95 protein-coding genes, 1 other RNA gene, 1 pseudogene and 1 riboswitch (2 of these 98 running past the window's edge) are annotated in these 115343 nt (G+C 50.5%); of the genes and pseudogenes, 40 read left to right on the top strand and 57 right to left on the bottom strand.

Annotated features, from left to right (window positions below; translation table 11 throughout):
- Window positions 1-426: the beginning of a glutamate--tRNA ligase gene (locus tag KDX31_04450; protein ID UTW04273.1), read on the bottom strand. 1068 nt of this gene lie to the left of the window's left edge; the window shows 426 of its 1494 coding nt (coding positions 1-426); it begins with the start codon at window positions 424-426; its stop codon lies off the left edge, out of view.
- Between the two features lie 449 nt (window positions 427-875).
- Here KDX31_04450 and KDX31_04445 point away from each other — a divergent pair, with 449 nt between their 5' ends.
- From KDX31_04445 to KDX31_04405, 9 genes and pseudogenes are all read left to right on the top strand, one after another.
- Complete coding sequence (locus KDX31_04445; GenBank protein UTW05295.1) at window positions 876-2258, top strand: ABC transporter substrate-binding protein; 1383 nt, start codon at window positions 876-878, stop codon at window positions 2256-2258.
- Window positions 2259-2337: 79 nt separating this feature from the next.
- Window positions 2338-3321: an ABC transporter permease gene (locus tag KDX31_04440; GenBank protein UTW04272.1), complete on the top strand. Its 984-nt coding sequence runs from the start codon at window positions 2338-2340 to the stop codon at window positions 3319-3321.
- A gap of 18 nt (window positions 3322-3339) precedes the next feature.
- A pseudogene (locus KDX31_04435) lies at window positions 3340-4131 on the top strand (ABC transporter ATP-binding protein).
- A gap of 376 nt (window positions 4132-4507) precedes the next feature.
- The gene (locus KDX31_04430; GenBank protein UTW04271.1) at window positions 4508-5977 is read left to right on the top strand and encodes a NarK family nitrate/nitrite MFS transporter; all 1470 of its coding nucleotides are present in this window, start codon (window positions 4508-4510) and stop codon (window positions 5975-5977) included.
- A 100-nt stretch (window positions 5978-6077) separates the two neighbouring features.
- Window positions 6078-7829, top strand: a complete 1752-nt coding sequence (locus tag KDX31_04425; protein ID UTW04270.1) for a bifunctional protein-serine/threonine kinase/phosphatase — start codon at window positions 6078-6080, stop codon at window positions 7827-7829.
- A gap of 259 nt (window positions 7830-8088) precedes the next feature.
- Window positions 8089-9468 (top strand): NAD(P)/FAD-dependent oxidoreductase, encoded by a 1380-nt coding sequence (locus KDX31_04420; GenBank protein UTW04269.1) that lies wholly within the window; start codon window positions 8089-8091, stop codon window positions 9466-9468.
- Window positions 9465-12011: a nitrite reductase large subunit NirB gene (gene nirB, locus KDX31_04415; protein UTW04268.1), complete on the top strand. Its 2547-nt coding sequence runs from the start codon at window positions 9465-9467 to the stop codon at window positions 12009-12011. Before KDX31_04420 ends, nirB begins: the two co-directional genes overlap by 4 nt.
- Window positions 12012-12027: 16 nt before the next feature.
- The gene (nirD, locus tag KDX31_04410; protein ID UTW04267.1) at window positions 12028-12363 is read left to right on the top strand and encodes a nitrite reductase small subunit NirD; all 336 of its coding nucleotides are present in this window, start codon (window positions 12028-12030) and stop codon (window positions 12361-12363) included.
- 61 nt (window positions 12364-12424) lie between these two features.
- A complete protein-coding gene (locus KDX31_04405; protein ID UTW04266.1) occupies window positions 12425-15088 on the top strand; it encodes a nitrate reductase in 2664 nt (887 codons plus the stop codon).
- An 82-nt stretch (window positions 15089-15170) separates the two neighbouring features.
- On the opposite strand, the gene KDX31_04400 is transcribed toward KDX31_04405, so the two are convergent.
- Window positions 15171-15566: a diacylglycerol kinase gene (locus KDX31_04400; protein UTW04265.1), complete on the bottom strand. Its 396-nt coding sequence runs from the start codon at window positions 15564-15566 to the stop codon at window positions 15171-15173.
- A gap of 40 nt (window positions 15567-15606) precedes the next feature.
- Between KDX31_04400 and KDX31_04395 the strand changes: the two genes are divergently transcribed.
- The 6 genes from KDX31_04395 to tal all read left to right on the top strand — a co-directional run bounded on the left by KDX31_04395 (window position 15607) and on the right by tal (window position 22026).
- Window positions 15607-15966: a hypothetical protein gene (locus tag KDX31_04395; GenBank protein UTW04264.1), complete on the top strand. Its 360-nt coding sequence runs from the start codon at window positions 15607-15609 to the stop codon at window positions 15964-15966.
- Window positions 15967-16176: 210 nt separating this feature from the next.
- Complete coding sequence (locus KDX31_04390) at window positions 16177-16392, top strand: hypothetical protein (protein UTW04263.1); 216 nt, start codon at window positions 16177-16179, stop codon at window positions 16390-16392.
- Between the two features lie 541 nt (window positions 16393-16933).
- Entirely contained in the window at window positions 16934-18862 is a 1929-nt protein-coding gene (locus tag KDX31_04385) for an FAD-dependent monooxygenase (protein UTW04262.1), read from the top strand.
- Window positions 18863-19046: 184 nt separating this feature from the next.
- Window positions 19047-19769, top strand: coding sequence for a helix-turn-helix transcriptional regulator (locus KDX31_04380; GenBank protein UTW04261.1), 723 nt, complete (start codon window positions 19047-19049; stop codon window positions 19767-19769).
- 343 nt (window positions 19770-20112) lie between these two features.
- Window positions 20113-21048 (top strand): tRNA dihydrouridine(20/20a) synthase DusA, encoded by a 936-nt coding sequence (dusA, locus tag KDX31_04375; protein ID UTW05294.1) that lies wholly within the window; start codon window positions 20113-20115, stop codon window positions 21046-21048.
- Window positions 21049-21069: 21 nt separating this feature from the next.
- Window positions 21070-22026, top strand: coding sequence for a transaldolase (gene tal, locus KDX31_04370; protein ID UTW04260.1), 957 nt, complete (start codon window positions 21070-21072; stop codon window positions 22024-22026).
- Between the two features lie 181 nt (window positions 22027-22207).
- Here tal and KDX31_04365 read toward each other — a convergent pair whose 3' ends face one another.
- The 3 genes from KDX31_04365 to KDX31_04355 form a co-directional block, all read right to left on the bottom strand.
- Window positions 22208-23665: an NAD-dependent succinate-semialdehyde dehydrogenase gene (locus KDX31_04365; protein ID UTW04259.1), complete on the bottom strand. Its 1458-nt coding sequence runs from the start codon at window positions 23663-23665 to the stop codon at window positions 22208-22210.
- A 214-nt stretch (window positions 23666-23879) separates the two neighbouring features.
- Window positions 23880-25088 (bottom strand): CoA transferase, encoded by a 1209-nt coding sequence (locus KDX31_04360; protein UTW04258.1) that lies wholly within the window; start codon window positions 25086-25088, stop codon window positions 23880-23882.
- The gene (locus KDX31_04355; GenBank protein UTW04257.1) at window positions 25088-26275 is read right to left on the bottom strand and encodes an acyl-CoA dehydrogenase; all 1188 of its coding nucleotides are present in this window, start codon (window positions 26273-26275) and stop codon (window positions 25088-25090) included. Before KDX31_04355 ends, KDX31_04360 begins: the two co-directional genes overlap by 1 nt.
- Before the next feature lie 445 nt (window positions 26276-26720).
- Here KDX31_04355 and KDX31_04350 point away from each other — a divergent pair, with 445 nt between their 5' ends.
- The 5 genes from KDX31_04350 to KDX31_04330 all read left to right on the top strand — a co-directional run bounded on the left by KDX31_04350 (window position 26721) and on the right by KDX31_04330 (window position 31480).
- The gene (locus tag KDX31_04350) at window positions 26721-27134 is read left to right on the top strand and encodes a YbaN family protein (protein ID UTW04256.1); all 414 of its coding nucleotides are present in this window, start codon (window positions 26721-26723) and stop codon (window positions 27132-27134) included.
- A gap of 195 nt (window positions 27135-27329) precedes the next feature.
- Window positions 27330-29612, top strand: coding sequence for a 5-methyltetrahydropteroyltriglutamate--homocysteine S-methyltransferase (gene metE / locus KDX31_04345; GenBank protein UTW04255.1), 2283 nt, complete (start codon window positions 27330-27332; stop codon window positions 29610-29612).
- A 140-nt stretch (window positions 29613-29752) separates the two neighbouring features.
- A complete protein-coding gene (locus KDX31_04340) occupies window positions 29753-30322 on the top strand; it encodes a pyridoxamine 5'-phosphate oxidase family protein (GenBank protein ID UTW04254.1) in 570 nt (189 codons plus the stop codon).
- 70 nt (window positions 30323-30392) lie between these two features.
- Window positions 30393-31085, top strand: coding sequence for a DUF4336 domain-containing protein (locus KDX31_04335; GenBank protein UTW04253.1), 693 nt, complete (start codon window positions 30393-30395; stop codon window positions 31083-31085).
- Window positions 31086-31138: 53 nt separating this feature from the next.
- Window positions 31139-31480 (top strand): 5-carboxymethyl-2-hydroxymuconate Delta-isomerase, encoded by a 342-nt coding sequence (locus KDX31_04330; protein UTW04252.1) that lies wholly within the window; start codon window positions 31139-31141, stop codon window positions 31478-31480.
- Between the two features lie 100 nt (window positions 31481-31580).
- Here the strand turns inward: KDX31_04330 and KDX31_04325 are convergent, their stop codons facing one another.
- The 4 genes from KDX31_04325 to KDX31_04310 all read right to left on the bottom strand — a co-directional run bounded on the left by KDX31_04325 (window position 31581) and on the right by KDX31_04310 (window position 36344).
- Window positions 31581-33746 carry a diguanylate cyclase gene (locus KDX31_04325; protein ID UTW04251.1) on the bottom strand — a complete coding sequence of 722 codons (2166 nt, stop codon included), beginning with the start codon at window positions 33744-33746 and terminating at the stop codon, window positions 31581-31583.
- Between the two features lie 601 nt (window positions 33747-34347).
- Window positions 34348-34557, bottom strand: a complete 210-nt coding sequence (locus tag KDX31_04320) for a hypothetical protein (protein UTW04250.1) — start codon at window positions 34555-34557, stop codon at window positions 34348-34350.
- A gap of 190 nt (window positions 34558-34747) precedes the next feature.
- Window positions 34748-34924, bottom strand: coding sequence for a hypothetical protein (locus KDX31_04315; GenBank protein ID UTW04249.1), 177 nt, complete (start codon window positions 34922-34924; stop codon window positions 34748-34750).
- Window positions 34925-35153: 229 nt separating this feature from the next.
- Window positions 35154-36344 (bottom strand): benzoate/H(+) symporter BenE family transporter, encoded by a 1191-nt coding sequence (locus tag KDX31_04310; GenBank protein UTW04248.1) that lies wholly within the window; start codon window positions 36342-36344, stop codon window positions 35154-35156.
- Window positions 36345-36468: 124 nt separating this feature from the next.
- Between KDX31_04310 and KDX31_04305 the strand changes: the two genes are divergently transcribed.
- Both KDX31_04305 and KDX31_04300 read left to right on the top strand, forming a co-directional pair.
- Window positions 36469-37038 carry a helix-turn-helix transcriptional regulator gene (locus KDX31_04305; GenBank protein UTW04247.1) on the top strand — a complete coding sequence of 190 codons (570 nt, stop codon included), beginning with the start codon at window positions 36469-36471 and terminating at the stop codon, window positions 37036-37038.
- 107 nt (window positions 37039-37145) lie between these two features.
- Window positions 37146-37361, top strand: coding sequence for a dodecin domain-containing protein (locus KDX31_04300; protein UTW04246.1), 216 nt, complete (start codon window positions 37146-37148; stop codon window positions 37359-37361).
- 141 nt (window positions 37362-37502) lie between these two features.
- Here KDX31_04300 and rluF read toward each other — a convergent pair whose 3' ends face one another.
- The 8 genes from rluF to KDX31_04260 all read right to left on the bottom strand — a co-directional run bounded on the left by rluF (window position 37503) and on the right by KDX31_04260 (window position 45782).
- Entirely contained in the window at window positions 37503-38396 is an 894-nt protein-coding gene (gene rluF, locus KDX31_04295; GenBank protein ID UTW04245.1) for a 23S rRNA pseudouridine(2604) synthase RluF, read from the bottom strand.
- Between the two features lie 175 nt (window positions 38397-38571).
- A complete protein-coding gene (locus KDX31_04290) occupies window positions 38572-39093 on the bottom strand; it encodes a DUF1697 domain-containing protein (protein ID UTW04244.1) in 522 nt (173 codons plus the stop codon).
- Window positions 39094-39366: 273 nt separating this feature from the next.
- Complete coding sequence (locus tag KDX31_04285) at window positions 39367-41220, bottom strand: hypothetical protein (protein ID UTW04243.1); 1854 nt, start codon at window positions 41218-41220, stop codon at window positions 39367-39369.
- A gap of 11 nt (window positions 41221-41231) precedes the next feature.
- Window positions 41232-41735, bottom strand: a complete 504-nt coding sequence (locus tag KDX31_04280; GenBank protein UTW04242.1) for a threonine transporter — start codon at window positions 41733-41735, stop codon at window positions 41232-41234.
- Complete coding sequence (locus tag KDX31_04275) at window positions 41725-42828, bottom strand: hypothetical protein (protein ID UTW04241.1); 1104 nt, start codon at window positions 42826-42828, stop codon at window positions 41725-41727. Before KDX31_04275 ends, KDX31_04280 begins: the two co-directional genes overlap by 11 nt.
- Window positions 42829-42978: 150 nt before the next feature.
- The gene (locus KDX31_04270) at window positions 42979-43737 is read right to left on the bottom strand and encodes an NYN domain-containing protein (GenBank protein UTW04240.1); all 759 of its coding nucleotides are present in this window, start codon (window positions 43735-43737) and stop codon (window positions 42979-42981) included.
- A gap of 872 nt (window positions 43738-44609) precedes the next feature.
- Window positions 44610-45056 (bottom strand): adenylyltransferase/cytidyltransferase family protein, encoded by a 447-nt coding sequence (locus KDX31_04265; protein UTW04239.1) that lies wholly within the window; start codon window positions 45054-45056, stop codon window positions 44610-44612.
- Window positions 45057-45128: 72 nt separating this feature from the next.
- Entirely contained in the window at window positions 45129-45782 is a 654-nt protein-coding gene (locus KDX31_04260; GenBank protein UTW04238.1) for a CDP-alcohol phosphatidyltransferase family protein, read from the bottom strand.
- A gap of 656 nt (window positions 45783-46438) precedes the next feature.
- Here KDX31_04260 and KDX31_04255 point away from each other — a divergent pair.
- Window positions 46439-47305, top strand: a complete 867-nt coding sequence (locus tag KDX31_04255) for a metallophosphoesterase (GenBank protein UTW04237.1) — start codon at window positions 46439-46441, stop codon at window positions 47303-47305.
- 165 nt (window positions 47306-47470) lie between these two features.
- On the opposite strand, the gene KDX31_04250 is transcribed toward KDX31_04255, so the two are convergent.
- From KDX31_04250 to KDX31_04235, 4 genes are all read right to left on the bottom strand, one after another.
- Complete coding sequence (locus KDX31_04250) at window positions 47471-48661, bottom strand: DUF3047 domain-containing protein (GenBank protein ID UTW04236.1); 1191 nt, start codon at window positions 48659-48661, stop codon at window positions 47471-47473.
- 102 nt (window positions 48662-48763) lie between these two features.
- Window positions 48764-49450, bottom strand: coding sequence for a response regulator transcription factor (locus KDX31_04245; protein UTW04235.1), 687 nt, complete (start codon window positions 49448-49450; stop codon window positions 48764-48766).
- Entirely contained in the window at window positions 49444-50946 is a 1503-nt protein-coding gene (locus tag KDX31_04240) for a HAMP domain-containing histidine kinase (GenBank protein ID UTW04234.1), read from the bottom strand. The genes KDX31_04245 and KDX31_04240 overlap by 7 nt, the downstream gene beginning before the upstream one ends.
- Window positions 50915-51433, bottom strand: coding sequence for a sel1 repeat family protein (locus KDX31_04235; GenBank protein ID UTW04233.1), 519 nt, complete (start codon window positions 51431-51433; stop codon window positions 50915-50917). The genes KDX31_04240 and KDX31_04235 overlap by 32 nt, the downstream gene beginning before the upstream one ends.
- A gap of 748 nt (window positions 51434-52181) precedes the next feature.
- On the opposite strand from KDX31_04235, the gene KDX31_04230 reads away from it, so the two are divergent.
- Window positions 52182-53747 carry a cache domain-containing protein gene (locus KDX31_04230; GenBank protein ID UTW04232.1) on the top strand — a complete coding sequence of 522 codons (1566 nt, stop codon included), beginning with the start codon at window positions 52182-52184 and terminating at the stop codon, window positions 53745-53747.
- Between the two features lie 143 nt (window positions 53748-53890).
- On the opposite strand, the gene KDX31_04225 is transcribed toward KDX31_04230, so the two are convergent.
- Both KDX31_04225 and KDX31_04220 read right to left on the bottom strand, forming a co-directional pair.
- Window positions 53891-55186 (bottom strand): M18 family aminopeptidase, encoded by a 1296-nt coding sequence (locus tag KDX31_04225; GenBank protein UTW04231.1) that lies wholly within the window; start codon window positions 55184-55186, stop codon window positions 53891-53893.
- Window positions 55186-55716, bottom strand: coding sequence for an FKBP-type peptidyl-prolyl cis-trans isomerase (locus tag KDX31_04220; protein UTW04230.1), 531 nt, complete (start codon window positions 55714-55716; stop codon window positions 55186-55188). Before KDX31_04220 ends, KDX31_04225 begins: the two co-directional genes overlap by 1 nt.
- A 218-nt stretch (window positions 55717-55934) precedes the next feature.
- On the opposite strand from KDX31_04220, the gene KDX31_04215 reads away from it, so the two are divergent.
- The 3 genes from KDX31_04215 (at window position 55935) to rpsA (ending at window position 60670) form a co-directional block, all read left to right on the top strand.
- Window positions 55935-57962: a carboxy terminal-processing peptidase gene (locus KDX31_04215; GenBank protein UTW05293.1), complete on the top strand. Its 2028-nt coding sequence runs from the start codon at window positions 55935-55937 to the stop codon at window positions 57960-57962.
- Between the two features lie 19 nt (window positions 57963-57981).
- Window positions 57982-58752 carry a hypothetical protein gene (locus KDX31_04210; protein ID UTW04229.1) on the top strand — a complete coding sequence of 257 codons (771 nt, stop codon included), beginning with the start codon at window positions 57982-57984 and terminating at the stop codon, window positions 58750-58752.
- A gap of 238 nt (window positions 58753-58990) precedes the next feature.
- The gene (gene rpsA, locus KDX31_04205; GenBank protein UTW04228.1) at window positions 58991-60670 is read left to right on the top strand and encodes a 30S ribosomal protein S1; all 1680 of its coding nucleotides are present in this window, start codon (window positions 58991-58993) and stop codon (window positions 60668-60670) included.
- Window positions 60671-60774: 104 nt separating this feature from the next.
- Here the strand turns inward: rpsA and KDX31_04200 are convergent, their stop codons facing one another.
- From KDX31_04200 to dnaX, 6 genes are all read right to left on the bottom strand, one after another.
- Entirely contained in the window at window positions 60775-61215 is a 441-nt protein-coding gene (locus tag KDX31_04200) for a YcgN family cysteine cluster protein (GenBank protein ID UTW04227.1), read from the bottom strand.
- Window positions 61215-61505, bottom strand: a complete 291-nt coding sequence (locus tag KDX31_04195) for a YcgL domain-containing protein (GenBank protein UTW04226.1) — start codon at window positions 61503-61505, stop codon at window positions 61215-61217. The genes KDX31_04200 and KDX31_04195 overlap by 1 nt, the downstream gene beginning before the upstream one ends.
- A gap of 11 nt (window positions 61506-61516) precedes the next feature.
- Window positions 61517-62683: a ribonuclease D gene (rnd, locus tag KDX31_04190; protein UTW04225.1), complete on the bottom strand. Its 1167-nt coding sequence runs from the start codon at window positions 62681-62683 to the stop codon at window positions 61517-61519.
- Between the two features lie 7 nt (window positions 62684-62690).
- Complete coding sequence (gene recR, locus KDX31_04185) at window positions 62691-63290, bottom strand: recombination mediator RecR (protein ID UTW04224.1); 600 nt, start codon at window positions 63288-63290, stop codon at window positions 62691-62693.
- A 15-nt stretch (window positions 63291-63305) separates the two neighbouring features.
- Window positions 63306-63632: a YbaB/EbfC family nucleoid-associated protein gene (locus KDX31_04180; protein UTW04223.1), complete on the bottom strand. Its 327-nt coding sequence runs from the start codon at window positions 63630-63632 to the stop codon at window positions 63306-63308.
- 82 nt (window positions 63633-63714) lie between these two features.
- Complete coding sequence (gene dnaX, locus KDX31_04175; GenBank protein ID UTW04222.1) at window positions 63715-65859, bottom strand: DNA polymerase III subunit gamma/tau; 2145 nt, start codon at window positions 65857-65859, stop codon at window positions 63715-63717.
- 216 nt (window positions 65860-66075) lie between these two features.
- On the opposite strand from dnaX, the gene KDX31_04170 reads away from it, so the two are divergent.
- Window positions 66076-66258, top strand: a complete 183-nt coding sequence (locus KDX31_04170) for a hypothetical protein (GenBank protein UTW04221.1) — start codon at window positions 66076-66078, stop codon at window positions 66256-66258.
- 87 nt (window positions 66259-66345) lie between these two features.
- Here KDX31_04170 and KDX31_04165 read toward each other — a convergent pair whose 3' ends face one another.
- From KDX31_04165 to KDX31_04150, 4 genes are all read right to left on the bottom strand, one after another.
- Window positions 66346-67833, bottom strand: a complete 1488-nt coding sequence (locus tag KDX31_04165; protein UTW04220.1) for an HDOD domain-containing protein — start codon at window positions 67831-67833, stop codon at window positions 66346-66348.
- A 232-nt stretch (window positions 67834-68065) separates the two neighbouring features.
- Window positions 68066-68620 (bottom strand): outer membrane beta-barrel protein, encoded by a 555-nt coding sequence (locus tag KDX31_04160; protein ID UTW04219.1) that lies wholly within the window; start codon window positions 68618-68620, stop codon window positions 68066-68068.
- Window positions 68621-69990: 1370 nt separating this feature from the next.
- An RNA gene (gene ffs, locus KDX31_04155) (signal recognition particle sRNA small type) lies at window positions 69991-70087 on the bottom strand.
- Between the two features lie 144 nt (window positions 70088-70231).
- Window positions 70232-71497 (bottom strand): DUF3422 domain-containing protein, encoded by a 1266-nt coding sequence (locus tag KDX31_04150; GenBank protein ID UTW04218.1) that lies wholly within the window; start codon window positions 71495-71497, stop codon window positions 70232-70234.
- Window positions 71498-71707: 210 nt separating this feature from the next.
- Between KDX31_04150 and KDX31_04145 the strand changes: the two genes are divergently transcribed.
- The 3 genes from KDX31_04145 (at window position 71708) to KDX31_04135 (ending at window position 74035) form a co-directional block, all read left to right on the top strand.
- Window positions 71708-72214: a TIGR02281 family clan AA aspartic protease gene (locus KDX31_04145; GenBank protein UTW04217.1), complete on the top strand. Its 507-nt coding sequence runs from the start codon at window positions 71708-71710 to the stop codon at window positions 72212-72214.
- Window positions 72215-72300: 86 nt separating this feature from the next.
- Window positions 72301-72428, top strand: a riboswitch (SAM riboswitch).
- 41 nt (window positions 72429-72469) lie between these two features.
- Window positions 72470-72799: a hypothetical protein gene (locus KDX31_04140; GenBank protein ID UTW04216.1), complete on the top strand. Its 330-nt coding sequence runs from the start codon at window positions 72470-72472 to the stop codon at window positions 72797-72799.
- A gap of 216 nt (window positions 72800-73015) precedes the next feature.
- Window positions 73016-74035 (top strand): ion transporter, encoded by a 1020-nt coding sequence (locus KDX31_04135; GenBank protein UTW04215.1) that lies wholly within the window; start codon window positions 73016-73018, stop codon window positions 74033-74035.
- 55 nt (window positions 74036-74090) lie between these two features.
- On the opposite strand, the gene KDX31_04130 is transcribed toward KDX31_04135, so the two are convergent.
- Window positions 74091-74636 (bottom strand): VOC family protein, encoded by a 546-nt coding sequence (locus KDX31_04130; GenBank protein ID UTW04214.1) that lies wholly within the window; start codon window positions 74634-74636, stop codon window positions 74091-74093.
- Window positions 74637-74885: 249 nt separating this feature from the next.
- On the opposite strand from KDX31_04130, the gene KDX31_04125 reads away from it, so the two are divergent.
- Complete coding sequence (locus tag KDX31_04125; protein ID UTW04213.1) at window positions 74886-75368, top strand: MarR family transcriptional regulator; 483 nt, start codon at window positions 74886-74888, stop codon at window positions 75366-75368.
- Window positions 75369-75461: 93 nt separating this feature from the next.
- Here the strand turns inward: KDX31_04125 and KDX31_04120 are convergent, their stop codons facing one another.
- The 4 genes from KDX31_04120 to KDX31_04105 form a co-directional block, all read right to left on the bottom strand.
- Window positions 75462-76385, bottom strand: a complete 924-nt coding sequence (locus KDX31_04120) for a diguanylate cyclase (protein ID UTW04212.1) — start codon at window positions 76383-76385, stop codon at window positions 75462-75464.
- 85 nt (window positions 76386-76470) lie between these two features.
- Window positions 76471-77688 (bottom strand): OsmC family protein, encoded by a 1218-nt coding sequence (locus tag KDX31_04115; GenBank protein UTW04211.1) that lies wholly within the window; start codon window positions 77686-77688, stop codon window positions 76471-76473.
- A gap of 380 nt (window positions 77689-78068) precedes the next feature.
- On the bottom strand, window positions 78069-78551 hold the full coding sequence (locus KDX31_04110) for a peptidylprolyl isomerase (protein ID UTW04210.1): 483 nt from the start codon (window positions 78549-78551) through the stop codon (window positions 78069-78071).
- Between the two features lie 68 nt (window positions 78552-78619).
- Entirely contained in the window at window positions 78620-79090 is a 471-nt protein-coding gene (locus KDX31_04105) for a transcription elongation factor GreAB (GenBank protein ID UTW04209.1), read from the bottom strand.
- Between the two features lie 142 nt (window positions 79091-79232).
- Between KDX31_04105 and KDX31_04100 the strand changes: the two genes are divergently transcribed.
- The 3 genes from KDX31_04100 (at window position 79233) to KDX31_04090 (ending at window position 82533) form a co-directional block, all read left to right on the top strand.
- On the top strand, window positions 79233-80828 hold the full coding sequence (locus KDX31_04100) for an ABC-F family ATPase (protein UTW04208.1): 1596 nt from the start codon (window positions 79233-79235) through the stop codon (window positions 80826-80828).
- Window positions 80829-81092: 264 nt separating this feature from the next.
- The gene (locus tag KDX31_04095) at window positions 81093-81500 is read left to right on the top strand and encodes a PA2779 family protein (protein UTW04207.1); all 408 of its coding nucleotides are present in this window, start codon (window positions 81093-81095) and stop codon (window positions 81498-81500) included.
- On the top strand, window positions 81478-82533 hold the full coding sequence (locus KDX31_04090) for a PA2778 family cysteine peptidase (GenBank protein UTW04206.1): 1056 nt from the start codon (window positions 81478-81480) through the stop codon (window positions 82531-82533). Before KDX31_04095 ends, KDX31_04090 begins: the two co-directional genes overlap by 23 nt.
- A 47-nt stretch (window positions 82534-82580) precedes the next feature.
- Here the strand turns inward: KDX31_04090 and KDX31_04085 are convergent, their stop codons facing one another.
- The 11 genes from KDX31_04085 to rapA all read right to left on the bottom strand — a co-directional run bounded on the left by KDX31_04085 (window position 82581) and on the right by rapA (window position 99438).
- On the bottom strand, window positions 82581-83096 hold the full coding sequence (locus KDX31_04085) for a nitrous oxide reductase accessory protein NosL (GenBank protein ID UTW04205.1): 516 nt from the start codon (window positions 83094-83096) through the stop codon (window positions 82581-82583).
- A complete protein-coding gene (locus KDX31_04080; protein ID UTW04204.1) occupies window positions 83096-83923 on the bottom strand; it encodes an ABC transporter permease in 828 nt (275 codons plus the stop codon). Before KDX31_04080 ends, KDX31_04085 begins: the two co-directional genes overlap by 1 nt.
- Complete coding sequence (locus KDX31_04075; GenBank protein ID UTW04203.1) at window positions 83923-84858, bottom strand: ABC transporter ATP-binding protein; 936 nt, start codon at window positions 84856-84858, stop codon at window positions 83923-83925. The genes KDX31_04080 and KDX31_04075 overlap by 1 nt, the downstream gene beginning before the upstream one ends.
- Before the next feature lies 1 nt (window position 84859).
- The gene (locus KDX31_04070) at window positions 84860-86209 is read right to left on the bottom strand and encodes a nitrous oxide reductase family maturation protein NosD (protein ID UTW04202.1); all 1350 of its coding nucleotides are present in this window, start codon (window positions 86207-86209) and stop codon (window positions 84860-84862) included.
- A gap of 178 nt (window positions 86210-86387) precedes the next feature.
- A complete protein-coding gene (locus KDX31_04065) occupies window positions 86388-88298 on the bottom strand; it encodes a nitrous-oxide reductase (GenBank protein ID UTW04201.1) in 1911 nt (636 codons plus the stop codon).
- Window positions 88299-88364: 66 nt separating this feature from the next.
- Window positions 88365-90530, bottom strand: a complete 2166-nt coding sequence (locus KDX31_04060; protein ID UTW04200.1) for a regulatory protein NosR — start codon at window positions 90528-90530, stop codon at window positions 88365-88367.
- Window positions 90531-90623: 93 nt separating this feature from the next.
- Window positions 90624-90923, bottom strand: a complete 300-nt coding sequence (locus KDX31_04055) for a copper-binding protein (protein ID UTW04199.1) — start codon at window positions 90921-90923, stop codon at window positions 90624-90626.
- 348 nt (window positions 90924-91271) lie between these two features.
- Window positions 91272-94307, bottom strand: coding sequence for an EAL domain-containing protein (locus KDX31_04050; protein ID UTW04198.1), 3036 nt, complete (start codon window positions 94305-94307; stop codon window positions 91272-91274).
- A 383-nt stretch (window positions 94308-94690) separates the two neighbouring features.
- The gene (locus KDX31_04045) at window positions 94691-94996 is read right to left on the bottom strand and encodes a c-type cytochrome (protein ID UTW04197.1); all 306 of its coding nucleotides are present in this window, start codon (window positions 94994-94996) and stop codon (window positions 94691-94693) included.
- A 180-nt stretch (window positions 94997-95176) separates the two neighbouring features.
- Window positions 95177-96508 carry a DEAD/DEAH box helicase gene (locus KDX31_04040; protein UTW04196.1) on the bottom strand — a complete coding sequence of 444 codons (1332 nt, stop codon included), beginning with the start codon at window positions 96506-96508 and terminating at the stop codon, window positions 95177-95179.
- Window positions 96509-96564: 56 nt separating this feature from the next.
- Entirely contained in the window at window positions 96565-99438 is a 2874-nt protein-coding gene (rapA, locus tag KDX31_04035) for an RNA polymerase-associated protein RapA (GenBank protein ID UTW04195.1), read from the bottom strand.
- Between the two features lie 265 nt (window positions 99439-99703).
- Here rapA and KDX31_04030 point away from each other — a divergent pair, with 265 nt between their 5' ends.
- A complete protein-coding gene (locus tag KDX31_04030; GenBank protein ID UTW04194.1) occupies window positions 99704-101017 on the top strand; it encodes a DEAD/DEAH box helicase in 1314 nt (437 codons plus the stop codon).
- A gap of 364 nt (window positions 101018-101381) precedes the next feature.
- Here KDX31_04030 and KDX31_04025 read toward each other — a convergent pair whose 3' ends face one another.
- Entirely contained in the window at window positions 101382-102086 is a 705-nt protein-coding gene (locus tag KDX31_04025; protein UTW04193.1) for a helix-turn-helix transcriptional regulator, read from the bottom strand.
- Between the two features lie 124 nt (window positions 102087-102210).
- Here KDX31_04025 and KDX31_04020 point away from each other — a divergent pair, with 124 nt between their 5' ends.
- Window positions 102211-102645: a GFA family protein gene (locus KDX31_04020; GenBank protein UTW04192.1), complete on the top strand. Its 435-nt coding sequence runs from the start codon at window positions 102211-102213 to the stop codon at window positions 102643-102645.
- A gap of 90 nt (window positions 102646-102735) precedes the next feature.
- Window positions 102736-103686, top strand: coding sequence for a carbon-nitrogen hydrolase family protein (locus KDX31_04015; protein ID UTW04191.1), 951 nt, complete (start codon window positions 102736-102738; stop codon window positions 103684-103686).
- A 92-nt stretch (window positions 103687-103778) separates the two neighbouring features.
- Here KDX31_04015 and leuA read toward each other — a convergent pair whose 3' ends face one another.
- Complete coding sequence (gene leuA / locus KDX31_04010; protein ID UTW04190.1) at window positions 103779-105437, bottom strand: 2-isopropylmalate synthase; 1659 nt, start codon at window positions 105435-105437, stop codon at window positions 103779-103781.
- 375 nt (window positions 105438-105812) lie between these two features.
- Here leuA and KDX31_04005 point away from each other — a divergent pair, with 375 nt between their 5' ends.
- Both KDX31_04005 and KDX31_04000 read left to right on the top strand, forming a co-directional pair.
- Window positions 105813-106301 carry an Lrp/AsnC family transcriptional regulator gene (locus KDX31_04005; protein ID UTW04189.1) on the top strand — a complete coding sequence of 163 codons (489 nt, stop codon included), beginning with the start codon at window positions 105813-105815 and terminating at the stop codon, window positions 106299-106301.
- Between the two features lie 177 nt (window positions 106302-106478).
- The gene (locus tag KDX31_04000; protein ID UTW04188.1) at window positions 106479-106949 is read left to right on the top strand and encodes a hypothetical protein; all 471 of its coding nucleotides are present in this window, start codon (window positions 106479-106481) and stop codon (window positions 106947-106949) included.
- A gap of 123 nt (window positions 106950-107072) precedes the next feature.
- On the opposite strand, the gene KDX31_03995 is transcribed toward KDX31_04000, so the two are convergent.
- From KDX31_03995 to KDX31_03970, 6 genes are all read right to left on the bottom strand, one after another.
- Window positions 107073-108173 carry a DUF3524 domain-containing protein gene (locus KDX31_03995; GenBank protein ID UTW04187.1) on the bottom strand — a complete coding sequence of 367 codons (1101 nt, stop codon included), beginning with the start codon at window positions 108171-108173 and terminating at the stop codon, window positions 107073-107075.
- A 6-nt stretch (window positions 108174-108179) separates the two neighbouring features.
- Window positions 108180-109412, bottom strand: a complete 1233-nt coding sequence (locus tag KDX31_03990; GenBank protein UTW04186.1) for an SEL1-like repeat protein — start codon at window positions 109410-109412, stop codon at window positions 108180-108182.
- A 206-nt stretch (window positions 109413-109618) separates the two neighbouring features.
- Entirely contained in the window at window positions 109619-110902 is a 1284-nt protein-coding gene (locus KDX31_03985; protein ID UTW04185.1) for an SEL1-like repeat protein, read from the bottom strand.
- Window positions 110903-111483: 581 nt separating this feature from the next.
- Window positions 111484-113625, bottom strand: coding sequence for a TRAP transporter fused permease subunit (locus KDX31_03980; protein UTW04184.1), 2142 nt, complete (start codon window positions 113623-113625; stop codon window positions 111484-111486).
- 104 nt (window positions 113626-113729) lie between these two features.
- Window positions 113730-114758, bottom strand: a complete 1029-nt coding sequence (locus KDX31_03975) for a TAXI family TRAP transporter solute-binding subunit (protein UTW04183.1) — start codon at window positions 114756-114758, stop codon at window positions 113730-113732.
- Between the two features lie 298 nt (window positions 114759-115056).
- Window positions 115057-115343 carry the final stretch of a sigma-54-dependent Fis family transcriptional regulator gene (locus KDX31_03970; GenBank protein UTW04182.1) on the bottom strand. 1090 nt of this gene lie beyond the right edge of the window, so 287 of the gene's 1377 nt are visible here — the last part of the coding sequence; the start codon falls outside the window, past its right edge — the gene reads right to left on this strand; it ends in the stop codon at window positions 115057-115059.

Genomic DNA, 115343 nt, shown 5'->3' with positions numbered 1-115343 from the left:
AGCGACTTCGTCTGCCGGCAGGGCCAGATCGCTCTCTTTCAGGGCGCTTTGCAGTCCCTGTTCGCGACGCTGGTTACGCAGCTGATCCAGCTCTTCAGCGGTGCGGTAACACTTAAACGCTTTACCCTCATCCAGCAGAATCTGGGTGTATTTCTGGTAGATCTCGCTGCGTTCACTCTGACGGTAAGGACCGTATGGACCCGGCTTATCAGGCCCTTCCGCCCACTCCAGCCCCAGCCAGCGCAGTGAGTCGAGAATCATCTGTTCAGATTCTGCGGTGCTGCGGGTCTGATCGGTATCTTCAATACGCAGGATAAATTCGCCGCCGTGCTGACGGGCAAAAGCCATATTGAACAGGGCGATGTAGGCGGTGCCTACGTGCGGATCACCGGTTGGCGACGGTGCGATACGGGTACGTACGGTCATCAGAAAATATGCATCCAGGCTGATTAAAGGAAATTGCCGCGCATTATACCTGCTCGACTGTTAAGCGCCTACCGTAATCACCACTGCAGGTTATTTCTGAACAGGTCACCGATAACATGCATCTTTTTTGCTCAATCAGAGCGCAGAACCCCTCTCGGCCCCCAAAAATTAGCACAGTTAAAGTGCGTGTTAGCACGCACGAATGTGTAAAACTCAAGACAAAAATACATAACTAATTGTTTAATAATTACTTTTTATAACATGGCATGTTGCCTGCTTTATGTAGATTAATAAAAACAAATTTCAGGAATCGGGTGTTCCCGGTTTCACTCCAGACAACGACGTCTGCTCCTACCGATAGTTTTATCGGTGGGGGCAGGCGTTTTTTTTTGCCGTTTTCGTAAATTCAGGAGCCACACAACATGACTCACACACTGCTTTCTAAACTTATGGGCCGTCGCACGTTACTTAAAAGCGCGGTTAAAACCTTCGGTGCTGTTGCGGTCGGCAGCCTGCTGACACTGAGCGCTGCACACGCTGCAGTCGGCGAACCGGAAAAAGAGGAGCTGAAGTTCGGCTTTATTAAACTGACCGATATGGCACCACTGGCCATCGCGTATGAAAAAGGTTACTTCGAGGATGAAGGACTCTATGTTCAGCTGGAAGCACAGGCCAACTGGAAAGTACTGCTGGACCGGGTTATCGACGGCCAGCTGGATGGTGCTCATATGCTCGCCGGCCAGCCACTGGGCGCAACCATCGGTTTCGGTACGCAGGCGCATATCATTACCGCCTTCAGTATGGACCTGAACGGCAATGCGATTACCGTTTCCAACGATATCTGGGAGCAGATGAAACCCTATGTGGATAAAGATGCCGATGGCAAACCGGTTCACCCGATTAAAGCGGATGCACTGAAACCGGTGGTTGATGCCTATAAAGCGGAAGGTAAACCGTTCAAGATGGGCATGGTGTTCCCGGTATCCACCCACAACTACGAGCTGCGCTACTGGCTGGCAGCTGGCGGCATCCACCCGGGTTATTATGCTCCGCTGAGAGGCGACACGGCCGGACAGATCGATGCTGATGCCCTGCTGTCGGTGACCCCGCCGCCACAGATGCCTTCCACCATGGAAGCCGGAACGATCTATGGTTATTGCGTCGGCGAACCATGGAATCAGCAAGCAGTATTCAAAGGTATCGGTGTCCCCGTGGTAACCGACTACGAAATCTGGAAAGACAATCCCGAGAAAGTGTTTGGTGTTTCCAAAGCCTGGGCTGACCAGAACCCGAACACCCATATCCGTGTGGTTAAAGCGATGATCCGCGCCGCAAAATGGCTGGACGACAATAACAACGGCAACCGTCCTGAAGCGGTCGATATTCTATCCCGTCCGGAATATGTCGGTGCGGACTACGATGTTATTGCCAACTCAATGACCGGCACCTTCGAATATGAAAAAGGTGATAAGCGGGAAGTGCCTGACTTCAACGTATTCTTCCGTCATAACGCGACCTACCCTTACTACTCTGACGCTATCTGGTATCTGACCCAGATGCGCCGCTGGGGTCAGATCGCCGAGCCGAAGTCTGATGAGTGGTTTATGGATACCGCGAAGAAAGTTTACCGCCCGGATATCTATGCCGTGGCTGCTCAGGAACTGATTGCTGAGGGCAAGCTGAACGCCAGTGACTTCCCTGATTTTGCCACTGAAACAGGCTACAAGGCACCGCAGACTCACTTTATTGATGACATCACCTATGACGGCCACAAGCCTAATGAATATCTGACTAAATTTAAAATCGGCCTGAAACCCGACAGCAAAATTTAACGGATTGTGAATAAGCCTTCAGGAACAACCCCGAAAGACAACCAAAGGGTCGCCCTGGGCGACCCGATGGAGACTGATTATGAGTAGCATGGCACTGAAACTGTTAAAGCCTTTAGGCTTCCCGGAGAAGCTGAATATGGCTTCGCTGATCAAAGCACTGGTCGTTCCGATGAGTGGCATTCTGATATTCCTGTTTATCTGGAATATCGGTGCCCGGAATATCCATACCTCGCTGGGAGAGTTTCCAGGTCCGGCACAGGTCTATGAGCAGAGTAAAAACCTGCTCAGCGAGCACAATAGAGAGCGCCAGAAAGAGGCGGCTTTCTATCAGCGCCAGGACGATCGCAATGCTAAAAAGCTGGCGAAAAATCCCGACGCCGAGATCAAGATTCGTGGCTATACCGGTAAAGCGACCTTTATCGATCAGATCGGTACCAGCCTGGTAACGGTACTGGCTGGTTTTTTTGCGGCGTCCCTGATTGCCATCCCCGCAGGCATTATCATCGGCCTGAATAAAACCCTCTACAGTGCGTTTAACCCGGTGATTCAACTGTTTAAGCCGGTCTCGCCGCTGGCCTGGCTGCCACTGGTGACGATGGTTGTCAGTGCGGTCTATGTCAGCGATGACCCGATGTTTGCGAAATCATTTGTGACCTCGCTGATCACCGTCTCGCTCTGCTGTCTGTGGCCGACGCTGCTGAATACAGCGGTGGGTGTCTCCACCATCAGTGCGGATCTGAACAATGTCAGCAAGGTGCTGCGTCTGTCCTGGCTGACCCATGTGATCAAGATTGTCATCCCGTCCGCCATTCCGATGATCTTCACCGGCCTGCGACTGTCACTGGGGATCGCCTGGATGGTGCTGATTGCGGCTGAGATGCTGGCGCAAAACCCCGGATTGGGCAAGTTTGTCTGGGATGAGTTTCAGAACGGCAGTTCCAACTCACTGGGACGGATTATGGTGGCAGTGATTGTGATCGGTCTTATCGGCTTTATGCTGGACCGGATCATGCTGATGCTGCAAAAGAAAGTCTCCTGGGATAAGTCTCAGGAATTACGCTAACCGGTAAGGAGAACGATTATGTCCACTAAAACCCACCTTGAGCTTACCGGCGTCGATATCGACTTTCCGACTCCCAGCGGCCCCTTCAAAGCCCTGAGCAATGTCAATCTGAAGATCGAACGGGGCGAGTTCGTCTCCCTGATCGGTCATTCCGGTTGCGGCAAGTCCACGGTACTGAATATCGTTGCCGGTTTATATCAGGCAACTAAAGGCGGCGTGCTGCTGGATGGTAAAGAGGTTAACGAACCCGGCCCGGAGCGGGCCGTGGTATTCCAGAACCATTCACTACTGCCCTGGCTGACCGCGTATGAGAACGTTGAACTGGCGGTAAAGCAGGTCTTTAAAAACAGCAAATCCAAAGCGGAGATGAAAGAGTGGATCGAGCATAACCTGCATCTGGTGCATATGGATCATGCCATGCATAAACGTCCGGACGAAATCTCCGGCGGCATGAAACAACGGGTCGGTATCGCCCGGGCGCTGGCGATGGAACCCACCGTCATGCTGATGGATGAACCGTTTGGTGCGCTGGACGCCCTCACCCGGGCGCACCTGCAGGACTCGCTGATGGAGATTCAGGCAGACCTCAATAATACCGTGATCATGATCACTCACGATGTTGACGAAGCGGTCTTGCTATCAGACCGGATCGTAATGATGACCAATGGCCCCGCCGCATCGGTCGGCGAGATACTCGATGTGAAGCTGGAACGGCCGCGCCACCGGCTGGAGCTGGCTGATGATCCGGAATATAACCACTACCGGGCAGCCGTCTTGAGCTTCCTGTATGAAAAGCAACGCAAGCCCGACGATGCAGCGGCACAACCGGTCAAAAACGAAAAAAAGTCTGACGGTAACGCTGAAAACAACAATCCGGCACACAATGTGCAAGATACTAAGCAACAAGACGCTGAGCAGAGAAGTGAAGCGGCGGCCTGATTCAGAAAAGGGCCATAATTCACACTCTTAGTCACAAACAAAACAAAGACTTAAGGCAAGATTAGCCGGTTAGCGGAAGAGTTCCTACGATTGAAGCCTCTTCTTTAGCGCACCATAACAAGGCAACCCTGTCGTTCAGCGCACCAATTTGAGCAATGGCGCTCGGAATCCACCATACTGATATGAGGGATGCCGGGCGCTTTTTTTTGGCTCTGATTTATTAAATCTTAAATCAAAGGCACTTAGCATGAGTGAAGTTTCTAAATTCAATATTTTCTCTGTCACGGGAAAGATGAAAATCCTGCACTTCAGCTGGATGGCGTTTTTCATTACCTTCTTTGTCTGGTTTAACCACGCACCCCTGCTGGGAGCCATCGCTGACTCACTTGGACTGACTAAAGCCGAGATTAAAACGCTGCTGATTCTGAACGTCGCGCTGACTATCCCGGCACGTATCATTATCGGCATGCTGACCGACAAATATGGTCCGCGAATCACCTATGCCGCGCTGCTGTTTTTATCCAGTATCCCCTGCTTTGTATTCGCGATGGCCGATAACTTTGCCGAAGCTGCCATCTCCCGTTTCCTGCTGGGTTTTGTCGGTGCCGGCTTTGTTATCGGTATCCGCATGGTCAGCGAATGGTTCCCGGCGAATGAACTGGGAACAGCGGAAGGTATCTATGGTGGCTGGGGCAACTTTGGTTCCGCCGCAGCAGCCATGCTGTTGCCAACCCTGGCGCTGCTGTTTGGCGGTGAAGACGGCTGGCGCTATGCCGTCGCACTGACCGGCCTTATCAGCCTGGTGTTCAGTTTCATCTGGTACGCGAATGTATCGGACACCCCCAAAGGTTCCACCTACTTTAAACCGAAGAAGATTGGCGGTCTCGAAGTCACCAGCAAAGGGGATTTTCTGTTTCTTCTGATTATGAAGATTCCGATGTATGCCGCACTGGCACTGCTGACCTGGAAGCTGTCCCCTGCCGGCGTCAGCATTATCAGCGATACCGCAGCACTGATTATCAATCTCTCACTGGCGGTCATATTCGTCTATGACTGCTACAGTGCATACAATGTTAACCGCGAGATTTTCATCACACCGGTACCTGAAATTGAACAGTATAAATTCAAACAGGTGGCAGTACTGAATGTGCTCTACTTCGCCACGTTTGGTTCTGAACTGGCGGTGGTATCGATGCTGCCTCTGTTCTTTGCCGATGTGTTTGATCTGGATATGGTCGTTGCGGGTCTGCTGGCCTCGGCCTATGCCTTTATGAACCTGATGTCCCGTCCCGGTGGCGGCTGGATCAGTGATCGCTGCGGCCGTAAAAAAACGCTGCTGATACTGACCGCCGGTCTCGCTGTTGGTTATGGTCTGATGTCGATGATCGACAGCAGCTGGCCACTGATTGTCGCGGTGATTACCGCCATGGCCTGCTCATTCTTTGTACAGGCCGGTGAAGGTGCTGTTTTTGCAGTGGTGCCGCTGATTAAGCGTCGCCTGACAGGCCAGGTGGCCGGCATGACCGGCGCTTACGGTAACGTCGGTGCGGTGTTCTATCTGACTGTATTGTCTATGGTAAGCTACCAGACATTCTTTATGGTAATCGCTGCCACCGCCATACTGGGTTTTATCACTTTACTGTTCCTGGAAGAACCCAAAGGCCATATGGCAGAAGTGAATGATGATGGCACGGTAGAACTGATCAGCGTGACCTGAAGAAGCACCGCTGTCTGGTTACTGCTTTAGGGCAGTAGCCGGACGGCACCCCTTTATTACAGGTGAAAGTGTTACAGGTGAAAGTGTTACTGGTGAAAGTATGACCGCACAACAACGCCCGCAGGCATCCTCAGCTGAACTGCTCGTCAGCTTTGGCGGATATTCAACCGCAGGACAAAAGCCGGTCAACCAGGATGCCTTTGCGGCTCACCTGCCGATGAATAGCAGCGCCCGTTTTAAGGGGGCTGCCGCTGCGATTGCCGATGGTGTCAGTAGCTGCGAAAACTCCCATATTGCCAGCCAGACCTCGGTCACCAGTTTTATAGAGGACTACTTCAGCACCCCTGAAAGCTGGAGCGTAAAACAATCGGTCTCGCGGGTTGTGACAGGGCTTAATAATTGGCTGTATCAGCAAAATAGCACCTCGGCAGCAAACCGCGACAGTATGCTGACAACTTTTTCAGCCCTGATTATCAAATCCAATACCCTGTATGCCTTCCATGTGGGTGATTCCCGCATCTGGCATTTTCATAACCAGCAGCTGGAACAACTGACCACCGACCATAACCGCATTGAAGGGGGTAAAAATTACCTTTCCAGAGCGCTCGGTGCAGACCGGCACCTTGAAGTCGATTATTCGCAACAGGAGTTAGTGGTGGGCGATCTGCTCATGCTCAGCACCGATGGTGTGCATGAGTTTCTCACCGTCAGTGAATTAAAAAGCCTGTTAACCAGTGCCGCCACTGACAACCTTGAAACGGTCGCCCAAACAATTGTTGAACACGCGCTGGCTAAAGGCAGCGATGACAATCTGACCGTCCTGTTGGTGGGTATTGATCATTTACCGGCGGAAACCCTGGACGAGAACCACCGTAAGCTGACCCGCTTACCGATCCCTCCGGTCATGAGTGTGGGCAACAGGATTGATGATTACGAGGTACTGGATATTATTTTCAGCGGCACCCGCAGCCATATGTACAAAGTGCGGGAACTCAGCAGTGGCAATATTTATACCCTGAAAGCACCCTCGGTTAATTTCAGTGACGATCCGCTGTATCTCGACGGCTTTGTCCGCGAAGAGTGGGTGGGCCAGCAGATCAACCATGCCAATGTCATGAAGACCTTCGCACCAGCCGGAGAGAAAAGATTTCTCTACTACCTGGGAGAGTATATCGAAGGCATCAACCTGCGCCAGTGGATGGATGATCATCCCCAACCGGCACCGGAACTGGTACGGCCTATTATTCAGCAGGCGATCAAGGGACTCAGGGCGTTTCAGCGACAGGGAATGGTGCATCAGGATCTCAAGCCGGAAAATATCATGCTCAACCGTGACGGTCAGATCAAGATTCTCGATTTTGGTACGGTGCTTATTGCGGGCGTAAACGAGCTGGGATCACCACTGGATAAGTCGGTACCACAGGGGTCGGTCAACTATATCGCTCCCGAGTATCTGATGGGGCAAAAAGGCAGCTTCAGATCCGACCTGTTCTCACTGGCGGTGATCAGTTACGAGATGCTCACCGGCACCCTGCCGTTTAAAGAGCAGTCAGTCAAACAGGTTAGTATCGATAGTTTTTCAGATCTCAGTTATCGCCCGGCACGGCATCAGCGCAAAGACCTGCCTTTGTGGATGGAAGGCTGCCTGAAGAAAGCCCTGCAACCCAATCCGATTCACCGTTATCAGGCGCTGTCCGAATTCATTCAGGATTTTACCACGCCCAATCAGGTACTGGCGGAAGCAATCAACAGGCAACCACTGATCAAGAAGAATCCGGTGATGGTATGGCAGGTTTTCTGTCTGCTGCTGCTGATCTCTAATCTTATACTGCTGTATCTGTATACCCACTAAATTATGGCACCGCAAAGGTGCAGGATCTGACCGATTTAGCACTATTGGTGCACTAAAAATGTTGCCTGCATGTACAAATAACCATCAAAAACATAGCAAGCCATTGTTTTTTAACATTTAAAAAATAAATGGCATAGCACCTGCATTAACTAACGTGCCTATCTTAGGCTTCTCATATTTTTTTGGACAATGGTGTTCATCCTCCAGTACTTCGCACTCGTACTGGTTGGTGAACGCCATTTTTTTTTGGGTTTTTTTTATGGCCAAAGTAGATCTCATCATTATCGGTAACGGCATGTCAGGCGGACGGTTGCTGGACGAGATTCTGAAGCGTGATCCGGATCGCTTCCGGATAACCGTATTCGGCGCCGAAGGCTGTGCCAACTACAATCGCATTATGCTCTCGCCGGTGCTTGCCGGGGATATCAAAGCCGATGACATTATCACCCACTCAGAACAGTGGTACCGGGATAACAACATTACCCTGCATAGTAACGACCCGGTTATCGCTATCGACGCTGAAAACCGGACCCTGACCTGCCAAAGCGGCAGTCTGTTTAGCTATGACACGCTGGTGCTGGCCACCGGTTCTGATGCGGTGATCCCTCCCGCAGCCCGCGACTGTGATCTGGATGGCATACTCAGCTTCCGCAACCTGGCGGATATCGATCGGATCATGAACAAAGCCGGCAACTCCCGTCACGCGACCGTTATCGGCGGTGGTTTACTGGGACTCGAAGCCGCCTGGGGATTACGCCAGCAAGGCCTGGAAGTCACCGTGATCCACCGGGGGGGCTGGTTGCTCAACCGACAGCTTGACCCCGCTGCGGGCAAACTGCTGCAACAGTCACTGGAAGCACGTGGCATCAGCTTCCGGCTGAATGCCGAAATCACCCAGTTCAGTGCGGATCAAACGTTATATTCCGATGAGCGCTCTGCCGTCCGCTCTGGCGGCTCAGAAAGCAAAGTGCACCCAATCTCTGTGAAGCCCTCTCTACAGCAAATAACCCTGAATGATGGCACGGTGTTAAATACCTGCCTGGCTGTTATCGCAATCGGTATAACCCCAAACCATAAGCTGGCTAAGATCAGCGGATTCGATTGCGACAGAGGGGTTCTGGTCAATGACCGGATGCAGAGCTCTCATCCGAATATATACGCGCTGGGTGAATGCACTCAGTTTGGCAGCCACACCTTCGGTCTGGTCGCCCCACTGTGGGATCAGGCAAAGGTACTGGCAGATCAGCTGTGTCAGAGCAGCGACAGCCGCTTCAGTGTGCAGCCCTGCGCAACCAAACTGAAGGTGTCCGGTATCGATCTGTTTTCCGCCGGTGAGTTTCTTGATTCCCCGGAGACCGAATCAGTGGTCTGTCAGGACACCACCAGCGGCGTTTACCGCAAACTAATTTTCCGTGACCAGATACTCACCGGCGTCGTCCTTTATGGCGCTGTTAACGATGGTAACTGGTATTTCGAACTGATTCAGGCCCAGCAACAGGCACAACACCTGGCACCGGAGCTGATTTTTGGCCGGCGTTACTGCGATGCTGAATCAATCTCCCAATTAACCCCTGTGGGTGTAGAAGAAGTCCAGACTTCAGCACCTGAATTAAGTCTGGCAACAGGAGCGTCCTCATGAGTAAAACAAAACTGGTTATCGCCGGCAACGGTATGGTTGGCCACCAATTTCTGCAGAGCCTGGCCGATAGTGGTCAGTTAGATAATTTCGACGTAACGGTCTTCTGTGAAGAGACCCGGCTGGCCTACGACCGGGTTCACCTGAGCGCATACTTCTCCGGCGCAACCGCTGAAGACCTGGCGATGGGTGATGCCGACACTTACCGCAGCTGGGGACTCACTGTGCTGACCGGTGAAAAAATCACCGAAATCGACAGAGAGTATCAATCAGTCACCACCGATAAGGGACGTGAACTGAGCTATGACAAACTGGTTCTGGCGACCGGTTCCTATCCGTTTGTTCCTCCCGTGCCCGGTCATGATCGTCAGCAGTGCCTGGTGTACCGCACCATCGATGATCTGGATGCGATCGCCGAAGTGGCTAAAAAATCAAAAGTCGGCACCGTCGTGGGTGGCGGCCTGCTGGGACTGGAAGCGGCTAAAGCGCTGACCGATCTGGGGCTTGAGACCCATGTAGTGGAGTTTGCTCCACGGCTGATGGCGGTTCAGCTGGACAACGGCGGCGGCGGTATGCTGCGCCAGAAGATCGAAGCGCTGGGTGTCAGTGTACATACACAAAAGAACACCCAGCTGATCGATGATGGTGAACAGTGTTTCCACAAGATGAACTTTGCCGATGGCGAGGTGCTGGAAACCGACCTGATCCTGTTCTCTGCCGGTATCCGTCCCCGCGACGAACTGGCGCGTCAGAGCGAACTGGAGGTTGGCGAACGTGGCGGTATTGTTATCAATAACTACTGTCAGACATCGGACCCTGCTATCTACGCGATCGGTGAGTGTGCCCTGTGGAATAAACAGATCTTCGGTCTGGTAGCCCCGGGCAACCAGATGGCTAAAGTGGCGGTCTCTCACCTGACCGGCGGAAGCGACAACTTCACCGGTGCCGATATGAGCACCAAACTGAAACTGATGGGTGTTGATGTTGCCAGTATTGGCGATGCCCATGGTCAGACACCGGGTGCCCGCAACTACACCTTCGTCGATGAGCGGGAAGAGATCTACAAAAAACTGGTGGTGTCTGAAGACGGCAAAATTCTGCTGGGCGCGATTCTGGTGGGTGATGCGGAACAGTACGGCACCCTGCTGCAGTATATGCTCAACGGTATCCATCTGCCGGAATACCCGGACACCCTGATTCTGCCGGACCGGGGCGATGATAAGCAAACCGGTCTTGGGGTTGCTGCACTGCCGGAGACGGCACAGATATGCTCATGTCACGATGTCAGCAAAGGCGATGTGCGCGCAGCACTGGACAGCGGCTGCTGTACTCTGGGCGATGTAAAAGGGGCGACCAAAGCGGCAACCGGTTGTGGTGGCTGTTCTGCCCTGCTGACCGATCTGGTGAATCATGAGCTGGAAGAGATGGGCGTCGAAGTAAACCGCGACCTGTGCGAACACTTCCCCTATACCCGTCAGGACCTCTACAACCTCATTCGCATCGAGGAGATCCGCAGCTTTGATGAACTGCTGGAAAAACATGGCCGCGGTCACGGCTGTGAAATCTGCCGTCCGGCGGCGGGCAGCATTCTGGCCTCCTGCTGGAACGATTATATCCTCACGGAAAACAACGTCAGCCTGCAGGACACCAACGATACCTTTATGGCGAATATGCAGAAGGATGGCACCTATTCGGTTGTGCCACGGGTGGCCGGGGGTGAGATCACCGCGGATAAACTGATCGTGCTGGGTCAGGTGGCGAAGAAATATAACCTCTACAGCAAGATCACCGGCGGTCAGCGGGTCGATCTGTTCGGTGCCCGGCTGGAGCAGCTCCCCGGTATCTGGGAAGAGCTGATCGAGGCGGGTTTCGAAACCGGTCACGCCTACGGTAAATCCCTGCGTACCGTTAAATCCTGCGTCGGCAGCACCTGGTGTCGCTTCGGTGTGGATGACAGTGTTGGTCTGGCGATCGATCTGGAGAACCGTTACAAGGGTCTGCGTGCCCCGCATAAGATCAAATTTGCCGTCTCAGGCTGTACCCGCGAATGTGCTGAAGCACAGAGTAAGGATATCGGTGTAATCGCCACCGAAAATGGCTGGAACCTTTACGTCTGCGGTAATGGCGGGATGAAACCCCGACATGGTGATCTGTTTGCCACCGACCTTGATCGTGACACGCTGATCAGCTACATCGACCGTATCCTGATGTTCTACATCAAAACAGCTGACCGGCTGCAGCGCACCTCGGTTTGGATGGAAAATATGGAAGGCGGACTGGACTACCTGCGTCAGGTCGTTATCAACGACAGCCTGACTCTGGGTGAAGAGCTGGAGCAGCAGATGGCTCATGTGGTCTCGACCTATCAGTGCGAATGGAAAACCACTCTGGAAAGTCCGGAAGCGCTGAAACGCTTCCGCCCGTTTGTTAATTCCGATGCCAGCGACAGCAACATCGTATTCGTGGAAGAGCGCCAGCAGATCCGTCCTGCTACCCCGGAAGAGAAAGCTGAAATTCAGGCTGAACCGATCAAGCTGGTGAGCTGAAACAGAGGAAATAATGATGACAACTGAAAATAACTGGACCGCCGTATGCGGTCAGAACGACCTGATTAGCGATTCCGGCATCTGTGCCCTGGTCAATGACACTCAGGTAGCCCTGTTCTACCTGAAAAAAGAGCAGGCGGTATATGCCATCGCGAACCATGACCCTTTCAGCCAAGCCAATGTATTGTCGCGGGGACTAATCGGATCAAAGGGGGACGACCTGTTTGTCGCCTCTCCGGTCTATAAACAGCATTTTTGTCTGAAAACCGGGCGCTGTCTGGATGATGAGAACACCCGTATTCAAGCCTGGCCTGCCCGCATTGAAAATGGGCGGGTCGAAGTGCTCATTTAAGCTCTGATATAGGTTCAATATCAGCTCTTATTTAACCGTGTAATACAGGATGCCATGATCGATGACGACTTCAGCCTCTTCCCAAGCCTGCCAGGTAAACACCACCTGCCCCTATTGCGGGGTAGGCTGCGGTGTCAGTGCTGAAGTCACTGATAACCGGCTGATTGCCGTCAGCGGTGATAAGCACCATCCGGCCAATCAGGGGCGCCTCTGCGTCAAGGGCTCTGCCCTGCATGAAACCACTGACCTTCAGGGACGATTGCTGCAACCGCAAATTGACGGGCAGCCGGTATCATGGGACCAGGCGATCGACAAAGTCGCCCGGGGGTTTCAGGAGACGATAGCCCAGTACGGCCCCGACTCCGTGGCATTTTATCTCTCCGGCCAGATTCTGACGGAAGATTACTACGTCGCTAATAAGCTGATGAAAGGCTTTATCGGCTCCGCTAATGTCGACACCAACTCACGCCTCTGTATGTCCTCAGCGGTGGCGGCGCACAAGCGTGCGTTTGGTGCCGATCTGGTGCCCGGCTGCTATGAAGATCTGGAACTGACCGACCTGCTGATACTGGTCGGATCGAATACCGCCTGGGCGCACCCGGTGGTCTATCAACGCATCGTGGCGGCTAAAAAAGCACGCCCGCAGATGAAGATCGTTGTCATCGATCCCCGTCAAACGGCGACCTGCGATATTGCTGACCTGCACCTGCCACTCAAGCACGGCAGTGATGGTTATCTGTTTACCGGTCTGCTGAGCTATCTGGCGGTCAACGAAGCGCTGGATTCAAGCTTTATTAATCAGCATACCGAGGGTTTTGACAACGCCCTGCAGGCGGCCAGCCAGTTCACCGGCAGTGTGGCAGAAGCCGCCCGGCTGTGCGGTCTGGATGAGACCGACCTTGAAACGTTATACCGCTGGTATAGCGAAACGGAGAAAGTCGTCACCCTGTTTTCTCAGGGGATCAACCAGTCGTCATCCGGTGTCGATAAAGGCAATGCGATCATTAACTGCCATCTGGCCACCGGCAAGATTGGTAAACCCGGCGCAGCCCCCTTCTCCATTACCGGGCAGCCCAATGCGATGGGGGGCCGGGAAGTCGGTGGTCTGGCGAATCAGCTGGCGGCGCATATGGATTTCAGCGATCCGGCCAATATTGAACGGGTTAAAGCGTTCTGGCAGGCACCCCACATAGCCCGCAAAGAGGGGCTGAAAGCGGTGGATATGTTTCAGGCAGTCCATGATGGCAGGATCAAAGCGATCTGGATTATGGGTACCAACCCGGTGGCCAGTATGCCGGATGCAGACTTTATCCGTGACGCACTGCAACGCTGTGAACTGGTGGTGGTGTCCGACTGCGTGGAGAAAACCGATACGACCGCCTGCGCCGATGTTCTTCTGCCCGCCACCGGCTGGGCAGAGAAAGATGGCACCGTCACCAACTCCGAGCGGGTCATTTCACGTCAGAAAGGTTTTCTTAAACCGGCCGGCAACAGCCGCCATGACTGGCAGATCATCTGTTCGGTCGCCCAGGCGATGGGATACGCTGAGGGCTTCCCGTTCAGCTCCCCAGGGGAGATCTTTATTGAACATGCGGCACTGTCCGGGTTTGAAAACAACGGCAAACGCTTCTTTGATATCTCGGCACTGGCAGAACTATCTGAGCGTCAGTACAACGAGATGACACCGGTACGCTGGCCTCAGGTTAAGGGGGCGAAAACCAATCCGGTTCGCTTCTTCAGTGATGGCAAGTTCAATACACCCTCTGGTCGTGCCCGGATGCTGCCGGTCGAACCTAAAGCGCCCCTCAATCAGACCTCCTCCCACTACCCGCTGGTACTGAATACCGGCCGGATACGGGATCAGTGGCACACCATGACCCGCACCAGCAAAGCGATCCGTCTGCTGAATCACATTGATCAGCCGTTCGTCGACCTGTCGCCAGTGGATGCCCTGCAGTATGGCATCAGCGATAGCGATCTGATCGAGATAAGCAATTCGCTGGGACGTTGCGTAGTACGCGCTAAAGTGACAGACGGGCAGCCAGCCGGCTCACTGTTTATGCCGATTCACTGGACCGCGCAGTTTACTTCGCGGGCCCGGGTGGACAGCCTGATCGCTTCAGTCTGCGACCCCATTGCCGGACAACCCGAGTCCAAACATGCCCCGGTCACTATGCGCAAACTGAATCCTCTCTGGCAAGGTATCCTGATTACCGATCAGGAGCTGACCGACCTGCCCTGTGAGTATTGGTGTAAGGTGCCGACACAAAAAGGATTCCGCTACGAACTGGCCGGACTAGAGCTACCGGAAAACTGGCAGGACTGGCTCGGGGCTCTTGTCGAAATCGGCGACGATAGAATCGAGCTGAATTCCAGTGCCGCTTTCCGGCTGGCCACGTTTGCCGATCAGCAACCGGAACTACTTTTTTTCGCTTCCACCGCAGCGGTGGCAAAAAAATCCCTGCCAAACAGTGCCTGGCTGAGCAAGCAGTTTGATCAGACCATCGGCTCTGCCGCTCAACGGATGTCGCTGCTGGCCGGAAAGCCGGTGGATAACAATGATGACTGTGGTGCGGTCATCTGCAGTTGCTTTGAAGTCGGCGAGAATACTATTCGCCAGGCGATCAGTCAGGGGGCTGACAGCACCGATAAGCTGGCAGAAAAACTGAAGTGTGGCAGCAACTGTGGATCCTGTCTGCCAGAGATCAGAGCGTTGCTGACTTAAGAGCTGACATAAGAGCTGACATAAGAGCTTACATAAGCGCTTACTAGTAAGAACTTATTCGTAAGAGCTTAGTATAAGAGCGCTAAAACAGCGCTCTGACGAAGTCCAGATAGCCGTTATCCCAGGCGACGCCTGCCCACACCACCCAGGTCATATTCAGCATCATAAACACAGCGGCGGAGCCCATATCTTTGGCCCGCCCGGCCAGTTCGTGATATTCCGGTCCCCAGCGATCCACCACCGCTTCTATCGCCGAGTTAACAATTTCAAACGCCAGCACCAGAAAACAGCACGACAACAACAACGCCAGCTGGATACCCGATTGCGCCAGCCAGAAGGCCGCGGGCAGCATCACCACTAACGCAGAGACCTCATAACGAAAAGCTGGCTCTTCCTTCCAGGCCGCTTTAATCCCCTGGATTGAATATTTCGTGGCAAAATAGAAACGCTTAACACCGGTACGCTTGATCTGATGCATCTGAATAGCAACTTTTAGTTGGCGAAGCGGGCATTAAAACATGAAAATAATCGTCAGACTATGGCCAGCGGGACACTGTAACAAAGATGCAAAAAACCAGCGGTTATCTGCGTCACCACCACGGTGGCGATGGCTGAACCCCGGGGGTGTTTTTATCCTCTGCGACAGGGTGCGCCAACCACTGGCCGATTATCTGCAGCACCCGTATGCCACTATCGATCTGGCCAGCCAGACGCCGGACTATGATGATCTGATACATGCGTTTCAGCATTTCCAGGAACATAATCGCTATCACCCGGATGATATTATTCAGTTACACCGCCAGTGTGGTTTTAAAATTTCAGCCACTGAAATCTTTAAAAATAGCCAGGCGCTGAGAATAGCTGCAATATCAGTTTAAAAACAAATGCTTTGAATGCTATAGTTAGCCTCCCGCACACCCCATTCAAAGTCAATTAAAGCGCTGACTTAAGCTTCCGGTAAGAACTACCGGCAAAAAAACGGCCTCTGGCAAGCTGGTGCGTGGTCTACCATGGATGTATGAGTGATCTGCAGCCACTGCAGAAGCGTAAGGAATAGTTCGTTTCTCTCAGGAAAATTAAAATATCCGATGCTTAATGATGAAGTAGATGAAAAGCTGAGTCACCTCAGTCTGGAACAGTTAACTAATCTGCTGGAAAAAGTTAAACAGAAAACCGCAGAAAAAAAACAGGCTATTAAAGCCGCCAGTAAAGCTCCGCCCCGCACCCAAAACGATATTCAGAAACTTGCTGAACTTCAGGGGCTTGATCTGAGTGGACTGATGCGGGAAATATCCAAACGGTAACCTAAGTCTGAACCTCACCTTGTAAGTGACCGCTGCTAAAAACACTGCTCCGCGCAACCGATCTGTCAGCGAATCGTAGATGGCAAACCAGATCCATCGTCAGGCAACGACTTGATTTAATTATATTCATTGGATCAAGTCGTAAAAACGTAGCACCTCAGAAGGAAATACTGGCCGTTACTGTCAGGGAATGCCTGTGCCCGGAACAGACTCATTTTTATCGGCCCTCTCAGTCTTACACCGTCAGCAAGAAGCGCTGTGGCTGGATCCCGATTTCGCCGCTAGCGGGTAACTCGAACATCGCTACGCGACTCACTGAAACAAGCATATACAGCCTCAAATAATCAGTATTTTAATCGCATGTTAGTTCTAGCCCGATAACTATCTTGATAGCCGTCACTCACTTGTCCCCATTTTCAGGTGACAGGCTCAGTCAACTTATCCACGTAAACTCCACATCATCAATCAATGATGAATGCCAACAATCGACCTACAAAAACAATACCCGCCAGCGAATACGTCAGGCTAAGAGGATTATGTGATGCAGTATCATCTCAACGGCTTTAAACCCGGCAACTATCAGATTCCAGATTCAGCCCGGGAACCCGCCAGTCCGCCACCGATGGTGGACCTGCCAAAAGAGGTGGACGTTTTAATTGTCGGCTGTGGCCCTGCAGGGCTGGCGCTGGCAAGACAACTATCGGAGTTCGCCGATATTAAAACCTGTATCGTTGAACAGAAACCCGGGCCATTGTTGTTTGGTCAGGCGGATGGCATTTCCTGTCGCACGATGGAGATTATGGAAGGCTTTAACAGCAGCGAGTTGCTTGTGAAAGAAACCTACCAACTGCACCAGAATGCATTCTGGGAGCCGGATGACCAACACCCTGAGAACATCAGGCGTACCCACAAAGTGCGCGATGCTCGACTGGGTCTCTCCGAATTTACCCATGGGGTTGTTAATCAGGCACGGCTACACGATATATTACTCGAAGGCATGGAGCATTCAGTAACGCACCTGATTCCACATTACAACCGTCGGCTGCTTGAGCTGGAGGTTGATAAGGGCCTCACCCAGAATTTAAGCGCACACCCCATCACGGCCACCTTTGAACGCAACGATGCAACGCAACCGTCCCACGTCGAGAGCATTAAAGCCCGCTATGTGGTCGGTTGTGATGGTGCACGCAGTGCGGTGCGTAAAAACCTGGGAATTGAGCTACAGGGTGACTCGGCCAACAAAGCCTGGGGCGTGATGGATGTTCTGCTGGTCACCGACTTCCCGGACATCCGGGTGAAGAGTTTTATTCAGTCGAAAGACAACGGTGCGGTAATGATCGTCCCTCGCGAGGGTGGCTATCTGGTCCGCCTCTATGTCGAGCTCGATCTGCTGGCCAAGGGTCATAGAGCGTCCGAACTTAATCTGACTGTCGACGATATTATCGCCAAGGCGAAACTCATCATGAAGCCATACCAACTGGATGTTAAGGAGGTTGCCTGGTGGTCAATCTACGAAGTGGGTCAGCGTGTTGCTGAGAGCTTTGACGACACCCCGGCTGGTAATCCGGAAGGACTGATTCCGCGCGCGTTTGTGGCCGGTGATGCCTGCCATACACACAGCCCCAAAGGGGGTTGGGGGTTGAATACGTCGTTGCCTGACACCTTTAACCTGGGCTGGAAACTGGCCGCTGTATTACAGGGCAAGTCTGATCCCCGGTTGCTGCAAACCTATGAGGCAGAGCGTCGCAAAGTCGCCTTTATGCTGATCAATGCCGACCGTGAAATGTCAGCCCTGGTCGCAACCCGCCCAACGGCAAGCAAGGATTCACAGTCGGTCAAAAAGAGTACGGCAGATATCGAGCAATTCGTTGCCCGCCAGAATGGGTTTATTGCCGGTACATCGATTGGCTACGATGAATCATATCTCTGTACCGGTCACGAAAACCAGCGCCTGGCAACCGGCTTCCATATCGGTGAACGCTTCCATTCAGCCGAAGCGGTTCGCGTGGCGGATGGTTGCCCCGTGCACCTGGGCCACCTGAATAAAGCCGATGGCCGCTGGCGTATCTTTATCTTTGGCAATCAGCAATCCCCTCTGGATGCAACCTCCGACTCAGGCAAACTGGTCGACTTTCTGGCAAACGCTGAAACCTCACCGGTGCAGAAATATACGCCTGCCGGTGCAGACATCGACTCGGTGATTGATGTCTATGCAGTATTCCAGCAGCAAGATCTGTCAATCGAAGCGATGCCCGAATTCCTGTGGCCTGCCAAGGGTATACACGGTCTGAGAGATTACGAAAAGATATTCCGTACTGACCTGGGTATGGATATTTTTGAGCAACGGTGTATAGATCGCGCCAGCGGTTGCATGGTCGTGGTTCGACCTGATCAGCATGTTGCCACTATTCTCCCCCTCAATGGATATGATCAACTGAGTGCTTTCTTTGATGGTTTTATGATTTCATAAGCACACTCTTAAAGCGCCTCGGAAGTAATCATTCAGGAGGCGCTAACCCGCTCACGAAGAAACATAATATGCAGAAGGTTGATCAAGCCCAGCTGCGTGAGTTAATTCAGCTGTAGAACTATACTTGGCTTTATTCCTGATATCAGAGGTCAATATGCACAGCTCGCGAGATATTTGGCCAGATATGGCTGAGCAGGTTGCAGGTTGCATTGACCGGCTCGGCAGCGGTGAGTTTTATCCCCGCTTCTTTCAAATGATGAAAACGCTCGCCCAGATCGATCAGTATATGGTGTTCGAGTTCTCCCCCAATGGTGATTACGCCACCTGCCGCCTGGCACATAATGTTGAGCATCCTGATCTGGGCCTCCAGCTGGCCTCGCTCTACCTGGATGGTGCCTATCTGGATGACCCGATGTTAAAAGAACTAAAGGAGTCTGTACTCTCCCAAGCTAATGGAGCGCCCTACCGCCTGCTGGAAAAAAGGCAACTCCCTCCCGTTTATCGCAGACGTTTTTTTAACGTTCCTCATTTCGACACCAAGTTTTCATTAGTCGTGCTGGACCGAAAAAGCCATCATATCTTTTATGTGAACTTCTATAGCAAGAAGGAGGATGGCTTTGCTGAGGGGCAGCTTGACTCGCTCAAACAGGTAGCCTCACTGATAGGATCATTGCTGTTAAAACATTTCCGTGATGAACGTAAACAGCGCGGCATGATTAAGTCTCTCCTCGCCTCTGGCCTTTCAGAGCGGGAAGCGCAGATCTGCAATATGATTCTGCAGGGTCATACGGCAAAATCGATTGGTAATGAGCTTAAATTGTCGGAATCGACCGTCATCACCTACAAAAAAAGAGCCTTCAAAAAACTCAAGATCACTCGCAAATCCGAACTGGTCCGGTTTGTATGATCAGAACCCGCTAATCCCGCCTGCCCCACGCTCAGCAAGCGGAGGTTTATCGAATGTTCTGCTTTCTTGGTATATAATCGCGCCTTTCCGCAGAATACGATTCCGAGTGTTAAACGCAACAGATTCCTCCACCGCGGTATGGGGTGTAGTTAGTTGACGCCCAGTGCACCATAAACCAGTGCTCCACAACAAAATGGAGCATTCTTTGGAGCACTGCATCCCCAAAAACACCCAATAACAACCAAATTAGACCAAAAATAGACACTTGAAAACGCCAACAGAAACACGCCATACCCCAGTAACCACGCTGAATACGCCGGATAGACGCTTTTCAGTAGCGCCTATGATGGAGTGGACCGACCGGCACTGCCGCTATTTTCACCGGCTGATCAGTCAAAATGCCGTGCTCTATACCGAGATGGTGACCACTGGCGCGCTGATTCATGGCGACCGGGAACGCTTTCTGCAACACAGCCAGCCGGAGCATCCACTGGCGCTGCAACTGGGCGGCAGTAATCCGGATGATCTGACGACCTGTACCCGGATGGCTGAAGATTTTGGCTATGACGAAGTTAACCTCAATGTCGGTTGTCCCAGCGACCGGGTGCAGAACAATATGATCGGTGCCTGCCTGATGGCCCATCCCGGTCTGGTCGGTGAATGCCTGGAGAAGATGCAAGCAGCCGTTGATATCCCGGTGACGGTCAAGCATCGTCTGGGAATCGACGATATGGACAGCTATGAAGAACTTCATCAATTCGTCTCAATTGTCCGGGAATCCGGCTGTAAGACCTTTATAATCCATGCCAGAAAAGCGATACTTCAGGGATTAAGCCCTAAAGAAAACCGGGATATCCCACCGCTTAAGTATGACTGGGTCTACCAGATAAAGCAGGCGTTTCCGGAACTGGAAATCCTCATCAATGGTGGCATCAAAACACTGGATGAAACCAAAACCCATCTGCAACATGTCGATGGTGTCATGATCGGCCGGGAAGCCTACCACAACCCTTATATGATGGCGGAAGTGGACCGACTCTATAATCCTGACGCCGGGGTTAAAACCCGGTTACAGATTATTGAGCAGATGTATCCCTATATTGAAGAGCAGCTCAGTCAGGGTTGTCATCTGGGCCATATTACCCGTCACCTGCTGGGACTGTTCCACGGCCAGCCGGGCGGACGTCAGTTCCGTCGCTACCTGAGTGAGAATGCCCACAAAGCGGGTGCTGATGTCGAAGTATTGAAACAGGCGGTTGCCCGAGTAGCCGCTTTCTAAAAGATTAAAGGAATTTTAAGTATGGAAAATCAGCTGGATCAGCTCAAAAAAATGACTACCATTGTTGCCGATACCGGCGACATCAATGCGATCCGTGACCTGAAACCGGTTGATGCCACCACCAACCCCTCCCTGTTGCTGAAAGCCAGCCTGGATCCGGCCTATCGCCCCTATCTTGAGCAGGCAAAGGCCTGGGCGTTAAGCCAGGGTGGCAGCGATGCAGAGCAACTGGCAAACATGACCGACAAGCTGGCGGTGCTGGCCGGCTGCGAAATACTCTCGCTGATTCCGGGCCGCATCTCCACCGAGGTGGATGCACGACTGTCATTTGATACACAGTCGACGATCGCAAAAGCTAAAAAGCTGATCGGCCTGTATAACGAAGCTGGTATCAGCAATGACCGGGTACTGATTAAGATCGCCTCCACCTGGGAGGGAATTGAAGCGGCCCGGCAGCTGGAAAAAGAGGGTATCAACTGCAACCTGACTCTGCTGTTCGGCTTTGCTCAGGCGGTTGCCTGTGCCGATGCCGGCGCGTATCTGATCTCACCTTTTGTCGGCCGCATTCTTGACTGGTATAAAGCCAGCAGTCCTGAAGGCACCGACCTGAGCGGCCCGAGAGATCCCGGGGTTCAGTCTGTCAGCCGTATCTACAACTACTACAAGCAGCATGGCTATAACACTGTGGTGATGGGCGCCAGTTTCCGTAACAGCGAAGAGATCCGTCAACTGGCGGGCTGTGACCGGCTGACCATCAGCCCGGCACTGATCTCTGAGCTGGCGGAAACCCGATTCCCGCTGGACCAGAAACTGTTTGCCAGCGCCCCGCTCTGCGATGAACCAAAGCTTGGAAACAGCGAACAGGCATTCCGCTGGGCGATGAATGAAGATGCGATGGCCACCGAAAAGCTGGCTGAAGGGATCCGCAACTTCGCTGCCGATCAGGTGAAACTTGAACAACTGCTCAGCCAGCTATAAACCGGCTGAAAACAATGAACGCTTGACGCTTAAAAGCGTTTTACCACAGAGATCACAGAGGACACGGAGAAATACTATTAAGATTTTCTCTGTGTTCTCTGTGGTGAGTCTGCTTCAGAGTATAAAGGCCCCTGCTCCAGTACTATCTAGCGCGAAGAACCTTTTTAACCGGTCAGCGCTGTTATAAGCCGCCCACCAGCGTGTATTTAATCTCCAGATAGTCATCCATACCGTACTTAGAACCCTCACGGCCAGTACCCGACTCTTTAACACCGCCGAACGGTGCCACTTCGGTTGACAGAATGCCATCGTTAACCGCGACCATACCGTACTCCAGTGCTTCGGACACGCGGAATACTCGGGCATAATCGCGGGTAAAGAAGTACGCCGCCAGACCAAACTCGGTATCGTTGGCGATCTGAACCGCTTCCTCTTCCGTTTCAAAGCGGAACAGCGGTGCAACCGGGCCGAATATCTCTTCATGGGCCAGGCGCATGTCCCCGGTGATATCCGCAACAATGGTCGGCTCGAAGAAATTTCCCCCAAGCTCGTGCGGCTTACCGCCGGCAACAATACGGGCACCTTTCGCCACGGCATCGTCAACCATCGCCGTCACTTTTTCCAGCGCCGCCCGGTTAATCAGCGGCCCCTGCTGAAATTCACCCTCCGAGCAGTTACCCACCTGCAGTTTGGCCACCTCGGCTGCATATCGCTGGGCAAATTCTTCATAGATGCCACTCTGAATCAGCAGACGGTTAGCACACACACAGGTCTGCCCGGAGTTGCGGTATTTTGACGCAATCGCCGCCGGAATCGCTTTATCCAGGTCGGCATCATCAAAGATAATCAGCGGTGCGTTGCCACCCAGTTCCATCGAGGTTTTCTTAACCGTATCGGCACACTGACGCATCAGTTGCTTGCCCACCGGAGTTGATCCGGTGAAAGAGAGCTTACGCACCGTCGGACTATCGGTCAGCGTCTTGCCCACTTCGATTGGACGCTTAGTGGTAACCACGCTGATAACACCCGCTGGAATACCGGCACGATCGGCCAGCTCCATCAATGCCAGCGCGGATAGCGGGGTATCTTCAGCGGGCTTGATAATCATGGTGCAACCAACCGCCAGCGCCGGGGCACATTTACGGGTGATCATCGCATTAGGGAAGTTCCAGGGGGTAATAGCCGCCGTCACGCCGATCGGCTCTTTGGTGACGATGATACGCTTATCAGCCGCATGGCTGGGGATAACATCCCCGTAGGCCCGCTTGCCCTCTTCCGCATACCACTCGATAAATGAAGCCCCGTAGAGTACCTCACCGGCTGATTCAGCCAGGGGCTTGCCCTGCTCCGCCGTCATCAGGGTGGCAAGATCGTCCTTGTTCGCCACGATCAGTTCAAACCACTTGCGCAGCAACACCGAACGCTCTTTAGCGGTTTTCTTTTTCCAGCTTTTAAATGCCACGTCAGCGGCAGCGATAGCCGCTTCGGTCTCTTCTGCGCCCAGATCAGGCACGGTGGCGATCTGTTCACCGGTGGCCGGATTGAGTACCGGGTTGGTTTCACCGTTCAGCGCATCAATCCACTGACCGTTTACGTAGGCTTGTTGTTTCAACAGAGAGGGATCTTTCAGGGTAATCATGTGTAACTCCAAAAACAGCATTACCGCCCGCTTTATCCTGCAGTGGGCGATAACTATTCAGTAGAACGTATTAGCAGAACTTTTGAATAGAACTTTTTAATAGCTCTTTTTAATAGAAATCTTTAATAAAACTAACTTTAGCAGAACTTATTAGAAGAATTTTTTTAGTTAATCTTTTAACCGCGCGATATGGCGACAGCGGGTTATTGCCCTGTCAGGCAATAACCTTATCGGCTTTCAACTGTGCGATATCAGCTTCACTCAGCCCCAAAGCAGAGAGTATCGGATCGGTATGCTGCCCTAGTGTGGGTGGCGCTGCGTTGTACTCGATCGGCGTGTGCGAAAACTTCACCGGACTCGCAACACCCGGCACATTCCCACCCTCCGGAAGGGGCAGATCGATCTGCATCTGACGATGTTTTACCTGCGGATCATCAAACACTTTATCCAGTGAATTGATCGGTCCGCACGGCACACCGTGCAGACCCAGATTCTCCAGCCACCAGTCACTGCTGTGACTGCGCATCAGTTCAGCCACCAGCGGAGTCAGCGCTGAGCGGTTTTCAACCCGCAAAGCATTGGTGGCAAAGGCGGGATTATCAGCCAGTTCCGGAGCACCTGCGAGGGCACAGAAACGCGCAAACTGAGTATCATTGCCCACCGCCAGAATGATATGACCATCTGCGGTAGGAAATGCCTCATACGGTACGATATTGGGATGGGCATTACCCAAGCGCTCCGGCGGTTTACCACCCACCAGATAGTTCATTGCCTGATTTGCCAGCGTTGCCACCTGTACATCCAGCAGTGCCATATCAATATACTGACCGATACCACTCTCATTGCGATGCAGCAGCGCGGCCTGAATGGCATTACAGGCATACAGACCGGTCATAACATCCACCAGCGCGACCCCCACTTTCATGGGCTGACCATCGGGATCTCCGGTGACGCTCATCAGGCCACCCATCGCCTGAATCATAAAGTCGTACCCGGCACGCTCAGCATAGGGACCATCCTGACCGAAACCGGTGACTGAACAGTAGATCAGAGCAGGATTAACGGCCTTCAGGCTGTCATAATCGAGACCGTATTTTTTCAGTCCGCCGACCTTATAGTTCTCAATAACCACATCGGACTCTGCCGCCAGACGTTTAATCAGCGCCTGCCCTTCCGGGGCGGTCATATCAATCGCAATTGAGTGTTTACCCCGGTTCGCCGCATGAAAATACGCGGCATCCGTGGGATTACCATCCTGGTCCTTAACAAACGGAGGCCCCCAGCCACGGGTATCATCACCGTAGCCAGGACGCTCCACCTTAATCACTTCGGCACCGAAATCCGCCAGCATCTGGCCGGCCCAGGGGCCGGCCAGAATACGGCTGAGATCGAGTACCTTGATATGACTCAGCGCGCCAGCCATCAGAAGAACGCCTGAATGCCTGTCATCGCACGACCCAGAATCAGGGCGTGAATATCATGCGTGCCTTCATAGGTATTCACCGCTTCCAGGTTCATCACATGACGAATCACTCCAAACTCATCGGAGATACCATTGCCGCCATGCATATCACGGGCAACCCGGGCGATATCCAGCGATTTACCGCAGTTATTACGCTTCATCAGCGAGATCAGCTCAACCGGGCAACGATCATCATCCATCAGGCGGCCCATCTGCAGACAGCCCTGCAGACCCAGAGAGATCTCAGTTTGCATATCCGCCAGTTTTTTCTGCACCAGCTGATTAGCCGCCAGCGGACGCTGGAACTGAATCCGGTCAAGGGTGTACTGACGGGCAGCGGTCCAGCAGAACTCTGCCGCACCCAGCGCGCCCCACGCGATACCGTAACGGGCTTTGTTAAGGCAGCCAAACGGACCTGCCAGTCCTTCAACACCCGGCAACAGGTTCTCGTCAGGCACAAACACATCTTCCATGACAATCTCACCGGTCACGGAGGCGCGCAGAGAGAACTTACCTTCGATCTTAGGCGCACTCAGTCCCGGCATGCCTTTTTCCAGCACGAAACCGCGTACCACACCGTCCAGCTTAGCCCAGACGACAAACACGTCAGCGACCGGAGAGTTGGTGATCCACATCTTCGCGCCTTTAAGGATATAACCACCATCGACTTTGGTGGCGCGGGTTTTCATATTATTCGGATCAGAGCCAACATCCGGCTCAGTCAGACCAAAACAGCCGATCCACTCACCGGAGGCCAGTTTTGGCAGATACTTCATCCGCTGCTCTTCAGTACCGTAAGCGTAGATCGGGTGCATCACCAGCGACGACTGCACCGACATAGCCGAACGGTAACCACTGTCGACCCGCTCAACTTCACGGGCGACCAGGCCGTAACACACATAATTGACTTCTGAACCGCCGTACTGCTCTGGCAGGGTAGATCCCAGCAAGCCGAGTTCACCCAGCTCCTGCATAATCTCGGTATGGAAAATCTCGTTGCGATTGGCTTCTGTAACCCGCGGCAGTAGCTGACCCTGACAGTAATCACGAGCGGCATCGCGTACCATCCGCTCCTCTTCGGTCAGTTGAGTTTCAAGGGAAAACGGATCTTCCCAGTTAAATGCAGGCTTTGTAGAAGATTTGCTCATGGAACACGCCTCTTGCTTCTCGTTAGTTGCAGCCACCGCCTTTGACAGCGATTTCCACCGGTTATAATAGGAATAATAACCGCATATTGTTCATTATTTTTTACAAAATCAAGTCCCAATAACCACTCTGGTGATCTCGATTTTGTCCTGATACTGATACTACCGCTCACCATTGTTAGCGGTATATGCCCCAACCGGGGTAGGTCAGGAAATCCGCTATAAACATCACCAACTGGCTTTCAGTATAGTTGTTATAGCAAACAGCTGAGATGATCTGCTGCCGACCGGCAGCGCCAGCCTGACAGCCTTTGTCTGAGGTATCGGTGCCCGCTATTCTGTTTAGAATTCTGCCCGCAGCCGCTTTTCATCTGCGGCTGTTTTATACATAGATCTGCTATCGTCAAATCTGCTAGGATGAGCCAATACCAAACCTTGAGGAGAGAATGTGCGCCAGAAACTGATCCGGATAATTTTTCTGATTAGCGGCTTGTTTTTCGTTCTGTTAGGAGTAATCGGACTACTACTCCCACTGGTCCCTACCACCCCTTTTCTGCTGGTCGCCGCCTTCTGTTTTTCCCGTAGTTCGGAACGTCTGCACCAGTACCTGCTCAACCACCGCTGGTTCGGACACTATATCCGTGATTGGGAAGAGCACGGTGTCATCCCGATGAAAGCTAAACTGTTTGCCAGCAGCATGATGCTGATAATGGTCAGCTACCCGCTGCTGTTCCTGAGTTTCCATCCCGGCTTGAAAGCGCTGGCCGGCGCAACCGTTGTATTTGCCCTCTGGTATGTCTGGAGTAAACCCTCAACACGCCCGCTATCTGCTGATAAAGAATTAGAGCCTCCCTTCAAGTAATCCTCCTGTGTATTAAAAACTGATCACAAAACAACCTGTATTAATTAAATTCAATAATTTGTGATTTTATATCAATTTACCTCATGTTTATTCGCCACCATAATCAGCCTCTCTTTCGGCACAGGTTCGTGCCCCGCTGAGCGGTTAATCAAAACTGCTCAGGAAGAGCTACTCAAAAACTATCAACAGGAGAAGATGGTGAAAACACATATTCCGGGCTTTCCCCGTATCGGCGCACAGCGCGAGCTTAAATTCGCACTGGAAAATTACTGGCATGGAAAAACCAGCCGCAATGAGCTGGTTGATATGGCAAAAACGCTGCGAATGCAAAACTGGAATATACAGGCCGAAAGCGGCATGGACTTCGTCACCGTCAATGACTTCTCCCTGTATGATCAGGTGCTGGACCATTCTGTACTGCTGGGGGTAGTCCCCCAGCGCTTCAGTGATGGCAGCTGCGACAGTTTTGATAACTATTTCCGCATGGCCCGGGGTCGGGCACCCTCCGGTAGTGCAACCCGTGCCTGTGAGATGACTAAATGGTTCGATACCAATTATCACTATCTGGTACCCGAACTGGCAGTTAATCAGCAATTTATTCTCAACCCGGAAAAGCTTCTGGCAGAGATCGCCGAAGCACAGCAGCTGGGACACCAGGTCAAGCCGGTGATCCCGGGCCCGGTAACCTATCTGTGGCTGGCGAAATGTGCCGCAGAGGAGTTTGATAAACTTACACTGCTGCCGGCCCTGCTGGACAGCTATAAAGGCCTGTTAAAACTACTGGCACGGAAAAATATCGACTGGGTGCAGATCGATGAACCGGCGCTGACGCTGGAATTAACACCTAAATGGCAGGAGGCATATCGCGAGGCCTATCAGACACTGAGCACGTGCGGCACCGGACTGAAGCTGCTGCTAACCACCTATTTTGGTGCGCTGGACACTAACCTCGACCTCACCGCTTATCTGCCCGTAGATGGCTTCCATCTGGATGCCGTACGTGGCTCAGATGAGTTCATCCGTTTCAGCGAGCGACTGCGGTCTGACCAGGTTCTCTCAGTGGGTGCGATTGATGGCCGCAATATCTGGAAAACCGATATCAGCGCCGTTGCCGAACGTCTTAAGCGAGTTGCCGATCAGCGGGGTGACAACTTCTGGTTATCCACCAGCTGTTCGCTACTGCATGTCCCGGTCGATCTGCAACAGGAAACCGGTTTTGATCCCGAGCTATACAGCTGGCTGGCATTTGCCCGGCAGAAACTGGCTGAGATCACCTTACTGAAACAGACACTGCAGGGTGAAAGCAGCGATCAGTTAGCCGCCAATCTGCGGGATGTAACCGCCCGGACACAATCCCAGCGGGTTCACCGTATCGAGGTGAAACGCCGGGTCAATGGGCTGATGCCGCAGGATGGTGAGCGTGGCCTGCCCTATGCAGAACGTGCCATCAGACAGCAGCAAAAACTGCAGCTGCCAGCGTTCCCGACCACCACCATCGGTTCTTTCCCGCAAACCACCGATATCCGCTCGGCCCGGGCCCGTTTCCGTCGCGGCGAACTGGATGAGATCACCTATACCGCCATTATGCAGTCAGAGATAAACGACTGCATCGAACGGCAGGAGCGCTATGGGCTGGACATGCTGGTGCATGGCGAGCCGGAGCGAAACGACATGGTTGAATACTTCGGTGAACAGCTGGAAGGCTATACCACCAGTCAACTGGGCTGGGTACAGTCCTACGGCTCCCGCTGTGTTAAACCGCCGATTATCTATGGCGATATTCTGCGCAAAGAAGCGATGACCGTCAGTTGGAGCCGTTATGCGCAATCACTGAGCAATAAACCGGTTAAAGGGATGCTGACCGGGCCGGTAACCATGCTGCAGTGGGCGTTTGTGCGGGACGACCAGCCCCGCTCTGAAACCTGTCTGCAGATCGCTCTGGCGCTGCGGGATGAAGTGGTTGACCTTGAGCAGGCAGGCATCGCTGCGATCCAGATCGATGAACCGGCGATTCGTGAAGGGCTGCCGCTGAAACAGTCCGAGTGGGAATATTATCTGCAATGGGCGGTCTATGCTTTCCGTGTTTCCGCCAGTGGCGTACAGCCGGAAACACAGATCCATACGCATATGTGTTATGCCGAGTTCAATGACATCATTCAGGCGATAGCTGATATGGATGCCGATGTCATCACCATCGAGACCAGCCGTTCCAATATGGAGCTGCTGGAGGTGTTTACTGAATTCAGATACCCCAACGAGATCGGCCCCGGTGTTTATGATATCCACAGCCCGAATACGCCAACAGTGGAGCAGATTCAGGCACTGATTGAAAAAGCCGCCACGCTGATTCCGGCCGAACGGCTCTGGATCAACCCTGACTGTGGTCTGAAAACCCGTGGCTGGGATGAAGTTGCCACCAGCCTGATCAATATGGTTGCAGCCGCTAAAATCCTGCGCGAGCAGCGACTGGCGGCATAACCCTCCTTCGGGTAACAACAGCGACAAGCACAAGGCCGGGAAGCAATTTCCGGCCTTTTCTGTTTCACATCCCTTTTCTGTTTCACATCAGCGCAATCATCTGATATTAATCTAATACGCTGTGTTACAAGGAGAACAGCATGGGTCAGCAATTCTCAGAACTGTCAGATAAACATATTGAATTTATCGCTGCGCAGAAAATCTATTTTATCGCCACAGCGGCACCCACCGGACATGTAAACCTGTCCCCCAAAGGCGGAGATTCCCTCCGGGTGATTAACTCAACAACCCTTGCCTGGCTGAACCTGACCGGCAGCGGCAACGAATCTGCGGCCCATGTGCTGCAGAATCCGAGAATGACCCTGATGTTCTGTGATTTTGAAGGTGCACCGCTGATTCTCAGAACTTACGGTGATGCCCGGGTGTTACATCAGGCTGATCCTGAATGGCAGCTATACTGCGAGCTGTTTCCCGCTACGGTTGCCGCCCGGCAAATATTCATACTGGATATCAGCCAGGTTCAGTCATCCTGCGGCATGTCAGTGCCCTATTTTGATTACAAAGGCGACCGTGATGCGTTAGCTAACTGGTCTGAGAAAAAGGGCAAAAGCGGTATCGAGGCTTACTGGTATAACCGAAATCGGCAGAGCCTCAATGGTTTCGATACGGAGATTGTCGAACGCTCCGGGATCAGTCCAGCTGAAGAATGAGCGGTGCTCTCAGGGGCGTTTCTCAAAAACGTCTGGCGCGTTTGCCCGGAGCTTAAATCAGGAGCAGGATATGGTTAATGTCGGTGAAAACATATGGATTTTCGAAGGGGCTGCGGTGCCGTTCTTTACCCTGCCCTACACCACACGCATGACCGTAATCAGACTACCGGGTGATGAGCTTTGGGTTCACAGCCCGATCGCCCTGACAGATGAACTGGTCCGGCAGATTGATCAGCTTGGGAGCGTTAAATATCTGATCTCACCCAATCATCTGCATCATCTGTTTATTCAGGCGTGGCAACATCACTACCAGGACGCACTGACATTTGGCACAAAAGGCGTGCAACAGAAGCGCCCGGATATCTGTTTTAATGCTGTTTTTACTCCGTATTTCAATGCCCCCTGGTCAGAACATATCGCCCAGCTACTCTTTACCGGCTCCCCTGTCATGGAGGAGTGTGTATTTTTTCATAAAACCTCTGAAACACTGATCGTTACCGACCTGATCGAAAACTTTGCCCCGGAATCGTTCACACCACTGAAACGGTTCGTGGCCCGGGCGGCAGGCATTCTGGCGCCGGATGGCAAGATGCCTCTGGACTGGCGACTCAGCTTTATGTTCAGCAAAGCTGAAGCGAAACGGCATCTGCAAAACATATTACACTGGCACCCGAAAAAGATCGTAATGGCCCACGGGCAGATAATCACCCGCGAAGCAGAACTGTTTTTAAAGCGATCTTTTAACTGGCTGAACATCGACTGAGCCCGCCCTGGACACCTCAGTCACTCACCCAAATTTATCTGGAGTATGAACCATTGCCCCACTGTATCGTTGAATATTCAGCAACACTCGGATCCCGGCTTAGTCCATCAGAACTGATGCAAAACGTTTATGCGAGCGCACTGAAATCCGGCCTGTTTGAGGGACCGGATATTAAAACCCGCGCACTGGCATACGACAATTGCCTCACAGGTGCAGAACCTGCTGATTTTATTCACGTAACACTAAGGATATTAAGCGGAAGAACTGATGCACAAAAACAGCATTTAACGTCTACAGTACTGACGGGATTAACCGACCTGAATCTGACTCAAGTCTCGTTGACCGTGGAGGTCGACGATATTCACCGTCACAGTTATGCCAAACAGCTTGGCTGACACTGGCAGCAGCGACATAGTCACCTGCCAGTAATGCATCCAACAGAGTGTGTCGCCACAGAGTTTGCCAACCGGCTAGTGGGTCATCATTATTCGGAATTCACCTGGCCAGCGCGACAGGTTCTGTGATCGCCTTTTCAGTGCTTAATTCAGCCGCATAAAAACAGAGCGTTGACCCGTTCTTTTTGGCCGCATACATGGCACTGTCAGCGGCAGCGATCAGATCGACCCGGTTAGCCCCATCTTTCGGATAAAATGCGACACCGATACTGTTTGAAACCCGAAGTTCAGTCCCGGACAACTTTATCGGTTCCTTCAGACAGGCTGTCAGCTTGTTGGCGATAACGCTGACATCAGCGACCCCGGGGCTGCCCGGCAATATAAGGGTAAACTCATCCCCTCCCAGCCGCGCCAGGGTATCACTGTCACGTAATACACTACTGAAACGCCGACTGATCTCCATGAGTAGCTGATCACCAACATCATGGCCTAACGTATCGTTCACCGCTTTAAAGCCATTCAGATCCATATACAGCAATCCCGCTGAGCCGTTATTCCTCCGACATAGCGCGATAGTGTGCTCCACCCGGTCAATAAACAATCGCCGGTTTGGCAGCCCGGTCAGCGAGTCATAAAAGGCTAACCGCCTCATCTCCGCATTGGCTTGTTTCAGTTCATCGGTACGCAGACTAACCAGCCGGCTCAACCTTTCATGATAGCCAAAAGCGGACAGGACAATCAGTACCGCCAGAGAGCCAAACAATACCTCTGCAATCAGAAAGTTCAGACTGTCACCGACCTGTAGCGCGGTCACCTCTTCGGCACTGACATGCAGATTAAAGGTCCACTTATGGTTCGCGAACTCAATCTCAAACAGATGGCTCAAGCCCTCCCCGGCAGCGGTATCGGTCATAATATCCGCGTTACCAAACACTTTGTCTGTCGGGTTATCATTTTCGTAAACATAGAGGTTGATATAATCCAGCCGTTCATCGATCTGACTGTTATTGAGTATTTCAGCAACCAGAAAGACTCCGACGACAAAGCCCCGGAGTGATTCAAGCCCTCCAAGCGAACTATCCCCCGCAACAACCTGCTTAAACACAGGCGAGAAGATAAGAAACCCAGGCTCATCCTTGTCTGACTGCACCAGCTGAATGATATCGGTCGCCGTATCTTTGCGGGTCGCTTTGCTCAGCAACATGCTTTGCTTGCGGGCTTCATTGGAGAAAACGTTGAAGCCTAACGCTGGACGATTCTCTTGCAACGGCTGAATATACTCAACCACCACCAGCGGATCAGTCGGCAGCAGCGGCTGCCCTCTTATCTTAAATGCAGGATCTACCTCAGCCTGGGCGTGCTGTTCAAATTCGGCGCTCTCGCCCTGCCCGATCAGATTATTCCATGAGATCGCAGTGAATCCTGGCAGGTGGGTCAGAGACGCGCGGGTATAATCGCTAAACACCTGCGGATTGATCTCTTCTGCCTGCGCCAGCCTGCGGCCCAGAGAGTCCAGGGCATCCAGATAACTACTCATATGCTGCTGCAGTATGTTTTCAACCGCTTCAGATTTCAGTTCGAAATCATTTTTGGTCTTAGCCACCACTGAATCTTCGATATACTGCTGCGCCACCTGAAACGCCGTAATCAGGGTAAACAGAGGGATCGATAGCGACTTCAGCAAACGGAACCAGGTGGCCTTATCCGGTTGATAGATAAACATCGCCAGCATAAGCGGCGTTACCAGAATGACGCCTAAAAAGTCCCCTATCCACCAGATCAGCACATTATTCCAGTGCTGCTGTAATGCGATATCCCCGCTTTGAGCAAAGTTCAGCGCGCTATTCCCCACTACCGCACTTATCAGACAGCAGAGAAAGGCTATACCGATAAATCCCGCCACATGGGAGTATGAGGGGGCGTCGAGAATATTGATGCGCCGGAGTTGCAGAACCCTGTAATTGATCCACGCCTGAACCACAGAGCCCAGAGCGATAACCCCGGAGGTCAGGACAACCGGAAGCCCCAGCTCACCGTGGTGCCACAAATAGTTGCCCGAATTAAACAGAAGAGAACCCACAAAGATAGCGGGCAGAAAACGTTTACCAAAGATCAGGCAGCCGGCCAGCGCCACGCCGGCTGAGGGCCATAATGAGACGATCTGCGCCTGAGGGCTAAAACTGGAGAAAAAGAACGCAAGTCCAATATAGAACAGCAAAAAAACAGGATATGTGGCTCTGCCTACCGGATTCAGTTGAACGTTCAAAATGCTGACGATGCCCCATATAACCAAGGTATGAGCTGATGTAACGGTAAAGCCTTCCAAACCGCCGTTTAATTACAGGTAGTGTAATGCTGACCATCCTAACAGGTTTTGGTTATAAATATGAGCCTCCAAACGTCGCAAATAACCGAATACAGATCAATATCCCGGCAATAATAAGTGTCCACACCTACTGTCTTATATTACCGACACACGCCCACTCTAGCGTCATTCAGCATTGCCTGAGTCACTAACGTGCGGCACTAAAACGCGTCGCTACTACTGACACAAATCTGTGAAGCTATTAAACAGATTCAGTGACTATGGAGCAGTCTTTTAAAACAGGCATCGAACTACTTCATTAAAGTTAATAGCGCTTTATAAAAATATATGGGTTTTTTTTCATGATCTGAACAGATCATATCGAATTGTCGGCTCTGCCGCATTTAACCAGACAGAGCATTATGTATCATCCTGAGCTTCTGAAGAGAAAACCTACCGCTAAAAACGTATACACCATAATCAGCGTGAACAAAGTCTGCGTAAACAAAGCCAGCAGCACTCACTCAACAGGCTAGCAACAGGAATTCCAGAGGTCAGTTGATTACACCATTGTCCGGTATTGTAAAATCAATGCGATAATATCGTGATCGCTGGATACAGCCGCCATCGCATCGTTCATCGTGCGGCGCTGGGGAAGCGATATATTAAACTTATTACGCAAAACCTCATTGACCTGCTCATCAGAGTCAGGATCAAATTCCTTTCCGGCAAAGTTACATATTCGCTGCAGTGTAAACGCTCGGGTCGCCATTAATACAATATCCAATCCTGTAGTGATATGAATCTATCTGGTAAAGACACTCACCTTATTACCGGCAAATGATGTCAGCGCCAACAAACGGCATTACCGCTGAAAGAGAGATAAAACGGGTTCTGTAAGGGGATAAAGGGTAACTGCGCTCTGCATAACTGAGCGCGGCTTAGTTTATCTGCTGACGATATTACTTGTCCTGGGGCTTTCCTAATACGATATGACGTGGGCCGCCATTATTTTCTCGTCCGGAAACACCTTTTTCTATTTTCTGGATCTCACCGCCGGCCTTAAGAAATGCGGCTGTCTGTTCTGCAATTGAATCGTGAGTCTGACTTGCCGCTGCTTTTTTAGATTTAACTGCCATAAAAGAACTCCTTTTGAGTAGTGACAATCGATTATATCATTTTTCAGTTCTCTCCGGGCGATATTTCACTAAAGGGGTTATGTCTCAGAGAACCTACAATCAAGCCCCCTTATTTATCCTGACTCACTGATTTAAACGGCAGAAGCCCAAATATAGCTAAAACCCTCCCCAACCCGGCCTCTTCATAGTGATTTTCCCACAGTCGATGGATTTATCCTGCGCTCGCAACCTATGATCGATCTACGCTCTTCTGCAGATAACAGGCGATTAAACCGATACACAGTCCCCAGAACGCACTGCTGATGCCCAGCAGATTGAGGCCCGATGCGGTCACCAGAAAGGTTAACAACGCCGCCTCTCTCTCACCGGGATCGGCCAGTGCAGCAGAGAGACTGTTACCAATGGTACTCAGCAGCGCCAGTCCCGCTATCGCCATCACCAGCGCCGTGGGAAACGCGGCAAACAGAGAAGCGATCGTCGAACCAAACAAGCCGGTCAAGAGATAGAATCCCCCAGCCCAGACCGATGCCATATAACGCCTGGAGCGGTCATGTCCCGCTTCGTTGCCCATACAGATTGCCGCAGTAATCGCCGCCAGGTTATATGAGAAGCCACCGAAGGGTGCCAGCACTACCCCGGTAAAACCGGTCCAGGTGAGGAGCGGCGAAACCGGTGTGTCGTAACCATTGGCCCGCAACACTGCGACACCGGGCACATTTTGCGAAGCCATGGTGATAATAAACAGCGGCACCCCCACCCCGATAATGGTTTGCAGATTAAAGGCCGGCGTCACCCAGAGCGGGGTCGATAACTGCCAGTTCAGCACCTCGATATTGAGTTGCCCCTGAAACAATGCGGTGACAGTGCCGGTCAGCAATACAATAGGAATGGTATAGCGCGGCACAGCAAGCTTAATCACGATAAAGGTCGCCAGCATCAGTCCTACCAGCAGCAGATTGGATTCCATCACCTTAAACAGATCGATGCCAAACTGCAGCAGAACCCCCGCCAGCATCGCCCCCGCTAACGACATCGGCACATGATGCATTATCTTTTCGAACCAGCCGGTGATACCACACAACAAGATCAGACCGGAACTGAAAATAAAGATACCTATCGCCTCATTGATCGGTACACCGGACAGCGCCGTCACCAGCAGTGCAGCCCCCGGAGTGGACCAGGCGGTCAGTACCGGTGTACGAAAATAGAGGGATAACCCGGCACTGGTCAGCCCCATACCGATACCCAGAGCCCATAACCAGGAACTGATTTGTTCCGTCGAAGCACCCGCCGCAGCGGCCGCCTGAAAAATAATCACCGCAGAACTGGTATAGCCTACCAGTACCGCCACAAACCCCGCTGAAAGGTGAGACAGACTGAACAATCCTGCGACACCTTGCCGATTCCTTGTTGATCCCATGCTGACAACCCCATACACTCTGCGAACAGCTTGTGCGTTATAACGTCCAATTTTGGAAAGAGTATCATTGTGCGTTATAGCGTACAATTAAAAATTAAGTCTCATCCCTCAACCGGAAGCCGCGATGCAGGAAATAAATCTTTACCTCGCCACGACCTTAAAAAAGCTCAGACAGGAAAAAGGCTGGAGCCTCGACAAGGCCGCCAGTGAAACCGGCGTCAGTAAGGCGATGTTAGGCCAGATTGAGCGGGGCGAATCCAGCCCGACAATCGCCACTATGTGGAAGATATCGACAGGGTTTCATCAATCACTTTCCAGTTTACTTGAGCCACCAGCAGCGGAAAGCAGCAACACCCGTATTCGCCCTCCGTCAGCACAACCCACGTCCCTGGCCAGCGATGGTGCCCCGATTGTGCCCATCTTTCCCTATGAGGAACGGTTTGGATTTGAGATGTTTGAGTTAACCCTGCAGCCGGGCTATGAACGACTCTCTGAACCTCACATTCAGGGCGTAACAGAGCACGTCGTGGTGCTGAGCGGTGAGCTGGAACTACTCGTCGACGGAGAATGGATTCAACTGAGTAAAGGCGCATCTGTGCGTTTTTCCGGCGATACGCCCCATGGCTACAGAAATTGCAGCCAGGCTCCGACAATATTCCACAACATCCTTCACTACGCTCAGAAGGGTGCATAACTTAAAGCAGCGAGCCACCTTTTCACGACAGACATCATCCCTGTCGCCATTTTTCGACTACGCTTAATTCTGAAGCTGGAACAGTCTATTAAGGGCAGGAGATAAAGATGTCTGATCACCATACATACAGGAAGATAGAGGTTGTTGGTTCATCCGCCAAAGGCACAGACGATGCGATCCGTAATGCACTGGCTCAATGCAGCAAAACGATCAAACATATCGACTGGTTTGAAGTTATCGAAACCCGCGGGCACGTTGTGAATGGAGAAGTCGGCCACTTTCAGGTGACCCTCAAGGTTGGCTTCAGGGTAGAAAACAGCTGATCAATATCAGGCGTGTTCAGCGCCAGCGACAAACCGGTTTAGGCGAGTGAGCAGCTTAACCGATTTATTCAGGTAAGTAGCTCACTCGGATAAAAAGCTTATTCGGGTAAAAGCTATAGCGCTGTATGTTGAGCTGAAAACTTAACGCCGCCGGGGCTTTCTGGCAGAACGCCCGGACTTACTCCGCGGGCTTTCACCGGATTTGGGTGAATAACCAGAACCGCCTCCCGATCTGGTTTTCTGTTGATTGCGCGGCGCGGCTTTTTTCTTATTCTGACCCGATGGCTTTTTTTTCTGCCCGGTTGGCGCTTCCGATGATGAGGCCGCTGCGGCTTTTAAAATCAGCTTCAATTCAGGCTCGGTCAGATCCCGCCATTCGCCCACCGGCAAACCTTTGAGATCGACATTCATAATGCGCACCCGTTCCAGCTTTGTGACTTCGTAATGGAAGTGTTCACACATGCGGCGAATCTGACGATTCAGGCCCTGGATCAGGGTGATACGAAACACCTTGGGGGCCTCTTTAGTGATCTTGCATTTTTTGGTGACCTTACCAAGCATCGGCACCCCGGCACTCATTCCGGTAATAAACTCATCGGTGATCGGCTTGTTCACCGTTACCAGATACTCTTTCTCATGCTTATTTCCGGCACGCAGAATCTTATTCACCAGATCGCCATTATTGGTCAGAAAAATAAGCCCCTGAGAATCTTTATCCAATCGGCCGATGGGAAAGATCCGGGTGCTGTGATTGACAAAATCGACGATATTGTTGCGCTCACTTCCCTCCGTGGTACTGACAACGCCCACCGGTTTATTCAACGCAATAAAAACAAGATCTTCCGCTTCTTCAGGATCAATCGCCTGCCCGTTCACCTTCACCAGATCCCCCGGGAAAACCCGGTCACCGATAGCGGCGCGCTTACCATTGATAAACACATTACCCTGCTCAATAAAACGATCTGCGTCCCTGCGGGAACAGATACCACTGTCACTGATATATTTATTTAAACGGGTTGATGTGTCACTCAACATAGATTCATGTCTCAAAAATGGGGGCTGAAATGGCTTATCAGATGAAATCTGAACCGGGTAATCATCTGAATTATGCGTATTCTTGACCAAATGACCGGCTGGCGCCAGTCCTGTAGTGAAATTAAAGGTTAAATTAAGAGCGAAAATAAAGGGGAATATTAAGGCTGAAACGGATTTACCCCTTTTCCACCATCTGCCTGAGTTTGTTGAGGGTGTTGAGGTTCCTTCCAGTGGCTGACACGCCTAAGCATTTTTCCAGACCAGCGACCAGTTTTGACCGGCCGATCCCATTCGGAGCGTGTAGATAGAACACCTTACCCTTTAGCTCAAAACGCTCATGCTCAGATGCCAGCGCCACAAGTTTGTCCATATCAGGCTGAGGCTCCAGCGCTGAAAAATAAAAATGAACTGATTTACCATCAGCCAGACCATAGGGGTTATGCTTCACAGCCGCTGCAAACTCATCCGCATCCAACACGATAATTTCAGGCCGGAAGCCAAACCTCGATTCAATCTCAGCGATTAAACTGGCGTCAGGCTTCGCTATTCCCTTTAAAACGACATTGCCACTCTGAATATAGGTTTTAACCTCATCGAAGCCGTTCTCCTGCAACAGCAAACTAAGATCCCGCATCGGCAGGATATTTCGCCCACCCACGTTGATCCCTCTGAACAGTAAAATATAGGTTTCTATCATAATGCGCATTTCCCTGCAGGAAGAGGACCACATAATAAAACCGATCCGCCTTGATTGCTCATCGCAGAACGTCTGGTATCAGATTTACCCAGCTCTGACATCGGTGCCATACACAGATAACTATGCAGCACCTTGGTGTACTTTGACTTATTAGATGCTGCTAGCACGGCACCACCGAAAGCGCCGAACCAACCGCGTTAGCTATACCATTGATTATTTCAGTTGTAACTCTGGCCTTGTTATACGCTTCCTACACTATTTACAATATTTAATTTAATTCATGGGTTTTGTTGGGAAAAAACCATAGCGTCCTGAGTTTTTCTTAGTAAACTGAGTAACTTGCCTTCCTGAACTGTACTTATTCGGTATAGACTTTTTATTTTCAAAAACAATAATCTGTTTAGATTTCCAGTCTGCCAAGCTATCAAAAAACTTAATATTTACATCCGTATCACTAAGGTCATCTGCCTCATTATCTGGCTCCTCATAGGCAAGTAATGGCGAATCAAGTATGGAAAAACCTAAATGAGGAAGCTCATTCTCTTCTGTGTACTTCATCAGTCCGAGAGTGGCTGCAGCATGCGTAATAGCACGGTGTCCTTTGCCATTACTAATTCTATGCTTCCCATTAATAACAAAATCACCTGTCTCCTTATCAAAGTGAACATCATTAGAATTAGGCAACCCCCACTCTTGTAGAAAGCTCCTTACTTCTTTCGAAAGCTTAAACAAAGCGCTTGTTGGCAACGTCCTTTCGCTTTCCTCCTTTCCTTTAGATTCTTTTTTCGGAGCTGAATTTTCTAACTCTTCTTTCTTTCTAGTTAAGAGAATTAGTTGCTCATGCTGCTTTATTGAATCATCAAGTTCGAATTTTAAATTATAGAATTCTGTGTAATTTGTACGCTGTTCGACTAATTCAGGGTTCACAATAGCTAATTCTTTAGCAACAGAAGATATTTTTTCCTCTATACCCGGCAATTGTTCATTAATTGATTCCAACTCTGAACTAAGATTGTTCACTGTAAATTTAAGCTCACCATTAAGCCCTTCAATCTTTGACTTTTCTGATGCCGCAGCTGCAACAACATCTTTAATATCTTTATCGCAATATTGATGAGTTTTATCTTCAGAAACAAGCCTTCCACACGTAGGGCATTTTTCATAAGGCAATGCTTCTAGCAAAGTTCCTGTTTCAGAGATACTTTCCAATCTAGCTATATCTGAAGCATACTGCTTTTGCAGCAGTTTGAACCGAGATAACATTTCTACTACTTCATTAATCCTGTTGCTCTTGAGTTCTAATTCATCTCTAAAAGCAGCCCGGTTACTCACTAAACTATTGTAGTTTTCTTCATTGGCATCAAGGGTAAAACGTTCTTCCAATATAGTCTGTGACAACCTCTTATCTTGCTGTCTAAGCTCCGTCAATGAATTTTCTAATGTAGATATATCCCCTAACGACCTGCCCTGTTCTTCTATTAGTTCCTTTAATACCTCTATTTTTGCTTCTCTAGATAGAGCTTTTTTTTCAACTTCTGCTGGCAACAGTGAGCTATCATCCACCCCCGTAAGAATAAATTTTAACCTAGACTTATGCTCAGTTATTTTTGTGAATTGTGTACTAATATATGGCGAGGATTCTTTTTGAATATTGGCTTCATTAACAACAGCAAGATCTAGAGAATTCCTTAGAGTTAAACTAACCAGTCCATTCTGCGCATTTTTTTTAAGTTTTTTGTTAGATAAATTAACTTTCTCGAGTATGAAAGAAGATATACTTTTGATCGTTTTAGTTTCACTTTTAGGCCTTAGAATGACAGGATCGATATCTAGTGGTTTTCTTTTATGTAATCCTTCGAAACACTCATAATCACCACCCTCTATACTTCTTACAAAAGTGAAGTACTCTGATTTAGGAAATTCCACACCTAGGATTACTTGATCATAACCTTCATGTTCAGGGAGCTCTTTCAGGGGCTTTTCTGTACCCAGCATAAAATCAATCCCATCCAAAACGGATGACTTACCTGTATTTGAAGGGCCATATACTAAATTCAAACCACTTCTGAATTCTATTTCTGCCGATTCTTTTACGGGGCCAACAAAAACAATAAACCTAATTTCCATCTCAATAATACTCAGCTATTTTTTGCAATTGACATCTCTGCGATTTGGAATTCATTTTTCCAACGATCAAATGCGGAATTGAAGATTTCTGAGAACAAGCTATCACCGTAATCGTTATACATCGTGACAGCCCACTGTGCTCTTTGACTAAGTTCTTTTATATATTCATTTGTTAAGCTTTCGATAAAGACACTAGCAAGCTCTGTTGCACAGTAATAGAAGCCATCAGGTGTTATCACTTTCTGTACAAGCCTTTTGCTTTCCATAAGAACAAGACCATTTTCAACTAACGGTCTCCTCACCAGAAGCTCACCACTTCTTTGTAAAATATTCGGATGTAGGCTTGGTGGAGCATTTTCAATATCTCCGGTATGAACAACAATATGATCTAAAGCTAACAGTTGCTGTATATCGAATTTATTAGACAGATCAACAACTAATATACATATAGATCGCACTCCAGTTTCTAGAGCACTGTTGAATATGAAATCTGAATGTAGAGTTTCACTCATCATCTTCTAACCATTTTAATTTGTCGTCATTAGCCAATTGGTGACATATACCATATCTATCTTTCACTCTGATAGTTTCAAATAACCCATTTGAATCAAGAGGCACCGACTTTGACACGCTTAAAACAGCCTTAAGTTTAATTAGACCATTTTCATAATCGTCTTCTGCTGTATCTATAACTCCATCAAACATGTCATTTTGAAGCTCTTCAAATGTGCCTAGCGGGACAGAATCTCGTGCAAAGGTTCTCAATGATTCAGCAAAGTAGAACGATTCTCTTTGTCTAACAAAATGTTTTGTAAGATCGGGGAAACAATCAATCTGGAAGTCTTGTTGTTTAATACCTTTACTATCAGCATAAGCATTATGTAATTGTTCTATATAGCGAGCTTCATTATTTTGAAAAACCTCAGGAGGCTTTAAAGGCGCTGGACGCTCTTTTAACCCACCACCAAACCTTATTGAGTAATATGGAGTTTCTCTATATTCCTCGACAACTTCATTTACTGGTTTATATTTAAAAATACTAAAGTCAAAGCACAAGACGAATTTCTTAAAATCTCCCTCAAGTGAAATTTCTTTGGTTGCAGTTATACTCTTCGAACACCAGCCATCCCACTCTTCTAAAAGCTTATCCTTCAATTTATCTGAATTCAATAATAGCTTTTTAAGTGATGGGCCACAGTCCTTTGGGGAAAAAAAGTAATATTTTATTGGTTTCGTCAAATTCCCATTATATACATGCCACAATAACTTACCGATCTCAGGAATTGCAGTTCCTGGTGCCAAAGGGTCACCTTTATAGTATTTGCATTGATAATTTTCCCAGCTTCCAGAAAACCCATTATCAGTGTAAAAACAGGCAACATCTACTCCAAAATCATTTGCTCCACCTAAACGTGTTACAAGGTGATACTTTGATTTCTGAAATGTTCCCCATTCCTCTAGAAAATACTCCCACTCTTCGGCAGAGAAAAGAAATAAGTGCTGCCTAGGAGTTATTAATTTTCCATAAGAAACTTGACGAAAAGACGCTGAATCATTTTCACTCTTTGGTTTAGCTAATTCGAGAGCATTTAAGTCGATATCTAACACTTACAAAATTTCCATTTTCTAGGCATGGTTCCCACGCTTTGTATTATAATTCGAATCTTGGGCATTCATGTGACTAAATTCACCGTATAACGCTTGCAGCAGGTGACGCGCAACGAGATACGAGTGAAGCGTTCCCTCTGCCTGCACTTATTAAGCATTTTTTGTCGGCCTATACGCAACGATATTTACAACACCTTTGCCCTTGAATTTTGTCATTTCAAATTCATTGCTAAGGCTAGCTATGATTTCTGGCAATTTTGTTACCCCATATGACCGAGGATCAAAATCTGGCTTAGATCTCTTAACGAAACTACCTGCGGCGGCAACGTTAGCCCAGCCCTCATCATCCTGATATTGCTCCCAAGCCTTACGTAAAACCGAAACTAGCTCTTTTGCATCACTCGACACATCTTCATCTTTGCTCGCTTGCTTGGGAGCACGAACAGCTGTTGGCGTAGGCTCTTCTAACTCCAAGTTCTCAGTAAAAATAAAATCATCGCAAGCATTACGAAAGGATATGGGGGTTTTCTTTTGACCCACGCCAAAGACAAATATCTCAGATTCACGCAGCCTCGCGGCTAGCTTGGTAAAATCACTGTCACTTGAAACAAGTGCAAAAGCATCGAACTTATTAGAATAAAGCAAATCCATAGCATCTATGATCATTGATGCATCAGTTGAGTTTTTCCCCGTTGTATAAGCAAATTGCTGGATTGGCTGAATAGCTAGTTCATTCAAGCTTTGTTTCCAGTTCTTTAAGTATTCGCTAGACCAATCACCATAAGCACGCTTAATAACAATGTGCCCATGAGCTGAAATTTCATCAAGGATAGCTTTAACCTTTGAATACTGGGCATTGTCTGCATCAATCAATACAGCAATTTTTTTGTGGTCATCTAAATCTTTCATTGAAAATCCATTTTTCGATACAGAGGATGCTTAACAGCTTAATTGTGCGCGTGCTCATATGCACGGAAGTGAAATACGTGTAAAAAACGATTAACTAATTGAATAAAATACACTTTTTGAAAACTCCCTTTCATTTGGCTCCGTGTAAATGCGCTTGCGCGTTATCCCCAAATCACTCTGCGCACTATCCCGTGATAGATATGTATAACACGTTGATTTTATGAGAACTGTGGTCAACTATCCGATGATAACGCGCACGCGTCAAGATCTTTTATGGGCAATACGCGCGAGCAATGGGTGATATCAAAAATCAGCTGTCTGGCCATACACGTTTATACTCTGAATCAGTCACCTGATAACCGTTGTCTGTTAACGAAAAAAGCCAACACATCTCTGCATTAGCTTTTTCAGAATATCGGCCACGCTAAACGGCGAAAGGCCGGGCCTGGCTCGTTCCCACGCTCCTGAGCGGGCATGCATACCTTGCTCGAGATGAAAGGTTTCTGAGATTAAAGGGCTTTGCCCCCTGTAATTCGTAATCCCTGTAATTCCAAAAAAGTGGAGCTGAAATGGCTTATCAGGTGGCACCAGAGCCGGGTAACTATCGGAATTATGCGTATTCTTGACCAAATGACCGGCTGGCGCCAGTGTTGTGGTGTAATTAAGCGTGAATTTAAAGCAGAAAGGGAATATGCAGGGACGCTCTGCAGAAAAGTTCATTTAGAACACTCATCTAGTAAGCTCTCAGAAAAAGCTCATCAAAATGAGCTCAGCGGATTAGACCGTGTATTACAGCGAAACAACCAACACTTCAGATCGGGAAAATAAAATCCGGGGATTTTACTCCCCTCTGTTTTTCTCTGCGGACGATATCAGGACGCAAACACCACATTTGAACCGTTTGATTTGTAGGGCTGGGTCATCACATTTTGCTTTATCGTCGATGAGGATGTACGCGGGTTGTAGGCCACTTGCCTGATCTGCTTGCCTTCCGATTCCAGATACGCTTCTACCGCGACATTGTGAGGCTGGCTTCCCCAGTCTTCACCAATCACGAAAATATCAGCACCTACCTCTTTGCAGCCAGAGACATATTCCAGTTCATAGTAAGGCAACACAATATCAACACAGCGCAACGCCCTCAGCATCTCCATCCGTTGTTCCAGCGGAATAACAGGAACATTGGGCTTGTAAGAGCGGACAACTTCATCTGAAGCAACGCCAACGGCCAGCACAGCCCCTAATGACTTACAGTATTCGAGTAACGCAACGTGGCCTACATGCAATAAATCAAACGTACCTACGGTATATACAATCATGGGCAGTTTATCCCCTCAATAAATTATTTTAAGTGCCGTTGGTAACGACATTATTGCCAGTACTGTTACCAGTTATAGAAGCTTCCAACTGTAAATACTGGTGATTCCGAGCGTATAAAACGCAAGTAAAAAAACGTTTCTGGGATTGCCAGAAAGTTTTGGGGTTTTAATTTGAGAAACATTGAGTACAGCAAGCCCTACGGCGCTGACATAGAAAAGCACAGCGAATATCTCCCGGGGAATAACGCCCTCTAAGAGGAAGATAAACACCAGCGCAATATTGTTGTTATCCATGGCCAGGCCGGTATATCTGGACTGGTCTGATAAGCCATAGGTACTAAAGTAACTCAGGCGTATCGCGCTGGCAGCAATGACAATGAAAGCCGCAGGCAGGAAGACAGGATCGAACCGCCCATAACTCAGTAACAGAATCGCCGGCGTGACCCCATAGCTGACAATGTCGATCACCAGATCGAGTTGCCCGCCAAAAATCCGGTCATTACCGGTGCGCCCCTTCATGCGTCGCGCCACCAGACCATCGGCCCAGTCGAAGGCAACGGCCCAGATCATGCCGATCATAGCGGCTTCGTAAACGCCGATAATACAGAAATAGATTGCTGACAGTGTGCAGGCCAATCCGGCTAGCGAACAGAGATTAGGCAGGTCTTTCACATAGGAAAGAATCGCGGGTTGTAACGTATGAACGTCTTCAGTAGTTGTAGTCATGGTGCTCCTGACAAAAAAGGAAAAATCAACAACGCACCATCACTCGCTGAAAAATCATGGGCAGTAGCTGCTCAAAATCAGAGTTATGCTAAAAATCGGGCTATTCCCATGTGTAATGAGAAGCACTGACAGTCGGTGCGATAAATCTTCTCTACTCGCGTAATGGCAAATAGGTGGAAAAGGGTCGAAAAAAGCGCTTTGAAAAAGCTCTTAAAGAAAGCTAAGGAAACAAGCTCTGAAAAGGTCGATAAAAACCGCTTCGAACAATCAAGCTAAAAATAAGGAGAATAAAGGCGTGCTGGCCAGTAGGCCCGATACAGGGGAAACTAACACCTACACTATACTCTCTATTGGGTCGGGCTGACAGCGGTATGATGGGTCAGTCGATTAAATCATCTAATGTACGGTCATTAAATGGATCCCCTGCCTTTTTCATCCAGGCTAAAACAGCTGAGGAAACATTTCATAAACCTGCCATCCCTTTTTTAGCACTCTTTTTAGTGCTGGTCTTTTTATCGCTGTTGTTTGTCACAGTATGTTGACATACTCAGTACCTATTGGTGGAGAATCTGTGTAACTGAACCCAGATCATAAGCCTGAATGCTGCGTACTGGCACAATCCACCTGCTTAGGCAAAGGGTTACACTCAACACAAAATGAATCTACTACACATCTCAGATATGCATTTTGGCCCCCGTCACTGGCTTGGAGAAAGTGAGCTATTACTGGAAAAACTGAATAGCTATGCTGCTGATATTGTCATCAACACCGGCGACAATACGACGGACGCTCTCGAAAGCGAATTTGAAGCGGCAGGGAATTTTTTAAAGTCGATTAACTGCCCGCACATCGTGTCGATTCCGGGAAATCATGACAAACGGAATATGCGCAGTACAGATTATTTTCGTCAGTATATCGACGACGTAGACGTCCTTCGCCCCTTAAACCGGAAGAATTGTAAGAAGAATAATATTTTCCTGCTTGGCAGTACCAATGGCATAAAGGACCATTTTACCGATATCAATTTCCTGAAAAACATCAGCATCAACGGTGAATCCATTCTGTTGGTCTGCCTCGACGCCAACTCGCTCTACGACGACAACGGTTTTGTCGATGAGGAGATGCTGAGAACACTGTCCGATGCCATTAGCAAAGCCAGCTATGATCGCATACTGCTGCTGAATCACTACTCCATCCTCGATACTGATTCAGACCCACTGTTCAACTCAAGAATCGTTGTCGAATTCATGCGCCAGCATAAAATCGAGCATGTTTTCTGCGGCCATACGCATCAGCTGTCGATCATGAGGTCAACAGATCTGTATCACCGACACACCTTCACTCAGTATAAGAATGGATCACTATCCAGCAGCAATACCCCCAACGACACCAATATGTTTCTCTATTACGAGAATTTTGGCACCGACGCCATGGTTATCCATGTTGTCAGAGGGACGGTTAAAAACAGATCGCTAACGTTTAAAGAAGAGATCATCCCCTCCTTCCCGGTTGTGGAAAATTGAGATCTGGGACCGCCCTCTGGACTGCTCCCCCTACGTTTAAGCCACGAGCCAGGAGCAACAGTTTTTTCTTTAACCATCCACCGCTTCAGCAGAAGCCAATGCCTCTTCAGAAGAGTCCAGCAGGACCTCTCTTACAATAAGCTCAGACGGGAGAAACAGCCGACGTCACAACACTTTGACGATTTTTGATCCGCTTTGTAAGGCTATATCACTGTAACTACATCTACCCGAGCTACGGAGAAACACGCTGTTAGCGATTAACCAGATCCGGGTGACCTGTGTGGCCGAACCTCCAATATATTGCTGATAATCACTATACAGATCCCGCTGCTCTTTCAATTCTTTACCTAACTCAGTTGCCCCACTTCGCTGCACAACATGGGTTTCTATTTCGCTCCAGCGCGGCAGTGGACATTGAAAAACCTTGCCTTCCGGTAGCGATGAGCTCCACATATATGTGATGTCTTTACCGTCATCAAACTCTACTGCAATTGAAAGATAATCGTGACTCAAGACGGCATCTTCGGCTACATCAGCCGGTAGTTGTTCAACCAGCCACTGCCAGGAAATACCCAACCCCTTTTCCAGTGGCATTTCGATGGGATATTGTAAAATACCTACATCTTTGTGAGTGTTGCAATCTATATGGCCCTCATGGTTACCGGTAAAGATACCGCCGTCACCAAACATATACATATAGTGCCAGCCCGCCGGCAGGCTGCTTTCATGGCTTAACCGTTTTATTTCGGCACTTACCAACCCCTCTACATCACCGGCTGCGGAGAGTTGTATCAGTCCCTGGAGTGGATCGTCCTGCCATACGATCGCTACTCCCTCGATGGAGCCTTGAGCCGCTGTGTAATGCTCAGGGGGAGTGAATAACTCACCCCGTGGATTTGAAAATTCACCTACCGACCGTGCGATCTCTAAAACACCGGAACGGTCGGCCAGCATAGTGCCGCTATTATTCATCGGATTATATGAGTGGCCGCCATCAATACGCGCATGAAAAGCAACACCCGGTTCTACCCACAGGTCCATCTCTTTAACAATCCACCAGCGACCGTTCAGCAGAAAGGTAACAGATTGCCCGGCAGTTAACTGCCCCAGCGTTTGGGTCCAGGGAAGATCCTCCGGGGTCAGGGTAAAGTTGATCAGCCGATCGATATTCGCCCTGGAGCGGTTAACTAAATCCTCCACCTTAACATGGAAGTTTTTATTCGGCTCCGGTGCAGAGACACCACTTTTCAATGCCAATGCCGAGGCACAGGGAAGAAGAGCGCCAACGCCCAATATAGACTTAATCGCTCGTCTGCGACTCTGGCTGCTTGACTGATCTGATGATGACTTTGACATACAGGATTCCTTATTACGTTACGGTTTCTATGTAGCGTAATAAGTGCGCGCTGTCGTTAGGTCAGTTTTGAGTAAGTAGAAGGTAAGTTTTTTGTAAGCCCTTCATGCCTCATAACGATAGCCAGAACCCCGTGCGGTTTTAATAATATCGGGAATCTTCTGATCTGTTTCAATTTTACCCCTTAACACCGCAATAGATTGATCAAGCGCCCGGCTATTGGGAAAATAATCGCGTCCCCAGCACTCGTTAAACAGCATATCCCGGCTTACCACATTGCCCTCTGATTCATACAATAAGCGCAGAATAGAAAGCTCTCTGGGCGTTAATTCCACTGAATTACCCTCACGCACCGCCCTTAAACCGCCAACATCAATATACAGATCACGCATCCAGAATCCGGAGATCGGTTCACAGCTTTTATACAGGGGAATTCTTCTCACCATCGCCTCGATGCGAGCTAACAGTTCATTCACACTGTAAGGTTTGCTGACATAATCATCCACACCTAGCGCGAGTCCTTCAATACGTTCAGGTTCAGAGCCCTTGGCAGATAACATCAGAATCGGCAGTGTCGGCCAGTGGCTTCGCAGTCTTTTACAGAGTTCGTCACCCGACATGCCCGGTAAATTCCGATCCAGAATACAGAGATCCGGTTTAGACTGCTGACAGGCCTGCCAGGCGTGTTCTGCCGTGTCAAAGCACAGGCAACGATAACCCTCGAGTGTCAACAGCTCTTTTAAGCCCAAAGTGGTCAGAGGGTCATCTTCAACAATAAGCACAGTTAACATGGGGGATCTCGCTTCAGTATGGGCAGATAAAGCTTATAGTGACGGCCTGTGTCTGTAATTTCCTTATCCAGTCGACCATCAAATTGAGCTGCGAGTCGCTGACAGGTTTGCAAGCCAAGGCCCAACCCGGCTGGGGCGATAGCATGGAGGCTATCAACCGCTTGCTGCCTGCAATTATTTACCGAGAAGAATAATTCGTTGTCCTCTAGCCCTGCCGCCATTGTAATCAGATGTCCGGGGGCATACTTGCGCGCGTTGTCGAGCAGATTCAGCAACACTAACTCAACCGCGTGTTTTGGATACCAGTACTTATCGTTGAGTGTCGATTGTACACAAAGCTGACAGCCTGTTGACGTCAAGCGGAGTTGATACTGCTGATATAGCGACTGTAAATGCATCGCCGGTGACAAATACTGCCACGGGTCTACTGGCTTCCCACGCATAAGCGCCGTGGCATTATCGATGATCTGAGAAATACGCAGCATCTCGTTATCAACGATCAATTGATAACGTTCTTTATCTGACTGTACTTCAGAACGCAGCATGAGGCCGACATACAAATTGATATTACCCAGAGGAGTTCTGAGCTCGTGGGCAATATCCTGAGTACAACTAAGCAGCGTCTCCGCCCGTGAGACCTGCACTTGGTAATGCCGGTAGACCAGGTAGGAGACAGCACAGCTCAGCCCCAGCAGCGGCAGCACCATAGCGAGAAATAACCAGCGAGCAGGGGCAGTTTCCTGCGGTGCAACTTTAAGTTGCGGCGTAATGATCAAACCGAGTTTTTTGAAGGTGTACTGCACCTTGGGAGGAGTATCAGAAGCGGCCTGCAGATGACTAAAGCTGTCCTCAATTTTAAAATCATGGCTCAGAACCCTTAGCTCATCGCTATCCCACACCCAGTCATATACCACTTTAGCTTTCGACAACACACATAGGGTGATACCTGGCTGGGCCCTCCAACAGTAAAGATATGCAGGACCAATTGAAGTGGTAACCGCCAACCAGACATCCACTGTCTGGTTTTCTGAGCGACGCTGTAATTGATCATGCGCAGACATAATGTCTGTTTTCACATCGTCCAGTAACGTTTTATCAAAAAACGTCAGTGCGAGGCCGGAATCCGGGTAGAGAATACCCTCGTCGGTATACACAGAGACCAGTTCAATCAGGGGGCTATTGGTGACCAGCGAACTTAAATCACGATATTTATCATCCAATATCGCACTGCGCACCGCGGTTTGATGCGATACAGCGAGGGCATCAACCTGCCTGGATAATAAATTCTGTAACAGCCTGGACTCTGCCGTAGCCTTATCGAACAACTCGCTCTTATGCAGCTCCTCCAGCGCCCGATAACCATGGATACCCAGCCCAACCACCAGTATAAACGGAATCAGAACGGCTATACCAATAAGCAACCCACCATGCCGGCCAGTGCTACTAATCAAACGACTTAGCACATTATCTCCACTGTTCATAAGCCTCAACGGCATCTGGAAACCCTTGTCTGGCAGCCAGTTCTATCCATTGCCGGCCGAGTGTTTGATTTCTGCTATGGCCGTAACCTCGTAACAACGCCAGGCCATAATAATACTGCCCCCGGCTATCTCCGGTATCTGCCGCACGCTTTAACCATAATGTTGAAACTTCAGGTATTTCACCTGTATTAAGAATGCCGTTTTCATAAAAATTTGAGAGCATTAACATTGAGGCAACCAGGCCTCGATCAGCACAAGCATTAAGCAGGGTCATCGCACTCTCATGTTTACCCTCTTTATGAACCTCATAAGCTGCCCAGCAGATCACCCCTAATCTTTCGGGCAACCGCTCAAGCTGTTCCATATAGTAACGTAGATCTTCCACCGGATTAAGATAACCATCGTCGATGGGGTCAGCATTCGCGTGAACAGTGCCGCCGTGCAACATGAATATCAGCGTCATGCTGATGAATAAGTTATGTACGTTCAGGAAGTATTTCATAGCTAACCTCTGTATTAGATAAAACCGTTATGGGTAGGCAATAAGTTTTACAGAAGTTGCTCTGTTTGTGTGTAAGAAGCATGTAAGAAATTGATCGGCGAATATGCCAGCATGATGTTTGTAGAAAGACAGATAAGCCTTTGGAGTATGAAAGCAACACCTTTGTCTACAGAACCTGGCCTTTTATTTTTTTGAAGCTCGCCTACGGGTTTGACACGTTTTTACACGCTGATCCACAACCCAGATCCCCTGCCCGTCTTCCTCTGTCTGAACAGAGATTAACGTCTCTCCGGTACATATCGTCGGACTCAGAGAGTCCCCTGTTTCTGGATGGTAGATGATGCCATGCATAGAACACTTGATGCGGTTTCCAATGATCGTGAAATATCTTTGCTTTCACTGTCCAGACGAAAGGGCATATGTATACAGCGATTGAGATAGCCGAAGCACGGCCCAGGGCTGAAGAAAGAGGCCGGGATCTTTCTCTGTGTCTTCGGAGTTCTCTGTGGTTAATTTTTTGAGGAGACGCGTTAATGCTTTACTCATCATAAAAAAAATAATACTCCTCAGTCACAAACACTTCCCCTTTGATGTTATATCCCCGGTGAGGGCTGTTCAAGTGAAAGCCAATGGAAGGCAATAGAAGCTATAATTGTTTAATAGATAAACGTTTACAAAATTAAACAGTTTTGATTATATACATTTCAATAAGTATAACAAAAATGAGGTTACCCTCGGGGAATGTATGATGATAAAGAGGCTTCTGAATGCGTCGGCCACAGTGCTGTTAATCGCTGCGTGGTGTTTTCTGGCTTATCGGATTAACAGCGTAACATCTGACAAGGAGGCTATAGAAAGTGATTTCCTGATCAGCTCTGTCGTCTGGGGAGTATCATTACTTCTCTGCGCCGCAGCCTGGTTGAACGAACGAAGAAGCCTGAGGGGCCAACCTGAAGTGGACGCTTTGGTCGGACGCCTGGTCAGAAGCGATCTGACGCAAGATACCTCACAGGGTCAACCTGCCGATGGAACTGCAGCGGATTTGAGCCGTGCTATCGAGAGATTAAAAAATACCCTGACCCAGTTTTCTCATAACAGTGTGCTACTTGCGCACTCTGCTCAGGGGCTTGACGGCAATCTTAACAATATCGACCGGGCGACCGGTGAGATCGTCAACCAACTGAGCACCTCGGCATCGGCAAGCGAAGAGCTGTCAGCCGCCGCCGCTGAAGTTTCTAAAAACTGCAAAAGTGCATCAGATAACTCCCACGAAGCTAACGAAGTAGCCCTCAAGGGACAGGCAATCGTGAGTCAAACGATCGAGAGCATGCATAAAACCACCGGCATCGTGACCGACTCGGCGGCAGTCATACGTAATCTCGGTGAGCGCTCCGGCGAAATCGGACAAATTGTCGATCTCATCAGTAATATCGCAGACCAGACCAACCTGTTAGCGCTGAACGCCGCCATTGAGGCTGCCAGAGCAGGTGATCAGGGTCGAGGGTTCGCGGTTGTCTCCGGTGAAGTAAGAGAGTTAGCCGAGAAAACCTCTCGAGCGACAGAAAAGATACGCCTGACAGTTGAAACGATGCAGCAGGAACTTAAAAAGGCAACCGGGATGATGGATCAGGGGGTTCTGATCGCCCAGCACGGCACCGAGTCTGCACAACAATCTGAAACCGCACTAAACGATATACTCAGTCATATCGCCTCTCTGGTCGGTGAGGTCGAACAGATCTCAGTCGCCTCGCGGGAAACCACCGCAACCACTGAAGAGCTGTCAAGGAGTCTGCATCAGGTCGCCGAACTGATGGATGAAACTGCGGGTAACGTCAACCATAACAGCCTGATCGTATCCAAACTGTCGGAGTCGGCCAGTGAGATGAAACACCTGATCGGTCAGTTTCGACTGGTTAGCAAAACAGACGCGGAGGCGCTGGTTCATCGCGCTCACGATTACGCCCAGAAACATGGACGGGATAAAGCCATTGCCGCATTCAACAATTACGAAGATGATTTTGTGCAAGGCGAGCTCTACGTACTGGTTCAGGATTTTAACGGTAACATGCTCGCCCATGGTGGCAACCCGGCGCTGGTCGGTAAGAATTTAGCTGAGGCCAGGGATGCCAGCGGTAAGCCACTGTGTCCGCCATTGGTGGCGATGGCTCGTGAACAGGGTCAGGGCTGGTATAGTTACGCCTACCTGAATCCACACACCGGCAAAGACGAACCGAAGCACACCTTTGTCCGACGCTTCGGAGACGATTGTTATATCGCCTGTGGTATTTATCAGCCGGATAACGTAGCGGACTGACTAATCAGTCTGATAAATAAGCTGAGCCCGACAGCCAAAAAGCAGACTAACAGCTTAGAAAGTTAGTCTTTGAACGTCACTCACCCGACTCAGCCCTGCTAACCCAGCAGGGCTGATATACAGCGAATGGATCCTGAGTGGCCTTACACTCGTTCCTGACAATAGAAACGGCTCAGCACCCGCGCCAGGTTAACCGGGTCATCGCTGCCCGCCAGCTCCCGAATCGAATGCATCGCCAGTTGCGGCACACCGATATCAATGGTTTTGACACCGATCTCTGCGGCGGTGATGGGGCCGATCGTACTGCCGCAGGCCATATCACTGCGTACGACAAAGGATTGCAGTGTAACGTCTTCCTGCCGGGCAATATGCCGGAACAGCGACGAGGTTTCGCTATTTGAGGCATAACGCTGGTTGGCATTAATCTTTATCACCGCACCGCTATTCATACGCGGGCCATGATTACTGTCATGCTTATCGGCAAAGTTGGGATGCACCGCATGGGCGTTATCCACCGACACCATCATCGAATTGGCGATCATCCGGTTGCGGGCCTCGGGGTCGGGTAACAACCGCTCCAGCAACTGTTTCAGCATCGGTCCCTGGGCACCGGCAGCACTCATACTGCCAACCTCTTCATGGTCATTGCAGATCAGTAGCGTGTTCTGCTGTGCATCAGACGCTATCAGCGCCTGCATACCGATAAAGCAGCTCAGCAGATTGTCGAGTCGCGCAGACGCGAAAAACTCATTATTCAGGCCGATATAAGAAGGTTTCTGCACATCGTAAAAAAACAGCTCGTAATCGAGCACCTCGGCAATATCATCGACATGCTGAGTCTGTAGTTCCTGTTTGAGTATCTCCCGCAGTTCCGCTTTGGCATCGCCCTGCAGTTGCGCCATCACCGGCGGCATCTCTGTTTGCGGATTAACATTGCGCCCCTGATTAACGTCACGGTCCAGATGAATTGCCAGACTGGGAATCACTGCAACCGGGCGTTCAAAATTCACCAGTTCGCTGCGCATGCCACCATTGGTACTGACATAGTTAACCCGGCCAGCGAGCGACAGGTCACGGTCAAACCAGGGGTTTAACAGCGCCCCGCCGTACACCTCCACGCCAAGCCGTAAGCAGCCCTGACTCACAGTTTCAGGATTGGGCTTAACCTTCAGACAGGGACTGTCTGTATGGGCACCGACCATCCGTATACCGGCCGTCGACAGGTCTGAGCCAGCCGCCATATTCCAGGCGATAATGGAAGACTCATTGCGAACGATGAAGTAGCGGCCACCCGGCCATACATTCCAGGCATTCTGCTCTTCCAGTTCGATAAAACCCGCTTCCTGCAGTCGTGCACGCATCTCATATACCGCATGAAAGGGGGTTGGCGATGCCGCCAGAAAATCAAACAGTTGCTCATTAAACTCATGTTTATGCATTATTGGTCAGCCTTTTCCTGAGGCAGGATTTCTAACAACTCAATTTCAAAAATAAGTGCGGAATTTGCCGGTACCATACCCCCGGGGCTTCTCGCACCATAGCCTAATTCTGATGGCAAATAGATCTTCCAGCGAGCCCCCGGAGACATTTCAAGCAGCGCCTCACGCCACCCTTTAATCACATCTTTCACGGTAAAAACGGGCTTTTCCGCTCTATCAGCTGAGCTTTCAAACGGCTCTCCGTTCACCGTCCAACCGGTATAATTAACCCGGACGCGGTTGAGCATCTCCGGCTTAGGGCCTTCTGCAGCCTGCAAAATCTGATACTGCAAGCCTGAGTCGGTAACCACCACCCCATCCTTACGGGCATTTTCTTCCAGATACAGCAGTCCCTCTTTTTTAGTGTCATCATTCAGTGCTTTATCCAGCAACTCCTGATGAAACCGCTTTTCCTCATCACTTTTGCCACAACCGCTGATTATGGTAACTAACAGCGACAAAACCATAACACCCAGAACTCGCATAACCACAATAGCTGTACCTGTTTCAATTAATAAACCAGAGATAAGCCGTTGATTTTACATCAGCACGCGACAAGACTACACTCAGATTTTCTGAGTTACGGAACCAAGCTGGTTATTTGTCTGTCTCAGAACCTATATGTAGTAGCAAAACAGGAACATGCAGCTTGATTTACACACGTAACTTACGCCGATTAATCACCGCGTCTTCACTCGTATTGGGGCTGATGACAGCGCTGCCGGCAAGCGCACTGAACAGCTCTGTTTTGCAACCGGATATAATCCACAGCCAGACGATTACCGATATTGTCACATCCCTGAACCAGGATCACTATAACAGTATCGTACTGAATGACGAGCTGTCCGGCAAAGTGCTTGATCAGTATCTGGATAGCCTCGATCCGTCAAAAGCATTTTTTTATCAATCCGATATCGATGAGTTCCAACAGTACCGGTCACTAATTGATGATGAGATCAATAACGGTAACCTGACCGCCGCCTACGCTATTTTTAATCGCTATCAGCAGCGCACTCAGGAACGTTTAAACAAACTGATCACAACCCTGGAAAGCCCGGACTATAGTGTCGACTTTGATCGCGATGAAAGCATCATAACCGACCGGGAAACAAGCCAGTGGTCCGCCAGCAAAGCTGAGATGGATGAGTTCTGGCGCAAACGCCTGAAAAGTGCGTTGCTGGGCCTGAAACTGGCTGACAAGCCGGTCGATGAAGCGAAGAAACTGCTGCTCAAACGTTATAAAAGCCAGTTGAACAGAGCCCTGCAAACCAATAACGAAGATGTTTTCCAGAGCTTTGCCAACGCGCTGACGATGCAGTTCGATCCGCATACGCAGTATTTCTCACCCCGCCTTTCTGAAAACTTTAATATCAATATGAGCCTTTCCCTGGAAGGCATTGGCGCCGTTCTGCAAAGTGAAAATGACAATACCAAAGTGGTGCGTCTGGTGCCTGCCGGACCTGCCGATAAAGCGGGCCAGTTAAAACCCGCCGATCTGATTGTCGGTGTTGGTCAGGGTGAAGATGGCGAAATTGAGGATGTGGTCGGCTGGCGCCTGGATGAGGTCGTTGCTCTGATTCGTGGCCCGAAAGATTCCGTGGTCCGGCTGGATATCATTCCCGCCGATGGCGACGAAAACCAGCACAAGATTATTAAGATCACCCGTAACAAGGTCAAACTTGATGAGCAGGCGGCCCAGAGCAAGGTAATCCGGATCGAACATCAGGGCAAGCCATACAAACTGGGCGTCATCAGTATTCCCGCCTTCTATATCGACTTTGCTGCATTGCAGCGGGGCGAACGCAATTATAAGAGCACTACCCGGGATACCGCACGACTGATCGAAGAACTTAAAACGGAAGATATCGACGGACTGATCATAGACCTGCGTAACAATGGTGGAGGCTCTCTGCGCGAAGCGAATGAGCTGGTCGGGCTGTTTATCAGTCGCGGACCCACGGTGCAGATCAGAGACCCTCAGGGTCGGGTGAATATTCAGGGTGATCCCGACCCCAGGATCGCCTATAACGGTCCAATGGCGGTTCTGGTTAACCGGCTCAGCGCGTCGGCATCTGAGATCTTCGCCGGAGCCATTCAGGATTATCAGCGCGGCCTGATTGTCGGTAGTCAGACATTCGGCAAGGGCACAGTTCAAACCCTCTCGCCACTGCATCATGGCCAGATCAAGCTGACCCACGCCAAGTTCTATCGTATCTCCGGTGAGAGTACCCAGCATAAAGGGGTTATTCCCGATGTGGCCCTGCCAACCCTCTATGACGCCGACGAGATTGGCGAGAGCTCACTGGAAGGCGCCCTGCCCTGGGATATGGTGCATGAGGTTCCCCATCAGCGCTATATGAACTTCCGCGCGATCCTGCCGGAGCTGAACAAGCGACACGTGGAGCGGATCAAATTCAATCCCGATTTCCTCTATATGAACGCCCAGATCAGGCGGATGCATGAGAATAAGCAGGATAAAGAGTTGTCTCTGAATGAGGCAACACTGAAGGCAGAACGTGACAAATCTGAGCAGTGGCTGCTGGATCAGGAAAACCAGCGCCGCGAGGCCAAGCAGCTACCAGCCATCAAAGCACTCTCTGAACTGGATGACCTGCTTGAAAAAGACGCCCAGGGCCGGACGATAAGCCCCGAACAGGAAGCAATTCTCCACGAAACAGGCAATGTCCTGCTTGATATGATTGAACTGACCGATAACTATATGGCTATCAATTACTGATCCGACAGGGATAGATTCGATGCAGTTAAGCAGGCAGAAACTCGCACTTCTGATTGGCGCTCCGCTCTTGCTGATCATCTTTTCTGTGGCTGGCTATTTCACCTATAACGTTATCAGCCAACAGCAGGAGGAAAACCGTAAGAAAGTTGAAGGCTTTGGTGAGATGGTGATGCCGCTCGATTCTACAGCGACTGAAGCAACTAGCGACCCCAGCCTCGCACCATCAATCGCTAACAGTAATATATCGCCGGTTGAAAAGGTGATTGCTACCCTGAAAGAGGAGCGCCTGAAACTGCTGAATGAGGCGGAAGTAATGCGGGCACAGATCACAATCCTGCAGGGGAAAGTTACCGAGCTGGAGCATTATAAGCGTACCAATGAGCGCTATTCCCCACACACCTTCGATGAGGAGGTCTCCACCATTCACGCCCGTATGAGACAACTGCTGGCAAGCCAGGAGGAATCGAAACGGTTCAGCAGCACACAACTAACCGGCATGGCGGCGGCCTCCGCGCAGGAATACCGCCGCTATCTGATGATGCATAAGCTGTTACTCGATCAGGACCAAATCGATACAGTGGTTAACTACCACCTGCCTGTTTTTGCCTACTGTATCGGCGATGGAATGGATATCGCCGCCAACAACCGCGCTGAAGAGTTACTGGTGCTGGAGTATTTCAAAACCGAGAATACCGACCGGATGAGCAGTCGCCTGAAGAGTGACCTTAAAGCGATTCTTGAGCCCTGTCAGGAGCTGTTTACCGAGCGTATGGCCTCCTTCAAGGGCTGAACCAAACCACCGATATCCCCCTCCCTGCACCCTCTGCTGAGGTTACACAAAGGGACCACCCTTTAATCAAAAGGCCAAATTCTGTATAATTTGCGGTCCTGTCCTGATGCCCGCTGTTCATTTCGTCAGCCAACACAGTCGCCATTGGGATGTACAAACTGTCCCTGTATCCGGCTGACGATGCAGGTGTAAACATGGCGATCCCCCGGTGTTTAAGGGGCTGCCAATAGGAAGGTACATGTCCGAAAGCTTTGCTGAATTATTTGAAGAATCCCTGCAACATATTGATATGAAGCCCGGCACCCTGGTAATGGGTGAGGTCGTCGATATCGATAACGACTGGGTCACTGTCAACGCTGGCCTGAAATCTGAAGCGATTATTGATCGCAGCCAGTTCCTGAACGATGCTAACGAACTTGAAATTCAAGTGGGCGATATGGTTAAAGTTGCCCTGGAAAGCGTTGAAGATGGTAGCGGTGAGACCCGTCTGTCCCGCGAGAAAGCTAAACGAGCCGAAGCCTGGGAAGTTCTACAGGAAGCATTTGATGCAGAAGAAACCGTCAAAGGCTATATCAGTGGCAAGGTCAAAGGTGGCTTCACTGTTAACGTTAATAACATTCAGGGCTTCCTGCCGGGCTCTCTGGTTGATGTGCGTCCGGTTCGGGACGTCGACCACCTGGAAGGCAAAGAGCTTGAGTTCAAACTGATCAAACTCGACCCTAAGCGCAATAATATCGTGGTCTCCCGCCGTGCTGTGCTTCAGGAAGCCAACAGCGCTCAGCGTGATGAGCTGCTTGAAACCCTGGAAGAAGGTCATGATGTTAAGGGTTATGTTAAGAATCTGACCAACTACGGTGCATTCATCGATCTGGGCGGGGTTGATGGCCTGCTGCATATCACTGATATGGCATGGAAGCGTATCTCACACCCAAGTGAGATGCTGACCCCCGGTGATGAGATTACTGTCCGAATCATCAAGTTTGATAAAGAAACCAACCGTTTGTCACTGGGCCTGAAACAACTGAGCGAAGACCCATGGTCCTCTATTAAAGCCCGTTACCCTTCAGGCGCTATCGTTCCTGCACGTGTCACCAACCTGACTGATTACGGCTGTTTCGCCTCGATCGAAGATGGTGTCGAAGGTCTGGTACACGTCTCTGAGATGTCCTGGACCAATAAAAATGTCCACCCATCCAAGGTGGTACAGGTCGGTGACGAAGTGAATGTGATGATCCTTGAGATTGATGAGGAACGTCGCCGTATCTCTCTGGGTATCAAGCAATGTACGCCTAACCCATGGGCGACTTTCGCTGATCAGTATGCCGCTGGCGATAAGATTAGTGGCTCGATCAAGACTATCACAGACTTCGGCATCTTCGTCGGTCTGGAAGATGATCTGGATGGCCTGGTGCATATGTCTGACATCTCCTGGGATGCTGACGGCGAGGCCGCACTGCGTGAGTATAAGAAAGGTGACGATGTTGAAGCGGTTATCCTGTCTATCGATGCCGAGAAAGAGCGCATCTCTCTGGGTATCAAACAGCTGGCCGGTGATCCGTTCTCCGACTACGCTGCGGTCAATGACAAGAACGCTATCGTTAAGGGTATCGTTAAGTCTGTAGACGCTAAAGGGGCAAACATCGAGCTGGCTGAAGGGGTTGAAGGTTACCTGAAAGTCTCTGATATCAGTATCGATCGCATCGAAGATGCCACGACCGCCCTTAAAGCAGGCGAAGAAGTTGAAGCCAAGATCGTTAACCTGGATCGTCGTAACCGTTCAATCACCCTGTCGATCAAGGCGAAAGACCAGGCCGATGAGAAAGCAGCAATCAAAGCGGTTGCTGATGCGCCGGTTGAGCTGTCCGGTCCGACCACCATCGGCGATCTGATCAAAGCACAACTGGAAGCGAAGAAGTAACGTTTCTGAACTGAAAGGCTGAACTAAAAAGGAGCGCAGTGCGCTCCTTTTTTTGCTTAATTTTTATCACGGTCTTTGCAATTTTTTATATTGCGGCTAACCCATCAGTCGAGCAGGTAGTCGAAATAATCATCATCTTTTTCAATTTTATCATCGGTAATCTCATACCAGTCCAGCACCGAAGCACCGGCTTCCTTAACAGATTCCCGACGGCCGCTGACTAAAGGATGCCACTCCGGCAACTCCTTTCCCTCATGCACCAGACGATATGCGCAGCTGGGTGGCAGCCAGTGAAACTCTTTGACATCCTCGGGTCGCAGTTTGACGCACTGAGGCACCAGCGAGCAACGCTTTTCATACTGCGTACAATACAGAGTGTCCATATCCAGCAGATGACAAACCACACTGGTGTAATGCACCTCGCCGGTATCTTCATCTTCCAGCTTATGCAGACAACAGAGAGAGCAGCCATCACAGAGAGACTCCCACTCCGGTGGCGACATCTCCTGCAGTGATTTACTCCGCCAGAATACCTGATCAGCCACTAGCGTACTCCGGTTTGTGGCCGGTCCTTAAACAGATCGAGCAAATAGTCATCTTTCGGCGGCGGCATCTGCAGGAAATAACCCTTTTCCCGAATATCCTCCAGCACCTTCGCCGCATCAACCCGCGACAGCTCTTTTTCCGGTGTCAGCAACATATCAAACACATGGATCGGGGCGCCAAACATCTCTTTCAGAGGGTCCGGTACCCGCTTCATTTTTTCCATTTTATCCACATAAAGATACATTTCATCTTTTTTGGAACTGCGAAACACACTACAAATCTTTTTCATAGACACTCTGTTTATACTTCCAGGCTCTGTAACTTTTCCAACAGCACATCACCAATCACCGCTTTGCGCCAGCCAGACAGACTGGGCGGCAAGCTGAACTCACCCTGATTTTCCGTTCTGATCAGAGCATCGAGATCTTTCTTTCGCAACAATATCTCTGGCGCGATATTCAGCTCTTCAGCTTTACTGCGCGCCATCGCTTTCAATACTTTAAGGGGCTTATTCCATTTATAGCTCAGCGGCCGGTTAATTGGTTCCGGCGGCTTTGCTAAAGCCGAATGGGGCGCCATTTTAAGATAGCCGAGAATCACCTCACCATCCTGTCTGACCTGCTGCATGCGGATATCGTCTAACCGCGACAGCGCGTGCAAATCCTTGGGCCATTTATTCACAATATCCAGCAAGGCATTATTTCTCAGCACCCGGTTGCGGGGAACATCCCGCTGGCGGCAGATCCGTTCTCGCCAGGCGGTCAGATCACGCAGGGCGGCAATTTTTTCCGGGGGCAACTTCCAGGCCTGACTGAAACGCTGGTAATAGGTTACACCATCCGGATCATTGTCCGGTGTCTGTTGCAACAACAGTGCCGTTTCTTCCTCGACCCATTCAGTCATCCCCCGTGTTTTAAGTTCAGCCATCTGCCGCTGACAAAGCACCGGCAGATACGCCACATCCAGAGCAGCATAGCGCTCCTGCGATGCGGTCAGGGGACGCTGCAACCAGTCCGAGGTGGTTTCACCTTTATCCAGTTTCACATCCAGAGCGTACTCTACAAGACGCTGATAGCCCATCGAGAAACCCCAGCCGAGAAAACCGGCGGCTATCTGGGTATCGAAGATCGGTGCCGGCAGCTCGCCAAACATATACAGGAAAAGCTCCAGATCTTCATTGCCTGCGTGCAGTACTTTAAGCACAGCGGGGTTACGAAACAATTGCACCATCGGTGCATAGTCTTCGATTTCCAGGGGGTCAATCAGATAACAGCCTGAGTCATCAGCAATCTGTATTAAACCGGGCACCGGGTAAAACGTATCTACCCGGATAAACTCTGTATCCAGCGCAATAAGAGGCAGTTCCTGCCACTGTTCGCAGTAACGGGCAAGCGTTTCATCATCGGTAATCCAGACAGGCTGAGCAGCTGTTTCTTCGAGTCGCTGCCAGTTATACGCGTGTGTCATCAGTACCTCAGTTCATCGACCGGCGACCGGCCATTGCATGGGCGAGTGTGCCACCATCAACATATTCCAGCTCGCCGCCCACCGGCACGCCATGGGCAATACGGGTCACCCGGATATCCAGATGTTTTATCTGTTCGGCAATAAAGTGTGCGGTTGCTTCGCCTTCAACGGTTGGGTTAGTTGCCAGAATCATCTCTTTTACTGCGCCCGATTCCAGTCGCTTAAACAGCAGATCCAGCCCCAGATCATCCGGACCAATACCATCGATCGGCGACAGGTGGCCCATCAGCACAAAATAACCGCCATTGAAGCCACCGGTCTGTTCAATCGCGAGCATATCCACCGGCGATTCCAGCACACAGATCTGCGACTCATCACGACTGTTATCGGCACAGATCGAACACAGCTCATTCTCTGACAGGGTTCGGCAACTGCTGCAATGGCCGACTTTCTCCGCCGCTACCGTCAGCGCTGTTGCCAGCGTGCCAGCACCACTGCGGTCCCGCTCCAGCAGATGAAACGCCATACGCTGAGCCGTTTTCGGGCCGACCCCAGGCAGCACGCGAAAGGCATCAATCAGTTCCTGAATCAGAGGACTAAAGGACATCGTGTTTACTCAGGCTCAGAACGGCATATTAAAGCCCGGTGGCATACCCATGCCACCGGTCACTTTCGCCATACGCTCTTGCGTCTCTGCTTCAACTTTGCGAACCGCATCGTTAACAGCGGCTGCAATCAGGTCTTCAAGGATCTCTTTATCCTCTTCCATCAGGCTCTCATCAATCGCGACACTGCGCACATCGTGACGACCATTCATCACAATCTTCACCAGACCGGCACCGGACTCGCCATTGACCTCAGCCTTAGCGATCTCTTCCTGTGCTTTCTGCATATCAGCCTGCATCTTCTGAGCCTGCTTCATCAGGTTACCCATGCCACCTTTCATCATATTCTTCCTCGCCTGTTTTAAAGCCCGGGCGTCACACCCGTGTTTAATCTGTTCGCAAATTTTTCCGGTTTAACATCCTGACTCAATCGATTGGCTGCACCGACTGAAGATCAATACTGGCGGCAAACCGCTCAATCACCGACTGAACCACCGGATCATTCTGAATTGAGCTGACCGCCTCTGCCAGGCGTTCCGCCCGTTTCCGGTCGCGATACTGGCTGGGAGTCTCACGACCATAAATGCCTAGGTTGAATTCTACCTCAACCGGCCGGTTAAAATAATGACCTATCGACTCACGTATACGCTCGACATGGGTCTCGCTGAGCAGCGCTTTCTGCTCATTGGTGTAATGAAAGCGCCAGCAATCCCCAACAGCCTCCAGAGAGGTATTGGATGCGATACTGTAAGTCATGCCGGTCAGCCCGATCAGTTCAACCAGCAGCACCCACTGATCAGGACTGAACTGTCCGATCTCTTTACTCACGTCAGCGTCTGGTTCGATCACCGCGACAGAGTCAGGTGCCGCTTGATTAACCCCGGAGTCAATCTGGCGGATCGCGGCCTGATCCGGGATTGCCCCCCGCTCGGGACGATTAACCGGTTCCGGGTTTACCACGGGTTCGAAGCTGCTTTTCGACTCAGGGCTTTTTTTCGGCTCAAGGCTGATTTTAGGCTCAGGGCTGTTTATCTGCCCTGAACTGGCTACCGGCTCAGGACGCTCTGTACCAATGGCAGTGCTGGCCGGGCTAGCAACCGGTTGCGGCACTGACGGAGTGTTATCTTCCCAGGGCAGATCAACGGCTGGTCGGGTCGCTTGCGCTATTACAGCAGAAGGCCCCGCAGCCGCTGGCGGTGCTGCATCAGCTTCAGGCTTTTTTCCCGGCAGATCCTCATAACCACCCTGCAGATAGGATTCGTCATAATCCGGAGGCGACTCCTGTTGCATGTCCGACGCTAAGCCCGACGGTGCCTCTGACGCTGAACCCGATTGTGGCTTGGGTGTGCTGTCAGGTTGTGGTTCAGGCGCTGGCTGAGCGGCCTCCGGGTTTACAGTATTCGCTGCGGCTTCACTCTGTGGTGCAGATGTGGCACTGGAAACAGTATCAGATGCCTTTGGCTGACTTAACCCCTGATGACTCATCGATACCGGACGGAACGCCAGCATGCGCATCAGGGTCATCTCCAGCCCTTCCCGGGCATCCGGTACAAAGGGCAGATCTTTACGTCCCATCAGCGCGGTCTGATAAAACAGCTGAACATCTTCAGCGGTCAGTTTACCCGCCAGATCCAGCACCAGATCACGGTCACCCAAACCGTTATCTACCGCATCCGGTACGATCTGAGCCAGAGCTATCCGGTGCATCAGGCTGATCAGATCACCGAGCACCGCATTGTAATCAGGGGAATAACGGGCAAGTTCGTCAACCGTCGTCAACAACCCTTTGGCATCATGGGCGGCCAGGCTGTCCACCAAACGGTATACCAGACGCTGATCAATGGTGCCGAGCATCGCCCGGACATCGGCCTCGACCACGGAACCGGCACCAAAGGCGATCGCCTGATCGGTCAGGCTCAGCGCATCCCGCATCGAACCATCGGCGGAACGGGCTAACAGCCACAGGGCGGGCTCTTCGTAAGGAATACTCTCCGCTGTCAGCACGTGACAAAGATGCTCAACGATCCGCTCCGGGATCATATTCTTCAGATTGAACTGCAGACAGCGGGACAGAATCGTCACCGGCAGTTTCTGCGGATCAGTGGTGGCCAGCAGAAATTTAACGTGGGGAGGCGGCTCTTCCAGCGTTTTCAGCAACGCATTAAACGAGTGAGTGGAGAGCATGTGCACCTCGTCAATGAGGTACACTTTGAAACGACCGTGGGTGGGCGCGTACTGGACATTTTCCATCAGCTCACGGGTATCTTCCACTTTGGTCCGGGACGCCGCATCCACTTCGATCAGATCGACAAAGCGGCCTTCACTGATCTCCCGGCAGGCTGAACATTCGCCACAGGGAGTGGACGATACTCCGGTCTCGCAGTTCAGTGACTTGGCAAACAACCGGGCAATCGATGTTTTACCGACACCCCGGGTGCCGGTAAACAGATATGCATGATGCAACCGGTCATCATCCAGCGCATTCACCAGAGCCTTGAGCACATGCTCCTGCCCGACCATTTCCTGAAACTTAGCGGGACGCCATTTACGCGCCAGTACCTGATAACTCATCGCTGCAAATCTATATGAGAGGGGTGTTTATTCATGGCTACCAATGCTAACGGTAACCGCCCTATATCGCCAGTGAAACCGGCGATTAAGTGGTAACTAAATTGCGTTTCGTCCGGTGATTCCCGTTTTACATGAAAACTGTTCTTTCGCTAACTCTCAATAAATAGTCTAACTTACATGGACAACAACAATCTTCTATCTTGCGAGGACATGGAGATGCAAAAAGCAAACAGTGCAAACGAGTACACGATACGCCGTCATCGCTTAATCGAACAACAGGAGATCATCCGCTTTCAGGATCCCCACTGTCCTGTCAGCATCATTACCGAAGAGATTCCCTGCTGGCTAACCAGCGATGAACCGGTTTCTCTGGAAAGCAGCGAACTGACGTCCCGCTAAATAATCCACCTCAATCATTTAGTTAAAAACAGACAGCGGGAGCGTCAGCTCCCGCTGTCTGTTTTATGCAATACCATTATTGATATATCAACGTTCAGTGTTTTTAATAATCAGTGAAAAGCAGATATTGGTCTGCTGGGCAAACAGCGTAAAGGCCATAAAGTCATCCTCACTCAGCGGTGGATGATCGGCCTGCTCAGAGGGGTCTTTGCGGTCGGCATAAAACAGCCCCACACAGTGCTTACCCCAGATTATAGGCGCGATAAAAAAACCATCATTGCTCACCAATTGCCGCACTGAGCCGTCCAGATAGGCCCGCCATTTGGGTGCATTGAGATTATCCACCCAGACCGGCTGCCGGCTATTAAGTACATGGGTAAAAATATTCGGCGAACCTTTGAGACTGACCACAAACTCCCGCTTGATCTGATTAAAGTCCGGTGCCGATATAAACCGGGGCATCAGGCAGCCCCGTTCACGGGACTTCAGAAAAACAATGGCGCGGCGCATCCGTATACCCCGTTGAATGCCTTCTAACGCGGTTTGTACAACCAGATTAAAATCAGCATTCTCATTGGGCAAAAACGCCAACTCGCGCAGAATCCGGAGCTGCAGTGCCTGATCACTCAACTCTTCCACAACCGGATCTGCTTCGCTGTCCACCTGGGAGATCAGATCATGGCTGATATAGCGGGTTAAGACCCCCGCCCCATAAGTGCGTAACAGCTCAACGGTCTCTTCAGAACACTGCTCCACCCTGGCCAGCAGATCCCGCTTATCCCACTTGGTCAGATCAGCGATCTCTGTCAGCAGCTTATCCAGTTCACTGCGATTATGGTTCGGATTTGCCAGTATCGCGCTCATTCTAACTGCCAGGTTTACGCAGCGCAGCTCAGGAGTACGCAGCTCGGGCTCCTCCAGAGAACTGATCAGCACACTCCCCATATTCCAGGAACTGGCCAGCCCCAGACTCATATCCTCAAAGGTAGTGCCGAGCCTCTGCTGCACGATACAGGCAACATCTTTCTGTCTGGCAAACGGCTTTTGTCGTAACAGCTTATCCAGCTCGACCGTTACCGGACCGCCCATACTCCAGAAAGCGCTCTCACCAAAACGGTTCAGCAAGGCGGCAATAAAGGCCTCTTCCTGAACATCCTCCTCATAATCCTGCATCATCATCCTGGCAATCATCCCGGCATGAAACGACTGCGCCATCAACTTCAGCAACCGCTCATACACCCCGGGAGTCAGCTTCCTGTTTTTCAACAGACTGCTGAGCATTTTGGCAGTGATACAGATATTTTTGATCCGGTTGAGCCCCAGTACAACAGAGGCCCGACTGACCGTCGTGACAGGATTGCGCCCCATATAACCGGCGCTGTTCGCCACTTTAAGAATAGCCGTAGTCAGCGCATGATCATGCAGCACCGACTGACCCAGTCTGGCCAGTGAAGAGATATCATCTTTCGAGATCTTCTCGATCTCACGGATAGTCGAACACAAAGCCGGCAACTCATGCTCGCTGATCCTTTCAACCCACTCATCTGTTCCCTGAGGCATAATATTAGCCAACATCTCACCCAGCCTTTGATTTAACTCAGCTTATTCTAAAACAGGAAGGCTCAGGCGTGAGCTTAAAAAGGTGTGATTTTGAGTAATAAGCGGGCAGGAACAGAGTTATAAAATTGATGAACGAAACGCAGAATTATAATTGGCATGACTTCATGCTCAAAGCTGACTATATCGCGTCTGTGGATCGTGTTTATCGGACGCCTTATAAGGGATAAGGCATCCGACAAGAGAGGGCTTAGAAGTTGATCTGTACACCCGCGGAGATCATATCAACATCATCGCCACCGATATCGAAACGTTCAAATTCGGCACGCAGCGAGACCGTCTTCATATTATAAGCAGCGCCAATACCATAAGTGCCATCAGTGCCATCATCGCCGGCCGATATATTTACATTAGACGTTGCATCAACACTCCAGTGAAACATACCCACTTTGGCAAACAGATCAATTTGCTCCGTTACTGGGAGCAATCCTACTGCGGACAAACCATAACCATCTGTTGCAGACTTGATAGTTACCGCTCCGTTTGAAAACTCAGCATCACCCAGATCAGCATAGAAGCCTTCCAGCGCAAAGTTGCGGTGGAAACGATAGCCACCAAACACTTTAAATCCCTGATCGACTTCATCAATCTCAGAAAAACCCAGATCATTAAAAGCAGCTTTCTCTGCTCCTGTTAACTGAACTTCAGTTCGTCCATAAGAAGCACCCAAATAACCGCCTTCGGCACTAGCCATAACCGGCGTTAATGCAGCGATAATACCTAAACCTAAAAGTGCCTTTTTCATACTCAACAATCCCTATAAGAACATTAGAAAAAATCAGGGGGAATATAACAGGCAAGACAGAGAATAAGCATAGGAATTATTCCTATAAAAGACACTTTGTACCTTTATAGAGACAAATATAACTCAGAATAGACTGCACGCTGCCAAACCCGACGGCGAATCTGGCCGGTCTCTAATTTTCCAGCCAGCCTTGTGTCGAATTTTTCGTCGATTAATACTGAGTTTTATAAGTGTGAAAAGTGAGCAGCAAGAAGAAAGCTTCGGAATAAAACCATTCAGATACGATTTGCCCAATACAGACAGAGAAAAAGATATGGAGGAGGGATTGGGGGCAGCCCCACCAGCCACATCCCGGCACACGAATCCACCGACGCGTAGGGGTTAGCCTGCTTCCTTCTGGGCCGGAGATGGTTCAGCAAATAAAGACAACCGCAAAAAATGTGCAGTTAAGTTTAAAATATAAGATATGGGGATTGGGGGCAGCCCCACCAGCCACATCCCGGCGCACGAATCCACCGACGCGTAGGGGTTAGCCTGCTTCCTTCTGGGCCGGAGATGGTTCAGCAAATAAAGACAACCGCAAAAAATGTGCAGTTAAGTTTAAAATATAAGATATGGGGATTGGGGGCAGCCCCACCAGCCACATCCCGGCACACGAATCCACCGACTTGTAGGGGTTAGCCTGCTCCCTTCTGGGCCGGAGATGGTTCAGCAAATAAAGACAACCGCAAAAAGTGTGCAGTTAAGTTTAAAATATAAGATATGGGGATTGGGGGCAGCCCCACCAGCCACATCCCGGCGCACGAATCCACCGACGCGTAGGGGTTAGCCTGCTTCCTTCTGGGCCGGAGATGGTTCAGCAAATAAAGACAACCGCAAAAAATGTGCAGTTAAGTTTAAAATATAAGATATGGGGATTGGGGGCAGCCCCACCAGCCACATCCCGGCACACGAATCCACCGACTTGTAGGGGTTAGCCTGCTCCCTTCTGGGCCGGAGATGGTTCAGCAAATAAAGACAACCGCAAAAATGTGCAGTTAAGTTTAAAATATAAGATATGGGGATTGGGGGCAGCCCCACCAGCCACATCCCGGCACACGAATCCACCGACTCGTAGGGGTTAGCCTGCTTCCTTCTGGGCCGGAGATGGTTCAGCAAATAAAGACAACCGCAAAAAATGTGCAGTTAAGTTTAAAATATAAGATATGGGGATTGGGGGCAGCCCCACCAGCCACATCCCGGCGCACGAATCCACCGACTCGTAGGGGTTAGCCTGCTTCCTTCTGGGCCGGAGATGGTTCAGCAAATAAAGACAACCGCAAAAAATGTGCAGTTAAGTTTAAAATATAAGATATGGGGATTGGGGGCAGCCCCACCAGCCACATCCCGGCACACGAATCCACCGCTGTGGCTGCTCCCTTCCGGGCCTGACCAGGTTCACGGTTTATCGTTGCGGGAGGACCAATGGAGCCACCATAACGTGACCACTTAAGGTCGTCTCGAACGAGACAGGCGCGCAGTATAACAGCCTGTCCGACAGATGCAAACAGGATTGCAGGTCAGACTGAAAACTACCGCTATCGACTGCAAAAAATGTTTAAAAAACAACCATTAATCATCTGACTTAAACTCTTTGGTGATACGGCGAACATACCACCAGACCATCAGAACAACCACGGGCAGAGAGTAGCTAAGCCAGTGAATCGCCATTTCCCGGGGCTCACCCGAAGTCAGATGGCGAATGGTGCGCTCCACCAGATCGAAAACATAGTAAGTCACGACGATAATAGAGAAGGTTTCCAGTTTCGCCTGCAGATTAAGCTGACGCCGGGTGCGTTTATTCATCGAACTGAGCAGACCGTGAATTTTCTGCTCAGTTGACAAATCAACCCGGGAACGAAGCAGATCACTGCAACGGGCTATGCGCTGAGACAGGCGCTCAAGTCGCTGGGCCGCCGCCTGCCAGGTACGCATCGCCGGGTCTACCCGGCGTTCAATAAATTGCTCAAGGGTTTGCAACCCCTCTATACGAATCTCTTCCAGCTCGGAGATCCTCATTCTAACCAGCGCATAATAAGCATCGGAGGCTGAAAACCGGTTGACGGTATCCGCTGAGATCTCTTCTGCCTGGGCCGACAACGCCATCAGAGCATCCAGAGTCTCAGATTCATCCCCCTTATCGAGCTCACTTAATTTCAGTGTTATCTCAGCCAGTTCCCGGTCAAGCCGGGATACTTCTTTCATCGTCTGCCGGGCAGGCTCAAGCCCCAGCAAAGCTACGGCACGATAAGTATCGATCTCACACAGACGCTGTATCAACCGGCCGCACTGGTAGCCGTGCATATGGATATTTTTCACCAGAATCCGGTCCAGATAAAATTCGCCTTCGGCACGAAAATCGGTCCAGACACGGGCCGCCCCCCGCATCACACGGGAACCGATCAGTTGATGGTTTCTGAACACCTCTCTGGCCATCTCTTCATCGCCTTCGGCCGAAGGTTCCATCACCTGTATCTGCACCCCGGTTATCAGTTCACCGGGAAGCTGGTCACTCCAGTTCTCGGGAAGACCGGTGACCGATTGTTGCCAGTCTTTATCGAGCCGATTCTGATACAGCGTCAGAGTATAAAACTCAGTATGCGCTTCCCAGCGCAGCGCCAGTGACTCCAGCTGCTGATAACAGAAGCTGGCCTCCGGCTGCATCGCCTCCCCCCCACACTGAAGAAAAAACTCAGAGATATCATTACGCACTTCTGCGATACTTTTATCCCCCAGCATCAGAGCGAAATGCAGCACCTTTAAAGGTGGACTCAGTTGCTGAAATGGCCGGGCATGAACTTCATCGGCAATCATCTGACGTTGTGAATGAAACTGCACTCGCTCTCTCCAATTTGTACTGACCAGTCAATGACTCAAATCGACCTGGCTCGGTGGCTATCCCTTTTCAGTCCGCTTGTGCTAAAACTAAACCTGTCTGGTTCGCGCTCTCACCTACGTGGAAAAGTGCGACAAAAAGAATCATTGAACTGAATGAAAGAAATTTTATCAGACTAAAGTATATGATCAGACATAATATACAGGAGCAATATGAAACAGGATAGCAGCCGGCACTTTATCGGCCGACTCTTTGCCCATCTCACCTGGATTATTCTTCTGGGACTATTCTATCTGATGTTTCAGGACCGCCTGTTACAGCAAAATAACCCCAACCACGCACTGAATATATCCGAAGAGAATCAGATGGTAGTGCTCCAGCGCAACCGTCAGGGACACTATCTGGCACCGGGAACAATCAACGGTCAGCCGGTGCGCTTTCTTCTCGACACCGGTGCCACCGATATCAGTATTCCCGGCGCGCTGGCAGACAAGCTCCGACTGGCACCTGGCAGAGCCTCATACGCCAGCACAGCCAATGGCACCATCAAAGTCTATGATACCCGGCTCAATTCGGTGGCACTGGGTGGATTGTCTCAGGCAAACGTATCCGCCCATATCAACCCCCATATGCAAGGGAATACTGTACTGCTGGGGATGAGTTTTTTACAGCATCTGGAACTGACTCAGCGGGGCGATACCCTGACTCTGAAACGTTAAATTGACCGGATACTGAATTGTCATAAAAACCGCCCGCAAACATTGCACCGAAGATGCCTCTGGCATAAACTGGCCACTCAATTAATTTTTAACATCAAGAGAAGGGCTGACGTCCTCGCCAACCTGCCTGCCTGGGCAAGGTGGTTGTTTTGCAAACGCTTTAACAAAAAGCAGCAAAACGATGTGGTCATTACCGACAAAACTCAGGTAACCCCCACGCACAACGTCAGCTCTCATGAAAATGGGAGCAGATCCATGTTTGAAGCACATATTTATTCACAATCCAGCCGCCCCGAAACCGTGCCGGGCGATCGTTTGGTTAAATTTAACTCGCCGACCTGTTGCTGGCACAGCCGCTATCAGTGCAATGTCCGCTACTGGATTACCCCGGGTAAACGCCAGTCTCTGGAACGGCTGTTTCTCTATATCGAGTTTCGTAACCGCGACAATAGTCACGGCTACAAAGTGATAGAGTTGCCCGGCAATAACCTCAGCACAGACCAGATTCAGGGAGTTATCTGTCGCTCCCCTCTGAGCTTACAGCTTGACCCGCTTAAAACCGAACAGTGGTGCCGGTCACTGTAATCCTCTGCTTCAGGGGCCATCGTTAAAGCCAGGCGCTATAACCCAGACAGGAGCTGTGCTGAGATTTCTTATATACCAGTACAGTTTCTGCCTGCTTGTGTATAAAAAATCAGCACGCTGCGGCAGCATTAATCCGGCTCAATCGATTAAACACTTTAATATCAAACCCTTTTGCCGATACTATGGTTTATCACCCCAACATTAATCAGGTTTTACATGACCGCCAGACGTAAACTGACCTACGAAATTCTTGATATCGGCAATAAGCAGCACACATTGGGACGTGTAATTGATATTTTTCTGATCGTACTGATCTCACTGAATGTGCTGTTCGTTATACTGGAAACGCTGCCCTCCATCAGTGCACTGGAGCATCGCTGGTTTTACTGGTTTGAGGTGTTCTCCGTTATTGTCTTCAGCATAGAATATGTAGCCAGGGTGTGGAGTTGCGTTGAGGATGAAGCGATAAATCATAAACACCCGGTATGGGGGCGGCTACGCTATATGCTGACCCCTCTGGCACTGATTGATCTGATAGTCATTCTGCCGTTTTATCTGAGTATGATGCTGGTTGTAGACCTCCGCTTTATGCGGGTTCTGAGGCTGCTGCGGGTATTTAAACTCACTCGCTACTCCGCCTCTATGTCGTTACTGTTGCAGGTCCTGCATCGGGAAGCCCGATCCATCGGTGCGGCGCTATTTGTCCTGTTTATGCTGATCATTGTCGCTTCCAGTCTGATCTATTTTGCCGAGCATCATGCCCAGCCCGAGGTTTTCAGCAGTATCCCTGCGGCGATGTGGTGGGCGATTGTTACCATGACAACGGTTGGCTACGGCGATGTCATCCCCATCACGGTGATGGGGAAAATAATGGCCTCGGTTATCAGTATCATGAGTTTGGGCATTGTGGCTCTCCCCGCAGGTTTATTAGCATCGGGATTTAGCGAAGCGATTCGGGAACGACGCCGGACCTATGAAAAAATGGTTAATCTGGCATTGCAGGATGGCGAAATTGATTCCGTAGAACATAAAGCGCTGAATCAGATGCGGGAAACCCTGGGCATCAGTAAAGAGGATGCCGCCCATATTCTTCATGCCAATATTGACCGGAAGATGGAACTGGACCTGGGACGGGATCTGAACCAGCTTCGCCAGGAGATTGATGCGGTGCTGCATGACCATTGCCCTCACTGTAACCACCCGGTTAAATGGCTGGAGCGACGTAACCGCAAGTAAAGAACATTCATGAATAACCGGAGGCCTGACCTCCGTTTATCACTGTCCCGAATATTTAGTCCAGCCCGTTAAACTCTTCTTCGTGAAGCCAGGCAGCATGCTTCGGCGCTTTTTTAGTCTGCGTCCACTCTTCCAGCATCAGCGGTGCAACCCGTTTCAGTTCTGTCATCTGTTCATCCGTTCCTTTAACGTAGGTCAGCTCCAGACGGTGACCGTTGGGGTCAAAAAAGTAGATTGAACGAATAATACCGTGTTCGGTAGGCCCGATTACGTTAATACCTTTAGACTCAATCTCTTTTTTTGCTGCCAGCAATGCAGTCTCATCTTTTACCCGGAAAGCGATATGCTGTACCCATGACGGAGTATTCTGATCTCTGTCCATCTTCGGTTTAGTCGGCAGCTCAAAGAACGCCAGAATATTACCATTGCCGGCATCCAGAAACAGATGCATATAGGGATCAGGCTCTTTTGTAGAAGGCACACGGTCTTCCGCAATCGCAACCAGAAAGTCCATATTCAGCACATCCTTATAAAACTCAACGGTTTCTTTGGCGTCGTTACAGCGATATGCAACATGATGTATTTGTTCAATCTGGATCATAATAAAGCCTCTGAGAGATAGTTCTTATTATTACGTTTACCGTTATCCCCAAAGTAGCACCTCGGCACAGAGCAGGCCAGACAGGTAACAGCCGTGACTATTACCTGCAAGTTTTTTTAGAACATTAAGTAACTGTTTTTATGACATAAATCCAAATAAAATCAGATTATTCGGTAACTGGAAATTGTCTTTTTCTGAAATAACCATATATTATATAGGTTATTTTTGGCCCATTAGAGACTGACCTTAGTGAACGAAAAACATGCCTCTCAGGATAATAAAGAGCTGCATCTGGATCTGAGCCAATACTTCCCCTACCAGTTAGCGACCCTGGACACAGCGGTCAGCCAATCGATATCACAGCTCTATTCCGGACGTTTTAATCTGAATCGGCAGGAGTGGCGGATCATGGCCGCACTCGGCACTAAAAAAGCGATGTCGGCTAAAGAGATATCAGCGCATTGTAACCTGGAAAAAATGCAGGTCAGCCGGACCATCTCACGGCTAAAAGATTCTGAACTGATACTTCAGCAGGAAGACCATGCAGATCGCCGCTACACCCGCCTCAGCCTGACCGAGAAAGGCAAAGCAATCTACAGAAAACTGGTACCGCTGATTCTGGCTCGGGAGGCATTTATCCTTTCCGCGCTATCCGAAGAGGAGCTGGATCAACTGCTGAGCCTGATGGAAAAAATACGTCAGAAAGCCCTGGAACTTCAGCAGTGGGGCTGAATGTTGAGACAGATAGCAGCAGATTCACTGAGTTTCGCTACCACCACTTACAGCCAGGCGAAAAGCTGTACCCTAAAAGTATAAGCCATTGTTTCAGTCCGAATCATCAACAAAGATGAAATCTCCGCCGACCCGCTTTCCCCGCTTAAGCGCAAGATCTGCACGTTCTAAAATAGACTCGGTGGTATCTCCCCGCCGATAAGAGGTTAAACCCACGGTTGTGGTCATCGCAAAGGTCGAGTCCCGCCAGCAAAACGTATGCGCACGAACCCCCTGCCAGGCCTTCTGAATCACCTGCCGGGCAATACCCGGATTATCTTCGCGCATCAGCACAACAAAATCAGCACCGTTCCAGCGCGCCAGGCAATCAACTCCGCTCAACGCTGAGCGAATAAGATCAACACACGTGATTAAAACCTGGTCACCGCAGTGATGGCCATAATGGTCATTCACATCCTTAAAGAAATCCAGATCAAACATCATCAGGGTAAAACCTGCCCCTGTTGATTCGGCCCGCTCAACCTCTGCTTCAAGCCGTCTGAGCAGGTGGTGCTGATTGAAAACCCCGGTCAGTTGATCAACTTCCGACTGCTGTCTGAGTTGTTCAATCTCAGCCGTTAAGCTGGTGATCTCCTGAAAGGTAACCAGATAGTGATCCGGAATAATAGTGCGGTTGTCCCCCGTGACCTGAAAATCACGTTCTTTGCCATCATTGCAACGAATCTTCATCCGTATCTGAGCAATCTCTTCCGTTTCCCGGAGTAGCCCGCCAAAAGTATGGCAAAGCATCATCAGCTTTTCGCGGTGCTGGCGATCAGGGTAAACGACCTCCATCCAGGCTTCAGCATTCGGTGTCCGCTCAAGAGGATAACCAATCAGCTGCTGATACTTTTTATTAACATATACGATTTTTTGCCGGTCTGACTCCCTCTGCTGCTCTTCATTAAACAGAAGCACCATCGCAGCCACTGGCAGACAATCCAGAAGATAGAGGAAGTTGTCTAAATCGCCTTGCAAAATATAGTCCCCGCCTACAAAATTCCAGGATGCTCCTTAGTCTAGTCCATTCTGTACTATTGAGTTCGAAGCGTTATTTCGTCTGTTAGTCCGTTAAACGAGTCACAATGCTGATATCCCCCTCAAGGGTTTTATGCACCGGACAGCGGTCTGCAATCTCAAGCAAACGTTTGCGTTGTTCCCCGGTGAGATCCCCTGTCAGGGTAATCTGCCGTTCAAACTGATCTATCTTACCACCGTTTTTATCACAGGACAGACAGTCCTGAGCATGAATTTTTGCGTGCGATACATCGACCTGAACATGTTCCAGAGGAATCTTTTTTTGTCGCGCATACATCCTGAGGGTCATAGAGGTACATGCCCCCAGTCCTGCAGCCACCAGTTGATATGGCGTCGGTCCCAGGTAGTTGCCGCCATAACTGATGGGTTCATCCGCGATCAGATGATGGCCTGCAGCACTGATATCCTGAGTAAAACTGTCAGGGTCTGCCTCGCAGACCCGGGTTATACCTTCTGGCGCATTGAGGTATTTAGGCAGTATCTGGACATCAATATAGCGCTGCGCCCAGGCGGAAATCATTTCCGCCGCATAATCAGCATCCTCTTGTCGGCTAAGCAGATGATCCGCAGAATCCAGCGTAACGAAACTTTTTGGATGCTTAGCCATCTGAAACAGCCGGGCAGCGTTGACGATGTCTACCGTCTCATCCAGGGGAGCATGCATCACCAGCAACGCTTTACGTAATCCTGACACAGCCCGCTCCAGAGAGATGGCGGAGATATCTTCAACAAATTCACGTTTGATTGTGAACTCGCGTCCCCCCAGCTTCACACTGGCCTCCCCCTCTGTGCATATTTCGCCCAGCTGATCGCCAAAGTTTTGCAGTACATGCCCGGGATCAGCCGGTGCTCCGATAGTCACCACCGCCTTCGCCTCGGGCACCTCGCGGGCAATTGCCAGAATAGCCGCGCCACCCAGAGAGTGACCAATCAATAGCTGGGGAGCCGAATAGTTTTCGCGCATAAACCGGGTTGCCTGTAGCAGGTCCTGCATATTCGAGCTGAACCCGGTATTGGCAAACTCCCCCTGCGAGTGACCCAGTCCGGTAAAATCAAAACGGAGAACGGCAATCCCTAACGATGCCAAGCGCTGAGAAATTCGCCGGGAAGCCTGAAAATCTTTAGAACAGGTAAAACAGTGCGCAAACAGCGCATACGCTGCCGGTTTACCCACCGGCAGATCCAGCCTCGCCGCCAGTAATGATCCATCATGGCCGGTAAACGTTAAACGCTCAGTTTTCATAGCTTCCTCCTGCTCTGATTTACCAACGAGTATCAAGCAGATTTCAGGAGGTAGCCATTAGAATTTTTCTATCGGGGAGATTGTGCGGGTAAATCAGATAGACCGTCGCTTCGCGACTTGCCAGAACGCAGCTACGCTGCTTGCTAGTGGCCAGGAGATCAAGCGCCTTTAACCAGCAAGTTAGCGTCCTAACTACCTGACACCCCATCGCCCCTGGAAGGGGCTCCTACAAAACCTAAAAACCGCCTCGCGGCGGTTTTTTGTTTTGTTCTGGCTTTTCTAGCAGGAAACACAGTTTCCGTTCTAGCCACTAGCAAGCGTAGCGTCTGGCTCCTGGCAGGGGCTGAAGGCCCCGTTCTGCCGGGTCGCGTAACGGCGTTTTAGTGATGATGCCCGCCATCCCCATGGGCATGTCCATGAGCGATCTCCTCGGCTGAGGCATCGCGGATATCGACGATCTCGATATCGAAGGTCAGTGTTTTACCCGCCAGTGGGTGGTTATTATCCACAGTCACCATGAATTTACCCACCTTAACGACTTTCACCTGTCGCATCCCCTCCTCGGTTTGCACAGTGCCTACCATGCCCGGGCGCCATCTCTTTGCGCCCTGCAGATGTTTCACCGGAATACGCTGTTCACAGCCTGGCAGAAACTCACCGTAGGCATCCTTTGGCTCCAGCGTGACAGAAAAAAGATCGCCTTTCGCTTTCCCTTCCATTGCCTGCTCCAGACCACTGATCATATTATTGTGGCCATGCAGGTAAGCCATTGGCGAGCCTCCCCGGGTGGTTTCTTCAACACTGTTTTCTGCATCGCTCAGGTTGTAGTGAAACTGCACGACTTTATCTTTTGTAACGCTCATGAATATTCCTTAATCTGCTGCCGGGCCGATATAACCCCGGGGAAACGGTTACCGGGGATTATACGTCATCAACTGACCCCAGTAATCTCAAATTCACCCTGAGGCAGTTTAACAATATCGCCCGGATAGCGCCCCGTTAATGCCTGGCCGATGGGGGATTGGGGGGTAATCACAATAACCACTTCAGAGCCGCCCTCAACCTGAATTCCCCCGCCTGCGGGACCGATGAACAGGCGTTTCACGCAGCCTTCATCATTTTCAAGCGTGACTAATGCTCCCAGGCCTGCGGCAGAGTCTTCGGCGAACTCGCGCAGCGGCATATTGCGGTAATCGGTCAGATTAACCTCCAGCGCCTGCACTCGTTTGGATTGTCCGTGGGCCAGATAGGAGGCCTCCAGCCCCAGAGTATCATATTTATTTTCCGCTACGTTCTCTTCATGGGTCGCCGCATCCCGGGCCTCGTTAGCGGCCGCAATGTTCATCTCCAGATCTGCCTGAAGCTGGCAGATAATCTGTGCTATAAGTTGTTTCTTATCCATATATCCGACCTGTTACAGAACCGTTGCAGTATCCACATTAAATTATGAAAAAGAAACACTCTATTCACACACTTTAACAGTGATCTGTGGGACAATACGCCGCATATTTTTACCTCAACGTTTTAACTGATGGACTCCTGTTTTGCTGACTACCGCTAATATCACTATGCAGTTTGGCGCCAAGCCTCTGTTCGAAAATATCTCTGTTAAATTTGGTGAAGGCAACCGCTACGGCCTGATCGGCGCGAACGGCTGCGGTAAATCGACCCTGATGAAGATTCTGGGTGGTGATCTGGAACCTTCAGCCGGCAATGTCAGCAAAGACCCGAATGAGCGCATCGGTAAACTGCGTCAGGATCAGTTTGCCTTTGAAGAGTTCACCGTTATCGACACGGTGATCATGGGACATGCTGAACTTTGGCAGATCAAACAGGAGCGGGATCGTATCTACTCGCTGCCCGATATGACTGAAGAGGAAGGGATCAAAGTCGCTGAACTTGAAGTTGAGTTTGCCGAGCTGGATGGTTATACCGCTGAATCCCGTGCAGGAGAGCTGCTGCTGGGACTGGATATTCCCACGGAACAGCATTTTGGCCCGATGAGTGAAGTGGCGCCTGGCTGGAAACTCCGGGTGCTGTTGGCTCAGGCGCTGTTTGCCGATCCGGATATCCTGCTGTTGGACGAACCTACCAACAACCTGGATATCAACACCATCCGCTGGCTGGAAGGTGTGCTGAACGAGCGTAACAGCACCATGATCATCATCTCCCACGACCGCCACTTCCTCAACTCCGTCTGCACCCACATGGCAGACCTGGATTACGGTGAGCTGCGGGTTTATCCGGGCAACTATGACGATTATATGATCGCCTCGACGGCCCTGCAGGAACGTCTACAGTCTGACAATGCCAAGAAGAAAGCCCAGATTGCTGAACTTCGCAGCTTTGTCAGCCGTTTCTCTGCCAACGCCTCCAAGGCAAAACAGGCAACCTCCCGGGCACGCCAGATTGAGAAGATAGAACTCAACGATATTAAGCCTTCCAGCCGTCAGAGCCCCTATATCCGCTTTGACCAGGAGAAGAAGCTGCACCGTCTGGCACTGGAAATTGAGGGACTGACCAAAGGTTATGGTGGTGAGCCGCTGATTAAAGATCTCAGTATGATGGTGGAAGTCGGTGAACGGATCGCTATTATCGGCCCCAACGGCATCGGTAAAACCACCCTGCTGAAATGTCTGCAGGGTGACCTTGAACCCGACAGTGGCCTGGTGAAATGGTCCGAAAACAGCAATATCGGGTATTACGCACAGGATCACGCCCACGAGTTTGCTGAAGAGAGTAATCTGTTTGACTGGATGGCCCAGTGGACCAAGTCCGGGTCTGACGAACAGGTCATCCGGGCCTCTCTGGGACGAATGCTGTTCTCACAGAATGAGATTAAGAAATCGGTCAAGGTACTTTCCGGGGGTGAACAAGGCCGCATGCTGCTGGGAAAACTGATCCTGCAGCAACCCAATATCCTGCTGATGGACGAACCCACAAACCATATGGATATGGAGTCCATTGAAGCGCTCAACCTGGCGCTGGAAAACTTTGAGGGCACGCTGATCTTTGTCAGCCATGACCGTGAGTTTGTATCCTCTCTGGCAACCCGGATAATCGATATGCGTGAAGACGGGCTGACCGACTTCCGCGGTGGTTATGAAGAGTATCTGAAGAAACAGGGTATTTCCGGCTGATCAGAGCCTCAGACCTGAGCCGCAAGCCCCGTATCCTATCCAAAAAGCCAGCAACTCCCCTGCTGGCTTTTTTAGTCTCTGCCCCCCCTCATTAGCGCCGCTCTTAGCTGCCTCATCCACCCCACGACTTTACTTTATACAAACTAAGCTACACTGATAGGGTCAACTGTTTGTTGGTACGGGTGATTTAACCAAGAAGGTTAATCCGTTTTTAAAGAAAGCCGCTGTACCGGGGGGATAGCAGCCCATCAGAGGATAGATATTATGATGCAACACAGCAGTCTCAGACACGCCTGGATAGGCCGGATCATTATCGCGTTGATGCTGGTTATGAGCTTTCAGAGTGTCACCGTCAATGCCGCAATGGTTTCCACAGACACCATCATCCAGACAGAAAACCAGCAATACACCAAGAGCGAATTACTGCAAAAACTGGAGTCGGTCGAACTACAGCAACAGCTTGTGGATATGGGGGTTGATCCGCAGGATCTTCAACAGCGTGTCGCCAGCCTGACCCCGGATGAGATCAGCCAGTTGAACGCAAACCTGGCTTCGCAACCGGCCGGTGAAGGAGTTCTGGGCCTTATTGGTCTGGTATTTGTCGTGTTCGTCATCACCGATATGCTCTGTGCAACTGACCTGTTCAGCTTTGTTCACTGTATCAATCGCTGACCGGGATTCCACGCGGCTCAGCCGGTTATTCACTCAGCGGCTATCAGCAGCAGTACTGCTGATAGCAATCGTGCTGATGACCGGTTGTAGCAGCAACCCACAACTCGTCGACTCATTAGCCGCCGATCCTGCCATCAAAGGTTACTCTGAAATCGCTGGATTAGCCTATTTCCCGCAACAGGATGATCAGTGCGGACCGGCATCACTGGCCACCATGCTGGCCTACAACCAGATCACGACAACCCTTGAACAGTTACGCCCCTCGCTGTATATTCCGCAAAAAGGCGGAACCCTGGCAATTGAAATGGACGCCAGAGCACGGCAGTTTAACCTGATTGTCTATCCGCTGAGGCCCGATATGGCCGATATATTGCTGGAGCTGGATGCCGGACATCCGGTTCTGGTGATGCAAAACCTCGGCTTCAGCTGGTTGCCTCAATGGCATTTCGCAGTTGCCATCGGTTATGACCTGAACGCACAACAGATCCTGCTGCGTTCGGGTCCGGATAAGCGTTATCCCGCCGATCTTTCGCTGTTTGAGAAGACCTGGTCACGGGCAGACAACTGGGCCAGAGTAATACTTCCACCCGATCAGCTACCAGCAACTGCCACACCTTTGCGTTACACTGCCGCCGCGAATAAGCTTGAGCAACTCGGGCTGCACAACCCTGCTTTACAGCAAGCCGCAGCACAAGCCTATCAGACCGCGTTAAAACAGTGGCCTGACAATGCTGCCGCGCTGATGGGACTCGGTAATATCAGCTACGCCCGGCAACGTTACACTTCGGCCGCTGACTATTTCATCCGCTATATTGAAAAGAGTGCCACACCTGCCGCCGGCTGGAATAACCTGGCGTACGCATTAATGCAAACAGGCTGCACTCAGTCGGCCATTGAATCGATCAGCTGCGCCGTATCAATCGCACCGGAGCAGCCTGCCTACCACGACAGCCTCAATGAACTCAGCAATATCGCCGCACAACAGGGTAGTCAAGAACGCTGCTCACGCCCCGCCTGTATTGTTCCGAAGTAAACACACTCATCCCGGAACAATGAACCCTGTCATTGCTGATGGCCGGATCACTCTGCCATCATATTGTTCATACTAATCAGCAGATCCAGCGTGATCTGCTCGAAACGATAGACCTTGCCACCCTCAGAATCGGCAAACGCTTCGGCATCGGCCTGTTTGGAAAAGCTGGCAAGTGTTGGCCCCATCGCGCCTTTTTTCCGGTGACCGATGACGAAGAATGCCTGTCGGGCATCAATATAGGTTTCATCATCCGGATGATCCCAGGGGGTGACGGCCATATCGTGGACATAGACCTCCTGAATATTCTGCTGATTTTCTGGATCGACAATAAAAGCAAACAGATCCCGGGTAGAACAGAACTGCATATTGCCCCGGGTTCCCTTTGCATACAGCTGCCCCTTGGGGCCGGGAAAGTTGCTGATAATCATACCGCACAGGTGGCACTCTGCCCCGCTTTCTATCGCGATCGCCTGTCGTACCATCGTTTCCTTTTCATCTTCACCACAACCCGCCAGCCCCCCCAGCGGCAGCAGAATAACGAACAGCTTTAACCAGTGCTTCATTACAATCCCCGCTTATTAAAGATCGCCATCGCCAGCGAGGCTGGCAGTACCAGCCAGAGCAGTAACCCCACAAACAATGACAGGGTTGAAAACTGAGACTGCTGCGCTATTGCCATGAGTCCGGTGAGATTCTGATCGGCAAAATAAGTAATGTTTACCAGTCGGAAGATATCCGTTGGGTTGAGCAGCAACAGATACGGAAACAGTGTTTCATCAACATTGCCCTCGGTCGCAACCAGCATCCCCAGCAGCCCCAGATCAAAGACCAGAACGAAAACAAACCAGGTGATCAGAGCGATCCCTGCCGCTTTCGACTTCTCTGACACCGATGCACTAATCACATAAGCAATGGCGATAAAGATCCACCCCAATAGCATGGCGGAAAAGATAAATATGCTATAAGCGCCGAGGAGCTCTCCCCAGGTGGTCGTGCCGGAGAAAACCCCCATCATAATGGCGGATGAGCCAAAACCAATCAGGGTGGAAAACGCCATTACCGCTCCCTGCCCGACCATTTTCCCCAGCAATAACTGCCAGCGTGACAGTGGATAGGTCATCAACAGCAACAGAGTACCATTTTCATCTTCACCCACCAGCCCGTCATAGGCCAGCATCAGTGCGATCAGCGGGATAATAAACACCGCCAGACTTGCCAGGCTGACGATAGTCGTCGACAGCGATGTAAAACCAACCTTACCCGCTGCGGCGGCACCGAAATACGCCAGGCCAATCGCCAGTACCGCAAAGATCACACAGATCGACAGCACCCAGCGGTTTCGCAGGCCATCATGAAACTCTTTATTAGCGACCGTCAGAACAGCATTCATTAGCGAATCTCCTGTGCAGTAGCGGCGGTTGCTCCGGCACTGGTTTCAATAAAATGCGTATACAGGTCTTCTAAAGAGGGCAGCTGAACATCCAGATTTTCCAGTCCCGCCAGTCCCATTATCTGTTGCATGGCAGCCATCTTCCCGGGAAGAGGAATATCCAGTTTTAATTCTGTTTCGTTGCGGTTTACCAGGGCTGACAGGTTGTCGGGCAACACCATTCCACTTCCCTGCAGATGAAAAACCGCAGGCAGATCTGCCTGCTGGCGCAGATCATGAATACTGCCTTCAGCCAGCAGATGCCCCTGCCCCAGTATCATCGCCCGATCGATATATTTTTCCACGCCAGGTAACACATGGGAACAGAGTATGACGGTACAGCCTCGCTGCTTCAGCTCTTCAATACGATGATAAAAATCCTGGGTGGCGATAGGATCCAGTCCCACGGTAGGCTCATCCAGCAATAACAGTTTTGGTTCACCTAACAGTGCCTGAGCAAGGCCAAGACGCTGCCGCATGCCCTTGGAATACGTTTTTACCCGACGCATTCCGGCCTGCGCCAGTCCCACCTGCTCCAGCAATGCAGGGCAGTGCTTCTCCGGGACGCCTTTCAAACGGGCAAAATACTGCAGTACCTCCAGCCCGCTCAGTTGGTCGTAGAAGCTGACGTTCTCCTGCAAAAAACCCAGTTTACGTCGCAGGTGACGAGCCTCAGGCTGAGTCGGGTCTTCGCCAAAGACTCTGACCTCACCCGCCGTTGCACTGATCAGACCGAGAATCAGTTTAATCGTCGTCGTCTTACCCGCTCCGTTATGACCAAACAACCCCAGCACTTCGCCCTGACGCACCTCCAGATTAAGTTGCTGAAGCGCATTAACGCCCTGATATCTTTTCTCAACCTGCTGTAATTCAACAATATTATTCGAACTTCTCATATCAATTCCCAACCCACTGCGCGCCTGCTGACCCGGGTACCAGACCTGAGTCAGTAATAGACTGTGGTACCGCCATTAACGGATGGCTATCCACGACCCCCGGAGCTTTCAATACTGGAAACTGACGCTGCACCCAGCGCAACGTCTCTACTGCCGGACTATTCAAAAGCAGCTTGGCAGAAGGAAACTTCCACAGCAGCTGGTCAACACTGTCATTCGGCTCATACACCACATCACCAATGCCGTCACCATCCATATCCCAGCCCAGATAGTCACTCCAGAAATTACCCACACCGGCATCAGACCAATCCTGAGTGCGGGTGGCGACATACTTGACCTGCTCTTTATTACTGATAAAAGCGTTGCCGCTTAGCACATTGTCTTCCGAACCCGCTGTCAGGTGGATCCCCATATCGCTCTCGGCAAACAGATTGTCTCTGATCTCGTTAAACAGCGAGTTGTAGATAAACAGCGCCTTACCCTCCAGGCCCGCCAGATTGGTTTGCTGTTGCATATGGGGATTACGGTTATTCTGCACCCCCTCTACACGGTTATTCTTAAGAGTAGAGTTGGTGATGTAATTCATCAGAATGCCGTAATTGGCATCATTTTTTGAACGATTGCCGATCACTGTCAGATACTTAGACTGCATCAGTGCGTAGCCCGTACGGGTATTAACGGTAAAATTATTTTTTATCAGATTGTGGTAGGAGTACATGTAGTGCACACCATAACGCAGGTCATGCAGATGATTACCGATGAGTTCATTGCCATTACTGGTGTCGATATAGATGCCATCACGGGTGTGCCATACCTCATTATTCTTAGCTAAGGCACCTGTCACATTGTAAAGGTGAATACCGTTGCCACGATCGGATGATCGCATACCCAGATCGCCTTCAATCTTATTCGCAACAATTTTGACGTCCGGGGATGCATCCACCCAGATACCAAAACCACCGCCCTGCAGATAATTATGCTCAATACGTGTATTCGCTGCGGAACGGGACACAAAAATAGCGGAATCCAGATCGGTGAGATTGATACCCCAGTTCTGAATTCTCAAATTATGGATATAGGCACCCGCTGAATTCACTTGCAGCGCATGACCTTTATTCTGTCCATCAAGCACAGCCCCCGTTTCACCGGATAACTCGATGGCTTGCGCAATGACAAAATTGCCTTGATAAACCCCCTCAGTCAGTACCACCTGATCTCCGGACTGAACACTATCCAGTACCGATTGCAGGTTATCTGTCGGGGTAACATTGATGGTTGCAGCCTGAGCAGAAAGCATAGTGCTCATGTACAGCAGAAGCAGACAACCGAACCGGGCAAACAGCAGATTCATAGAAGCACCCTGAACAAAGAGGAGACCCGATCCTGGTCAGTATTAAACGTTGCAGGACCGGTTTGATAAGGTATCACAGTGGTTTATCAATATAAGCTCTGCGGCTTACTTAAACATTCTTTTCTGACAAACCCTGTAATACCCCGTTGCACTCAGCTTTTCAGCCAAAAACGGATATTTAAGCCGGCTCAACCAGCATACGACCACGCATCTCCATGTGAAGCGCATGACAGAACCAGTTACAGTAGTACCAATGTACGCCCACCTGGTCTGCTTTGAAGGTTACAGAAGCCGTCTGCTGAGGACTGATCTCCATCTGAACACCGTGGTTTACCATACAGAAACCGTGACTCACGTCTTCGATCTGATCCAGGTTCGTGATAACAACCGTTACCTCATCTCCCTGCTTGACGGTAAACTCATTCAGACCGTAATTAGGTGCAACCGAGGTCATATAGACCCGTACCTTATTGCCATCGCGAATCACCTTACTGTCGGTTTCCAGCGTAATACCGTCTTTCTTCGCCATCGCAACAGTCGTGGCAAATATAGGATCTTTACGATCATACAGCTTACGGGTCTTAACCTTAGATCGGTGAACCATCATGCAGTCATGTGGTTCTGCGAACGCAGGACCATCGTGAATCAGCTTCATTTCGTCACCGGATATATCGATCAGCTGATCGTTTTCGGCATGCAACGGACCACATTGCAGGAAACGGTCTTTAGAGAACTTCTGCAAAGATACCAGGTACTTACCATCGGCATCACGGGTTTCACCCATCGTGGTGTGGTTGTGTCCTGGCTGGTAGTGAACATCCAGTTTCTGCAGAATGTAATCTACTTTCTCGCCGTTATAGAAACGGATCGCTTTCTCGATGTCCCATTTACATACCTGACTATCGATAAACAGCGTGGTGAAAGCATTACCACGACCATCGAAAGCGGTATGCAGAGGCCCAAGACCCAGTTCAACTTCGGCAACGACGGTGTCACGCGGCTGAATCTTATCGGCAAACAAATCATCAAATTTAGCCAGCTCAAATACCGTTACCGTTGGCGACAGTTTGCCATTGGCAACCGCATACTTACCGCCAGGCGCGGTATTAATACCGTGCGGGTTCTTAGGTACGGGTACATAACGGGTCAGTTCTGAACCTTTACGACCGTCAACGACAGGCACATCAGACCCCGGCAGGGTAATAAACTTACCGGCTTTAATTGCTGCTTCAATACGCTCAATATTGAAGATAACCAGGTGGTCACGCTCATTACGCATAGAACCCGGCAGATCAATAGCGCCTTCAGAGTTATAGCAGGTAGAAAACGCATACTTTCCGGTGTAGTCGGCGTCGGTATTATCCAGGTTACCATCGACAATGACCTGCCACGCAACGTCCATGGACTCCGCATCCAGGCCATTAAACAGCGTATAATAACCTTCCACGTCATCCATATTCAGGCCGTTGTTAGGGTGCGGCATACGGAATTCAGCATTGGCGAAGATATACTTGGTATACGGTACTTTCTGAACCCGCAGACCATGAATCGCCTGACAGTTTGGAATAGTCGTAATCTTATCGGTCTTCATGATATCACCGCGGATACGGGCAACACGGGTGTTGGCCTTATCGTTGATGAAAATATACTTACCGTCATAATGGCCATCGGTCATAGACATATGCGGATGGTGACAGTCACCGTTCATCGGTGCATTCTCACCCAGCACTTCCTTACTTTCGTTGGTGATACCCCAACCGGTTGCACTGTCTACGTTAAATACAGGAATACGCATCAGTTCACGCATTGAAGGCAGACCTAATACGCGCACCTCGCCCTGATGGCCACCACTCCAGAAACCGTAGTATTCATCCAGCTCACCGGGGCCTACCGTGTGTTTAGCATCAGTCGATGCATGCGCTACAGATGGCATCAGCGCACCACCCATCGTTGCGCCCATTGCAGCAGCGCCACCAACCAGTGCAGCAGAACCACCCAGGAACAATCGACGGCTTAGTTTCACATGTTCACTTGCGTGTGAGTCTTCAGTATCAATCACAGGAAGGCTCTTATCCTTAGGATCTATCATGATGTTGATCTCCATAACAATGACACCCGGTCTTATGACGAGGCGGTCTTTTATTCAGGCGCCTGACTAGACGGTCAGGTCGTCAATTTGCACTACTGGAATATTATTCAATGCGGCTTCTTGTTTAGCTTTCTTACGTTTTTTCTGTACCAGAGGAGGACATTTGTCATCACGGTAATAGGTCACCTGACAATCCAGACACTGATGGCATTCATTGGCATTAATCCGGCCATCCGGGTGGATCGCCTGAATCTCACACTCGTTGGCGCAGATCTTACAAGGCTGACCACACTCCTTACGGCGCTTGAGCCAGTCGAACAGGCGTAAGCGGGCGGGTATCGCCAGCGCCGCCCCCAGAGGGCAGACATAACGGCAGTACACTTTACGGGTAAACAGATTGATCGCTAACAGGAATACGGCATAGAACACATACCCCCAGTCACGCTGAAACTTCAGCAGGAAAGTGGTTTTAAATGGCTCAATCTCAGCATAACGCTCGGCTTCAGCCAGTGACTCCAGCGAGATGGCAAACAGACCCAGCAGAATCACATATTTCAAAGCCCACAGACGTTCATGTACCGCGAATGGCAGGTCATATTGCTTAATTTTAAGTTTACGGGCCAGTTCATTGATCAGCTCCTGAGCCGCACCGAACGGACATAACCAGCCGCAGAAAATACCCCGCCCCCATAACAGCATGGTCATGGCGGTAAAGCCCCAGAGGATAAAGAGCATTGGATCAAGCAGGAACACGCTCCACTGAAAGTCCCCTTTAAGCGCATGAACAAATGTAAAGACATTCACCACAGACAGCTGGCCTAAGGTATACCAGCCGATAAAGAACACCGTAAAGACCAGATAAACACGGCGAATACCATGCATCAGTCGTGGATAACGGACCAGCACATCCTGGATAAAGATGACGATAAACAACACGATCAACGCCACGGTTAACACCCCGATCTGAAACGCCCGCTCCTTCCAGATAGACACCCATAACGCTTCAGGCTCTGGTTCAACTACCGGCTCAGGACGATCGAGGTACTTTTCAGGTGTCAGATAGTCACCGTAAAAACTGGTAAAGACACTCTCCAACGCACCTTTCTGCCGCCGTACCAACAACTCAATCTGCCACGGCGTGCCCAGATCAAAGTCATACTGATCCCGGACAATGAAGATCGCCATCTCACGAAAGCCGGGGAAGCCATCAATATAGACATCATCCAGACGGTAGTAATCGGTATCATGGAAGCTGATCGACTTGCCAGACTGCTGTAACTGAGTGCGGTCAAAAATGCCTCCACGCACATAACCATTTCCCTTGAATGAGTACTGCCCCTCCCCCATCACGGCGAGCGCCTGATCCCCCTCGCCAAGCTCCCCCATCAGCCAGTTATACTGATCATCTCCCAACAGATTGCGGCCGATGACGGGAATATTTAACGGAGCATAGTACATATCGATAAATGTTCGCTTCTGACGTCCCTCTCCGTGCTTGCCCCGGGTTTCAACAGAGGTTCCTTCAAAGGCCTTATCCACATCTGCTTCAGTCAGCACCAGATGACGAATAGAGCCGTCTCCGATGAGGGTGTTCCAGTCAGACTTAACAAACTGATCCGCTTTTATGCTTGCTTTAGGTATGGCAGCCTGCTCCGTCAAACCTGCAATGCCCATAATCTGAGCGAACTTACGGGCTGAACGCATGATCCCTTCGTTCACAACCATGACGGTAACGGTCGCGCCAGCGACCACATCAACATTCAGAATATCTTTGTTATTGCCCGCGCCAACCCGCACTTTATCGGTTACATTCAGCCCTTCGTAGGCGGCAACAAAATCAAACAGTTTCTGTTCCGGAATACCCACCAGCAAAATCGGCTCATGGTGCTCCAGCACCCGGGTAGCAAGAATTTTCCCGTCAACATCCATAACCACCAGGGTGTTGACCGGTTTGCCAGAATACGCAGGGATTTTTGTGACATCATTGGTTTCAAAGCCATAACCCAGAATGTCCTCGCCTTTATAGACGGTCCATCCGGGGACTTTTCCTTCAGCCACCGGCTGTTTTTCACCCACCAGTGTTGCCTCAGGAAAAGCCCGGGTAATGGTCTCTAGTTTTTGTGCGTCAGAGACAGGCACCATTGCGGATGCAACCGGAGAAAACAAACAGGTAACGACCAGCCAGAAAAAAACCAGCTGAGACTTTCTGAATGTTCGGAAGAGCGATTCCATTATTGTTACCACACTAGTATAGGAAGCTGACTGACAGGTATCGGTAATCACGTAAAAGATTAGAATACGTGGCTGTTACACAGCTATTAAACATTACGGTTCCAATAGTTTTACAATCGTAAACTTCATCATATGACTCTGTTGCAAACGAAATCGGATCGCTTGCCCCTCTTTAAAATCAGCAACAGACAGTCCGTCAGCCAGATTAAATTTCATCTGCATTGCGGACATATTCCATTCGGGAATCGGCTGATGGTGCACCATGATCTGATTTGAATCGGCAAGAACCCGTTTTACAACACCTTCAGCAACAACCTCTTCCACTGCCATCTTCATCGACGTACTCTTTGATGAGCTGTGTTCTGCATTATGACTGCCAGAGTTATGCGACATACCTTCTGCCGACAAGACGGGGCTGGCAAGTGTTGCTGCCATCAAGGAAACGACAGATAAAGCAACAGGTCTTGAAAGGACTATTAACTTCACAGAAACCCCCAAATCAGATTATGGATGCGACACTTTGTCACACCGAAATAGTAACAAGGATAAACCCTGCCTAACTTGACAATTATCAACCCGTAAAACAAACCTGAATATACCGATACAAAATTACAAAATTAAAGTACACAACGCCCCGATACGCCAGAAACGTATCGATGTCAGGAGAGGCTGAAAATCTGACAGCAGGCGAATCGGTCGAAAATACCGCCGAAAGAGTTTCAGCGCAGATCCCCCAGGACCTCACTCCGATAAATCGGTTACCGGGGATTTAAGCCATTGTGCTGCGAACTCATTTGCCGGCACCGGACGACCAAACAGATACCCCTGGCCGAAATCACACCCCATATCCGTCAACATCTGTTGCTGTTGTTGCGTTTCGACACCTTCAGCAATCACTCTGATACCCAGAGTATGCGCCATGACGACAATCGCTTCACACAGCACCAGGTCCTGAGATCCTGAAGTAAGATGAGAGACAAAGCTCTGGTCAATTTTAAGATAATCGATATGAAACTGTTTCAGGTAGGAAAGTGATGAATACCCGGTACCGAAATCATCAAGAGCGATCTCTATCCCCTGATTCCGGAACTGTAACAACTTATCAGTGACCCCGCTGCCAGCCTCCATCAACAGGCTTTCGGTAATCTCCACACAGAGGCTTGCCGGATTAAGATTGTGACTCTGGATATTATTGCCAAACCAGTTGAGGTTACTGCTGCTGCCATCCTGATACTGAACCGGGGAGGTATTAACACTGACCTGAAGGTCAGTGTTAAAGTGCGCCTGCCAGATTGACAGTTGCCGCACCACTTCGGTAAACACCCAGTTGCCTATATCAACAATAAACCCGGTCTCTTCCGCCAGCGGAATAAAATCCAGCGGTGAGATCTGTCCATTCGGATGGTTCCAGCGTAACAACGCTTCAGCCTTTACGACACCGCCGGTTTTCAAGTTAATAATTGGCTGATAATAGACCTCAAACTGCTGCAGATCGATCGCTTCACGCAACTGATTTAATAAACGCCGGCGCTGCTGAGCCGCCGCTTCCATCTCGGGAGTGAAGTAATGAAACCGGTTACGTCCCTCCTCTTTGGCGGCATACATCGCCTGATCGGCATTTTTCATCAATGCTTCCAGGGTCATCGCATCCGAAGGGTATAACGCAATACCGATACTTGCTGACACAAACGTGCGATTTTCCCTGAGAGTAAAGGGCTCTCTCAGCTGTTGCAGTATCTGTCCTGCTACCCGCTCAATCACCGAAATATCGCCGATATTTCCCAGAATCACCAGGAATTCATCCCCCCCCAGACGGGCAACGGTATCGGTTTTCCGCACACAGGAGACCAGCCTTTTGGCGGCCCCCTGCAGTAAAAGATCACCGTAATCATGGCCGAGCGTATCATTCACCTCTTTAAAACGATCCAGATCGATCATCAACACGGCTACCTGCTCGCCCTCCCGGCTCGCGCTTTTCATCATCTGCCGCAAGCGGTCGGTAAATGTACGGCGATTAGGCAGACGGGTCAGGGCATCGTAATGGGCCATATGGCTCAGCTCAGCATGAGCACGCTTCTGCTCACTCAGGTTGATATCGATACAGTACATCTCCTGCCTGTTACCTTCAGACCTCAGCATTACATGACTGGAAAACACCGGAACAACACTACCATCCTTGTGCTGTAGCTCTAATTCTGAGGCGGGGATCTCCTGGCCTTTTTCCAGCCAGTCCCGGTGATGCTGAATCACGGTCTCACGCATCGGCTCAGGAATAATTAACAACTCGAGAGGCTGACCCAGCGCTTCATCCCGGGTATACCCATAAAGCGTTTCACTGGCATCATTCCAGTAGATCACCTTGCGGTTTTCATCGTACCCCTGTACAGCAATGGCTGGCAGACTCTCTATCAGTTCCCGGAAGCGCCCCTCACTTTCGCGCATCAGTTTATCCGCCATTTTCTGGGCGGTGATATCCAGCATCAGCCCTCGAAGCCAGCGCGGCTCTCCTCTCTCAAATACGACCCTGACCATGTCACGAATCCACACTGTCTCGCCGCGTGCGGATAGGAAACGGTATTCAAACTCATAATCACTGAGATGCTTAACGCTCTCTGTGGCGTAACGGATCGTTTCCTGCCGATCCTCAGGGTGAATGTGGTCTTGCCAGAAACCGGGCTCTGACCAATGTTCCAGAGAGTACCCCAAAACCCTGACAACATTTTCACTCATATAGGTATAGGAAAGGGTGTCGTAATCAACTTCCCAGACAATCCCGTCAGACGTATCTACCAGATTTTTAAAGCGTTCTTCGCTAACTCTGCGAGCTTCCTCAGAACGGTGCAGACGGAAATTCCAGTAGAGAATAAGCAGTAAAACCAGCAAGACTGCCGCACTGATCTTAAATATTTTTTCCAGCGCCACGCCATTCGGGGGAACCGTAAGACCGGCCCAGCGATCAAATATCTGGTTGCGTTCAGTTTCAGTAATGCTGTTGAGTGCTTTCTGGATAATCCCCGAAAGTAGCGGGTTACCCTGATAGACGCCGATACGGAAATCACTCTGATAATCGGTATGACCAGAAAAATTCAGGTTAAGAATTCCTTCCTGCTTCATTACGAAACTGGCCGCCGTTGCATCACCAACAAAGGCGTCTGCGCCCTCCTCTGCAACCATTCTCAGCGCATCCTGAATAGTGGCGGTACTGATAATCCTTATTCCCGGATAATCACGTCGCAGAAGCTCATTGGTAAAATGCCCCTTATGTATGGCAACGACTTTCCCTTTTAACTTATCCAGAGTACCGATATACCCCTCAGACTGCTCACTGATTATGACCGCAGCACTGGTGAGGTAGGGTTCACTGAAATCCAGATACACATCTCGTTCGGTGGTTTTTACCAGGCAGGACATCAGATCGAACTCACCACTCCTGGCGGCCGTTAACACCTCATTCCATGATAATTTATCGGTTACAGGCATAAAAGAAACGCCAAGACGCTGTTCCAGCAATGCAAAGTAATCTGCGGCAATACCGGTATAGTGGCCGTTTTGATCGACCCATTCATAGGGGGAAAATTTACGATCGATGCCCAGTCTGAGCTGTGGGTGTAATTCCAGCCAGGCGATCTCTTCAGCGTTGAGGTTTTGTTCTCGCCAGGAAGGCTCTGACCTGACTGCAGCCTCAGGGTTTTGAGACGGGTCTGCTGCATATACTGAGACCAAAGTACTTTGAATCAAACTTATGAGCAACACGAGCCAGGGGACTATTTTAAACATCCATATCTCCAACAGCAAAAAGCTTTCCAAGCTATAACCTGACACAGCGTCTTAATCAGGTAAATACAATCATCGTTTAATACTAAATAGTTTAGTACTAAATAATTAACTACTAAGTAGCTTACAACTAAACGGTTTACAACCGGCTTACGCAGAGCGGTATGCGAATAGTTTTCATCATTCGATTGTTTCTTCGCTTTAGTATAGACAGCTTTAGCATAGATCTATTGTGCGAATGAGTGAGCATATTCAGTAGGATAGAAAAAGCCGGCAGTCTCACCGGCTTTTTAAGATTTCAGTTTAAAACGCTAATCAGGATCCTTCAGCGGTAACTAGAGTCTTTCACTATAAGAGCAGCCTTCAAGTGTAAGGCAGCATTTCAACTAAAGTCCGGAAATATAGGCCGCAACGTCCTGAATCGCGGTTTCATCCAGTTTATCAGCCTGGACCTTCATCAACGCTTTCAGCGGACCACCATAAGTGCCGGCTTTATAACCCTTCAGCGCATCGACAGTCTGGCTGGATGACCAACCCTTAATTACCTGAGACTTACCCATAGCCGATTTTTCAGCGGAGGCACCATGACATTCAACACAGGTCTGAAACACCTCAGCCCCTCCTGCATGAACCGCAGGCACAGATGCTGTAAACGCACAGACAACAAATAAAACACCACTCAATTTTTTCATTCGCGTCCCCCATAAGTTATATACCTATCATATTAAAGGCTATAGACATTATACAAAGGACTCTGTCATCACTTTGAGAGGTACCCTACTGAGAGGAGGCGTATCGAGGGGGATAACAAGCAGTGCGGTTTAAGATACTAAAAACCAGCCCTGAGGCTGGTTTTTATAGTCGTGGCCAATCTAATCCGTTTTCTTCTTTTTCAGCGGCGCCATACCATCATCGGAGACTATCTGCCGATTGGCGGTACGTCTGTTTTTACGATCCTGTGGCGCTTTAACTGCCCGTTTTGGCCGTGCTGCAGGCCGGCCTTTTTCAGCCTTAGGTGCTTTAGCGGCAGGCGCCTCTTTAATACCTTTAAACGTCGCCTTTAAGCCTTCCAGTTCACTGAAGTTAACCGACTGCTGCAGAAAACGCTCTACACGTTTGAATGCTTCCCAGTCTTTAGGACCAACTAAAGAGACCGCAACCCCTTTAGCTCCGGCCCGACCGGTACGCCCGATGCGGTGAACATATTCCTCCGCCTGCTTGGGCATATCAAAGTTAATCACCAGAGACACCTGCAACAGATCCAGTCCACGGGAAGCAACATCAGTGGTAATCAGCACCTGCTGTTGCCCCCGGCTGAAGCTATCCATAATCCTGTTACGGTCGGACTGACTCATCTCACCACTGAGCGCCGCCGTTTTCAGCCCCTTAGCGGATAACAACTGTGAAAGACGATCGGTATCCGCACGGGTAGCGGTAAAGATAATCACCTGCTGATACGTTTCAGTATCAAGAATACGCTCCAGCAGGGCCTGCTTGTGATCCAGATGATCGGTAAGATAGAAGCGTTTTTCAATATCTGCGTGTTCAGCATTAGCAGCCCCAATGGCGATCCGCTTTGGCGCTTTTAGCAGCGTTTTAGCCATGCTGTTTACTTCAGCGTGTTCCAGCGTGGCAGAAAACATCAGCGTCTGACGCAGACGATGGCTGGCGACCTTATTGATCCGGTTCAGCTGCTCGGCAAATCCCAGATCCAGCATCCGGTCGGCTTCATCGAGAATCAGCAGTTCAAGACCATCGAGAAACAGCGAGCGCTCATCCAGATGGTTCACCAGCCGTCCAGGAGTTGCCACCACGACATGAGGATCCTTCGCCAGCGCTTTGGCCTGATCATTAAAGTTCTCACCACCCAGTACCAGCGTCACCTTGAACTGTGTGCCGCTGACCAGACTGCGCAACTGAGCGTAAACCTGCTTTGCCAGCTCCCGGGTGGGTGCCAGAATCAGCGCCCGGGGATCTTTTTTACTCAGGGCTTTCTGCCGCATCAGGCGCTGCATCGTTGGCAACAGATAGGCCAGCGTTTTACCGGAGCCGGTTTTTGATGAAGCAATCAGATCATGGCCGGTAATTGCCGTCGGCACTGCCAGGGCCTGAATCTCCGTGGGCTCGGTTATCCCCTGATGAGCAAGGATATTGCTAAGCCGGGGATCAAGCCCCAGATCGGTAAAGTTTTCCGCGTTGGACAAAGTCTGCTCCGGTTATACTGAATTCATCTGAATAGTGCGGGTCATGATAACAGAGTTCAGGTCGCGACAATGACCCGAATCGCATCCAGTTTCAGTGAAGCCCCCTTCAGGTGATGCTCCAGCTCTGCCCGGTTCTGCGCCAGATAATCGATCTCTTCCTGGCGGATATTCGGGTTCACCGCAGCCAGAGCGGTGAGACGCTCCTGTTCTACTCCCAGCAGCTCTGCCACATTCTGCGTTGCTTCAGCCAGCATCGCCGGCTGTTGGGTTTCTGCAATCGCCTCAACCCGATTCACCATCTTGCCAATCTCATCGCGGGTGTGTTTAACAATATCCACCGCCTGACGCCGCCCAACCCGCTCAGCCAGGTTGTTGATATGGGCTTCCGTGAGAATTGCACTGAGATCGGTGCCATTGGTATCAACTACGATACGACTCAGCGTCTGGGGCAGATAACGCTGCACCTGCAACTGTTTAGGCGCCGCACAGTGCAGGGTAAAGATAGCTTCCAGCAGCAGAGTGCCGGGCTTCAGCGGCGGCAGCTTAATAGAACACACTGCAGTGTTACCGAAATCGCCATTAACGACGATATCCATCGTACCCAGCACCAGCGGGTGTTCCCAGGTGAGGAACTGAATATCCTCCCGGCCCAAAGCGAGGGTCCGGTTATAGGTGGCGGTCATACCATCGGCAGGCAGGCCCGGCAGGCTTTCATGATGCATATGATCCCCCGGACTGAGGATAATGCTCTGACTACTGTGAACCTGCTGTTCAACGCCAAACTGATCAAACATCTTCTCCATGTAGCGGCTCAGCTCAATACTGTTACCGGTAACCTCCATGCTTTCAGCGATGGCCTCAGCTTTCGCCGGGTTGCATGAATTCAGTTCCAGCAACTGATCACGCCCCTGCTGCAGCTGTTCCAGCAAACGATCCGCTTCAGCGCGGGTACTGCCGATCAGCTGTTCAATATTGGCTTCATCGTACTCCTCAAACAGGGCCGGAATCAGCTCATCCAGGAACTGATCGAACAGTACCTGCCCCACCGGACAGGCACGTTCAAAACAGTTCAGACCACGATGGAACCAGTCCAGCAGGATTGCCTGAGCGCTGAATTCATAATGAGGCACATGAATCTGGACATCATTGCGCTGACCAATCCGGTCGAGACGACCGATTCGCTGCTCCAACAGATCCGGATTCAGCGGCAGGTCAAACAACACCAGATGACTGGCAAACTGGAAATTCCGTCCTTCACTGCCGATCTCAGAACAGATCAGCACCTGAGCGCTCTCATCTTCATCGGCAAAGTAGGCAGCGGCACGGTCACGATTGACCAGGCTCATCCCCTCATGGAACACCGACGAACGGATGCCTTCGTAGAGGCGCAGGTGTTCTTCCAGCGATTTGGCGGTTTCCGCATAGGCACAGATGACCAGCGCTTTCTGGTCACGATTCTGCTTCAGCCAGTCCACCAGCCACTCCACCCGCGGATCCGCTTCGAGCCAGCGGTCTGCCAGAATAAGCTCGGGATGAAGTCTCTCTTCCAGATCCGCCTGATCCAGCAACTGCTGTTCGCTGGCAAGATAAAACTCTGGTTCAGGCAGTGGATAACTGTGCAGCACCCGTTTAGGAAAACCGCTCACACCGTCACGGGTGTTGCGAAACAACACCCGGCCGGTGCCATGATGATCCAGCAGACTGGCTACCGCATCCTGAATCGCCTGATCCAGTGAGTCGTTTTCAAGCTCATCCTGCAGCTGTTCAGCCACCTCTTCGCCAAGATAGCTACCCAGCTGAGTAAACACTTCAGGGGCATCTTTCAGCTGTTCACGGGCATCCTCATCCAACAACCGGGCCACCAGTTTACTGACCGGCTGATAGCCCTCCTCTTCCGCACGGAACTGTTCCAGACTGTAATAACGATCGGGATCCAGCAGACGCAGACGGGCAAAGTGACTGTCAACGCCCAGCTGTTCCGGGGTTGCGGTTAACAGCAAAAGCCCTTTCACTTCACGGGCCAGCGCTTCAATACAGATATATTCCGGACTGGATTCCTCTTCAGACCAGACCAGATGGTGCGCTTCATCCACCACCAGCATATCCCAGCCCGCATCCAGCGCCTGTACCAGACGGTCCGGGCTGGACTTGAGGAAGGATAAGTTACACAGCACCATCTGTGCGGTTTCGAACGGATTAACGCCCTCATCCGAAAGTTCCAGTGCCTCACAGCGCAACGCATCAAGAATGGTAAAGCGCAGATTAAAGCGGCGTAGCATCTCTACCAGCCACTGATGAACCAGACTGTCGGGCACCACGATCAGCGCACGGGATGCTTTACCACTGATCAGCTGCTGATGCAGGATAAGTCCCGCTTCGATGGTTTTACCCAGACCAACTTCATCCGCCAACAATACCCGTGGAGCAAAACGGCGGGAGACCTGATGGGCAATATAGAGTTGATGGGGCAATAACTGAACCCGGGGGCCCAGCAGGCCATAACTTTCTGATTGCAGGTGGGCAAACTGATTCTTAAGCGATTCGACCCGCAACTTAAACTGACTGAGCTTATCGACCTGTCCGGCAAACAGACGGTCGTGGGGCTTGCTGAAGTGCACGGCGCTGTCCAGGTCCCGCTCTTCCAACACCAGGACCTCGCCCTCGGTATCTTCGACCTGATAGATCATATAACCATTGAGTTCCTGCTGAGCAGTAATGGTGACTTTAACGCCCGAGGCATTACTCACCTGCTCACCCACCGGATAGACCACACGACTGAGAGGCGCGTTATCAATGGCGTAGGTGCGCTCCTCTTCAACGGCTGGAAACAGAATTTCAACGCGGCGATTAGATACGCTGGTAACTAACCCCAGCCCCAGATTTGATTCGGTATTACTGATCCAGCGTTGGCCGGGAATAAATTCAGACAAAAGACAGCTCTCAAACAGAAAACGATAGAAACAATACCGGTGCAGACACTATAGACGATATTCAGAACTAGTGCCGACAGCGACCGGTCAGCGCGGAATGATAGGCGTTGTAGCGGAGTACCTCAAGGCGCAATCACAATCACCGGCAAATATATGAAATATTAACGTCATCACCGCTATAAACAGGTCAATCCACGCGTACTGAAATATCCGCACTGGCAAAAATAATGTATGCTTGCGCCTTTAAACCTGTGAGTACCCATCGATGTTCTTTATCGACCTAAATCTGGATCTGGAAATTCTGGGCCCACTGGCTGACAACAACTTCCTCAGCCCCCGCCCGATCCAGCAACAGGCAATTCCTGTGGCAATGGATGGCTTAGATCTGCTGGCTTCAGCCCCCACCGGAACAGGTAAAACCCTGGCCTTTGTGCTGCCAGCACTGCAAAAAATATTCGATCAGGATCAGGATCACAGCAGTGCGCCACAGATACTGATTCTGGCCCCTACCCGGGAGCTGGCGAAACAGATCTATCAGGTTATCGAACTACAGACCCGGCACAACCGGATCAAAAGCTGTCTGATTGTCGGCGGCGTTCCCTTTGGTATGCAGAAAGCGATGCTGGCTGAGCCGATCGATATTATGGTCGCTACCCCCGGACGACTACTGGAGCTGAATGCCCAGGAGTGGCTCGACCTGTCTCTGGTCGATATGCTGGTCATCGATGAAGCCGACCGGATGCTCGACCTTGGCTTTATCCACGATATAAAACAGATTGCCGATGTCCTGCCGCTGAAACGTCAGACACTGATGTTTTCCGCCACCCTTGAAGGCGAAAAGATTCAGCAGTTTGCCGCAGACCTGTTGAATGAAGACTCACAGATTATCGCTGTAGAACAACCTCGCCACATACCGACCAATATTGAGCAGTATGTCTATCGCGCCGACAACGAACAGCACAAAGAGTATCTGCTTAAAGCACTGATCCATCAGCCTGAACTGAAACAGGGCATTATCTTTGTCAACAGCCGCAAACAGGTAGAGCACTGGGTCAATATCATCCGCAACGCCGGTATGCTCTGTTACGGCCTGCATGGTGATATGCGCCAGAGTGAACGCACCCAGCGGATCAAAGAGATGCGCCGTGGGCGGATCAAGATCATTATCGCCACCGATGTCGTGGGTCGCGGACTGGATCTGCCGGATCTGACTCACGTAATCAACCTCTATCTGCCGATGAAAGCCGACAGCTATGTCCACCGGTCTGGACGCTCAGGCCGTGATGGCGCCAAAGGCACCGTCTGGTCGATTGTAGAACCTTTAGACTGGGCAACGCTGGGTAAGATTGAACGCTTCATCGGCGAAAAACTTCCCCGGATCACGTTCCCGGGACTGGCACCGAAAAAACCGGAACCGGGTAAAGGCGGCGGTAAAGCCAAACCTAAAAAAACTAAAGTTAAAAACAAGAAAGCGGTGGCTAAAGCGGCAGCGAAAAAATCTGCCTCGCAGAAAAAATCGCCTAAAAAGCGGGTTGGCCGCGGTCCCAAATCAGGCCCCAATCCCAAAGCCAGCAGTTAAAGCGTTCAGCTTAACAATTCATCATGCGAGAGCCACCTTCCGGTGGCTTTCCTGTTTCTGGCCCCGCGCTCCCCTCAGGCCGGAGAGGATTCTGGCTGTAACGCCTCATCGTCCAGCTCGCGGAGTATATGCTGCATCAGAGCGTTAATCCCGGTCGGTTCAATATCGCCCGGGAACCGAAAGCCCCGCCATAATAGCCCCGACAGTAAACAGGCTCATCCCATACCGCTATTTGCCGATTCAAAACCACTCTCCCTGAGGCGAATTGGCAGCATCACAAAAAACAGATTATGACTCACCGTCACAGCGAATATAGCAAAGAGAATCAACTGAATCCGGACCAGGATATTACGCTGACGTTATATCAGCCGCTGCCCCGCGCGTCTGACAGGCCACTCTTAACCGCGGCAAAACCACTGAACATGAACCACTCCGGAAGATTACGGAGTAACAGTGACGCACCACAGATTTTCAGTCTGTCATCCGACTCCGCGGCAACAATTGTCGTATCGCCCAGCCACAGAGCCGTCATTGTTCTGAGGTCACTGATAAAATGCAGATCAGGATCAAACCCCGGGTCATCAACACACAGATCGATCCCGTCGTTCTCAGCCAGCATCCACCAGTGCCGGTAAGGCTGACCCAGGTCGTGAAATTCAAAATGCAGTACCGTGCGGCAGTCTGGCAGGGCTGCACAGTTGATTGTGCGTCGCATATCCCACATCAACAACTCGACACTCAGATCATCGTCTGACATCTGGCTGCGGACCCAGCGAGCGCCCCACTCCCCCAGCCCCATCACAATCGGTTCCAGTTCCAGTCCGGCCTGTGTCAGGTGGTACTCTCTGCTTTTATTGTCTTCAGAGCGCCTCAATTCAACCAACCCGCGCTGCTGCAACACATTTAACCGCTGCGACAGCATTGTCGGAGAGATGAGTGGTAATCCGCGCTTGAAGTCGTTATAGCGGTGACTGCCACACAATAGCTCACGAATCAGTAATAATGTCCATCGCTCCCCCAAGGCTTCACACGCTTTGGCGATAGGGCAAAACTGTCCGTAACCTTTCATATACTCCCCCATTCTGATGCTTCACTACAGTTTTAGTAGTTTAAAGTACGATTTCTGTACTTAACAAAATATAGCCCCAATGCTGTACTTAATACACAAACCCTTAACCCAGTGGGGCGCTATCATGAATACCCAACCGAAATACCAGGGCAGCTGCTTTTGCGGTGCAGTCACTTTTACCGTGACAACGCAGCCTCTGCTGATGGCCTATTGCCATTGTGAATCCTGTCGTCACTGGTCCGCCGGACCCGTCAGTGCATTTACCTTATGGAAGCCCGAAACACTGCATGTCACGCAGGGTGCAGACAATATCGACAGCTATCGAAAAACTCCCGGCAGCATTCGTAAATGGTGTCGTTCATGCGGCGGTCATCTGTTTACCGAACACCCATCCATGGGGGTCACCGATGTCCCTGCTGCGGTGATTCCAGAGCTAAAATTTGAACCAGCTCTGCATGTGCACTATCAGGAAACCGTACACCGGATGACCGATGGTCTGCCAAAAATGAAAGACCTCCCTGCTGAAGCTGGCGGATCCGGCGAACAGATCCGGGAGTAGGCTCTATAATTATTTAACCACCTGAGTCAGCAGGCTGCCAAATAAATCCCGCTGGTCCGGGTATACCCGGACAGCAAAGGAGAGAACAGTATGGATATCAATGTTGCAATTTCACAGAAACCACCCGTACTCCTGGATCTGAAAGCTTCAGTGAACAAAGCCGTTGAAACCATTGACGAGGTCGCCAGACAGGGCGTACAACTGCTGGTTTTTCCCGAAGCTTTTCTGCCCGGATACCCAACCTGGATCTGGCGATTGAAACCCGGCGGCGATATCGGCCTGGGGAATACTATCCACAACACGTTACGTCAGAACTCTGTCGATATCACCAGGGGCGACCTTGACCCCATTTGCGAAGCTGCCGCCCGACACAATATGGTTGTGGTGATCGGCATGAACGAGATCGACTCAGAGTTCAGCGGCTCGACCCTGTTCAATACTGTTGTGGTCATAGGCAGTGATGGCTCCCTGCTTAACCGGCATCGTAAAATAATGCCGACTAATCCGGAAAGGATGGTGTGGGGATTTGGTGATGCCAGCGGACTGCAGGTGGTCGATACCCCGGTTGGTCGCATTGGCTGCCTGATTTGCTGGGAAAACTATATGCCACTGGCACGCTATGCCCTCTATGCCCAGGATATCGATCTCTATATTGCCCCGACCTGGGACAGCGGCGATACCTGGATAGCGTCGATGAATCATATCGCCCGGGAAGGTGGTTGCTGGGTGCTGAGTACCGCAACAGCAATGCAGGGCAGCGATATACCCGCCTCCTTTCCTGAACGTGATCGCCTGTTTCAGGATGATGAATGGATCAATCCCGGTGATGCCGTGGTGGTTAAACCCTTTGGCGGTGTGGTAGCCGGCCCGTTGCATAATGAAAAAGGAGTGTTATATGCCACTATCGATATCGATGCAGCACGGGATTCCCGTAAAGCGCTGGATGTTGCCGGACATTATAACCGGCCTGATATATTCCATCTGGAGGTTGACCGACGGGCAATGCCTCCGGTGAGTTTCACCGACAACCCGGAGAAATAAGATCTCTCTAAGTATTAACCGTCATGCCTTACCCATAAGAAAGCCCGGCAATCAGTGCCGGGCTTGTTATCAGTATTGCATTTAACCTGCGTTTAAGCCGCCTGTGCCGCCGCAATACCGGTGCGGCTGAAGGCGGTCAGCATCGCCTGCAGTGCCGCCGCAGACGTATCTTCTGCTACCGCGACTGCACAGTACTCTTCACCGTCAATCTGCACCGCCACTGAGGCCTGAGCGTTGGCATCGGTGCCGCCACTGATCGCATGCTGATCGAAGTGTATCACCTCAATAGAACAACCGAATGTGGTTGTCAGTGCAGCACACAGTGCCTCAAGTGCGCCTGCGCCCTCTCCGGCAAACTGTGCTTCACCGATTTTAAAACTGGCACTGACATGATGGCCTTCAGTATGCAGGTCATAGTCATGTAACTGCCACTGGTCAGACACCGTAATAAAGTGTTCATCAAACAGACGCTTAATATTGATCGGTGAAACTTCCACGCCACTGTGCTCTGCTGCCCCCTGAACCACCCGGCTCAGCGGGAAATGCATCCATTTCGGCAGGCTGATATCGTAATCCCGTTCAAGTACCAGTGCCACGCCACCCTTGCCACTCTGAGAGTTAATACGCACCACGGCTTCATACTCACGGCCAATATCCCGCGGATCGATGGGCAGATAAGCCACATCCCAGTGTGGTTTCTTATGCTCGGTGTGATAGTTCACTGACTTACGGATTGCATCCTGATGGCTACCAGAGAATGCGGTATACACCAGTTCACCTGCCCAGGGATGACGTACACCCACCGGAATACCGGTGCAGCTTTCCACCACTTCGTTAATCTCCATGATATCGGAGAAATCCAGTTTCGGATCAATCCCCTGGGAGTACAGGTTCATTCCCATGGTAATCACATCCATATTGCCGGTACGCTCACCGTTACCCATCAGCGTCCCCTCAATCCGGTCAGCACCGGCCAGCACCCCCAGTTCTGCAGCAGCCACTGCACAGCCCCGGTCGTTATGGGTATGCAGACTGATACGTACAAATCTGCGGTTTTTCAGATGACGGCAGAAATACTCAACCTGATCAGCAAAACGGTTCGGCGTAGACATCTCCACGGTTGCCGGCAGATTAACAATAATGTCCCGGCCACTCTCAGGCTGCCACTGATCAATCACCGCATCGCAGACTTCAATCGCATAATCCATCTCAGTGCCGCTAAAACTTTCCGGTGAGTACTGGAAAGACCACTGGGTATCGGGATGCTGACCGGCATACTGCTGTACCCATTTCGCGCCCTGAACCGCAATTGCCTTGATCCCTTCACGGGACTGGCCAAACACCTGTTCCCGCTGCACTGTTGAGGTGGAGTTATACACATGGATAACCGCTTTTTTCACTCCGGTCATCGCTTCATAGGTGCGTTTAATCAAATCTTCGCGGGCCTGAGTCAGCACCTGAATGGTGACATCTTCAGGAATCCGCTTCTCATCTACCAGCTTACGCACAAAATCAAAGTCAGGTTTAGACGCTGAAGGAAAACCCACTTCAATCTCTTTAAAGCCCAGCTTCACCAGCAGATCAAACAGTCGCGTCTTCTGCTCAACATTCATCGGATTAACCAGTGCCTGGTTACCGTCCCGCAGGTCTACACTGCACCAGTCTGGCGCCTGTGTAAGGGTCTTATCTGGCCAGCTACGGTCGGTCAGACGAATCGGCTCAAATGCACTGTATTTACGATGGTCGAACATAGTTTTGTCCTGCTCGGTATCTGCCAGTCGGTGGCAGCTGTTGGGTTTATGAATCGTTGTCTGGTTTGAAATCCCGCGCGGGAAGCGCGGGACCAAATCTGTCTATCGCATACTTGTGGTACACATGAATCAGTCCGGTAGACTGGCGCTTAAACCTGGTTAGACACTTTTGATGTTGTCACCCACATCCGCTGATAACGGCATGCTTTGATGGTTCCCGGCAAATATTTATCGCTGCAGCAATCAATAGAGCAAAGTTTAAAGCGTTTATTGCGCAATAACCGATCTAAATAAGAGAATATTTGTATTTTTGCGCAATATTAATTAATCAAATACAATAAACCAATACATATTATTGCGCAGAGAAACAAAACAATGAAATCAAACCACCCGATCGACCATTTTGATTTAAAAATATTGCGCGAATTACAGCGTGATGGCGGGCTGTCGAATCAGGACCTTGCTGAAAAAGTCGGTCTGACTGCGGCGCCCTGTTCACGCAGAGTCAAGGCACTGGAAGAATCAGGTGTCATTCGTGATCGTGTTGTCAGACTGGACGAACGGGCTGTCGATCTTAATCTGATTGCTATTTTGCATATCAGCATGGATAAACATATACCGGAACGGTTTGAAGCCTTTGAAACCACTATCAGCAGCTTTCCAGAGGTAATGGAGTGCTATCTGATTACCGGTCACGATGCCGACTATCAACTCAAGGTCGCGGTTCCGGATATGGATCGCTACCACGATATACTGTTGGGTAAGATTACCCGTATACAAGGTGTCACCGGGGTTAAGTCAGCCTTTATCATGCGTAAAATAGTCGATAGCACAGCGGTGCCCCTTCACTATATCAGCGGATAGAGAAGTGGCCGGATCAGTAAAGCCGGCTGCGCTCTGCGGCTCTTTCGCTCACTGTTATATGAACGCCCTTTACCATAAGAGCGGAAAAACAGTCGTCAGATATCATTGCAGAGCGATGTTTCCCCGTTATAATCATTAATCAACAACATCCCATTCAGTTAAGGAAGAGACACGCACATGAAGTACACCATCATATTTTTGCTAGCATTACTGACTGGCTGTAGCAGTATAACGAATCAGCCGGAACATAAGCTCCCCAACAATCTCTCAGACCAGCTGATTCGCACCCTCTCATGCAATCAATTTGAAGTCTGTAGCGCGCTTTATTTTAAAAATACCCGGCCGAAAAATCTGAAGGTTGCCGTCGCTGGCGAATACCATGCAATTACTGCGGCAACAGTATGGATAGACAATCAGCCTGTCGCACTCACGCCAACCATCAACAACACCCAGTTTGGTGTGACCACCTCCGGAGTGCGTATCGCCATGCGCCCGTTTATGTCGGAACAGCCTCTGAAGGAGCGACTGAATCAGGCAACAACAGTGAGCCTGGAATCCGTTCAGCAAAGCTCTTCGGTTACCACGGTGATGAAGGATGAAGGGTTTATTCACCCCGAATGGAGAGCCCTGCTGGCTGGATTTAATTAAGCCAGGCTCTGTCGCCAGTCAAACGGTCAGAGCAGTCCATCAACGGATGGGCTGCTCATGTTTGTCAGGCTTATTCGGAAGTTACAAAGAGAATATCGCAGATCAATGGGTCGCAGCGTAAGATTACCCGCCTCGATGATCCATATCCGCAACCCGGTTAAATAAACCCTCATACTGCTCAGCCATAGCGCTCCAGCTTAAAGCCGAAATATCAGGCGCTGATATAGCACATCCCTCACGCCGGGCTTCGGCATAGCGACACACCGTTTGCACCAGACTATCGGTCTCTCCCTCGCCGCTGTTATAACAACAACTGTCCGGGAAAAGCTCCGGGTAAGCCAGGCGCTTGGGGACAACAGGCACCGCTCCCGCGGCCACGCCCTCCAGCACCGCTATCCCCTGAAAATCATGCAGCGCCGTGGAGAGCACTATATCCGCCTGTTGCAACAGCTTACGGTATTCTTCGACCGATTCAACAAAGCCCCAATGGCCCGCCCGTGCACCCAGTAATTGTTTAATTTCCCGGAACGATTCCGGTACCTTACGAAACGTCTGACCGACAACATCCAGCCTGAAATCCAGCCCGGCATCACAGAGTCCCTGCACGGCGTGAAGCAGTAGCTCCGGACCTTTATCAAACTCCCAGCGGTGGTTCCAGATAATCCGAATAGCTCCTGTCTGGGGGTCATGGGACTGATATGCGCGCTGCGGCAGCGGTACCTGAAGCACTGATGATCGCTGTTCCAGCTGTTCAGCGACGCCTGTCGGCACATGATCCGGCAGCTTCTTCAACAGTTCACGACAACCTGCCAGGAAGGTATTTCGATTGTAATGGGTGTTAAAACAGACATGGTCTGCGGCCAGTGCGGTATACAGGTTAAGAATCTTTGGCTCAACATTGCCATACTCCCGGCCTGATTCCGGGTAGGCAAACTGGTTTTCGTGAAAGTACACCAGAGTTGGAATACTGGCCAGGTGAGGAACAAATCCCCGCAGCGCGGAAAGGTCTGTCATCGAGGTCGCAATGATCAGATCGTATTCCTGCTCCAGCACCGCTCTGTCATTGAAGGCCCAGCTCAGACTGTTGCCCCGTATCCGCCAGGAAAAGTATCTCGGCGGTAATGTCAGCACGGTCCATTGATGATGACTCAGGTTTTCGACCAGTCCTTTATGCCAGTATGCATGACTGGCGGCATCGTAAGCGGAAAGCAGGAGTATTTTCACAAAGAATTAGTGCTTATATAGAGAAAGATAACTGCGTACCCAGGCCTCACCCGCCAGAGCAGGGGGAAGCCGGACTTTAAGCGCCTTCAGGGCATCAGCCTTAACGACAAAACTATCGCTGAGCAAAATCACATAGTCATCCTGACCCAGTTTAACCGTATGGGCAATCTGCTCCAGCTTTAACCCTTTGATAAAGCGATAAGCTCCCACAAGTGTACTCAACCTTGCCAGCTGTACTACAAAATGTTCGGGCGGCTGCGCCTTTAGCCACTCCATATCTTTAAACTCAGCCATCAACAGAGCTCTATCAGAGTCGGCAGCAATTGTAGTTTGCTTCTCATCCTTAGCAGAGCCCCCTGCTATTGGATCCTGCTTCCCTGAACCTTGCTGACCGACATCCTGTTCCTCGATACGGGCCAGAATCCGATCATGGAGCGGTTGAGTCGCCCGGTTTCCAAGTTCCAGGCTGGTCCTGGCATAGTTAAGTGCCTGTGACAGGTCCTGAGGTACGTTTTGTCCCTCTGAATATAGCAACGCGAGATTGTGGGCAGCATAAGCATTACCGGCGGCAGCCGCTTGAATGTACCAATGCATAGCCGTATCAGGATCAAAATCAATCAGTAATACGCCCAACGCCAGCTGAGCTTTATCATTCCCCGCTGCTGCTGATTTTTCAATCCAGCGGCGCGCAGCCACCGGGTCTTTTTCCACCCCGTCGCCCTGTAACAGCATCAGTCCGGCCTTTAACTGACTGTCAGTTAGCCCGGCTTCAGCTGAACGCTGATACAGAGTAAAGGCCTGGGCAACATCTTTCTCAACCCCGTTCCCTTTTTCATACAGCATAGCAAGGTTGCGCATCGCTTTAGGATTACCCAGTTCTGATGACTGGCGGTAATATTTGAGACTCTGCTGAAGATCTGCCGCGGCTCCCTTGCCTTTCTGGTAAGCGATCGCAAGGTTATAAGCCGCTTCAGCATGATTAGCCTCTGACGAGATACGCAGCCATTCAACCACCTGCTCCCAGTCGGGTGAGTTTCCATCAACACCCAGAGCATACAATCGAGCCAGGATAAACGCCGCCTGAGGTTCACCCTCCTGCGCCAGAGGAAGACAATGCTGGAAGGCCTGTGGCGCTTTACCCTCGGTATAGGCCTGCAGGCAGTCCTGGATATCCGCGGCCACAGTCCCGCTGGTCAGCAATATAACGGTCGCAATCATTAGTTTTAACCGTTGTCGCATTGCTAACCTCTGGAACCGAACACATCTGTTGATTAATTAAACTTACTTTTAAATTTCATGACCCCAGCGTAATCGATGATGGGCCCGGCCCGAAAGGATTCGGACCTGCCAAAACCCCATCCTGCAATTGCAATTCCTGCCCACCGGCACAAAATAATCAAAGAACCGGCTGCTCTGATTCAGCAGGCGAGAAAACTCAGTGCCCATCAGGACGCTGGCATCACATAAAGCTCCTGTAAACGTCTGAATGCCCGAATCCAATGATTCTCCCGAACAGATTCGGGTATATCCGCCAACGCCTCCTGTGCTTCAGATATCGAGCTGTAATTGCCATAAACAAGCACGTAATAAAGATCTGAGCCGCGCATTGTACGGAAATATCCGGCCGTAGAGGGCAGTTCATGTGCCTTAATATACGTCAGCATACCAGCCTCATCCGTGCCATAAAGAAGCTGAATAGTGAAATTAGAAGCCGATTGCTCCATTACCCAGCCATCGGCCAGCTCGTAGCTTTTTTCAGGCCGCAACTGAGGTTGTTGGAACCCGTTATCCTGAGTCAGTAAGCTCTCAGACGGCTCAGTATCGGGTAGTGTACGTGCTACATCTGATACTTTATCATCTGACGGCACTGATTCAACAACGGCCTCAGCATTTTGCATCAGACTCGCCTGAGGTAACTCACTCTCAACCAAGAATGTTGCCAGCAACAACTGCTGCTCGCCGGATCCGTTATCGGGGATCGACTCGCGGATCTGTCGTGCCAGCAGTTTTTTTTCCGCCTGTAGCTCCAGAACTTTCTGTTGCTCTGTCTCCAACTGAATCAGTTTTAACAGTGCTGATGCCTCACTATTACCGGCATCAATGGCCTGCTGAGCCAGCTCCGCCGCCTTCATATGATCGGTTTCAACCCCCTGCCCTGCGTAATACACCAGCGCCAGATTTTGCAGTGCCAGCGCATTACCCTGCTCGGCAGAACGTCGATACCAGTTCAGGCTATCAGCGGGATCGACCTCAGCGAGCATCACCCCCATCGCCACTTGCGCGTTGGCATTACCCGCGTCAGCCGCTTTTCTGATCCAGTGCTGCGCAGCGGCTCTGTTGGCCGCCACTCCGCGCCCCTCAAGCAGCATTGTGCCGACCTTAAGCTGAGCACCGACCAACCCTTGTCTGGCCGCTTTCAGGTACAGCCGATATGCCCGAATCTCATCCTTTTCACCGGCAACCCCGGTTTCAAACATCGAAGCCAGCAGCTTTTGCGCTTTGGCATGTTGAGCCAGTGCCGCCTGCTGATACCAGTGACGCGCCTGACTATTGCTCTGACTGACCCCCTGGCCCAGTTGATACGCCAGTCCAAGACGATAGGCCGACTCAGGGTGGCCTTTCTCTGCCGCGACCTTATCCCAGAAAAGCCCGCGCTGATCATCCTCCTCAGTATCCAGCGCCTGATAGTACATCGTCGCTAACAAAAAGGCGGCTTTCGCGTCTCCCAACTCGGCAAGCTCCTGACACTGTAGCCGGGCATCCGAATAATCGGCTAAGGAAAAAAGCTGATAGCATTCGTTAGAATTTTGCTCACCCGCTGCCGAAACAGAGGAAAAAATCAGCGCAGAACTCACGCCCAGGAGCATTGGTAAATGAATCACCCGCTTCGGTGATCTTAACTTTGATCTTATTAACTTTGATCTTATTAACATAGTCCCTACCGCAATTCTGAAGCGCTTTTAAAAAAGCCTCTTCATAGCATTTTTACCGCTTAGCTCCCCCCCGGAACTAAGCAGAAAACTGGCGACCATAACATCCACTGTTGTGAGCCTATATCTAGCCAGCCTTTATAATACTGACAGTACCCTGCAAACACGCGGCGATAAGAGCTAATGCTATATCCACCGGCTAACAAAGTACGGGGAACCTGGGTTCCAGACGCTAATTTAACAAATTGACGTCTTATGAATAAGTGATATTACTCACTATTTATCTTAAAAACGAAAAAACCGGCTGTAAAAGCCGGTTTTAATTTTTCAGTCAGGGTTTATCCGCCCTGTGCCTATGCCACAGTGCTATGTCAGAACGTCTATGCCAAAGCATCAGCCTGACACTCCCTGCGTGAACGGCTGTAGATAAACAGAGCAATAAAGGCCAGCAAGCCCAGACTACTGATCCACCACTCACCATGAGGCCACAGCATCAGCCCTCCCGCAGCACCGGAGATGAGTCTGAAGAATGGATTCAACGGACTTTCAAGATATCCCTCCATGAAACCCACCAGCGCGTAAATACCAAATACTGAGAAGAAGAAGATACTCAATACCTCCGCAGTCGTGCCACCGATAAAGTTGGTATAGGCAAACAGCAGCGGCACAATATAGAGCCCCTTTGCGATCTTCCAGGCGGTAAAGCCCGTTGCCATAGGCGGCGTCTTAGCGATGGCTGCGGCGGCAAATGCCGTCAGACAGACGGGTGGCGTGACATTAGAGTCCTGAGACAACCAGAAGATGATCATATGCGCAGACAACAGAATCATGGTCAGATGCGCCGGATCAATCGCCTGCTCCAGCAACTGTCCTTTAAAGTCGCCCGGCACCAGCGCCAGTAACTGTTGCGCATCAAGCTTACTCATCGGCTCAGCCAGAAGTGCCGCTTTCTCGACATCAACCAGCAGGAAGATGGTCCGGGCGACTTCCGGCAGCGTGCCGCTGACCATCATATCCACCAGTTGCATCTCCGCAATCAGATTGTACAGCGCAGGGGCCGACAGCGTTGCCAGAACAATATAGGCCGCCGTGACCGGAAGCCCCATGCCAAGAATCAAAGACGCCAGCGCCACCAGCAGAAGCGTGATCAGAAGACTTCCGCCAGCCCACTCAGCAACCATCAGAGAGAAGGTATTACCGATACCGGTCATCGCCACCACGTTAACCACCAGGCCTACCGCAATCAACAGCATCGCCGTTGTCGCCATATTTTTGGAGCCCTGGGCCAGCGCATCAAAGATATCTTTGAGGCCCATCGGGTGCCTTGACAGCCAGGATGAAACAACCACCGAAATAATGGAGATACCTGCGGCATAAGTGGGTGTAAAACCGTAAATCAGCAAACTTACCAGTACCACCAGCGGCAACAGATAATGCCAGCCATCCTTAAACACTTCACCGATAGGACGGGTATCCAGCTCTACCGCGTGCGCCTGACTGCGCATCGCTTCGACACGAACAAAAAAGCCCACCGAAAGGAAATACAGCAATGCCGGCAATGCCGCTACAGCGATCACATCCACATAGGGGATCTGCGTATAGGACGCCATAATGAATGCCCCGGCCCCCATCACAGGCGGCATCAGCTGCCCCCCGGTCGAAGCGGCGGCTTCAACACCCGCGGCAAAACGGGCGGGGAAGCCGGCCTTCTGCATCAATGGAATGGTAATGACCCCGGTAGACACAGTATTTGCCACAGATGAACCGGACACCGAGCCCATCAGGCCAGAACCCAGCACCGCAACAAATCCGGGACCGCCTACCATCCGCCCCGCCGCACAGCGGGACAACTCGATAATAAAATCCCCGGCACCGGACTTCACCAGAAAGGCACCGAAGAGAATAAACATAAATACATAGGTCCAGGAGATCCGGGCAATCTGCCCAAACATCCCTTCAGAAGAGAAGTAGCTGCGATACAGCAGTGTTTCCAGACTCAGGCCCGGAAAACCAAAAATTCCGTCAATATACTGTCCCCACCAGAATACATAGGTCAGGGCGACCAGAATCATGCAGGGGATAAACCAGCCAGTCGTGCGACGCGCCATCTCCAGCGCAATAAAGATTGCGCACAGTGAGAAGACCCAGTCAAGATCGTCAAACTTAACACCGCGGGCATAAAGGGCATCTTCAAAGCCGATCAGATAAAGGGCACAGATAACCGCGGCACACCCTAAGAGGATATCCAGAATCAGTGTGACACGACGACCCGCCACAGTACTGCTGCGCACCATCGGAACCATCAGCGCACACAACATCGCAAAGCCGCCAAAATGGATAGCAGACACCCATAGTTCGGAGACGGTACTCAGGGTATTAAAGTAGATATGTACCAGGGCAAAAAGAACACCGGCCCAGTAAATAAAACGTCCTGTAAGCGAATGCTCCGGACGCTGTAACAGCTCAAGACTCTTCAGTTTTGCGGCTGTTTCCTGGTCGGTATTGGTATCAATAGAACTCATAGCGGTATTCCGTTGACGATGAACGTAAAACAAAAGATAGCGGGGGCTCAGAGCGCCCCCGCCAGATCGCCGAACTGATTATTAATACAGCTCAGCGATACAGATCACTCAGCGATAAGATGCTCGGGAATAGTCAGACCCGCTTCTTTGTAGTAACGGGCAGCACCCGGGTGCAGCGGCAGAGGCAAACCTTCAATCGCCTTTTCAAGAGACATCGCCTTGGTTGCCTTATGAATACCGTTCAGGAACGGCAGGTTTTCGTAGATGGTTTTAGTCAGCAGGTAAACATCTTCCTCTGACAGGTCATCACGAACTGCGAGGAAGTTAGGCTGCGCCATGGTGTTGATATCTTTAACCTGACCCGGATAGGTATTAGCCGGGATCACATAACGGGTCCACAATTTATAGCGACCATTGGCTTTTTTGATCTGTTCATCGGTAAAGTCCAGCACTGTCATATCGCTGCCCAGCGACGCATAAGCACGGGTAATGGCCGATGTTGGCACACCTGACGGGATATTCATCCCTTCGATAGTGCCGTTCTGCAGTGCATCCGCACTGGGGCCATAGCCCATATAAGCCATATTAAAACTGTCCGCATCGGCGCCCAGACCTTTCAGAATCTGCAGACCAGACCCTTCTGTGCCGGAGTTTTTCTTGCCGATTGAGAATTTCTTGCCCTTCAGCCCGCCAAGGTCATCAACGGTACCGGTCTTTGCCAGATCTGATTTAATGACAAACTGCTCAACGTTCTGCCACAACATAGAGACGGAGCGGAGATTCTTCTTCGGACCGGTTGAGGCGAAAGCACCCTCTCCATTCCAGGCCCATGCACCATAGAGCCCCTGCAGAATCGCAAACTGAGCCTCATTTTCGTCCAGCAGCTTAATGTTCTCACCGGAACCCGCAGAGTTAATAGCAGACAGTGACACCTTATACTTCGGTTCAAGCTTCACTTTTGTCAGTGTCGCCAGAGCCACACCGACTGGATAGTAGGTTCCTCCGGTAGAGGCGGTCGCAAGAATATAGGAGCGATTCTCTTCAGCCTGTGCGATAGCAGCGCCACCCAGAGCCGCACTCAGTGTGACTGCAAGGCCCAGGCCTTTGATCAGAGTTCGTTTACTACTTTGCATGTTAAATTCCTTCTCTCGGGATTTATTGTTAGTGTCCATCGTATAATGCAATGCCAATGCCAAGCCAAAAAATAAACACCAAACCGTTGATATATATGAATTATTTATCTTCCTAGCTATTCAAAGCCACACAGAATAAGCAAAAAGTTGCCGATTACCAACACAACCGATAAGCAAGAACTTGCTTACAAGGGTGTCATTTTCCCTCTGTATCCAATGAATCGCACATATCGGGGTCGGTAAAATTAAAGTAAAGCAGAGTTTTTCAGGAATGCCGGGGAAATAAGCAACTTTTTGCCTATTCTCCGGTTGAGTCGATGAAGTGGGCGCGATCGATCTGATACTTGACCATTTTCTGATTAAGTGTTCGGCGCGGCAGATCCAGCATCTCCATGACCGCTTTGATGTTGCCGTGGTGTTGCTGCAACGCGTCGCAGATCACCTTATATTCAAAGTTTGCCACCTGGGCAGCCAGCGGCAGCGTACTCTCCAGCCGATGACTGCTGACCGGCTCAATGGCGCTTTCAGGATAGATAAGATCAGCCACAGGCTGCATATCATCCAGCGCATAACGCACGGCAATAT

The sequence above is a fragment of the Amphritea atlantica genome (assembly GCA_024397875.1).
GTDB lineage: Bacteria > Pseudomonadota > Gammaproteobacteria > Pseudomonadales > Balneatricaceae > Amphritea > Amphritea atlantica_B.
This window is presented reverse-complemented; position numbering and strand designations above follow the sequence as displayed.

Coding starts and splice junctions, on each gene's coding strand:
- KDX31_04445 (UTW05295.1), top strand. CDS start 876: ATGGGCCGTCGCACGTTACTTAAAAGCGCGGTTAAAACCTTCGGTGCT.
- KDX31_04440 (UTW04272.1), top strand. CDS start 2,338: ATGAGTAGCATGGCACTGAAACTGTTAAAGCCTTTAGGCTTCCCGGAG.
- KDX31_04430 (UTW04271.1), top strand. CDS start 4,508: ATGAGTGAAGTTTCTAAATTCAATATTTTCTCTGTCACGGGAAAGATG.
- KDX31_04425 (UTW04270.1), top strand. CDS start 6,078: ATGACCGCACAACAACGCCCGCAGGCATCCTCAGCTGAACTGCTCGTC.
- KDX31_04420 (UTW04269.1), top strand. CDS start 8,089: ATGGCCAAAGTAGATCTCATCATTATCGGTAACGGCATGTCAGGCGGA.
- nirB (UTW04268.1), top strand. CDS start 9,465: ATGAGTAAAACAAAACTGGTTATCGCCGGCAACGGTATGGTTGGCCAC.
- nirD (UTW04267.1), top strand. CDS start 12,028: ATGACAACTGAAAATAACTGGACCGCCGTATGCGGTCAGAACGACCTG.
- KDX31_04405 (UTW04266.1), top strand. CDS start 12,425: ATGACGACTTCAGCCTCTTCCCAAGCCTGCCAGGTAAACACCACCTGC.
- KDX31_04400 (UTW04265.1), bottom strand. CDS start 15,566: ATGCATCAGATCAAGCGTACCGGTGTTAAGCGTTTCTATTTTGCCACG.
- KDX31_04395 (UTW04264.1), top strand. CDS start 15,607: ATGAAAATAATCGTCAGACTATGGCCAGCGGGACACTGTAACAAAGAT.
- KDX31_04390 (UTW04263.1), top strand. CDS start 16,177: ATGCTTAATGATGAAGTAGATGAAAAGCTGAGTCACCTCAGTCTGGAA.
- KDX31_04385 (UTW04262.1), top strand. CDS start 16,934: ATGCAGTATCATCTCAACGGCTTTAAACCCGGCAACTATCAGATTCCA.
- KDX31_04380 (UTW04261.1), top strand. CDS start 19,047: ATGGCTGAGCAGGTTGCAGGTTGCATTGACCGGCTCGGCAGCGGTGAG.
- dusA (UTW05294.1), top strand. CDS start 20,113: ATGATGGAGTGGACCGACCGGCACTGCCGCTATTTTCACCGGCTGATC.
- tal (UTW04260.1), top strand. CDS start 21,070: ATGGAAAATCAGCTGGATCAGCTCAAAAAAATGACTACCATTGTTGCC.
- KDX31_04365 (UTW04259.1), bottom strand. CDS start 23,665: ATGATTACCCTGAAAGATCCCTCTCTGTTGAAACAACAAGCCTACGTA.
- KDX31_04360 (UTW04258.1), bottom strand. CDS start 25,088: ATGGCTGGCGCGCTGAGTCATATCAAGGTACTCGATCTCAGCCGTATT.
- KDX31_04355 (UTW04257.1), bottom strand. CDS start 26,275: ATGAGCAAATCTTCTACAAAGCCTGCATTTAACTGGGAAGATCCGTTT.
- metE (UTW04255.1), top strand. CDS start 27,330: ATGGTGAAAACACATATTCCGGGCTTTCCCCGTATCGGCGCACAGCGC.
- KDX31_04340 (UTW04254.1), top strand. CDS start 29,753: ATGGGTCAGCAATTCTCAGAACTGTCAGATAAACATATTGAATTTATC.
- KDX31_04335 (UTW04253.1), top strand. CDS start 30,393: ATGGTTAATGTCGGTGAAAACATATGGATTTTCGAAGGGGCTGCGGTG.
- KDX31_04320 (UTW04250.1), bottom strand. CDS start 34,557: ATGGCGACCCGAGCGTTTACACTGCAGCGAATATGTAACTTTGCCGGA.
- KDX31_04315 (UTW04249.1), bottom strand. CDS start 34,924: ATGGCAGTTAAATCTAAAAAAGCAGCGGCAAGTCAGACTCACGATTCA.
- KDX31_04310 (UTW04248.1), bottom strand. CDS start 36,344: ATGGGATCAACAAGGAATCGGCAAGGTGTCGCAGGATTGTTCAGTCTG.
- KDX31_04305 (UTW04247.1), top strand. CDS start 36,469: ATGCAGGAAATAAATCTTTACCTCGCCACGACCTTAAAAAAGCTCAGA.
- KDX31_04300 (UTW04246.1), top strand. CDS start 37,146: ATGTCTGATCACCATACATACAGGAAGATAGAGGTTGTTGGTTCATCC.
- rluF (UTW04245.1), bottom strand. CDS start 38,396: ATGTTGAGTGACACATCAACCCGTTTAAATAAATATATCAGTGACAGT.
- KDX31_04290 (UTW04244.1), bottom strand. CDS start 39,093: ATGATAGAAACCTATATTTTACTGTTCAGAGGGATCAACGTGGGTGGG.
- KDX31_04285 (UTW04243.1), bottom strand. CDS start 41,220: ATGGAAATTAGGTTTATTGTTTTTGTTGGCCCCGTAAAAGAATCGGCA.
- KDX31_04280 (UTW04242.1), bottom strand. CDS start 41,735: ATGATGAGTGAAACTCTACATTCAGATTTCATATTCAACAGTGCTCTA.
- KDX31_04270 (UTW04240.1), bottom strand. CDS start 43,737: ATGAAAGATTTAGATGACCACAAAAAAATTGCTGTATTGATTGATGCA.
- KDX31_04265 (UTW04239.1), bottom strand. CDS start 45,056: ATGATTGTATATACCGTAGGTACGTTTGATTTATTGCATGTAGGCCAC.
- KDX31_04260 (UTW04238.1), bottom strand. CDS start 45,782: ATGACTACAACTACTGAAGACGTTCATACGTTACAACCCGCGATTCTT.
- KDX31_04255 (UTW04237.1), top strand. CDS start 46,439: ATGAATCTACTACACATCTCAGATATGCATTTTGGCCCCCGTCACTGG.
- KDX31_04250 (UTW04236.1), bottom strand. CDS start 48,661: ATGTCAAAGTCATCATCAGATCAGTCAAGCAGCCAGAGTCGCAGACGA.
- KDX31_04245 (UTW04235.1), bottom strand. CDS start 49,450: ATGTTAACTGTGCTTATTGTTGAAGATGACCCTCTGACCACTTTGGGC.
- KDX31_04240 (UTW04234.1), bottom strand. CDS start 50,946: ATGCCGTTGAGGCTTATGAACAGTGGAGATAATGTGCTAAGTCGTTTG.
- KDX31_04235 (UTW04233.1), bottom strand. CDS start 51,433: ATGAAATACTTCCTGAACGTACATAACTTATTCATCAGCATGACGCTG.
- KDX31_04230 (UTW04232.1), top strand. CDS start 52,182: ATGATAAAGAGGCTTCTGAATGCGTCGGCCACAGTGCTGTTAATCGCT.
- KDX31_04225 (UTW04231.1), bottom strand. CDS start 55,186: ATGCATAAACATGAGTTTAATGAGCAACTGTTTGATTTTCTGGCGGCA.
- KDX31_04215 (UTW05293.1), top strand. CDS start 55,935: ATGACAGCGCTGCCGGCAAGCGCACTGAACAGCTCTGTTTTGCAACCG.
- KDX31_04210 (UTW04229.1), top strand. CDS start 57,982: ATGCAGTTAAGCAGGCAGAAACTCGCACTTCTGATTGGCGCTCCGCTC.
- rpsA (UTW04228.1), top strand. CDS start 58,991: ATGTCCGAAAGCTTTGCTGAATTATTTGAAGAATCCCTGCAACATATT.
- KDX31_04195 (UTW04226.1), bottom strand. CDS start 61,505: ATGAAAAAGATTTGTAGTGTGTTTCGCAGTTCCAAAAAAGATGAAATG.
- rnd (UTW04225.1), bottom strand. CDS start 62,683: ATGACACACGCGTATAACTGGCAGCGACTCGAAGAAACAGCTGCTCAG.
- recR (UTW04224.1), bottom strand. CDS start 63,290: ATGTCCTTTAGTCCTCTGATTCAGGAACTGATTGATGCCTTTCGCGTG.
- KDX31_04180 (UTW04223.1), bottom strand. CDS start 63,632: ATGATGAAAGGTGGCATGGGTAACCTGATGAAGCAGGCTCAGAAGATG.
- dnaX (UTW04222.1), bottom strand. CDS start 65,859: ATGAGTTATCAGGTACTGGCGCGTAAATGGCGTCCCGCTAAGTTTCAG.
- KDX31_04170 (UTW04221.1), top strand. CDS start 66,076: ATGCAAAAAGCAAACAGTGCAAACGAGTACACGATACGCCGTCATCGC.
- KDX31_04165 (UTW04220.1), bottom strand. CDS start 67,833: ATGTTGGCTAATATTATGCCTCAGGGAACAGATGAGTGGGTTGAAAGG.
- KDX31_04160 (UTW04219.1), bottom strand. CDS start 68,620: ATGAAAAAGGCACTTTTAGGTTTAGGTATTATCGCTGCATTAACGCCG.
- KDX31_04145 (UTW04217.1), top strand. CDS start 71,708: ATGAAACAGGATAGCAGCCGGCACTTTATCGGCCGACTCTTTGCCCAT.
- KDX31_04140 (UTW04216.1), top strand. CDS start 72,470: ATGTTTGAAGCACATATTTATTCACAATCCAGCCGCCCCGAAACCGTG.
- KDX31_04135 (UTW04215.1), top strand. CDS start 73,016: ATGACCGCCAGACGTAAACTGACCTACGAAATTCTTGATATCGGCAAT.
- KDX31_04130 (UTW04214.1), bottom strand. CDS start 74,636: ATGATCCAGATTGAACAAATACATCATGTTGCATATCGCTGTAACGAC.
- KDX31_04115 (UTW04211.1), bottom strand. CDS start 77,688: ATGAAAACTGAGCGTTTAACGTTTACCGGCCATGATGGATCATTACTG.
- KDX31_04110 (UTW04210.1), bottom strand. CDS start 78,551: ATGAGCGTTACAAAAGATAAAGTCGTGCAGTTTCACTACAACCTGAGC.
- KDX31_04105 (UTW04209.1), bottom strand. CDS start 79,090: ATGGATAAGAAACAACTTATAGCACAGATTATCTGCCAGCTTCAGGCA.
- KDX31_04095 (UTW04207.1), top strand. CDS start 81,093: ATGATGCAACACAGCAGTCTCAGACACGCCTGGATAGGCCGGATCATT.
- KDX31_04085 (UTW04205.1), bottom strand. CDS start 83,096: ATGAAGCACTGGTTAAAGCTGTTCGTTATTCTGCTGCCGCTGGGGGGG.
- KDX31_04080 (UTW04204.1), bottom strand. CDS start 83,923: ATGAATGCTGTTCTGACGGTCGCTAATAAAGAGTTTCATGATGGCCTG.
- KDX31_04075 (UTW04203.1), bottom strand. CDS start 84,858: ATGAGAAGTTCGAATAATATTGTTGAATTACAGCAGGTTGAGAAAAGA.
- KDX31_04070 (UTW04202.1), bottom strand. CDS start 86,209: ATGAATCTGCTGTTTGCCCGGTTCGGTTGTCTGCTTCTGCTGTACATG.
- KDX31_04065 (UTW04201.1), bottom strand. CDS start 88,298: ATGATAGATCCTAAGGATAAGAGCCTTCCTGTGATTGATACTGAAGAC.
- KDX31_04060 (UTW04200.1), bottom strand. CDS start 90,530: ATGGAATCGCTCTTCCGAACATTCAGAAAGTCTCAGCTGGTTTTTTTC.
- KDX31_04055 (UTW04199.1), bottom strand. CDS start 90,923: ATGTCGCATAACTCTGGCAGTCATAATGCAGAACACAGCTCATCAAAG.
- KDX31_04050 (UTW04198.1), bottom strand. CDS start 94,307: ATGTTTAAAATAGTCCCCTGGCTCGTGTTGCTCATAAGTTTGATTCAA.
- KDX31_04045 (UTW04197.1), bottom strand. CDS start 94,996: ATGAAAAAATTGAGTGGTGTTTTATTTGTTGTCTGTGCGTTTACAGCA.
- KDX31_04030 (UTW04194.1), top strand. CDS start 99,704: ATGTTCTTTATCGACCTAAATCTGGATCTGGAAATTCTGGGCCCACTG.
- KDX31_04025 (UTW04193.1), bottom strand. CDS start 102,086: ATGAAAGGTTACGGACAGTTTTGCCCTATCGCCAAAGCGTGTGAAGCC.
- KDX31_04020 (UTW04192.1), top strand. CDS start 102,211: ATGAATACCCAACCGAAATACCAGGGCAGCTGCTTTTGCGGTGCAGTC.
- KDX31_04015 (UTW04191.1), top strand. CDS start 102,736: ATGGATATCAATGTTGCAATTTCACAGAAACCACCCGTACTCCTGGAT.
- leuA (UTW04190.1), bottom strand. CDS start 105,437: ATGTTCGACCATCGTAAATACAGTGCATTTGAGCCGATTCGTCTGACC.
- KDX31_04005 (UTW04189.1), top strand. CDS start 105,813: ATGAAATCAAACCACCCGATCGACCATTTTGATTTAAAAATATTGCGC.
- KDX31_04000 (UTW04188.1), top strand. CDS start 106,479: ATGAAGTACACCATCATATTTTTGCTAGCATTACTGACTGGCTGTAGC.
- KDX31_03990 (UTW04186.1), bottom strand. CDS start 109,412: ATGCGACAACGGTTAAAACTAATGATTGCGACCGTTATATTGCTGACC.
- KDX31_03980 (UTW04184.1), bottom strand. CDS start 113,625: ATGAGTTCTATTGATACCAATACCGACCAGGAAACAGCCGCAAAACTG.
- KDX31_03975 (UTW04183.1), bottom strand. CDS start 114,758: ATGCAAAGTAGTAAACGAACTCTGATCAAAGGCCTGGGCCTTGCAGTC.